Annotated in this window: 71 protein-coding genes, 1 pseudogene and 2 riboswitches; of the genes and pseudogenes, 34 read left to right on the top strand and 38 right to left on the bottom strand. The window is 70.1% G+C overall.

Annotation, left to right across the window (positions count from 1 at the left end; genetic code table 11):
• Positions 1 to 53 precede the first annotated feature (53 nt).
• A complete protein-coding gene (locus tag NS220_RS03960) occupies positions 54 to 947 on the top strand; it encodes a prenyltransferase (RefSeq protein ID WP_058622802.1) in 894 nt (297 codons plus the stop codon).
• A 223-nt stretch (positions 948 to 1,170) separates the two neighbouring features.
• Here the strand turns inward: NS220_RS03960 and NS220_RS03965 are convergent, their stop codons facing one another.
• Entirely contained in the window at positions 1,171 to 4,086 is a 2,916-nt protein-coding gene (locus NS220_RS03965) for a UPF0182 family membrane protein (RefSeq protein ID WP_193755266.1), read from the bottom strand.
• Between the two features lie 42 nt (positions 4,087 to 4,128).
• Positions 4,129 to 5,268, bottom strand: a complete 1,140-nt coding sequence (locus NS220_RS03970) for a YlbL family protein (RefSeq protein ID WP_058622804.1) — start codon at positions 5,266 to 5,268, stop codon at positions 4,129 to 4,131.
• A gap of 124 nt (positions 5,269 to 5,392) precedes the next feature.
• Here NS220_RS03970 and NS220_RS03975 point away from each other — a divergent pair, with 124 nt between their 5' ends.
• Positions 5,393 to 6,820, top strand: coding sequence for a zinc-dependent metalloprotease (locus tag NS220_RS03975; RefSeq protein ID WP_058622805.1), 1,428 nt, complete (start codon positions 5,393 to 5,395; stop codon positions 6,818 to 6,820).
• Between the two features lie 740 nt (positions 6,821 to 7,560).
• Here the strand turns inward: NS220_RS03975 and NS220_RS03980 are convergent.
• Entirely contained in the window at positions 7,561 to 9,315 is a 1,755-nt protein-coding gene (locus NS220_RS03980; protein ID WP_058622806.1) for an ATP-dependent helicase, read from the bottom strand.
• On the bottom strand, positions 9,312 to 10,214 hold the full coding sequence (gene nudC, locus NS220_RS03985) for an NAD(+) diphosphatase (RefSeq protein ID WP_058622807.1): 903 nt from the start codon (positions 10,212 to 10,214) through the stop codon (positions 9,312 to 9,314). Before nudC ends, NS220_RS03980 begins: the two co-directional genes overlap by 4 nt.
• Before the next feature lie 64 nt (positions 10,215 to 10,278).
• Here nudC and NS220_RS03990 point away from each other — a divergent pair, with 64 nt between their 5' ends.
• Complete coding sequence (locus NS220_RS03990) at positions 10,279 to 11,670, top strand: phosphotransferase (RefSeq protein ID WP_058622808.1); 1,392 nt, start codon at positions 10,279 to 10,281, stop codon at positions 11,668 to 11,670.
• Between the two features lie 15 nt (positions 11,671 to 11,685).
• Here NS220_RS03990 and NS220_RS03995 read toward each other — a convergent pair whose 3' ends face one another.
• Positions 11,686 to 14,973 carry an ATP-dependent DNA helicase gene (locus NS220_RS03995; RefSeq protein ID WP_058622809.1) on the bottom strand — a complete coding sequence of 1,096 codons (3,288 nt, stop codon included), beginning with the start codon at positions 14,971 to 14,973 and terminating at the stop codon, positions 11,686 to 11,688.
• The gene (locus NS220_RS04000; protein ID WP_242864525.1) at positions 14,970 to 18,146 is read right to left on the bottom strand and encodes an ATP-dependent helicase; all 3,177 of its coding nucleotides are present in this window, start codon (positions 18,144 to 18,146) and stop codon (positions 14,970 to 14,972) included. Before NS220_RS04000 ends, NS220_RS03995 begins: the two co-directional genes overlap by 4 nt.
• Positions 18,147 to 18,332: 186 nt before the next feature.
• Between NS220_RS04000 and NS220_RS04005 the strand changes: the two genes are divergently transcribed.
• Positions 18,333 to 18,557 carry a DUF3107 domain-containing protein gene (locus NS220_RS04005; RefSeq protein WP_013586204.1) on the top strand — a complete coding sequence of 75 codons (225 nt, stop codon included), beginning with the start codon at positions 18,333 to 18,335 and terminating at the stop codon, positions 18,555 to 18,557.
• Positions 18,558 to 18,570: 13 nt separating this feature from the next.
• Positions 18,571 to 18,858, top strand: coding sequence for a hypothetical protein (locus tag NS220_RS04010; protein ID WP_058622810.1), 288 nt, complete (start codon positions 18,571 to 18,573; stop codon positions 18,856 to 18,858).
• 68 nt (positions 18,859 to 18,926) lie between these two features.
• Here the strand turns inward: NS220_RS04010 and NS220_RS04015 are convergent, their stop codons facing one another.
• Complete coding sequence (locus tag NS220_RS04015) at positions 18,927 to 19,643, bottom strand: ferritin-like fold-containing protein (RefSeq protein ID WP_058622811.1); 717 nt, start codon at positions 19,641 to 19,643, stop codon at positions 18,927 to 18,929.
• A 150-nt stretch (positions 19,644 to 19,793) separates the two neighbouring features.
• Between NS220_RS04015 and NS220_RS04020 the strand changes: the two genes are divergently transcribed.
• The gene (locus NS220_RS04020) at positions 19,794 to 21,257 is read left to right on the top strand and encodes a DEAD/DEAH box helicase (RefSeq protein WP_058622812.1); all 1,464 of its coding nucleotides are present in this window, start codon (positions 19,794 to 19,796) and stop codon (positions 21,255 to 21,257) included.
• 188 nt (positions 21,258 to 21,445) lie between these two features.
• Here the strand turns inward: NS220_RS04020 and NS220_RS04025 are convergent, their stop codons facing one another.
• On the bottom strand, positions 21,446 to 22,306 hold the full coding sequence (locus tag NS220_RS04025; RefSeq protein ID WP_058622813.1) for a PHP domain-containing protein: 861 nt from the start codon (positions 22,304 to 22,306) through the stop codon (positions 21,446 to 21,448).
• Positions 22,307 to 22,415: 109 nt separating this feature from the next.
• Between NS220_RS04025 and NS220_RS04030 the strand changes: the two genes are divergently transcribed.
• The 6 genes from NS220_RS04030 to NS220_RS04055 all read left to right on the top strand — a co-directional run bounded on the left by NS220_RS04030 (position 22,416) and on the right by NS220_RS04055 (position 29,401).
• Positions 22,416 to 23,438 (top strand): endonuclease/exonuclease/phosphatase family protein, encoded by a 1,023-nt coding sequence (locus NS220_RS04030; protein WP_058622814.1) that lies wholly within the window; start codon positions 22,416 to 22,418, stop codon positions 23,436 to 23,438.
• An 87-nt stretch (positions 23,439 to 23,525) separates the two neighbouring features.
• Positions 23,526 to 24,983, top strand: a complete 1,458-nt coding sequence (locus NS220_RS04035) for an aminopeptidase P family protein (protein ID WP_242864526.1) — start codon at positions 23,526 to 23,528, stop codon at positions 24,981 to 24,983.
• A gap of 56 nt (positions 24,984 to 25,039) precedes the next feature.
• Positions 25,040 to 26,761: a gamma-glutamyltransferase family protein gene (locus NS220_RS04040; RefSeq protein ID WP_242864527.1), complete on the top strand. Its 1,722-nt coding sequence runs from the start codon at positions 25,040 to 25,042 to the stop codon at positions 26,759 to 26,761.
• An 83-nt stretch (positions 26,762 to 26,844) separates the two neighbouring features.
• A complete protein-coding gene (locus NS220_RS04045) occupies positions 26,845 to 27,198 on the top strand; it encodes a hypothetical protein (protein WP_058622816.1) in 354 nt (117 codons plus the stop codon).
• Positions 27,195 to 28,922: a hypothetical protein gene (locus tag NS220_RS04050; RefSeq protein WP_153004142.1), complete on the top strand. Its 1,728-nt coding sequence runs from the start codon at positions 27,195 to 27,197 to the stop codon at positions 28,920 to 28,922. Before NS220_RS04045 ends, NS220_RS04050 begins: the two co-directional genes overlap by 4 nt.
• Positions 28,919 to 29,401: a hypothetical protein gene (locus NS220_RS04055; protein ID WP_058622818.1), complete on the top strand. Its 483-nt coding sequence runs from the start codon at positions 28,919 to 28,921 to the stop codon at positions 29,399 to 29,401. Before NS220_RS04050 ends, NS220_RS04055 begins: the two co-directional genes overlap by 4 nt.
• A 7-nt stretch (positions 29,402 to 29,408) precedes the next feature.
• Here the strand turns inward: NS220_RS04055 and NS220_RS04060 are convergent, their stop codons facing one another.
• Together NS220_RS04060 and NS220_RS04065 are read right to left on the bottom strand one after the other, a co-directional pair.
• A complete protein-coding gene (locus tag NS220_RS04060; protein WP_193755267.1) occupies positions 29,409 to 30,080 on the bottom strand; it encodes an alpha/beta hydrolase family protein in 672 nt (223 codons plus the stop codon).
• Complete coding sequence (locus tag NS220_RS04065) at positions 30,077 to 30,880, bottom strand: general stress protein (protein WP_058622819.1); 804 nt, start codon at positions 30,878 to 30,880, stop codon at positions 30,077 to 30,079. Before NS220_RS04065 ends, NS220_RS04060 begins: the two co-directional genes overlap by 4 nt.
• 71 nt (positions 30,881 to 30,951) lie before the next feature.
• On the opposite strand from NS220_RS04065, the gene NS220_RS04070 reads away from it, so the two are divergent.
• Genes NS220_RS04070 through NS220_RS04080 form a run of 3 tightly spaced genes read left to right on the top strand, consistent with a single transcriptional unit; the run spans position 30,952 to position 33,949 of the window.
• Positions 30,952 to 32,271 carry a magnesium transporter MgtE N-terminal domain-containing protein gene (locus NS220_RS04070; RefSeq protein ID WP_058622820.1) on the top strand — a complete coding sequence of 440 codons (1,320 nt, stop codon included), beginning with the start codon at positions 30,952 to 30,954 and terminating at the stop codon, positions 32,269 to 32,271.
• Positions 32,271 to 32,798, top strand: a complete 528-nt coding sequence (locus tag NS220_RS04075; protein WP_058622821.1) for a DUF1003 domain-containing protein — start codon at positions 32,271 to 32,273, stop codon at positions 32,796 to 32,798. Before NS220_RS04070 ends, NS220_RS04075 begins: the two co-directional genes overlap by 1 nt.
• Positions 32,795 to 33,949: an Mrp/NBP35 family ATP-binding protein gene (locus NS220_RS04080; RefSeq protein ID WP_058622822.1), complete on the top strand. Its 1,155-nt coding sequence runs from the start codon at positions 32,795 to 32,797 to the stop codon at positions 33,947 to 33,949. The genes NS220_RS04075 and NS220_RS04080 overlap by 4 nt, the downstream gene beginning before the upstream one ends.
• Before the next feature lie 25 nt (positions 33,950 to 33,974).
• Here the strand turns inward: NS220_RS04080 and NS220_RS04085 are convergent, their stop codons facing one another.
• Positions 33,975 to 34,355, bottom strand: coding sequence for a twin-arginine translocase TatA/TatE family subunit (locus tag NS220_RS04085; RefSeq protein WP_058622823.1), 381 nt, complete (start codon positions 34,353 to 34,355; stop codon positions 33,975 to 33,977).
• A 71-nt stretch (positions 34,356 to 34,426) separates the two neighbouring features.
• Between NS220_RS04085 and NS220_RS04090 the strand changes: the two genes are divergently transcribed.
• Complete coding sequence (locus NS220_RS04090; RefSeq protein WP_058622824.1) at positions 34,427 to 35,065, top strand: O-methyltransferase; 639 nt, start codon at positions 34,427 to 34,429, stop codon at positions 35,063 to 35,065.
• Positions 35,066 to 35,180: 115 nt separating this feature from the next.
• Here the strand turns inward: NS220_RS04090 and NS220_RS19145 are convergent, their stop codons facing one another.
• The 3 genes from NS220_RS19145 to dapE form a co-directional block, all read right to left on the bottom strand.
• The gene (locus NS220_RS19145) at positions 35,181 to 35,354 is read right to left on the bottom strand and encodes a DUF3117 domain-containing protein (protein ID WP_013586186.1); all 174 of its coding nucleotides are present in this window, start codon (positions 35,352 to 35,354) and stop codon (positions 35,181 to 35,183) included.
• 93 nt (positions 35,355 to 35,447) lie between these two features.
• Positions 35,448 to 36,686 (bottom strand): hypothetical protein, encoded by a 1,239-nt coding sequence (locus NS220_RS04095; RefSeq protein WP_058622825.1) that lies wholly within the window; start codon positions 36,684 to 36,686, stop codon positions 35,448 to 35,450.
• Positions 36,668 to 37,744 (bottom strand): succinyl-diaminopimelate desuccinylase, encoded by a 1,077-nt coding sequence (gene dapE, locus NS220_RS04100; protein WP_058622826.1) that lies wholly within the window; start codon positions 37,742 to 37,744, stop codon positions 36,668 to 36,670. The genes NS220_RS04095 and dapE overlap by 19 nt, the downstream gene beginning before the upstream one ends.
• A 44-nt stretch (positions 37,745 to 37,788) precedes the next feature.
• Here dapE and dapD point away from each other — a divergent pair, with 44 nt between their 5' ends.
• Complete coding sequence (gene dapD / locus NS220_RS04105; RefSeq protein WP_058622827.1) at positions 37,789 to 38,700, top strand: 2,3,4,5-tetrahydropyridine-2,6-dicarboxylate N-succinyltransferase; 912 nt, start codon at positions 37,789 to 37,791, stop codon at positions 38,698 to 38,700.
• A gap of 85 nt (positions 38,701 to 38,785) precedes the next feature.
• Here dapD and ddaH read toward each other — a convergent pair whose 3' ends face one another.
• From ddaH to NS220_RS04120, 3 genes are all read right to left on the bottom strand, one after another.
• Entirely contained in the window at positions 38,786 to 39,547 is a 762-nt protein-coding gene (gene ddaH, locus NS220_RS04110; protein WP_058622828.1) for a dimethylargininase, read from the bottom strand.
• A 369-nt stretch (positions 39,548 to 39,916) separates the two neighbouring features.
• A complete protein-coding gene (locus NS220_RS04115) occupies positions 39,917 to 41,212 on the bottom strand; it encodes a citrate synthase (RefSeq protein ID WP_081322971.1) in 1,296 nt (431 codons plus the stop codon).
• 214 nt (positions 41,213 to 41,426) lie between these two features.
• Positions 41,427 to 42,257 carry a helix-turn-helix transcriptional regulator gene (locus tag NS220_RS04120; RefSeq protein ID WP_058622829.1) on the bottom strand — a complete coding sequence of 277 codons (831 nt, stop codon included), beginning with the start codon at positions 42,255 to 42,257 and terminating at the stop codon, positions 41,427 to 41,429.
• A gap of 83 nt (positions 42,258 to 42,340) precedes the next feature.
• On the opposite strand from NS220_RS04120, the gene NS220_RS04125 reads away from it, so the two are divergent.
• The 6 genes from NS220_RS04125 to NS220_RS04150 are packed head-to-tail and all read left to right on the top strand — an operon-like array spanning position 42,341 to position 49,572.
• Positions 42,341 to 43,396, top strand: a complete 1,056-nt coding sequence (locus NS220_RS04125; RefSeq protein WP_058622830.1) for an ABC transporter substrate-binding protein — start codon at positions 42,341 to 42,343, stop codon at positions 43,394 to 43,396.
• A 6-nt stretch (positions 43,397 to 43,402) separates the two neighbouring features.
• A complete protein-coding gene (locus tag NS220_RS04130) occupies positions 43,403 to 44,458 on the top strand; it encodes a FecCD family ABC transporter permease (protein ID WP_081322972.1) in 1,056 nt (351 codons plus the stop codon).
• A complete protein-coding gene (locus NS220_RS04135; protein WP_058622831.1) occupies positions 44,455 to 45,504 on the top strand; it encodes a FecCD family ABC transporter permease in 1,050 nt (349 codons plus the stop codon). Before NS220_RS04130 ends, NS220_RS04135 begins: the two co-directional genes overlap by 4 nt.
• Positions 45,501 to 46,304 (top strand): ABC transporter ATP-binding protein, encoded by an 804-nt coding sequence (locus NS220_RS04140; protein ID WP_058622832.1) that lies wholly within the window; start codon positions 45,501 to 45,503, stop codon positions 46,302 to 46,304. Before NS220_RS04135 ends, NS220_RS04140 begins: the two co-directional genes overlap by 4 nt.
• Positions 46,305 to 46,306: 2 nt before the next feature.
• On the top strand, positions 46,307 to 47,869 hold the full coding sequence (locus tag NS220_RS20530; protein WP_242864528.1) for an ABC transporter transmembrane domain-containing protein: 1,563 nt from the start codon (positions 46,307 to 46,309) through the stop codon (positions 47,867 to 47,869).
• Positions 47,866 to 49,572 carry an ABC transporter ATP-binding protein gene (locus NS220_RS04150; RefSeq protein ID WP_058622833.1) on the top strand — a complete coding sequence of 569 codons (1,707 nt, stop codon included), beginning with the start codon at positions 47,866 to 47,868 and terminating at the stop codon, positions 49,570 to 49,572. Before NS220_RS20530 ends, NS220_RS04150 begins: the two co-directional genes overlap by 4 nt.
• Position 49,573: 1 nt before the next feature.
• On the opposite strand, the gene dapC is transcribed toward NS220_RS04150, so the two are convergent.
• The 5 genes from dapC to NS220_RS04175 form a co-directional block, all read right to left on the bottom strand.
• Positions 49,574 to 50,677: a succinyldiaminopimelate transaminase gene (dapC, locus tag NS220_RS04155; protein WP_058622834.1), complete on the bottom strand. Its 1,104-nt coding sequence runs from the start codon at positions 50,675 to 50,677 to the stop codon at positions 49,574 to 49,576.
• Between the two features lie 3 nt (positions 50,678 to 50,680).
• Positions 50,681 to 51,001, bottom strand: a complete 321-nt coding sequence (gene fdxA / locus NS220_RS04160; RefSeq protein WP_013586172.1) for a ferredoxin — start codon at positions 50,999 to 51,001, stop codon at positions 50,681 to 50,683.
• A 69-nt stretch (positions 51,002 to 51,070) separates the two neighbouring features.
• Positions 51,071 to 51,493 carry a histidinol dehydrogenase gene (locus NS220_RS04165; protein WP_081322974.1) on the bottom strand — a complete coding sequence of 141 codons (423 nt, stop codon included), beginning with the start codon at positions 51,491 to 51,493 and terminating at the stop codon, positions 51,071 to 51,073.
• A gap of 179 nt (positions 51,494 to 51,672) precedes the next feature.
• Positions 51,673 to 51,987 carry an AzlD domain-containing protein gene (locus tag NS220_RS04170; RefSeq protein ID WP_058622835.1) on the bottom strand — a complete coding sequence of 105 codons (315 nt, stop codon included), beginning with the start codon at positions 51,985 to 51,987 and terminating at the stop codon, positions 51,673 to 51,675.
• Complete coding sequence (locus NS220_RS04175; protein ID WP_058622865.1) at positions 51,984 to 52,712, bottom strand: AzlC family ABC transporter permease; 729 nt, start codon at positions 52,710 to 52,712, stop codon at positions 51,984 to 51,986. Before NS220_RS04175 ends, NS220_RS04170 begins: the two co-directional genes overlap by 4 nt.
• A 65-nt stretch (positions 52,713 to 52,777) precedes the next feature.
• On the opposite strand from NS220_RS04175, the gene NS220_RS04180 reads away from it, so the two are divergent.
• Complete coding sequence (locus NS220_RS04180) at positions 52,778 to 53,329, top strand: helix-turn-helix domain-containing protein (protein ID WP_058622836.1); 552 nt, start codon at positions 52,778 to 52,780, stop codon at positions 53,327 to 53,329.
• 182 nt (positions 53,330 to 53,511) lie between these two features.
• Here the strand turns inward: NS220_RS04180 and typA are convergent, their stop codons facing one another.
• Together typA and NS220_RS04190 are read right to left on the bottom strand one after the other, a co-directional pair.
• A complete protein-coding gene (typA, locus tag NS220_RS04185) occupies positions 53,512 to 55,425 on the bottom strand; it encodes a translational GTPase TypA (protein WP_058622837.1) in 1,914 nt (637 codons plus the stop codon).
• 135 nt (positions 55,426 to 55,560) lie between these two features.
• Complete coding sequence (locus NS220_RS04190; RefSeq protein WP_058622838.1) at positions 55,561 to 57,315, bottom strand: ABC transporter ATP-binding protein; 1,755 nt, start codon at positions 57,313 to 57,315, stop codon at positions 55,561 to 55,563.
• A 62-nt stretch (positions 57,316 to 57,377) separates the two neighbouring features.
• Here NS220_RS04190 and NS220_RS04195 point away from each other — a divergent pair, with 62 nt between their 5' ends.
• Entirely contained in the window at positions 57,378 to 57,980 is a 603-nt protein-coding gene (locus NS220_RS04195; RefSeq protein WP_058622839.1) for a hypothetical protein, read from the top strand.
• Positions 57,981 to 58,000: 20 nt separating this feature from the next.
• On the opposite strand, the gene NS220_RS04200 is transcribed toward NS220_RS04195, so the two are convergent.
• From NS220_RS04200 to NS220_RS04210, 3 genes are all read right to left on the bottom strand, one after another.
• Positions 58,001 to 59,050: an ABC transporter permease gene (locus NS220_RS04200; protein ID WP_058622840.1), complete on the bottom strand. Its 1,050-nt coding sequence runs from the start codon at positions 59,048 to 59,050 to the stop codon at positions 58,001 to 58,003.
• 31 nt (positions 59,051 to 59,081) lie between these two features.
• Positions 59,082 to 60,626: an ABC transporter permease gene (locus NS220_RS04205; protein WP_058622841.1), complete on the bottom strand. Its 1,545-nt coding sequence runs from the start codon at positions 60,624 to 60,626 to the stop codon at positions 59,082 to 59,084.
• Positions 60,627 to 60,778: 152 nt separating this feature from the next.
• Positions 60,779 to 62,551 carry an ABC transporter family substrate-binding protein gene (locus tag NS220_RS04210; RefSeq protein ID WP_058622842.1) on the bottom strand — a complete coding sequence of 591 codons (1,773 nt, stop codon included), beginning with the start codon at positions 62,549 to 62,551 and terminating at the stop codon, positions 60,779 to 60,781.
• Positions 62,552 to 62,735: 184 nt separating this feature from the next.
• Here NS220_RS04210 and NS220_RS04215 point away from each other — a divergent pair, with 184 nt between their 5' ends.
• A complete protein-coding gene (locus NS220_RS04215) occupies positions 62,736 to 63,563 on the top strand; it encodes a CPBP family intramembrane glutamic endopeptidase (protein WP_058622843.1) in 828 nt (275 codons plus the stop codon).
• A 48-nt stretch (positions 63,564 to 63,611) separates the two neighbouring features.
• Here the strand turns inward: NS220_RS04215 and NS220_RS04220 are convergent, their stop codons facing one another.
• The 8 genes from NS220_RS04220 to NS220_RS04255 all read right to left on the bottom strand — a co-directional run bounded on the left by NS220_RS04220 (position 63,612) and on the right by NS220_RS04255 (position 74,082).
• Positions 63,612 to 65,324, bottom strand: coding sequence for an ABC transporter substrate-binding protein (locus NS220_RS04220; protein WP_058622844.1), 1,713 nt, complete (start codon positions 65,322 to 65,324; stop codon positions 63,612 to 63,614).
• 127 nt (positions 65,325 to 65,451) lie between these two features.
• The gene (gene gcvP, locus NS220_RS04225; protein WP_058622845.1) at positions 65,452 to 68,361 is read right to left on the bottom strand and encodes an aminomethyl-transferring glycine dehydrogenase; all 2,910 of its coding nucleotides are present in this window, start codon (positions 68,359 to 68,361) and stop codon (positions 65,452 to 65,454) included.
• Positions 68,358 to 68,732: a glycine cleavage system protein GcvH gene (gcvH, locus tag NS220_RS04230; protein WP_058622846.1), complete on the bottom strand. Its 375-nt coding sequence runs from the start codon at positions 68,730 to 68,732 to the stop codon at positions 68,358 to 68,360. The genes gcvP and gcvH overlap by 4 nt, the downstream gene beginning before the upstream one ends.
• Positions 68,729 to 69,934, bottom strand: a complete 1,206-nt coding sequence (locus tag NS220_RS04235; protein WP_058622847.1) for a glycine cleavage system aminomethyltransferase GcvT — start codon at positions 69,932 to 69,934, stop codon at positions 68,729 to 68,731. Before NS220_RS04235 ends, gcvH begins: the two co-directional genes overlap by 4 nt.
• 48 nt (positions 69,935 to 69,982) lie before the next feature.
• Positions 69,983 to 70,098, bottom strand: a riboswitch (glycine riboswitch).
• Positions 70,099 to 70,193, bottom strand: a riboswitch (glycine riboswitch). It abuts the riboswitch before it with no gap.
• A gap of 69 nt (positions 70,194 to 70,262) precedes the next feature.
• Positions 70,263 to 70,763 (bottom strand): hypothetical protein, encoded by a 501-nt coding sequence (locus NS220_RS04240; RefSeq protein ID WP_058622848.1) that lies wholly within the window; start codon positions 70,761 to 70,763, stop codon positions 70,263 to 70,265.
• A complete protein-coding gene (locus NS220_RS04245) occupies positions 70,760 to 72,496 on the bottom strand; it encodes a hypothetical protein (RefSeq protein ID WP_153004143.1) in 1,737 nt (578 codons plus the stop codon). The genes NS220_RS04240 and NS220_RS04245 overlap by 4 nt, the downstream gene beginning before the upstream one ends.
• Complete coding sequence (locus NS220_RS04250; protein WP_058622850.1) at positions 72,481 to 72,819, bottom strand: DUF6507 family protein; 339 nt, start codon at positions 72,817 to 72,819, stop codon at positions 72,481 to 72,483. Before NS220_RS04250 ends, NS220_RS04245 begins: the two co-directional genes overlap by 16 nt.
• An 87-nt stretch (positions 72,820 to 72,906) precedes the next feature.
• The gene (locus NS220_RS04255) at positions 72,907 to 74,082 is read right to left on the bottom strand and encodes a MarP family serine protease (protein ID WP_058622851.1); all 1,176 of its coding nucleotides are present in this window, start codon (positions 74,080 to 74,082) and stop codon (positions 72,907 to 72,909) included.
• Positions 74,083 to 74,325: 243 nt separating this feature from the next.
• On the opposite strand from NS220_RS04255, the gene NS220_RS04260 reads away from it, so the two are divergent.
• Genes NS220_RS04260 through NS220_RS04285 form a run of 6 tightly spaced genes read left to right on the top strand, consistent with a single transcriptional unit; the run spans position 74,326 to position 80,819 of the window.
• On the top strand, positions 74,326 to 75,051 hold the full coding sequence (locus NS220_RS04260; RefSeq protein WP_058622866.1) for an NUDIX hydrolase: 726 nt from the start codon (positions 74,326 to 74,328) through the stop codon (positions 75,049 to 75,051).
• Positions 75,052 to 75,063: 12 nt separating this feature from the next.
• Positions 75,064 to 76,395, top strand: coding sequence for a quinolinate synthase NadA (gene nadA, locus NS220_RS04265; protein ID WP_058622852.1), 1,332 nt, complete (start codon positions 75,064 to 75,066; stop codon positions 76,393 to 76,395).
• Positions 76,392 to 77,948 carry an L-aspartate oxidase gene (gene nadB, locus NS220_RS04270; RefSeq protein ID WP_058622853.1) on the top strand — a complete coding sequence of 519 codons (1,557 nt, stop codon included), beginning with the start codon at positions 76,392 to 76,394 and terminating at the stop codon, positions 77,946 to 77,948. Before nadA ends, nadB begins: the two co-directional genes overlap by 4 nt.
• Positions 77,942 to 78,799, top strand: coding sequence for a carboxylating nicotinate-nucleotide diphosphorylase (nadC, locus tag NS220_RS04275; RefSeq protein ID WP_058622854.1), 858 nt, complete (start codon positions 77,942 to 77,944; stop codon positions 78,797 to 78,799). The genes nadB and nadC overlap by 7 nt, the downstream gene beginning before the upstream one ends.
• Entirely contained in the window at positions 78,796 to 79,926 is a 1,131-nt protein-coding gene (locus tag NS220_RS04280; protein WP_081322976.1) for a cysteine desulfurase family protein, read from the top strand. Before nadC ends, NS220_RS04280 begins: the two co-directional genes overlap by 4 nt.
• Positions 79,923 to 80,819, top strand: coding sequence for a glycosyltransferase family 2 protein (locus NS220_RS04285; protein WP_058622855.1), 897 nt, complete (start codon positions 79,923 to 79,925; stop codon positions 80,817 to 80,819). Before NS220_RS04280 ends, NS220_RS04285 begins: the two co-directional genes overlap by 4 nt.
• 39 nt (positions 80,820 to 80,858) lie before the next feature.
• On the opposite strand, the gene NS220_RS04290 is transcribed toward NS220_RS04285, so the two are convergent.
• Positions 80,859 to 82,802 (bottom strand): ABC transporter ATP-binding protein, encoded by a 1,944-nt coding sequence (locus NS220_RS04290; RefSeq protein WP_058622856.1) that lies wholly within the window; start codon positions 82,800 to 82,802, stop codon positions 80,859 to 80,861.
• Positions 82,803 to 83,001: 199 nt separating this feature from the next.
• Here NS220_RS04290 and NS220_RS04295 point away from each other — a divergent pair, with 199 nt between their 5' ends.
• A complete protein-coding gene (locus NS220_RS04295; RefSeq protein WP_058622857.1) occupies positions 83,002 to 84,480 on the top strand; it encodes an MDR family MFS transporter in 1,479 nt (492 codons plus the stop codon).
• Positions 84,481 to 84,500: 20 nt separating this feature from the next.
• Here the strand turns inward: NS220_RS04295 and NS220_RS20000 are convergent, their stop codons facing one another.
• Positions 84,501 to 84,638 (bottom strand): hypothetical protein, encoded by a 138-nt coding sequence (locus NS220_RS20000; protein ID WP_193755268.1) that lies wholly within the window; start codon positions 84,636 to 84,638, stop codon positions 84,501 to 84,503.
• Positions 84,639 to 84,775: 137 nt separating this feature from the next.
• Between NS220_RS20000 and NS220_RS04300 the strand changes: the two genes are divergently transcribed.
• A complete protein-coding gene (locus NS220_RS04300) occupies positions 84,776 to 85,324 on the top strand; it encodes a type 1 glutamine amidotransferase domain-containing protein (protein ID WP_058622858.1) in 549 nt (182 codons plus the stop codon).
• Between the two features lie 43 nt (positions 85,325 to 85,367).
• On the opposite strand, the pseudogene NS220_RS04305 reads toward NS220_RS04300, so the two are convergent.
• Positions 85,368 to 85,794: pseudogene (locus NS220_RS04305) on the bottom strand (Fpg/Nei family DNA glycosylase); the annotation flags it as partial.

Consider the following 85,794-nt stretch of genomic DNA (forward strand, 5'->3'; position numbering starts at 1 on the left):
ATTTGTAGAAGAGACAGCTCCTCGACGCCGCCCGCGCACCAGAAGGACACCGCATGAACGCTCCCGCCGCCCTCACTCCCGGCCGCGTGCTGCGGGAGCTGTTCGTCTCGTCACGACCGGTGAGCTGGATCAACACCGCATTCCCCTTCGCTGTCGCGTACCTGCTGACCACGCGGAGCGTCGACGCGACCTTGATCGTCGGCATCCTGTTCTTCCTCGTTCCCTACAACCTCGCGATGTACGGCGTGAACGATGTGTTCGACTACGAGTCCGACCTGCGCAATCCCCGCAAGGGCGGTACCCACGGCGCCGTACTCGACAAGCGGATGCACTCCATCACGCTGTGGGCCTCGGCCCTGTCGTGCCTGCCTTTCGTCGTGTACCTCGTGATCATCGGCTCGCCGTTGTCGTGGCTCGTGCTCGCGCTGAGCCTGTTCTTCGTGGTGTTCTACTCCGCGCCGCCCCTGCGGCTGAAGGAGCGACCGTTCGCCGACTCGATGACGAGCAGCATCCACTTCTTCTCCCCCGCCGTGTACGGCCTCGTGCTCGCGGGGGCCGCGTGGACTGCGCAGCTCGTCTTCGTCCTCGTGGCCTTCGCCCTCTGGGGCGTGGCCTCGCACGCCTTCGGCGCCGTCCAGGACGTCGAAGCCGACCGCGCCGCGGACATCTCCTCGATCGCCACCGCGCGGGGCGCGCGCTGGACCGTGCGCTTCGCCCTCGTCGCCTACCTGCTCGCCGGTGTCGCGATGCTCTTCACCGCGTGGCCCGGACCTCTGGCCGCCGTGCTCGTGATTCCCTACCTCGTCGTGTGCTGGCCCTACCGGAACGTGACGGATGCCGACAGCGACCGCGCCACGGCCGGATGGAACCGCTTCCTGTGGCTGAACCAGATCGCCGGCTTCGGCACGACCATGCTCCTGATCTGGTGGTGGTTCCTCACGGCGTGATCGGGGGTCGTCGCCCGTCGGCTCAGGACGTGGGGGGGGCGCGTGCCGACGCCGGGGCGCGGGGCGGCACAACACGGGTGACGCGGCACGGGGGCCGCGGCACGGGCGACGCGGGACCGGCGACGCGGCACTGCGGCCGCGGCACGAGTGCCGCGGCACGGCACGGACGGCGAACGCCGGTGCCCGCGTCAGCGGGGCACCGGCGTTCGTGGTGGATCGGGCGTCAGCCGCCCTGGTTCTGCGTGCTCCCGGAGGACGGGGCCTCCAGCTCGAGCAGGCGCTGGACCGCGGCCGTCAGGCGAGCATCCTGCGTGGCGAAGGCCGCGAGGTCACCGCTGGTGAGTGCCTGCTGGCGAGCGTTCAACGCGTCGCGCGCCTCCTGCAACGCGGCCGCGTAGTCGCCGGCCGGGACCGTCGGGGTGGTCGGCGTCGTCGGGTTCTCGCCCTGATCCGTCGGGGTCACCGATTCGTCACCCGTATCAGCACCCGAGTCACCGCCGAACAGGGTGTCGAGCGCCTCGCTCAGAGTGTTCTCGAACGCGATCTTGTCTCCGAACGCGACGAGGACACGGCGCAGCTGCGGCAGCTTGGTGTCACCGGAGGACTGCACGAACACGGGCTGGACGTACAGCAGACCGCCGCCCACGGGGAGTGTCAGCAAGTTGCCGTTGAGCACCTGCGACTGCCCCTGCTGGAGGATGTTGATCTGCGAGGAGACGTTCGTGTCCGAGTCGAAGGTGTTCTGCACCTGACCGGGTCCGGGGACTGTCGTGGCCGCGTCGATCACGAGCATGCGCAATCGCCCGTAGTCGTCGCGTTTCGTGCCCTGGGTGTCACCGGCATTGGAATCCACAGCGAGATAGCCCGTGAGCACGTTTCTCGCCTGCCCGCCCTGCGAGGCCGGGATGAAGCTCGTGAACATCGAGTAAGACGGCGCATCCTGACTGGGCATCTTCATCGTCAGGTAGTACGGCGGCTGCAGCTCGCTCGCGTTCTGCGGGTCGTTGGGCGTGGCCCATCGGTTGTCCTGCTGGAAGAACGACCGCGCGTCGTCGACGTGGTAGACCCCGAGCATCGAGCGCTGCACCTTCATCAGGTCGGTGGGGTACCGCACGTGGCTCATCAGGTCGGCCGACATGGTGTTCCACGGCTGCAACGTCGACGGGTAGATCTTCTGCCACGTCTGCAGCACGGGATCCTGGTCGTCCCAGGCGTAGAGCGTCACGGAACCGTCGTACGCGTCCACCGTGGCCTTGACCGAGTTGCGGATGTAGTTGATGTCATCCAGCGCGTAGGTCGGCTGCGGGTTGTTCGAGTCGGCGATCGCACGCGAGAGCGAGACGCCGGTCGAGTACGGATAGTTCGCGCTCGTGGTGTACCCGTCCACGACCCACTTGATACGCCCGTCGACCACGGTGGGGTATGGGTCGCTGTCGAGCGTGAGGTAGGGAGCGACCTTCTGCACGCGCTCCTTGGGGTTGCGGTCGTACAGGATCTGCGAGTCCTGGTTGACGTAGTCCGAGAACAGGATCTGCTCCGACTGGAACTTCAGCGCGTAGATCAGCCGGTTGAAGACGTTGCCGACGCTCGGCCCGCCGTTGCCGCGGAACGTGGTGCGCGTCTCCGTGCCACCGTCCGCACCCAGCGGGTAGTCGAGCTCGATGTCCTCGCCACCCTCGGGTCCGCCGACGATCGAGTACGGCGGCGACTGTTCTCCGAAGTAGACGCGCGGCTCGTAGTTCAGGTCGGTCAGGAAGCCGGTTCCGGGGATGGCGCGCTCGAGGAAGACGGGATCGCCGTCCGCCGTGCGCTCGTTGCCCGCCGCTGCGACCATGCCGTAGCCGTGGGTGTAGACGAGGGTCGAGTTCTGCCAGGTGTTGGCATCGCCCAGCTGGCTGGTGTTCAGCTCACGGAGCGAGACGACGGCATCCTGACTCTGTCCATTGATCTGATACCGGTCGACGTCGAGCGGCTCGGCGAACTGGTAATAGGAGCGGTACTGCTCGAGCTGACGGACGGTGGGGCCGATGATCGCCGGGTCCATGATGCGCAGCTGAGCGGTGGATGCCGCGTCGTTGCGGAGCTGCCCCGCCTGCGCCTGCGTAGCGGCCTCGAAGTTCTCTTTCTCGACCTTGTCGATGCCGTACGCGGCCTTGGTGTTGTCGAGGTTCCGTTGGTAGAACTGGCTCTCGAGCGAGAGCTGGTTGGGCCGCACCTGGAAGGTGTTCACGGCCCACGGGATCGCTGCACCCACGACGATCGCCGAGACGACGAGCAGGGCGGTCGCGATCAGCGGGTAACGCCAGCGGCCGATGAACGCCGTCACGAAGAAGGCGAGCGCGACGATCACCGCGGCGATGGCGAGGATCGTCTGCCCCGGGATGACCGCGTTCGCGCCCACGTAACCGGGACCCGTGATGCGGTCGTCGGGCTGCACGAGGGTGCGGTAGCGGTCGAGCCAGAGGCTCGCCGCCTGGAGCAGGAGGTACAGGCCGGCGAGGACCGCCAGCTGGATGCGCGCAGCCTTCGAGATGCGAAGCTCACGCTGCCCGACACGCACGGATCCGTACAGGTACGACACCACGGCGGTGAGCAGGAGCGAGACCAGGGCGACCGCCGACGCGAAGCCCAGGACCGCGGAGTAGAACGGCATCGCGAACATGTAGAACCCGGTGTCGAGCCCGAACTGCGGGTCGGTGACCGAGGTCTGGACGCCGTTCGCCCACAGCCACGTGGTCTCCCACTGGGCCGAGGCGGCGAAACCGGCGAAGAAGCCGAAGAAGATGGGGATCCCCCACATGGCGAGGCGGCGCAGCGGCTCCACGACCTCCTGGTAGCGATCCAGCTGAGAGCTCAGCCGCGCGTAGACCGGCCGCAACCGGTACGCGAGCTGGATCGCCGCCCACACCGGCACGGCCATCGCGAGGAACCCGACGACGAACATCACGGCGCGGGCGATCCACTGCGTGGACAGGACCGTGGTGAACCCCAGCTGGGCGAACCACATCCAATCGGCGTAGAGGTTCGCGAAGACGAAGAACGCCACGACCAGAGCGGCGATGATCGCCAAGCTGATCGAGATGATCCGTCGGGAGCGGTTCGGCGGCGTGGCCTGGTTCGGCGCTGAGGTCGTGGTCACCACCTCATCCTAGGCGCGACCGCGGGGCGTGAGCCGTGGATACTACGATCCCGTGCTGTTCCCCGCCTCGCACGAGGGCAGGGCATCGAGATCCCCGCCGTCGCGGATCGTCTCGAGCACCTTGAGCGAGTCCGAGAGCGTCGAGACGGCGAACACCCGGATGCCGCTGGGCACATGACCCACGACTTCGTTGCAGTTCGCCGAAGGGGCCAGGAACCAGGTGGCTCCGGCATCCCGAGCTCCGTAGAGCTTCTGCCGGATGCCACCGATCGCGCCCACCTGCCCCTTGTCGTCGATCGTGCCGGTGCCGGCGATGTGCTGGCCGCCGGTGAGGTCCCCGGGCGACATCTTGTCGATGATGCCGAGCGCGAACATCATGCCGGCGCTCGGGCCGCCGATGTCGTTCAGCTGGATCTTGACGTCGACGGGGAGGTCGAATCCGATCGCCAGCGAGACGCCGACGAGCCACTGTTGCTGGCCGCCGACCTCACCCTGGCGCGGGGTGACGGTCGCGGTCGTCGGGGCGTCGTCGCGCTTGATGCCGAAGGTGACCGGCTGACCGCCTGCCGCCTGGATCGCCGCTTTGACGTCGTCGGCGGTCGCCGTGGCGGTCCCGTTCACCGACTCGATCACGTCACCGGCCTCGAGGATTCCCGCGGCGGCACCGTCGCCGGTCACGCTCCCGACGACGATGCCCTGGGGGACGTCGTACCCGAGCTCGCGGAGCGCCGCCGCGGACGCCTCGAGCTGCGAATCGGTCATGAGAGCCGCGTTCTCGGTGTTGCGCTGCTCGGTGGACTGCCCCGACGGGAAGATCCGGTCGATGGGCACGACCGCACGGGAGGGATCGAACCACGCGAGCGCCAGTTCGATCCAGGTGGGCGTGCGTTCGCGGTTGCCGTTGACCTGCACGGTCAGCAGGTCGAGTTGGCCCGTCGTCGGATCGGCCTTCTCGTCCGGGACCGTGATGAGCGGGACGTCCACACCGTCGGCGTTCTTCGACGTGCCGAGGGTGTTCAGCACCGGTCCGGGCTGCTGGATCACGTAGGACGTCGGCAGGAAGGTCAGCAGGAAGAGCACCACGACGGCGACGGCGAGGGACCACAGTCCGAAGATCGTGGTGCGTGACCGTCGGCGCGCGGGAGCGGGCACGACGGAGACGTTCTCGTCGAACAGGGTCACGGGTCCTACCTTTGCCGGGTCGTTCGCGCGCGGCGTAAGCGGCGTGGAGCCGAGCCGGGGAGAGCGAGGAATCGTGCAACTAGCGTAGATCCCGTTCCCCTTGACCTGGCTGAGAGGCGAAGAAGTGGCAGACGACGACCGGAACCCTGAAGAAGAGTTCCAGGAACTCATGCGTCGCCTGATGTCGGGCGACATGTCGGGCATCGACCCCGAACAGCTGTCGCGGCTGTCGGGCATGCAGATCGACCCCGCGATGCTGCAGGCCGTGATGAGCCAGCTGCAGGGTGCCTTCGCGGGGGCCCAGGACGGCGTCGACTGGAGCCTGGCGGAACGTCAGGCCCTGCACATCGCCAACCAGGACGGCCAGGGCGTCACCATGGGGCAGAGCACCGACCTCTCGCAGGCCTTCTCGCTCGCCAACCTCTGGCTCGGTGAGGCGACGAACATCTCCGATCTCTCCCAGCCCGCTCGGGCGATCACCCGCGGCGCCTGGGTCACCGCGACCCTCCCGCTCTGGCAGGAGCTGGCCGAACCTGTCGCCACGAGCATCGCCGATGCGCTGACCGACGCTCTCGGACAGCAGGCGCCCGACGACATGCAGGAGATGATCGCGGGTGCCGGTCGCCTCATGCGCACCGTCGGAGGCTCTCTGTTCGCCACGCAGCTCGGCCAGGTCGTCGGTCGCCTGTCCACCGAGGTCGTGGGCGGCGGAGACGTCGGGATCCCGGTGATGCCCGATGGTGAGGCAGCGATCCTGCCGCAGAACTTCGCCGATTTCGGGCGCGACCTCGAGATCCCCGACGACCAGCTCGCGCTGTATCTCGCGACGCGCGAGCTCGCACACGCGCGTCTCTTCCGGCACGCCCGTTGGCTGCGCCTGCACGTCATCTCCCAGGTGCGCGATTTCGCGCACGGGATCCGCGTCGACACCGACGCTCTCGAGGAGCTGGCGTCGCGATTCGATCCTTCGCAGCCCGAGGAACTCCGCAGTGCGTTGGAGAGCGGTGCCCTGCTGCCCGCGCGGTCGGAGGAGCAGACCGCTGCCTTGACGCGCCTCGAGAACCTGCTCGCCACGATCGAGGGGTGGGTCGACGTGGTCACCGAAGACGCCACCTCGCGGCTGCCCGCGGCCGCGCGGATCGCCGAGGCGGTCCGTCGCCGTCGCGCTGTCGGCGGGCCCGCCGAGCAAGCACTCGGTTCCCTGGTGGGGCTGGAGCTGCGGCCGCGCCGCATGCGAGAGGCAGCAGCCATGTGGCGAGCGGTCACCGAAGCCGTCGGCGTGGCCGGTCGCGACGCGCTCTGGGACTACCCCGACCTCATGCCCTCGGCCGAGGATGTCGATGACCCGGCCGGCTTGGTGGCCCGCGTGGTCGCGGCGTCGCGCGGTGAGGCCGCACCGACGGATGCCATGGACGATGCGCTCGCGCAGCTGCTCGCCGAGGAGAGCGGCGACGCCCCCCGCATCGACGACGCGCCGGAGGGTGCGGACACCCCCGAGGCGGACGAAGACGACGGCGACGGCGGGGCTCCGGGAGACCAGCGCCCGGTCTGACACGTCCTCCCCACCATGGACCGCGCTCCCGGAGGGTGTGGATAAGTGACGGCGGCCCGTCGCCGGTCGAGATCATCGTGGAGTGATCCGACTCGACCAGGCTTCTCCCCCGCTGTTCCGTGGCGATGGGACCGTGCAGTTCGGCGCGCCCGCCCGAGCTCTCCTCGATTCCTCGCCGCCGTGGGTGGAGGCGGCCGTCGGAGCCCTCGAGGCCGGAACGACCCGTAGCGAGCTCCGGGCGCTCGCCCGCCTGCACCGCGCGAAGGACACGGACGCCGATGCCCTGCTGCGGGAACTCGCTCCCGTCCTCCGACGACCGCGGCGACAGGTCACCTTCGTCGTGCAGACAGCGGATGACCTCCCCTCATCGGCGGTGCGTGCGGTCCTCGCCGCGTTGCCGGCGCGCACCGAGGTCGTCGCGTGGGCCGGAACCCACTCCGCGCCCGTGGCATCCGATCGCCGGGTGGTCCTGCTCGCCGCGCACCGCGTCGATCCTCGTCGCGCGTCCGCTCTCCTCCGCGAGGACATCGTGCATCTGCCCCTCGTCCTCGGCGGCGCGAGCGCGAGAATCGGACCGGTGGTGCATCCGGGCCGCACCGCGTGCTTGTCCTGCCTGGATGCCACGGCTCGACGTCACGACGACGCGTGGCCGCTGCTCGCGGCTCAGCTGCTCGCGCGCCCGTGCGCGACGGTCGACGTGGCGCTGGCCGCTGAGGCGGGTCGCGCCGCACGGCACCTGCTCACCGCGCGACCCGGGATCCCGTCCCGTTCCCTGCGCCTGCACGCCGACTCGATCCGGCGTGTCTGGGAAGACCATCACCCGAGCGCAGACTGCCGCTGCCGATCTCTCGAAGGAAGCGCGACGGCTCACGATCCGCGCGGCCGCGTCCTCGAGCCCAGCTCACCGACAGCGAGCGCGCGGCCCTCGTGACGCCCACGTACGCGAGCCGACGCTCCTCGTCCATCGCCTCGAAGGTGGTCGCGTACGAGATCGGGAGAAGACCCTCGCTCACGCCGATGAGGAAGACGTGATCCCACTCCAGTCCTTTTGCCGCGTGGAGGGTCGAGAGGGTGACGGTGCGGGTGGCGGGCTCGTGCTGGTCCCGCGCTCGCGCCTGGAGGTCGTCGGTGAAGGACCGCAGATCCGTTCCGGGCGCAGCCTCCTCGGCGAGCCGGAGAAGGGCCGCCCGAGCCTCCCAGCCGTCCCGGAGAGCCCCTCCGGCTTGCGGCGGTTCGTCCGTCAACCCGACTCCCCTCAGCACGTCGCGGACGGTGGCGAGAAAACCGGTCTCGACGGGCGCGACCGACGCCGCCCGCAGCGCCATCAGCGCCTGGCGCACCTCGGGAAGGTCGAAGAACTTCCGCCCGCCGAGCACCGTCGCGGCGATCCCCTGCGCAGCCAGAGCGTTCAAGACGACCGCGGATTGGGCGTGCGAGCGGTACAGGATCGCGATGCTCTCGGGGTCGGCGCCCTCCGCGACCATCGCGGCGACGGACGCCGCGACGCCCGCAGCCTCCGTCTCGTCGTCGTCGTAGCCGCGGACGACGGGAACGGGGGCGTCCCCCTCGTGCGCGGCGACGAGTTCGAGAGCGCCGGCGCGCCCGCGCATGAGGTCATTGGCGACGGCGAGCACGGCGCCCGTCGAGCGGTAGTTGCGTTCGAGGCGCACCACCCGGGCATCTTCGTGTGTGCGCTCGAACTCGAGCAGATATCGCGCGTCGGCACCGGTGAACGAGTAGATGGTCTGGCTCGCGTCCCCCACCACGCAGAGGTCGCGTCGATCGCCCAACCACAGTTCCAGCAGCCGGTTCTGCAGCGGCGAGACGTCCTGGTACTCGTCCACGGTGAAGTGCCGGTACTGCTCGTGCACGGCCGCCGCCACCCGCGGTTCCGCCTCGATCATCCCCGCACAGGTGAGGAGCACGTCCTCGAAGTCCATCTGCCGCCGCTCGTCCTTGAGCTTCTCGTACGACCGCTGGAGATCGACGACCTGATCCACCCGCAGACGACCGACGCCCTCCGGTCGCGCGATGGCGTACTGCTCGATCGAGCGCATGGTCACCTTGCGCCACTCGATCTGCGACGCGACGTCACGCAGCGTGGCGGTGTCCGGGGAGAGCCCGATGCCGTCGGCCGCGTGCGCGAGCATGCGCACCTTGTTGTCGATGATCGACGGCGCCTGGTCGGCCGCCAACGTCGGCCAGAAGTAGTTCACCTGGGCGAGAGCCGCCGCGTGGAAGGTGCGGGCGGAGACGCCACTCACCCCGAGGGCGCGCAGGCGGCCTCTCATCTCACCCGCGGCCTTCGCCGTGAAGGTCACCGCCATCACGCGCTGGGGCGAGTAGGCACCCGTGTCCACCCCATGGGCGATGCGGCGCGTGATGACTCGGGTCTTTCCCGTGCCCGCCCCGGCGAGAACGCAGACCGGTCCCCGCAGCGCGCGCGCCGCTTCCAGCTGATGCTCGTCGAGTCCGTCCAACGCACCCGAGCTCATCCGACGCCCCCGTACCAGTCGTCGATCAAGCGGCGCGCGATGGAAGACGACCCGGGAAGCTGCACCCCGTCCTCTCCGCGCAGAGCGGTGCCGATCTGCTCGCGGTCGAACCAGCGCACCTCGACGATCTCCTCACCGTCGGCGCGCACTTCGGCGTCGTCCACGACGCGCGCTCGGAAACCGAGCATCAACGAGCGCGGATACGGCCACACCTGCGAGCCGCGATACTCCACGTCCCGCACGCGCACCCCCGCCTCTTCGAAGATCTCGCGCGCGACGGCGTCCTCCAGCGACTCCCCGGCCTCCGCGAAGCCGGCGAAACATGAGTACCTGTCCCCGCCCCACGCGGCATTCGCCCCGAGCAGAACACGGTCGGGGTCCGTCGCCGAGGACAGCAGCACGATGACCGCCGGATCCGTGCGCGGGAAATGCTCACGACCGCAGCGGGGACAGTGGCGCGACCACCCCGCGTGGCGCAGCTCCGTGCGCGTACCGCACGCGGGACAGAAGGGCGCATCGCGAAGCCAGCCGGCCAGCGCCACGGCCGTGGCGAGGATCTCCGCCTCCTCCGCGGGCAGGTCCCCGCCGACGCTGCGGAGCCGCCCCCACTCGACCCCCGCGGGGAGAGCGGGCTCGTCGCTCTCTTCCAGGACCGCCAGCAGAAGACCGCGGCCGTCCATGCTCCGGCCGAGGAACGCCCACTCGTACGTTTCCTCGACCTCGGTCGCGCCGATCAGCGACAGTCGTCCGCCGTCGACGGGCGCCGCGTCACCGCGGATCAGCAGGACTCGCGTTCCGGATGCCGCGCGCTCGCGCTCGATCAGATCGTCGGTGACGCGTTCGTCACCGCGCCTGTCCAGCGCACCGCCGGGCCATCGCGTCGGAGACGGAGAAGGCATCGAACACCTCTCTCAAGGGCGTGGCGCAAGGGGAACGAGCGAGCACCCGACCTACCCTGGGGGCATGGCCCGCTCGCCCCTCACTCTAGCCGCGTCGGTGACGGCGGCCCTCCCGCGGATCGGTGTGACGCGCGTCGGAGCGCTCACCGAGAACGGCGCGGGTCGCTTCGATGCCGCCCTCGTCCATCTCGACGACGGGCGTACCGCTGTCGTGCGACGGCCTTCCTCGGAAGAGTCCGCGTCCGACCTGGCCGCGGAGTCGCGCGCACTGCTCGCCCTCACACCCGGCGTCCGTGCGCTCCTCCCTTTCGCCGTTCCCGAGGTGCTCGGCGAAACCGGCTCCGGGACGGACCGCGTCCTGGTGACGACGCACCTGGAGGGGTACCGGATCGATCCGGCCCATCTGCCGAAGGGCCCCGGCTACGCGCCGGCCATCGGCGGGGCGCTCGCGGCCATTCATGCCCTGCCCGTCTCGATCGTCCGCACCGACGGTCTTCCCGTCCGCTCGCCCGAGCAGGTTCGTGACGACACGGCCCGCCTGCTCGATCGCGCCGACGGTACGGATCGGGTGCCCGACGCTCTCATGCTCCGCTGGCGTCGCGCCCTTCGCGAAGACGAGCTGTGGCGCTTCGAATCGGCCGTCATCCTCGGCGGGGGCACGAGTTCTTCGGTCCTCCTCGACGATGACGAGGACGACATCCCGCACGTCACCGGCGTCCTCGACTGGTCGGGCCTGAGCGTCGGCGATCCGGCGGTGGACCTGCGTTGGCTGGCATCCGCGCCGCTCGCCGCCGACGACGTCTTCGACGGCTACACCGCGGCGAGCGACCGCTCCCCCGATGCCCTTCTTCGCGAGCGCGCCCGACTGTACGCCGAGCTCGAATTCGCCCGCTGGCTGGTTCACGGGCACGACGCCGGGGACGCGTCGGTCGTCGCCGATGCCGTCGCGCTGCTCGAGGCGCTCGTCGAGGGAGTTCGCGGCGACCACATCGTGACGGACACCCGCACCGACATCGATGACGCGCTCGCTCTCGTCGAGCAGGTGCCCCCGGCGGTCATCGGCACGGCCGATACGTCGATGCAGACCGACGCCTACGACCCGGAGGCGCTGTCGCTCTATCTCTCCGCCGAGCGCGACCGCGAGGCGGCGGCCGCCGGGCTCGCCGCGGCCCTCGCCGACGACGACCTCTCCGGCGCGAACGCCGATACCGGGGCGTTCGATCTGACCCCGGCCCTCAGCGAGGAACCCGGTCCGACGGCACCGATCGATCTCGACGGGTGGACCGAGAACGCTCCGCACACCGCCGGAACGCCCACCGCGGATGCCGCGACCGGCGGTGCCCCCGTCGGGTCCGGCGACACCTCCCCGGACGCGGACGAAGACGACGAAGAAGACGCCGCGCGCGCGAGCCGTGCGGCCCTCCGCCGCTGGGGCGTGACCGGCGACGGATCCTGACGGACCGACGAGGCGTCACCCCCGGATGACCAGCTCGTCCCCGACGTAGAACAGCGCCACATCGATCGCGTCGAGCGGCACCCCGTGCTTGGCGTGGTACGCCTCGCGGTAGAGCTCGAGCTGCACCATCCGCGACCGCCGGTCTTCAGCGGTCACCGGGGGCTTGCCGGTCTTCCAGTCGACGATCTCGTACCGCTCCCCGCGGCGGTACACCGCGTCGAGCTTGCAGATGACGACGTGCTCGCGCCCATCGAGCCGTTGCGTGACGAAGTCGATCTCCGTCTCCACCTCCAGGGGCTGCAGCGCCGCCCATTCGGAACGCTCGAAGCACTCGCGGAGCCGCTGCAGCTCGGCCGCGTCGGCGGCGGAGGCCCCGAAATCGTCGTCTTCCCACAGGCCGCCATCGTCGAGTCCGACCCCCGCGCCGACGAGCCCGGAGCGCTGCTCGACCCACGCGTGGAACAGTGTGCCGAGCCGCGTCTGCCGATAGGGCCGTTCGGGCATCGGGCGCCGCACCTCGTCGACCGCCGCACGGTAGTCGGCGACGTAGTCCTTGAAGCGCGAGGCAGGGATCCGCGTGGGGGCGGGGGCATGGACGGGCTGCAGGCGCGCGGCGCGTTCGGCGAGCAGCAACGCCAAGTCGGCATCGGGTTCGACGGGCGCCGCATCCCGGGCCGCGGCCACCTCGGATGCCGCGGCGGTCACCGCGGTGCGACGGGAGCCCAAGGGGTCGAGCGGCCAGTGCAGCAGACGCCGCTCGCCGTCGTAGGGGTCCTCACCGGCTTCGCCGACGACGAGCTCGCTGCCCAGTGCCTCCGCCGCCTCGTCGAGGAACACGCTCGGCCGGCGCGGCTTCTTCGTCCCCGACCAGGTGGAACCCGAGAGCAGCAGGTGATCACGGGCGCGAGTGAAGGCGACGTAGGCCAGCCGGCGATCCTCGTCGAGCTGTCGCGCGCGGTTCGCCGCGACGAAGTCGTCGATGGCCGCCTTCAGTTCCTGCTGCGTCTCGGCGCCCCTCCAGCCGAAGGCAGGGAGCCAGGCCGCATCCCCGCGGAAGTCGGACGGAAGGATGCCGAACCCCAGCCACCCCTTCGTGTCACGCGGGAGAGAGGGAAGCTCATCCGTCACGAGCCGCACGACCGCCACGGCGTCCCACTCGAGTCCCTTCGACCCGTGGATCGTCAGGAGCTGGACCACGTCGTCCTCAGGTGGTTCGGTCCGCGGCGCGAACTCGTCGGCCTGTTCCGCGTGGTCGAGCCACGCCAACAGGCTCGCCACCGAGCCGGACTCGTCCGCGGCGAGGAAGCCGCGGATCTCGTCGACGAAGGCCCGGAGCTGTGCCGAAGCGATCCGTGCGGGCCCGCGGGACTCGTTGGCGGCGAGCTCGATGTCGAGACGGAGCTCCGCTTCGATCAGTCGGATGAGCTCGGGGATGGGGGCGCCGATGCTCCGGCGGAGGCCCGCGAACACGGCTCCCGCCTCCCGCAGACGAGCACGTCCGGCGGGGGTGATGTCAGCGAGCCACCCGTGGTCGTCGTTCTGCCGGGCGAGGAAGTCGAGGGCGTCCACGAGCGACGCCCGGTCCGCGCCCGGCGTGGCGCGCAGCCGATCGGCGACCTCTTTCTCGAGCGGTTGCAAGGCCACGTCGTGCGTCGCAAGACGGCGGGCGAGCTGAGCGAGCGCCCGCAGGTCGGCGAGGCCGACCGCCCATCGCGGCCCCGACAAGAGCCGGATCAGCGCGGATCCCGCTTCCGGATCACTGATCACCCGCAACGCGGAGACGACGTCGACGACCTCGGGCGTGGTGAGCAGACCGCCCAGCCCGAGAATGCGGTGCGGGATGCCACGCCGCCCCAGCGCGTCCCCGAAACGCACCATGTGCTTCTTGCTGCGGAAGAGCACGGCACCGGTCGTCGCCCGCCCGTCGGCTTGCCGCGCCGCGCGGACCCCGGCAAACCACGACGCGACCCGGTCGGCCTCGGTGTCCAGATCGCTCTCGAACACGATCTCGACGCGGCCCTCGGGCGCGCCGGGACGTGACGTGAGCTCCTTCACCGCGATCGGCGAACGGTCGGCGAGCGGTGCGAGCACGGCGTTGGCCACGTCGAGGACGCGCGCGCTGTTGCGCCAGCTGGTGAGCAGCGAGAAGTGTCGGCATCCCCCCTCCGGGGAGAACGCGGCCGGGAATCCGCCGAGGTTGCCCGCGCTCGCGCCGCGCCACGCGTAGATGGCCTGGTGCGGATCGCCCACGGCCATCACGCCGGTGCCTCCGAACAGCGTCGACAGCAGATCCGTCTGGACCACCGAGGTGTCCTGGTACTCGTCGAGCAGCACGACGCGGTAGCGTGCCCGCAGTTCGGCGACGACGGCAGGATGCTCGCGGGCGATCCGCAGGGCTCCGGCCACCTGATCGGCGAAGTCCATGACACCGAGCCGGATCTTCTCGCTGTCGTAGGCGGCGGCGAGCGTCGCCAACAGGCTGAGAGCGGAGACGCGCGCGGCGGCGTCGGCCACGTCCTTGTAGACCGTGACCCGCGCCGATGTCGACGGGCGCTCGACGATGCGTCCGAACTCGTCGGGGAACGCGGCGAGGCGGTCGAGATCGACGAGGTTGTCGACGCCGTCACGCGCGATCCGCAGGGCCGCGTCGATGAGGGTCCGCGGGGACTCCTGCCGCTCTTCGAGCCGCGGGTCGTCCGAGGTGAAGACCACGCGCCGCATGAGCAACCACGCCGCGGACTCGGAGAGGATCGCCGACTCGGCGTCGCGCCCGATGCGCAGCCCGTGCTCTCTCACGAGGGAGTCGGCGAAGCTGTTGTACGTCGAGACGGTCGGGCGGTGCAGAAGCTGATCGCCGTCGTCCTCCCCCGTACCGAGCGTCGCGTACTCGTCGGCGAGGGCGTCGAGGACCGCACGTCGCGCTGCGTCCCCGCGCGCTCCCTGCTGCGCGCCGAGCTCGGCGAAGACGGCCAGCCTGCCCGAGCGGTGCAGTTCGGGGAGCACCGGCAGCAGGCCGCGGGTCTCGAACTCGGACAGCCGCTGGAGGCGCCGCTGCACGCGCTCGGCCAGCTCACCCGCCGCCTTCCGCGTGAAGGTCAGACCGAGCACCTCGTCGCGACGGACGATCCCGTTGGCGACGAGCCATACGACGCGGCCCGCCATCGTCTCCGTCTTGCCGCTCCCGGCACCGGCGACGACGAGTGCCGGGGCGAGGGGGGACTCGATGACGGCGGTCTGCTCCGGCGTGGGCGGGAACTGGCCGAGGGCGGCGGCGATCGTCGCCGCGGACAGCGTCGCGGTCATGAGGCGCTCACCGGCGACACGGTGTGGATACGACAGAGTCCGTACGAGAACTCGTCGCGACAGTGCACCTCGTACGGGGCGGCGAAGCTCGCTCCGCGCATGACCTCGACCGCCCGCCGCACGCGCTCGACGAACGCGGCACGCGCCTCCTCGTCGAAGGGCGGCTGGAGCGGCTCGGCATAGTCTTTCGTCGCCGCCGTGGGGCGGAGCACGAGCAGCTTCGCCCCACCGGGGGCGAGGCCCTCCGTGTTCTCGATCGCACCGGATGCGAAGGCCAGTTGATACGCGGCCAGCTGCGGATTGTCGGCGACCTTGGCGTCTGTCTGGGGTTCGTTCTTCCCCGTCTTGAGGTCGACGATCACGACGTCACCCGACGGCGTGACCTCGACGCGGTCGATGTCGCCGCTGACCACGACCCCGTGCTCTCCGGCGTCCTCGACGGGAATCGGCACCTCGAAATGCCGTTCCGCGCCGATCAGGCGGCCTCCCGCGTCGTCGAAGCGACGCAGGTAGGTCGCGAGGCGGCGCACGAGGTCCCGGGCCCGCGTGCGCTCCGCGCGCTCCCGCCAGGCGGCGTCGAAGACCAGCTCCCCCCACCTCTCATCGACGACGGCCCACAGGTCGTCCTCCGACGACGAGGCAGCCGTCTCGAGGGCGGCGTGGATGATCGTGCCGATCCCCGCCGTGGTCCCGCTGCGGTCACCGCCCAGATCGGCGATGACCCAGTTCAGCTCGCACTCTTCGAGGGCATGCAGGCGCGAGGGCGAGACACGAACGTCCTCTTTCGCCAGGTCGCGGAGCGGTGCCGTGGAGCTGGGGGCGGTGACCCCGTACCACTGCTGCGGCGAAGCCCCCGCGACGCCTGCGGCCGCCAGCAGCGCGAGCTGCCCCGCAGCGTGCCGTCGTTCGGGCGCGGGCACGCGCGCGACCGTCAGCGTCCGTCGGTGGCGTGCCACGAGTCCACGGAGTGAGAGCGGGTGCTCGGGGATCGCGGATGCCGCCTCCGGAGTGGGCAGCATCTCGAACAACACGCTCGGGCCGGTGTCGTCGTCGTCGACCGCGGTCACGATCAGCCTCTGGCCCGCACGCGAGATCGCCCGGACGAACAGTCGGAGCTCGTCGTGCATGGCCGCACGACGACGATCGAGCATGCCCGCGGCCGGCAGATCGGGGAACTGCACCGCGTCGGCCAGGCGCCAGGTCTCGAGCAGTCCACCGCGCAGACGCGTGTTGGGCCAGACCCCGTCCTGCACACCGGCGACGATGACGGTGTCGAACGCGGTGCCGGCGGCGGCCGCGGGGGTCAGGACGCGCACGGCATCGATCACCGCCGGTTGCTCGATACGGTCTTCGGCCACGTCGCTGTCGAGAATCGCCCGGAGAAAGACCGCGGCCTCGCCGTCGGGCTCGCGCTCCGTGAAGCGCTTGGCCGCCTGGAACAGCGCCACGATGGCGTCGAGATCGCGATCCGCCTGCTCGGCGAGCGGTCCGTGGCCGCGCGAGGCTTCGCGCCACGATCGGGCGAGACCGCTGCGCTCCCACGCGGTCCACAGCAGCTCGTGCGCCGTGGCGTGCTGCTCCGCCTGCGTGCGCAGGGCCGCCAGCGTCTCTCCCAGTCGCGCGGCACGGCGCGCCTCGCGCGAGTCGATGGTCGCGAATTCCAGGGGATGCCGAAGCCCCGATGCCAGCACCTCGCCCGCGGACCGTGTTCCGCCCTCGCGGACCTCCTCGTGTCGGAGCACGGTGCGTAGTCGCCGGAGTTCGATGGGGTCGAGGCCGCCGAACGTCCCGAGCAGGACGTCCGCGACGGATTCGGGAGTCCACTCGGAGGGGTCGGTGGCGCCGAGCTCGACGAGGGCGACGAGGTCGCGGACCGGCCTCTGGGTACCGAGGGCGACCCCGGGACCGCTGGAGCGCGCCGGGACCTCGCGGGCGGCCAGCTCGGCCTCCAGAGCAGCGACCTGGCGCGAATCGTGCGCGATGACCGCGCACTCCCCCCAGGCGATGCCCTCGAGCACATGGCGCTCGCGCAGGAGTCGGGCGATCGCGTCGGCTTCCTCCGCCGGCGACCGCAGCAGGAACGTGCGCACGGAGCCCGTCGGAGCGGCCCCGTCCGGTGCACGACGATGCGCCACGATCCCGGCCGCACCGATCCGCGCGGCGACCGAACGCACGAGATCGACCTGTTCCGCCGTTCCGCGGTGCACGGTGCGAAGCGCCGCGAGATCCCCCAACTCGCGCGTGAGCCGGGCGAAATTCTCCGGAGTCGCGCCGCGGAACGCGCCCGAGCCGACATCCGGATCGCCGAACGCGACCACTCCGATCCCCCGCGTTCGACACGCGCGCAGGAGGTCGACGCCACCGCTGGTGAGCTCTTGCGCGTCGTCGACGAGGATGCACCGCAGGGAGGCGAACCGCCCCAGCACGTCTCTGTCTCGCAGAGAGTCGTCCAGGATGCCGACGGCCTCCCGGGCGAGGTCCGCGGCATCGCGATGGGCGTTGCGCATCCGCCGACGGACGTGCCGATACTCCCGAGTGAAGGAGGCCAAGGACTCCCACACCTCGACCCCGTGCTGCGCCGCCAGGGCCGAGAGATCATCGGGGCCGAGGCCGAGGTTGGTGCACTCGGCGAGGAATGCGCGCAGGTCTCCTCGGAATCCGCGGGTGCCACGGATCGCGGGACCGAGCCAGTCGGGCCACCGCGAGACCCCCTCGCTCTCGTCGGCGGCATCGCCGTCGAGGAGGTCTTTCACGATCTGGTCTTCGTCGCCGCCCGTCAGCAGCTGCGGAGGCTCATTCCCCCGGCGAACCTCGGCACCGCGCACGAGCTGGAAGGCGAAGGAGGCGAGAGATCGAGCGAGCGCACCCGACGTCGCACGTCCCACCGCGAGTGCGAGGGGATCGCGCAGGGCCGTCGCTCCGGGCCGCGTCGGGGTGAGGACGAGGATGTCGTCGGGATCCACCCCCGACTCGACGAGTCGACGCACCCGCGCGACGAGAGTCGAGGTCTTTCCGGAGCCGGGAGCCCCGACGACCGCTCCGCTGCGCTCGGGCGCCCAGGCGACGATCTCGCGCTGATGGTCGTCGAGCGGGAACCCGCGCTCCCCGAGCCCCACCTCACCCCCGCCGGACGCCACGCCGAGAGCGGGCTGCGGGGCGTCGCGATCGAGCATGCTCTCCACGCTAGCCGGGGCCACCGACACCGAGCGCCCGACGCCGCGGCGCGGTCATGCGCACCCCGACCCCGCCGCGTTCGCCATCCGCGAAGCGGGCCGTCGCGCGCGGCGTCGCGTCGGAGGGCTGCCCTAGAGTCGAAGAGCGCACCGGGCCGACCGCGACCCGGGCGGAAAGGACGCATCGTGGAGATCCGCATCGGCATCACCAACACCGGCCGCGAACTGAGCTTCGAGACCAACGAGAGCTCCGATGTCGTGAAGTCGTCGGTGGTCACCGCCCTCGACAGCTCCGCGAGCCACGTCACCTTCACCGACGTCAAGGGCAACTCGTACATCGTGCCCACCGCGAACCTCGCGTTCGTCGAGCTCGGCACCGAAGAGTCCCGCCGCGTGGGCTTCGTCGCCTGACCCTGGCCCGCGCATGGAGATCCTGCTCGGCCTGATCGTCGGAGCCGTCATCGGGCTCGGTGTCCACTTCGCGCTGCCGCACCGGGTCGTCCGGGGCGTCGCCCTGGCACCGTTCGCCGGGGCGGCGGCATCCGCCGTCATGTGGACCGTGCTCACCTGGGCCGGGCATACGGTCTCGTCGCCGCTGCTGTGGCTCGTCGTGATCGCCGCGCCCGCTCTCACGACGCTCGCTCTCGTTCCGCTCCTGTCGTGGACCCGCCTTCGCCGCGACGCGGCCGATCGCGCCCGCCTCGGGATCTGAACGCACTCCACCGGGACGAACGAACGTCGTGGGCACGATCAGCCTCGGCCACGATCAGCCTCGGCGCGTCAGGCAGCCAACCCCATGGCATCCATTCGACGCGCGTGAGCGCCCATCAGTTCCGTGAACACGGGCTCGACCTTGGCTTCTTCCGCGCGATCGAGCCTCGGATGCCGCAGCGCGGCACGCGCGACCAGCAGCGTGTCCCCCACCAGACGCCGCCCCCAGAGCGCGAGCAACCAGCGCCATTCCTCATCGCTCGAGATGGTGGAGCCCAGGATGTCCACGATGGCCTGGCGATCGTCATCGGCCTGAAGGATCCGCGCGACCCGGCGACCGGTGTCGCCGTAGCTCGAGGACAGGGCGAGATAGAAGTCGTCGAGCATGCCCGCCGTGATGTGGACCGAGAGCATGGTCTCCTGCGGGCGCACGCCGTGCGTGTTGCGCCGGAAGGCGTCGAGCGACTCGCGGAACGGCAGCATGAGCTGCGTCGGGTCCGCGCCCCTCTCCCGGATGAGTCCCACCAGCTCCTGGTGCTTGATCAGCGCCGCGCCCGCCGCGCGGGAGAGCGACTCCTTCTCGGCGAGTTCCGGGGTGAGCGCGATGAGCTCGCTGAGGGTCTCGAAGAACCCGAGCTGCAGGTAAGCGGCCTGCCCGAGGAAGGTCTCGATATCGGGAGCGAGCTCCGCGAAGTCGACGCGCAGAGCCTCGCCGAGGTCTCCGCGCGAACGCAACTGCAGCGTCCGACCGACCGGGCGTTGACGACGACGGAACCACTCGAACACGCCTACAGCCTAGGCGTCGGGGGCGCGCGAAACACTGTTGGGTAGAGTGGACACGCCCCGGCGATGGATCGGGGCCCCGCGCCTGTGGACGAGTGGAGGGCGTGGATCCGACTCCCCAGGCGGTTTCTCACCGCCGGAACAGGCACGCTCATGACGACATTCGCCGAACTCGGCGTCGATCAGGACATCGTCGATGCCCTGGCATCCAAGGGCATCGTCGATGCCTTCCCGATCCAGGAGCAGACGATTCCCCTCGGTCTCCCGGGACAGGACATCATCGGTCAGGCCAAGACCGGTACCGGAAAGACCTTCGGCTTCGGCATCCCCGTGGTCCAGCGTCTCGGACCGAACCCCGAGCCCGGCGTCAAGGCGCTCATCGTCGTCCCCACTCGCGAGCTCGCCGTCCAGGTCTACGAAGACATGGACATGCTGACCTCCAACCGCCCCACCAGCGTCGTCGCCATCTACGGCGGCAAGGCGTACGAGGGCCAGATCGATCAGCTCAAGGCCGGCGCGCAGATCGTCGTCGGCACGCCCGGTCGCCTGATCGACCTGGCGAACCAGCGTCTGCTCGATCTGTCGCACGCGACCGAGGTCGTGCTCGACGAGGCCGACAAGATGCTGGATCTCGGCTTCCTCGCCGACATCGAGAAGATCTTCTCGAAGGTCCCCGCCGTGCGGCACACGCAGCTGTTCTCCGCGACCATGCCGGGCCCGATCGTGGCGCTGGCGCGCCGCTTCATGTCGAACCCGATCCACATGCGCGCCAACGACCCCGACGAGGGCCTCACGCAGGCGAACATCAAGCACCTCGTCTACCGCGCGCACTCGCTCGACAAAGACGAGGTCATCGCCCGCATCCTGCAGTCCGAGGGGCGCGAGAAGGCCGTCATCTTCACGCGCACCAAGCGCGCCGCCCAGAAGCTCGTCGACGAGCTCGGCGACCGCGGCTTCAACGCCGCCGCCGTCCACGGCGACATGAGCCAGGAGGCGCGCGAGCGTTCGATGGCCGCGTTCAAGGCCGGCAAGAAGGACGTGCTGATCGCCACCGACGTCGCCGCCCGCGGCATCGACGTGAACGACGTCACCCACGTCATCAACCACACGATCCCCGACGACGAGAAGACGTACCTGCACCGCGCCGGCCGCACCGGTCGCGCCGGGCGCACGGGCATCGCGGTGACCTTCGTCGACTGGGACGACGTCCACAAGTGGGCGCTCATCAACCGCGCCCTCGAGTTCGGTCAGCCCGAGCCCACCGAGACGTACTCGTCGAGCCCGCACCTCTACACCGACCTCAACATCCCCGAGGGCACGAAGGGTCGTCTCGTGACCGCCCCCAAGGCGGTCGCCCCCAAGGTCGAGAAGAAGACCGATGCTCCGGATGCCGAGGGCGAACGCTCTCCGCGCCGTCGCCGTCGTCGCGGGGGTTCGTCCGCCGCGGCGACCCCTGAGGGCGGCTCGAACGGCGAGAGCGCCCCGCGCGCCGAGGCCGGCGCCGGAACGCACGACGGCGCCGGCAAAGAGCACCACGACGGCAACGCGGCCCCGCGTCGCCGCCGGCGTCGCCGCAGCGGGGGCAGCTCGGGCGCCCCGGCCGCTCCCGTCGCCTGACGCGAGAATCTGAACGGCGCCGACCCTCGACGGGGGTCGGCGCCGTTGCGTTCCCCGGCCTCGGACCACACTGATCACGACGAGGGACTTTCGAGCGCCCCGGCCCGCATCCTCCGTTCCCGCGCCGCAGAGCACAGGTGTCCCCCGCGTCGTAGCGAGGACCTCATCGAAAGGCGGTCGGGAGCCCGTTACGGGAAGACCGGGGCAGCGCCCCGCCCGAGCGCGAAGATGCGCGCGACCATGTCGTCGGTCGTGGTGTTCTCGCCGGGGACGTTGGGCTTCCCGAGACCGTGGTAGTCGCTCGAGCCGGTGACGATCAGGCCACGCTCGGTGGCGAGATCGGCGAGCAACGCGGTGGGTTCGGGCAGGTTCTCGCGGTGCCCCAGCTCGAATCCCGCCAGGCCCGCGTCGAGCATCGCCGCGGTGACACTGTCGGGCAGGAGCGCCCGCCCCGCCGGGTGCGCGACGATCGGAACGCCACCCGCGCCGACGACGAGCTCCACGGCGGTCACGGGGTCCGGCGCGTAGAGGGCGACGTAGTAGTCGTTCGAGGGGTGCAGGATGCTCGCGAACGCCTCGGTCCGGTCGGCGACGATGCCCCGAGCGACGAGCGCGTCCGCGATGTGGGGGCGGCCGACCGTCGCGCCGTCGGTCGTCTGGGCGACGATGTCATCCCAGGCGATGTCGTAGTCGCGGGAGATCCGTTCGGCCATGATCTGCGCGCGATCCAGGCGCGACGAGCGGATGCGATCCGTCATGGCCCGCAGACCGGAATCGTCGGGGTCGATGAGGTAGGCGAGCACGTGCACGCTCCTCCACCGATGCCGCGCCGACAGCTCCATGCCCGGGACGAAGGTCATGCCGAGCGAGGTCGCCGCTTCCGCCGCCTCCGCCCAGCCCGAGGTCGTGTCGTGGTCGGTGAGCGCGGCGGTGCGCAGACCGTGACGGTGGGCTGCCGCCATGACCAGAGCGGGCGCCTCTGTCCCGTCGGAGTGCGTGGAGTGGAGGTGCAGGTCGCTGGGCCCCTCGAATCGCCGATCGTGCTCCACCCGTCGAGCCTAGCGCGGGTCCGGATCACCGGTCGGGCAGCGCTCGAGCACGGGACCTGCGGCAGCGGCATCCGTGGATCTCTCAGGCGGCTCGCCTAGGGTCGAGCGCGTGCGTCGTCTGTTCGGAGTCCTCGTCGCGCTCGTGTTCGCCGCGGGGGCCGCGGTCCTCACGTGGCCCGGCGCCTTCGGCCTCGAGCGCACCTTTCCGCTCGTCCAGGTGATCTCGTTCCGCGCGGCCCTCGCCGCCGTCTTCGCCGCGGCCGCCGTCCTCGCTCTGCTCTTCGCGCTGATCCGCCCCCTGCGTGCGCTGGCGCTCACCCTTGCCCTCGTCTTCGGTGTGGCCGCCGGAGTCAACGGCGTGACGATCGTGCAGCGCGGCACGGGCGACGAGACTCTCCCCGAGAAGACCGCGACGAGTCTGCGGGTCATGACGTGGAACACGGCGGGTGCAGCCACCTCGGCAGAGTCGATCGCGCAGTTCGCGGTGGACATGCAGGCCGACGTCGTGACGTTGCCCGAGACGACCATCGATACCGGCACGCGCGTCGCCGAGCTCATGCGCGACATGGGTCGACCCATGTGGGCCCACCACGCGCAGTACGGGGGTACGGGGTGGGGCGCCACCTCGACCACCGTCCTCATCCGGCCCGAGCTCGGCGACTATTCGGTGATCGACTCCTCGCTCGACGGGTCGAGCAACACCTCGACCGTGCCGAGCGCCGTCGCGATGCCGGTCTCCGGCGATGGACCCGTCATCGTCGCCGCGCACGCCGTCGCCCCGCGCGAGGACTACATGACGCAGTGGCGATCCGACCTGGAGTGGCTCGCCGACCAGTGCGCGAGCGACAACGTGATCCTCGCGGGCGATTTCAACGCGACGATCGACCACATGACCGGGCTCGGGGTCGACGGCGGTACCCTCGGCCGCTGCCGCGACACCACCTCCGAGAGCGGCAACGGCGGCGTGGGCACGTGGCCCACGGATATCCCCGCGATGCTCGGAGCCCCCATCGACCATGTCATGGCGACGCCGGACTGGACCGTCTCGGGTTCCATCGTCATGCGCACCCTCGACGGTTCCGGAAGCGACCACCGCCCCGTCGTCGTCCAGCTCGAGCGCACCGGAGGCTGACGGCGGATTCCGGATGCCGCGCCGCGGCGTCCGCGACACACTCGATCGGCCCGAGCGCACCGCCGTGAGCAGTGCGAGACTGGATGAATGGAATCCCCCGCCACCGGCGACACGATCGCCCCCTCCGAGCAGGCAGACACCCCCGTGACGGCGGAGCCGCAGGCGACCGACGCGCCGGCGAACTCGACGACGAACCGCAAAGCTCCGTTCCCGCAGGGGTTCCTCGACACGATCTCGACGGGATGGGCCGAGCGCGAGGAGCCGACGCCGAGCCTCCGGGAGCAGGCGGCGTGGGCTGCGCGGCGGCGTGCGAAGGTGTCCGCCGCCTTCCCCGGTCAGCGGCTCGTGATCCCCGCGGGCGGGCTGAAGCAGCGCAGCAACGACACCGACTACCCGTTCCGCGCGCACTCGGCTTTCGCGCATCTGACCGGATGGGCGGCGGACGCCGAGCCCGACTCGCTCCTCGTCTTCGAACCGCGCGGTGAGGGACACGACGCCGTGCTGTACTTCCGGGAGCGCGCCGACCGCACGACTGCCGAGTTCTACGCCGACGCGTCCGTCGGGGAGTTCTGGATCGGGCCGCGTCCGGCGCTCGACGCCGTGGCCGCCGACCTCGGCCTCGCGACCGCGCACGTCGACGGCTTCGTCGCATCCGATTCCGACCGGACCGTCGACGACGACGAGGAACTCACCCGATTCGTCTCCGAGCTGCGTCTGATCAAGGACGAGTTCGAGCTCTCCGAGATGGCACTGGCGGTCGAGGTCACGGCGCGGGGTTTCGACGACATCGTCGCCGAGCTCCCCCGCATCATCGAACACCCGCGCGGCGAGCGGGTCGTGGAGGGCGTCTTCCACCAGCGTGCCCGCGCAGACGGCAATGCGGTCGGATACGACACGATCGCGGCATCCGGACCCCACGCCTGCTACCTGCACTGGACGCGCAACGACGGCGCGGTGAAGCCCGGCGACCTCATCCTCGTCGACGCCGGCGTCGAGGTCGACAGCCTCTACACCGCCGACATCACCCGCACACTCCCCGTCTCGGGACGGTTCACCGATGTGCAGCGCCGTGTGTACGAAGCCGTCCGCGAGGCCGCCGACGCGGCCTTCGAAGCCGCTCGACCGGGCGTGCCGTTCCGTCGCGTTCACGAGGCCGCGATGGAGATCATCGCCGCGCGCGTAGCCGAGTGGGGCCTGCTACCGGTGACGGCCCAAGAGGCTCTGGATGCCGATACCGGGGGCCAGCACCGGCGTTACATGGTCCACGGCACGAGCCACCACCTCGGCATCGATGTGCACGACTGCGCTCAAGCCCGCCGCGACATGTACTACGACGGTCTGCTCGCGCCGGGCATGGTCTTCACGATCGAGCCCGGGCTCTACTTCCAGATCGACGACCTCACCGTCCCCGAGGAGTACCGCGGCATCGGTGTGCGTATCGAGGATGACATCGTCATGACCTCCGACGGTCCGGTGAACCTGTCGGCGGACATCCCGCGCACCGCAGACGAGGTCGAGGACTGGATCGCTCGGCTGTCGCGGTGAGCTTCACTCCTCCTCCTACGTTCACGACGAGGCCGACCCTTCGGGGAACGTTCGGCATGTCGGCATCCACCCACTGGACGGCCACGGCCACCGCGCAGGCGGTGCTCGAACGCGGCGGCAACGCGTTCGACGCCGCGGCGACCGCCGCTTTCGTGCTGCATGTGGTCGAGCCTCACTTGAACGGGCCTGGCGGCGACCTGGTCGCGCTCGTGCGTCCGGCTGGTGCCGCGGAGCCGGTCGTGCTGATGGGCCAAGGGCCGGCCCCTGCCGCGGCCACGATCGCGCACGTCACGGGGCTCGGGCTCGACCTCGTCCCGGGCGCGGGCGGGCTCGCCGCCACGGTCCCCGGAGCGGTCGATGCCTGGCTTCTCCTGCTCCGCGAGCACGGCACGTGGGAACTCGCCGACGTCCTGGCCTATGCGATCGGCTACGCGCGCGACGGACACCCCCTCGTCGCCGGTGCTGCCGCGACGATCGGCCGCGTCGCCGACCTCTTCCGCGATCACTGGCCTTCCTCGACGGCTCGATGGATGCCGAGCGGCCGGGTTCCCGCCCCCGACACGCTCGTGCGCAACCCGGCGTACGCCGACGTCCTCGACACACTGGTCGCCGCCGGCCTCGGGGCCGACTCGCGCGAGTCCCGCATCGACGCCGCTCGGACCCGCTGGGCCGACGATGTCCTCCCCGTCGCCGCAGGCTTCGCCGCGAGGCCGCACCGACACTCGGACGGAGGCGATCACCGAGGCATCCTCGACGACGACGACGTGCGCGCGTGGCGCGCGAGCGTCGAACCGGCGGTCTCGGCCCGGTTCCGCGGGTGGGACGTGTACAAGCCGGGAGTGTGGACCCAGGGGCCCGCCTTGCTGCAGACGCTGCGGCTGCTCGATCCCCTCCCGGACGACCACCTCGACATCAGCCTCGGGCAGGGGGCGCACCACGTCCTCGAGGCGCAGAAGCTCGCGTACGCGGACCGCGACGCCTGGTTCGGCGACGGCGACGGAGCGGTGTCCGCCTCGGCCCTCCTCGCCGACGACTACCTCGACGAACGTCGCGCCCTCATCGGCCATGACGCATCGCGAGATTTCCGGCCCGGCGAGCCCGAGGGACGGCATCCGGTGATCCCTCCGCTGCGCACGGAGGCGGGTGTCGCCGCCGGGGCGACAGGTGAACCGACGGTTGATCGTTCGGGTCAGACGCGCGGCGACACGTGCCATATCGACGTCATCGACCGCTGGGGCAACGTGATCTCGGCGACACCGTCCGGCGGCTGGTTGCAGTCGTCGCCGACGGTGCCCGAGCTGGGCTTCTGCCTCGGCACCCGTCTGCAGATGACATGGCTGGTTCCCGGTCATCCCGCCTCGCTCACCCCGGGGCGACGCCCCCGGACGACTCTGACGCCGACCCTCCTCGCCCGGGGCGACGAGGTCACCGCGCTCGGGTCACCCGGCGGCGATCAGCAGGACCAATGGCAGTTGCCGGTGATTCTACGGACGCTCGTCGGCGGGTACACCGCGCAACAGGCGATCGACTCTCCCACGCTCCACACCACCGCGATCGCCGACTCGTTCTGGCCGCGCACCTTGACACCGGCCGGGGCGATGGTCGAGGGGCGTGTCGGCGACGAGGTCGTCTCGGAACTCGAACGACGAGGACACCGCGTGACGGTCGCCGGGGATTGGGCGCTGGGCCGTGTGAGCGCGGTCGGGCGGGACGCCCGCGGCTTGCTGTGGGCGGCCGCGAATCCCCGGGGGATGCAGGGGTACGCCGCGGGGAGATGACCGTCCGCGGCAGCGGGTGAAGCGGGTCGTTCGCCATCCACAGGGTGAAAACGGCGAGCCGCGAAACTCCCTAGCATCCCGGCATGTCCTACTCGCTGCAGCCCGACCAGGTCATCGGTATCGCCGATCGACTCCGGCGAGCCCTCGACGACACCCTCGATCGCGCCGACGCGCTCCGCGATGCCGTCGACGCGCTGAGCACCGCTCTCGCCCGTGTAACGCCGGCCCGCGCGGCGTTCGACGACGTCGCGGATGCCCGGGTCGCCCTGTCACGGGGAATCGTCTCGCACGGGCGTGCCGCTGTGGCCGCTCTCCGCGCCATCGTCGTGGCCTACGTGACGGCGGACGACGAGATGGCCGAGACCGCCGCGGCGCTCGACGCGCGCACGCGTGCCCCGCTCTTCGATCCGTCGCGGTTCGGAGCGCGCCCCTCGTGAGCGTGGATCTCGAGGCGATCCCGGTCGCCCCCGCAGACTCCGAAGCCCTGCGTCGCTGCGCGCAGGATCTGCGGAAGGCTGCCGCTCCCCTCCGGCTGAGCGCGGAGGACGTCCTCTTCTCGTGGGGAATGCTCCCCGAGGTCTACCGCGCACCGGAGTCCGTCGACCTCCACGACGCGATGACCCTCATCGGCCCCGCCGCTGTCGAGATCCTGACCGGGATCGGGCTCGCGTGCACCGCGGTCGAGACGCTGGCGGACGAACTGGATGCCGTCACCCGAGAACGAGAGGCCCTCGTTGCGCGTCTGGACGCGCGCGCCGTCCTCGACCGGTTCGCGCTGCCCGTCTCCGACGATCCGTTCGCACAACGTCTCGCCGCCGACGCACGCGCCGACGAGGAGGCTGAGTTCCGGCGCGCGTGCACGGCACTTCTCGACCGGTACACCGAAGCGGTCGATGCGTGCGCGGCCCAGCTGGGAGCGATTCCGGACATTCCGTGGGCACTGTCGAGGAGACTCCACGTCGACGAGCAGGCACTGACCGCCGAATCGACCTCGATCACGGATGCCGCTGCCCTCCCCCTCCTCACACGGCTTGCGGAGAACGGGGGCGCGAACGCGTCTCGGCTCCTCGCCGCGCATCCCGAGTGGGTCTCCATCCTTCGCCGGGCGCAACCTGGAGCGATCGCCACGTGGTGGAACGCCCTGCCGCCGGCGACGGCGGCCGCTCTGGTGTCCGCGACACCGGCGGTCATCGGCAATCTCGACGGGGTGGCGATCGCCTCGCGTCTCGCCGCGAATCGCGCTCGAGCCGCAGAGCGGGTCGAGGAACTCCGCCGCGCTCGGCTCGAGGCGTCGGCACTCGCGGAAAGGCTCGGCCCTTCGCTCCGCATTCCCCTCGCGGAAGCGAAGGTCCGCGTGCGCGAACTCGATCTCGAGATCGCCTACTTCGAAGCCGTGCGTGACGGGCGCAAGCAGCTCTACGCATGGGATCCCGACCGTGGTTCACTGATCGAGATGTCCGGCGACCCGTCGCAGGCCACCTCGGCTCTCTTCGTGGTTCCGGGCACGAACACGAGGGCCGCGTCGTTCTTCGGCGACGAGCCGATCACGAGGTTCGCGGATTGGCAGAGTTCCACCGCCCACGGATCTGCCGTCAGCTTCACCGTCATGACGGGACCGATGCCGCAACTCAGCGAGATCCCGCTCGGAGGTGGGCCGCAGTTCAACACTTACGCCTCGCAGCGAGCACCCGAGTATGCGGACTTCGTCAAAGGAATCGAAGCCACGCGGCCCGACCTCTGGACGATGAGCTACGAACACTCTTACGCCGGCGCAATCGGCAGCGCGGCGGAGGCGTACGGCGGAATTGTGAATGCCCGTTTCATGGCGGCGACGGTTGGCGCGGTCGGCCCATACACACCGGCGTCCGAGACGCAATACTTCGCCGCGCAGGCACCGGACGACATCAATCGTTACTACGCCGGTCTGCGCCTCGCCGACCTCGGGTTCGACGTGCCTCCAGAGTCTTTCCCAGGCGTGCAGATAGTCGACAGTCGCTTGCCCGGGGTCAACCCGCAAAACCTCATCGTCGGCGGCACGATGGGAATTGTTTCGGACAGCATCGGACACCACAACGCGCTCATGAGCGACGACGAGAGGATCAACGGCACCGTTCTCAACTCCGTCAGCTCGCTGCTGCTCACCGAAGGAAAAGCGACATGAAACACCCGCTCACAGTTCTCGCTCTCACCGCCGGAATGCTCATCCTCTGCGGTTGCGCGGCCGCTGCCCCGACTTACGAGGAAGTACGCGCTGAGGCAGACGAGGTCCTACAGGAGGTTGCAGATCTCGTCCCCGAGCCGAAGGAAGTGATTCCTACCGAAGGCATCGAACCGTACAGCTGTAAGGACGAGCTCATCTTCGGTAAAGGCAAGGGCAAGTTCTATACCGGCCAGTGGGCAGTGTTCGTTGACGAATCTTTTGACATCCCTTCGTTCATCGCTCAAGTCCCCGACGCGCTTGGCGCCGGCTGGAGCGAACAAACTCTAGGCGTCCCGGTCAGCTTCGCGCAGGTCTACCTCGTTCGTGATTTTCCGCGAATGACCCTCACCGTCCGGGAATTGACGATAGAGGGCCGCAAAGCCATCGACCTCCTCGCCATCTCCCGCTGCGGCACCATCCCCGAGACCCCCGCTCCCTAGCGGGACCTCACAGCGACCGGATGAACCCCGCGACAACGGGCGCCAGGCCCGCGCCGACCTCGTCCGCCGGTCGACGGGCGCCCTTCACCTCGAAAGAGTGATTCGCGCCGGCGATCCAATGCACGCGAGCGACCGGGCACGACGCCACGGCCTCGATGAGCTGCTCGTGCGGGTCGACGAAAGGATCGTTCTCGCCCTCGACGAACAACTGGGGCGGCGACACCCGCGGGAGGTGCTCCACCCGCGGTTTGTCGGGACGACCCGGCGGGTGCAGGGGGTACCCCAGGTACACGAGAGCAGCCGGGGTGATGAGGCCGTCCGCCGTAGCGAGGGATGCCATCCGCCCGCCATACGACTTCCCCGCCGCGATAAACGCTCCCGGTGCCGAGTTCTCGACGCACCATTCCTGCACAGCCGCCCACGTGCTCGTGGCTGCGGCGGCGGGTCCCGGCATCCGGCGCCCTGCCTCCACGTAGGGGAAGACGAATCGCAGCACGGCGAAGCCGTCTGACGTAAGCGCTGTGGCGAGCCCCTCGAGGAAAGGATGCGTCATGCCGGCGCCCGCTCCGTGAGCGAGGGCGATCGTGGCGGACGCGTCGGCGCTCGCGTCCCACAGCCCCGAGACGCTTGCGGCTCCGCCCGGCAGATGAACCGGGATGCGAACGGGCTCGCTGGTCACCGCTCGTCGCGGGGCGCTTCGGGCGCGTCGGCGCGCGGCGGCTCGGCAGCGGTCGGCTCGGCACCCGTCTGATCGGCCCCGGGCTGCTCCGCCCCCGTGGGCTGCGCGCCGGCGGCCGCGTCGCGCGAGCCGTCCCGGGGAGCCTGCGGCGTCGGGGGCGGGATCCGCTCGCCGTACCGAGGCGGCTCGTCCTGGGCCGGTGCCGACGCGGGTGCCGAGGAGCGCGACGCGGACGAGGGCACCGGCGAGCCCGGGGCGATCCGCTCACCGTACTGGGGCGGGGCGTCGTCGACGGCGGCGGTCGGACGCGCGATGACCGTGCGCGCGGGTCCCGTGGGTCCCAGCACTCCGCGGGCCTTGTGCAGACTGGTCGCCGCGACGCAGACGTCGTAGTGATCGGCGCTGACCTGCATCACCGAGGCGAAGTCGCGGCGACGCCGAATGAGCGAGTAGGTGCCGAGGCTCAGGAGCATGCCGAGAGCCATGCCCACCAGCAGCACGCCGAGGAAGGTCGCGATCTGTACCGTCGGCTGGCCGAGGACGAAGATGAAGGCGAAGAGCAGTCCGATCATCAGACCGTTCAGCGCCCCCGAACGGGCAGCGGTGGCGTAGCCGAGCCGGCCCGTGATGCGTTCGATCGAGCGCAGCCCTGTCCCGACGATCGCGATGTCGCGCGCCGGGACTTCGCCCGCGATGAGGGACGACACGGCCTTCTGCGCCTGCTCGTACGTCGGAAACGACGCGACCTTCTCGCCGACCTCGTCGCGTCCTGCCCCGGATCGCCCCGCCAACATGCTCATTTCACCATCCTGTCACGCGCGGCTGACCGTTCCACCGGTGTTGCATAGGAGGTGCGGACTACGCTGGTCCGGTGAGCACGCAAAGGGTATTCGTCGCCCGCTTGGCGGGCTGCACGGTGTTCGACCCGGCGGGAGACCGTCTGGGCAAGGTGCGCGACGTCGTGGTGATCTACCGCGCGTCCGCTGCACCGCGCGTCGTGGGGCTCGTCGTCGAGATTCCCGGGCGCCGACATGTGTTCGTGTCCATCGGACGCGTCACCTCCATCCAGGCCGGTCAGGTCATCACGACCGGCCTCATCAACGTGCGCCGCTTCCAGCAGCGCGGTGGCGAGGTGCGCGTCATGGCCGAGATGCTCGGGCGTCGCGTGAGCCTCTTCGACGGCTCCGGCAGCGCGGTCATCGAAGACGTCGCGATCGAACGCAACCGCCTCGGCGAATGGGATGTCGGGCAGTTGTTCCTCCGCCGTCCCCGCACGAGCGCCTCGCCGTTCGCCAAGGGCCCGACGACCTTCGCCGCGTGGACCGAGGTGCGCGAGAACCAGACCCCCGGCGAGGCGCAGTCCGCCGAGCAGTTGGTCGCGACGTACTCCGAACTCAAGCCGGCGGACCTCGCCAACACCCTCCTCGACCTCCCCGAGGAGCGCCTCATCGAGGTCGCCGAAGAGCTCAGCGACGACCGCCTCGCCGACGCCCTCGAAGAGATGCCCGAGGACGAGCAGGTCCACATCCTCGAGCAGCTCGGTGACGAGCGCGCCGCCGACATCCTGGATGCCATGGAGCCCGACGACGCGGCCGACCTCCTCGGTCAGCTGCCGGAGTCGCGCTCGGAACAGCTCCTCGACCTCATGGAGCCCGAGGAAGCCGACGACGTCCGCGCGCTCCTCCAGTACGGCCCCGACACGGCCGGCGGTCTCATGACGCCGGAGCCGATCGTGCTGTCGGCGGATGCCACCGTGGCCGAGGCCCTGGCCCTCATCCGCCGGCACGAGCTGCACCCCGCCCTCGCGGCATCCGTGTTCATCACCCTCCCGCCCTACGAGACGCCGACCGGGCGCCTCCTGGGGACGGTGCACTTCCAGCGCATGCTGCGCTACCCGCCGCACGAGCGCCTTGGCGCGATCATCGACGACACGCTCGAGCCGGTGCCCGCCGACGCCACGGCCGCCGAGGTCGCGCGCCTCCTCGCCAGCTACAACCTCGTGTCGCTCCCCGTCATCGATCAGGCGCACCGTCTCGTCGGCTGCGTCAGCGTCGACGACGTTCTCGACTACCTCCTGCCGGACGACTGGCGCACGCACGACAGCGATGATCCGACGCCCAAGGTCACCCTCAGACCGACCGCGACCCAGAGCATCCCTGTCCAGACCCCACCGACCCCGAGGAGGCGCTGATGGCACGCAACAACAAAACGCCCGCCCTCGATGCGCCCCGCGGGCGCACCGGCGTCCTCGCCCCGCGCGCGCCGCAGCCCTCACGCGACCGCTTCGGACGTTTCACCGAGTGGGTCGCCCGCGCGATGGGGACGCCGACCTTCCTGCTGTCGTTGACCCTGTTCTGCGTGATCTGGATGGGGTGGAACTCGATCGCCCCCGACGAGCTGCGCTTCGACTCCGCCGCGATCGGCTTCACCGCGCTGACGCTCGTTCTGTCACTGCAGGCGTCGTACGCCGCTCCCCTGATCCTGCTCGCGCAGAACCGTCAGGACGACCGCGACCGCGTGCAGATCGAGCAGGACCGCCAGCGCGCCGAGCGCAATCTCGCCGACACCGAGTACCTCGCCCGTGAGATCGTCGCCCTGCGCATGGCCGTTCGCGATCTGACCGAAGAGGTCATCACGAAGGACACGTTGCGTGCCGAGCTGCGCGCCGCTCTCCAGCGTCTCGACGAGAGCGACGAGCCGTCTCGGTCCGCGTCGTGACCGTCGACCTCGCCGAGCGGGTGCGTGCCGCCGTCGCGGCCGTCACCGACCCCGAGCTGCGCCGCCCCCTCGGCGAGCTCGACATGGTGCGCGACATCGACGTCCACGGCACGACCGCGGCCGTCGGGATCGCCCTTACCATCGTGGGATGCCCCGCGGCCGATCGGATCGAACGAGATGTCCGGGATGCCGCGGCGTCGGTCGCCGGGATCGACGCCGTCGACGTGCGCGTCGGCGTCATGTCGCCCGACGAGCGCAAGGCTCTGACCGAGAAGCTCCGCGGCGGGCGGGCGAAGCGCGAGATGCCCTTCGGCCCCGACTCGCTCACGCGGGTGATCGCCGTGACGAGCGGCAAGGGCGGTGTCGGCAAGTCGACGCTGACCGCGAACCTCGCTGTCGCGCTCGCAGCGCGCGGCCTGCGCGTCGGTCTCGTCGACGCCGACGTCCACGGCTTCTCGATCCCCGGCCTTCTCGGACTGATCGACGCAGACGGCCTCCCCCCGGCCCCGACTCGCATCGACGACTTGATCCTGCCGCCGGTCGCGTACGGCGTGAAGGTGATCTCGATCGGCATGTTCCTGCGACGACCCGGAGCGGATGCCGCGGGCGCGGTCGCGTGGCGGGGCCCGATGCTCCACCGCACCGTGCAGCAGTTCCTCACGGACGTGTTCTTCGGCGACCTGGATGTGCTGCTGCTCGACATGCCCCCCGGGACGGGTGACGTCGCGATCTCGGTGGGACAGCTGCTCCCCCACGCCGATGTGCTGGTCGTGACCACTCCGCAGGCTGCCGCCTCCGAGGTCGCGGTACGGTCGGGCACGGTGGCCCGACAGACGGGTCAGCGCGTGATCGGCGTCGTCGAGAACATGTCCGCGATGACCCTGCCGGACGGAACCGCTCTCGACCTGTTCGGCTCCGGTGGAGGCGAGGCGGTGGCGCGCGCTCTGTCGACCGAGGGCGACGACGTCCCGCTCCTGGCATCCGTCCCCCTCAGCCCCGCTCTGCGCGGCGGAGGCGACGAGGGTCGACCCGTCGTGCTCACCTCTCCCGATGACCCGGCGTCACGGGCCATCGACGCCGCCGCCGCCGTTCTCGCCCGCAACCCGCGCGGTCTCGCCGGACGCGCGCTCCGGGTCACTCCCTCGGTCTGAGGCGTCCGGCACGAGAGGGCCGGAGTCAGGTCGACTCGTCGTCGAACGGGGGAACCGAACCGGGAACGAACGGGGGCTTCGCCGGTTCGACCCGCGCGGCGGCCTCGGCAGCCGCGGCCGCGCCGGCCGCGCGCATCGTCGCCGTGGGCGTGTCGTCGAGGAGGGCCTCGCGGATGATACGGCGAGGGTCGTACTGCCGAGGGTCGAGCTTGCGCCAATCGACATCGTCGAACTCGGGACCCATCTCTTCGCGCATGCGGGATTTCGCACCCTGCAGCGTCTCTCTGGCGCGGCGCGTGAACTTCGCGAGGGCCTCGGCGTACTTGGGCAGACGCTCCGGGCCGATGACGAGTGCGGCGACCACACCGATCAGCATGAGCTTCTCGATAGTGAGCCCGAAGAACATGAGTTCAGATTACCCGCCGCGCCTCGGCCTCCGGCACGACCCCGCCCTCTAGCCTGGGCACGGAGGTCCAGGTGAGCGGTTATGAGGCGAACGAACGGTTCGTGCAGGAGTCGACGGTGGAGCCGGAGCACATCGCCCGGGCTCGAGCGCACGCGCTCGAGCTGGGTGCAGCCCCGATCAGCCCCGCGGTCGGTGCGCAGACCGCGCTTCTGGCTGCGGCGACGCGGGCGCTGAACGTCGTCGAGGTCGGCACCGGCGGTGGGGTGTCCGGTCTGTGGTTGCTGCACGGTTCACCCCGCGCGACACTCACCACGATCGACAGCGAGCCGGAGCACCTCGGTGCGGCCCGTGCTGCGTTCGCCGATGCGCGGATTCCCGCGGCCCGCGCCCGATTCATCACGGGCCGTGCCTCCGAGGTCCTCCCCCGTATGAACGAGGCGTCGTACGACATCGTCTTCATCGACGCCGACCCCGACGGCGTCATCGAGTACGTCGAGCACGGCTTGCGCCTCGTCCGCGCGGGCGGAACCGTCCTCATTCCGCGCGTGCTCGCCGGCGGGGCGGTCGCCGACCCGGTACGCCGCGACGCCGTCACGACGGCCTACCGCTCCCTGATCCAGGAGGTCCAGGCTTCACCCGCGGTCTTCGGTGCCCTCTCGACCACAGGCGAAGGCCTCCTGCAGCTGACCACGGTGGCACGGACGCCCTGAGGGGGCCTCGCCCCGCGGTTCACCATCGACGCCCCGGCGTTCACCCCGACAGAAGGTTCACCCCGACAGAAGAAGGCCGGCCCCGAGGGGACCGGCCTTCTTCTGTGAGGATGCATCAAGATGCGTTGACGACACCACCGAGCACGTCGTGAAGTTCCTTCGCCTCGGCATCGTTCACCGAGACGACGAGTCGCCCGCCCCCCTCGAGCGGCACGCGCACGATGATCAGCCGGCCCTCCTTCACGGCCTCCATCGGTCCGTCACCGGTTCGCGGCTTCATGGCTGCCATCGCGGCCCCCTTTTCGTCGTTGGTCTCCTGACAGTTTACCGGTAGCGCGCGCGGCGCGTCGTCGCACGCCACGCGCGCCCGATCGGCATCCGTTCAGGGAATCTGCCAGTACGTGTTCCCGAGTGCGTACATGTTGTAGATCCACCACCACTGCCCCAGCAGCGCGAGGGCCAGAACGCCGAGGCGCCAGCCCGTCGAGCGCGGCACGGCGAGCGCGCCCCACAGCGGTGACACGGGCAGAAGCAACCGGAAGATGCTCGACTGCGGGAAGAACACGAGCAGCAGGTAGATCAGATAGCTCGCCGACCACAGCCGGATCTCGATGCCGAGACGCCGGACCGGGCGAAGGAGGAGGAGCGCGAGGGCGATCCCGACGACGAGGAGCACGAGCGCGACGTACCCCGTCCACGGGCCGAGCCCCCACTGCGTGAACCAGAAGGCCGCGGCCTGCACGAAGCCCTCGAGAGGAACGAAGTGACCGCTCGCGTCGGCGATCCAGTTGCGGCGCCAGGCCAGCTCCGTCGCGAGGTACGCCCCCGAGTCGCCCGTCGTCAGACCCGCGACCGCCTGCCAGGCGAACCCGACGACGACGCTGACCATCCCGAGCACGACGATGTGGACGACCTCACGACGCGAGAGGGGGTCACCGTGACGTCGGAAGAATCGATGGATGCCGTAAAGGCCGAGGAAGAGGGCGAAGGCCAGGATTCCGGGGCGGGTGAACCCCATCGCCGGGATGAGGACGTACAGCCATCCCCACCGTCGCCTCTGGACGCACCGGAGAGCGATGAAGAGCAGCAGCAAGAAGAGAGACTCCGCATACCCCACCTGGAACATCGCCGCCAGCGGCCCCGCCGCGAAGAAGACGACCGCCCAGGTAGCCGCGGAATCTCCCAGGCGATCACGCAGCAGCGCGTGGAGCGCAAGGCTCGCGCCGTATCCGGACACGAGGGCGATCGTCACGCCGCCCGCACCCCACGAGCCCAGGAAGCTGCCGAGACCCGCCGACAGGTACGGATAGACCGGGAGGAACGCCCAGGCATTCTCCGCCACGGCCCCCGTCGCGTTCACGGGAAGAACCGACGGGTAGCCCGACACCGCCGCGAGCCAGTACCACTGCGCGTCCCAGCCAAGGGCGAACTGACCGAGCGCGGGTGCCACACCGAACCTCGACGTCGGTCCGGAGAGCCCCGACGCGAGGAGGAAGAAGATCGTCGTGACGACGCGCGCCGCGACGTAAATGAGGGCGATGCGCGCCGCCACGGGCAGACGCGCCCACCCCCGGAGGGTTCCGGATGCCGCAGCCTCGGCGGTCACGAACCGCTCAGCCACGCGCGCAGTCCACGCTCGACGGCATCGATCTGCGCCACCGGGACCCGCTCCTCGTCGTGGTGGGCGAGATGCGGGTCGCCGGGGCCGTAGTTGACGGCCGGGATGCCGAGGGCCGAGAACCGAGCGACATCCGTCCACCCGTACTTCGGTTTCGGGGTCGCACCGACCGCGGCCACGAACTCCTGAGCCAGCGGCGCGTCGAGACCCGGTCGCGCGCCTTCGGCGATGTCGACGATCTCGACGTCGAAGCCGGTGAAGACGTCGCGGACGACACGTTCGGCGCCCGCGGCGTCTCGGCTCGGCGCGAAGCGGTAGTTGACCTCGACCTCGCAGGCATCCGGAATCACGTTGCCCGCGACGCCACCGACGATCTTCACCGCGTTCAGGCCTTCACGGTAGAGCAGTCCGTCGACCTCGATCTCGCGAGCGCGGTACTCCGCGAGACGCGCCAGGATCGGAGCCGCCTTGTGGATCGCGTTCTCGCCGATCCAGGAGCGGGCGCTGTGCGCACGGACGCCGTCGGTGCGCACGATCGCACGCAGCGTGCCGTTGCACCCGCCCTCGACCTCGCCGTTGCTCGGCTCGCCCAGGATCGCGAAGTCGCCGACGAAGAGATCGGGTCGGTTCCGCGCCAGGCGACCGAGGCCGTTGAGGGAGGAGTCGACTTCTTCGTGGTCATACCACATCCAGGTGATGTCGACCGCGGGGGCGACCAGCTCGGCGGCGAGCTTGAGCTGCACCGCGACGCCGGCCTTCATGTCGACCGTCCCGCGGCCCCAGAGGAACGCCTCCCCCTCGATCTCGCGGTCTTCGACCGGCAGGTTGCGGTTGATGGGGACGGTGTCGATGTGCCCTGCGATGACGACCCGGCGCTGCCGACCGAGGTTCGTCCGCGCCACGATCGTGTCGCCGTCACGGATGACCTCGAGGTGGTCGTGGTCGGTCAGGGCGAGGGCGATGGCGTCCGCGAGCGTCGTCTCGTCTCCGGAGACGCTCGGGATGTCGCAGATGGCGCGCGTGAGGTCGAGAGAAGAGGACGAGAGATCGAGCGGGGACATGCCCACGATCCTATCGATCGGGCCACCGCCGGTAGCCTGGAGCAGTGAGTAACGAACGACGAATCAGCGGTGCCGGACTCTCGACGATCGCCGAGGGAGGCACGGTGCTGGACGCCTGGTTCCCGCACCCCGTGCGGGGCGACGACGCCGCGATCTCCGCGGATCTGACGGCCCAGGCGGTCCCCGACGAGCGCCGCAACGTCCGCGTCGAGACGGTGGCACTGACGATCGACGTCGACGCGGCCCCCGCGTCCACCGCCGACGCCTACCTGCGCCTGCACGCGCTCTCGCACCTGCTCGTGCGTCCCAACGAGATCAACCTCGACGGGATCTTCGGGCACCTGCCCAACGTCGCCTGGACGAACGCCGGCCCGATGCTCCCCGACGACGCCGCGCGCCTGCTCCCGCAGCTGAAGCGACACGGCATCCAGCTCCAGGGACTCGACAAGTTCCCGCGCCTCACCGACTACGTCCTGCCCGCGGGGGTGCGCATCGCCGACGCCTCGCGCGTGCGCCTGGGCGCGCACCTCTCCCCCGGCACGACCGTGATGCACGAGGGCTTCGTCAACTTCAACGCGGGCACGCTCGGCTCCTCGATGATCGAGGGCCGCGTCTCGCAGGGCGTCGTGATCGGCGACGGCACCGACATCGGCGGCGGAGCCTCGATCATGGGGACGTTGTCGGGCGGCGGGACGCACCGCGTCTCGATCGGGGCGCGCACGCTGCTCGGGGCGAACGCCGGCGTCGGCATCTCGCTCGGCGACGACTGCGTGGTCGAGGCGGGCCTCTATGTGACGGCCGGCACGAAGGTGAAGGTCGGCGACGAGACGGTGAAGGCCGGCGAGCTGTCGGGGCGCGACGGCATCCTGTTCCGCCGCAACTCCCTCACCGGTGCCGTCGAGGCGTCGGCACGCGCCGGCGTGGGCGTGACGCTGAACGAGGCCCTGCACGCCTGAGACCTCTCGATAAGCGCCGTCCCTGTCGAGACTCGCGCCCTCACCGCGTGTTTCGACGCGGAGGGCGTTTCTCGCGCCGGGAGCGTCAGTCGCGGACGCGCACCGACAGACAGGTGACGCAGCCCTCGAGCTTCTCGAATTCGCTGACGTCGACGGTCACGACGTCGAAGCCGCGGGAGCGGTGGGCGGCGGCCGTCTCGGGCGCGTCGGACGACATCAGAACGGTGCTCTCATCGAGGACGACCACGGCGGTGCCATGCTCTTCCGGGACCCCCTCGAACTTCGGGAAGAGGGCGGGATCGTCCACGAGCGGTCCGAAGCCGATCACGGTGCCATCGGGAAGCGCCGTCACGCCCGACTTGAGGTGGAGCACCTTCGTCACTGGGATCTCGCGCACGTCCCACCCGCGGGCCTCGAGCATCTCGCGCAGCTGCGCGATGCCCGCGGCATTCGTGCGCGATGAGGCGCCAACGTACACGGTGCGCCCGACCTTGAGGACATCACCGCCGTCGAGCGTCCCGGGCTCGACGATCTCGGCGAGCTCGATTCCGGATGCCGACACCGCGGCGCGCACGCTGTCCGCCTCGCCCCGGCGCGAAGCGGCGCCCGCCCGGCAGAGCACCGCGAGGTCGCCGAACATCACCACGGCGTCCTCGACGAAGACGCCGTCGGGCTGGCCGTCGGCCGGGTCGATCTCGATGATCTCCCACCCGCGGGAGCGGAAGGCGTCGACATACTCCCGCCACTGGCGGAGGGCGAGGTCCGCGTCCACGGGGACGCGATCGAGGTGGGTGAGCTCTCCCTCGGCAAGCAGCGGGGAGGGACGGCGGACGAGAAGACGCGACATGTCCCGACCCTACTGGCTCCGCTCAGCGGCGGCGGCCTCGCACCCGGGACGCGCACCCGGTTCGTCCCGGTGGACAGGAGCGGCGCTCTCGCCGCGCGGGCGGAGCGCCGCGCGCGCATCGCCCGGGTCGTGGGCGGTCTCACCACGAGCTGAGGCGGCCACCCCCTCCTGTGCGTCGAGACCGCGGCATCCCTCTCCGGCCCGATAAACGCCGTTCCTGCCGATACACGCCGCGGCACCGCGTGTCTCGACACGGAGGGCGTTCATCGCGGGGTCCGTGCACCGCCGCGGGCATCGTTCGCCGCACATCCCGGCGTAAAGGGGAACGCCCCGCCCCTCGCGAGAGGGACGGGGCGTTCCGCGTGGCGGTCAGACGCCGGGGTAGTTGCGCTCGGCAGCGCCGGTGTAGAGCTGCTGAGGGCGACCGATCTTGGTCTGCGGGTCGGTGATGGCCTCGCGCCACTGGGCGAGCCAGCCGGGCAGGCGACCGATCGCGAACAGCACCGTGAACATGCGCGTGGGGAAGCCCATCGCCTTGTAGATGACGCCGGTGTAGAAGTCGACGTTCGGGTAGAGGCGACGCTCCTTGAAGTAGTCGTCCTCGAGCGCGATCTGTTCGAGCTCCTTCGCGAGGTCGAGCAGCGGGTCGCTGACGCCGAGCGCCTCGAGCACCTCGTCGGCGGCACCCTTGACGAGCTTGGCGCGCGGATCGTAGTTCTTGTAGACCCGGTGGCCGAAGCCCATGAGCTTGACGCCCTCTTCTTTGTTCTTCACCCGCTCGACGAAGCGCTCGACGCTCTCGCCGGAGTCGCGGATGCGGCCGAGCATCTGCAGCACGGCTTCGTTGGCACCACCGTGCAGCGGGCCGGAGAGAGCCTGGATGCCGGCGGAGATCGACGCGAACTGGTTGGCCCCGGTCGAGCCGACGAGACGCACCGTCGACGTCGACGCGTTCTGCTCGTGGTCGGCGTGGAGCATGAGCAGAAGGTCGAGAGCCTTCGTCATCACCGGGTTGACCTCGTAGATCTCGCTCAGCACACCGAAGTTCAGCTTGAGGAAGTTGTCGACGAAACCGAGCGAGTTGTCGGGGTACAGGAATGCCTGGCCGATGCTCTTCTTGTGCGCGTACGCCGCGATCACGGGGAGCTTCGCGAGCATGCGCACCGTGTTGAGCTCGACGTGCTCGGGGTTGTGCGGGTCCGATTCGGACTCGTAGTAGGTCGAGAGAGCTGCGGTCGCCGCCGACAGCACCGACATGGGGTGGGCGGTCGGGGGCAGCGACGAGAAGAAGCGCTTGAGATCCTCGTGCAGCAGGGTGTGACGGCGAATCCGCTCGTCGAACGATGCCAGCTCGGACGCCGAGGGCAGCTCGCCGTAGATGAGCAGCCACGCCACCTCGAGATAGGTGCTGTTCTTCGCCAGCTGCTCGATCGGGTACCCGCGGTACCGCAGGATGCCCTGGTCACCGTCGATGTAGGTGATGGCGGACTTCGTCGACGCCGTGTTCACGAAGCCGTAGTCGAGCGTCGTGTGACCCGTCTGCTTCGTCAGCGACGCGATGTCGATACTCGGGATGCCGTCGGTTCCCCGGAGGACCGGGAATTCGGCGGTGGTGCCCCCCACCGAAAGGGTGGCCTTGTCGTTCTGCGTTCCCGCGTCGCTCACCGCGCCTCCTTGCGATTTCTGGTCGCCCAATTCTTCGACCACGGGGGCGGAGGCACCCGCAGCCTTTCTCGACCGAGGGATGCCACGAGTGCGGCCTCTGCGTCGGCACACGCTCGGAGGGTTGCCCGAACATAGTGCTTTTACAGCCTAGTAGGCCGGGGCGCGTACAGATGACACCGCCAAAGGATGCCCCCATCGAATGGAGGGATCCTCCTCATGGTCGCCGTTGATGTGCGGCGTACGCGGCGGGCGTCACGCCGAACCTGGAGCGGAACGCCGAGATGAAGCTGCTCACCGAGTCGTACCCGACCACGAGCGCGACCTCGTGCACGGGCGCGCCCTGAACGAGCAACCCGACCGCGACGTGCAGGCGCGCCCGCACTCTCCACTCGCGGAAGGTGCGCCCGGTGTCGGAGACGAAGGCGCGGGCGATGGTCTTGGCGCTCACTCCCTCCTGGGCCGCCCACGCGTCGAGGTCGCGATCGTCGTCGGGTGCCGCCAGAAGCGCGACGGCGATCGCACGGGCGCGCGGATCCTGCGGCAGGGCGACGACCTCCCGCGAGACGGGCGCTTCGGCGACCAGATCGCTGAGAAGGCCAAAGCATTCCTGCCGTCGCGTCTCGGGCCGTCCCTCGGCGGCGAGATACCGCAGGAGCGCCCCGCCCAGCGGATCGAGCGTGAGCACGCGCGCCCGATTCCAGCCCGTCGGTGCCGGTCGGTGCCGCTGATCGACGTAGGCGCTGACGAGTTCGCCGGGCTCGGCGAAGCGCATCTCGTGCAGCACCCCGGTCGGAATCCACGCCGCATGGTCGCGGCGGAGGTGCCAGCGGTCGCTCCCGACCGACAGCTCCATGGATCCGGATGCCATCCACGCGAGTTGATCCTCCTCGTGCCGATGCCGGTCGAAGCCGCTGCCGCCGTCCACGGATATCGAGGTGACCGCGAACTCGGCGAATGTCCATCGGCGAACACTCGGCCCCGAGTCCGCGGCATTCACGCGGTCCAGGTGTTCGCCACGCGACATGATCGTGTCCTCGATCAGCATGGGATGTCTCCTCAGGACGATGGCGAGCAAGGTAAGGCAAGGCTAACCTAGCGGCGCCCGAACTCGTCGAACCGGAAGTCCCCATGCCCGCATTCCCGCACCGTTTCCGCCCCGCGCGCCTCGCCGCGCTCGGCACCGCCCTCGCCGTCACCGCCGCTCTCCTCTCGGGCTGCGGCGGCACCGCCACGGCCGTGGCCGAGAACACGACCTATTCCACCGAGCCGAGCGATACGTTCCCGGTCACCGTGACCCACGAGTTCGGCGAGACCACCGTCGAAGCCGAACCGCAGCGCGTCGTCGTCGTCGGCCTCACCGAGCAGGACATCCTTCTCGAGCTCGGGACGCCCCCGGTCGCGACGACCGAGTGGTACGGCGAGCAGCCGTACGCCGTCTGGCCGTGGGCCACCGCCCTCCTGAACGGCGCGGAACCCACCGTCCTCTCGGCCACCGACGGGTTCGAGTTCGAGAAGATCGCCTCGCTCGAGCCCGACCTCATCGTCGGCACGAACGCCAACATGAGCGCCGACGACTACACGAAGCTCAGCGCGATCGCCCCGACGATCGCGAGCGTCCCTGGAACGGAGCGCTACTTCTCCGATTGGAAGGGACAGACCCGCCAGATCGCGCGGGCCATGGGTCGCAGCGCCGAGGGCGAGAAGCTCATCACCGGCGTCGAGGAGCAATACGCGGCCGCAGCCGCGGCGCATCCCGAGTTCGCCGGTAAGACCGCGACGTTCTCGCAGGGCGGCCCCTGGGAGGGCAGCATCTACGTCTACCCGGACGGCTTGAACACTGACTTCCTCACCGATCTCGGCTTCGTCATCACCCCCGGACTGGACAAGTACGTCCAGCAGAAGGGCGCGCAGGCGCTCATCTCCGGTGAGAACATGTCGCTCATCGACGCGGACGTCATCGTCTTCGCCACCGAGAGCGCCGAGTCGCTGCCCGCCCTGCTCGATTTCGGGACGACCCGTTCCCTGTCGGCCGTGGCGAACGGTCACGCGGTCTACACCGACGCCGAACTCGCCGGGGCGATCTACTTCCTCACTCCGCTCAGCCAGAAGTACGTCATCGAGAACCTCGTACCGCGCCTCGAGAAGGCTGTCGCCGGGACGTCTCCGCAGAGCGTCGAGGGCTGACGCACGGTGATCTCTTCTCTCGCGGTCGCGTCGCGCCCCGGTGCGCGGCGCGACCGCCCCTCCACCCCCGCTCGGCGTCGGCGAGCCGTCGGACTCGTCGGAGCCGTCGTCGCTCTCGCGGTGGCCGCGACGCTCAGCGTCGCCGTCGGCTCGAACGCGCTGAGCCCCGCGGAGGTGTGGCACGCCCTCACCGCGCCCTCGGGAACGCTCACCGACCAGGTCGTGCTGGACCTTCGCGTTCCCCGCACGGTCGCGGCGGTCGTCGTCGGGGTGGCGCTCGGCCTCGCGGGTGCCCTCATCCAGGCGTTCACCCGTAACCCTCTCGGGGACCCGGGCATTCTCGGAGTGGATGCCGGGGCGGCCCTGTTCGTCGCGATCGGTGTCGTGCTGGGCGCCGTGTCGGCCGTCCAGTTCCTGCCGTGGGCCTTCGGCGGCGCCCTGCTCGTCACCGTGATGGTGACCGCGATCGGTGGTTCGGGACGCGGGGGCCCCGATCCGGCGCGCCTCACCCTGGCCGGCGTCGCCCTCGGGGCGGTCCTGCTCGGGGTCACGAACGCGATGATGCTGCTGAACCCGGTGACCTTCGCCCGCCTGCGCGGGTGGACGGCCGGCTCGTTCGTCGAGCGCGGGTGGGACGTCATCCTGCCCGTCCTTCCCTTCGTCGGCGCGGGCGTGGTCGTCGCGCTCGCGTGCGCGCGATCCCTGAATGCGCTCGGCCTCGGGGACGAGCTCGCCATCGCCCTCGGGAGCCGGCTCGTCCGCACGCGCGTGCTCTCGATCGTCGCGATCACCGTGCTGGCCGGTTCGGCGACCGCGATCGCGGGCCCTGTCGCCTTCGTCGGCCTCATGGCTCCGCACATCGCTCGATGGATCGTCGGTCCCGACCAACGGTGGATCCTGCCGTACACGATGGTGATCGCTCCCATCGTGTTGCTGCTGTCCGACGTCATCGGTCGCGTGGTGCTGTGGCCGAGCGAGGTACCCGTGGGCATCGTCACGGCGTTCGTCGGCGCGCCCGTCCTGATCGCCCTGGTCCGTCGCACGAGAGCGAGCAGCCTGTGACCCTCACCGCCGGTCCGCGCACGGCAGTCGTCCGCCGGAGATCTCTGTCTCTGCGTTTCCGCGTCCGCACGCTCGTCACCGGCGTGCTCCTCGGCAGCGTCGTCACGGCCGTGGCGATCGTGGCCCTCTGCCTGGGCGACCTCCCCCTCACCCCCGCCCAGGTGGTGGGGGCTCTCCTCGGCACCGACGCCGGCTTCACCGCCACGGTGGTGCGCGAGTGGCGTCTGCCGCGTGTCCTGGGGGCCGTGGTCTTCGGTGTCGCCCTCGGCGTCTCCGGTGCCGTGTTCCAGTCGCTCACGCGCAATCCGCTGGCCAGCCCCGACATCATCGGACTCTCAGCGGGCTCCTACGCGGGTGGCCTGGGCGCGATCCTCCTCCTCGGAGCCGCCGCAGGGAGCGTCCCCGTCTCCGCCGGTGCGATCGTCGGAGGCCTCGTCTCCGCGGCCCTCGTCTACGTGCTCGCCTATCGGCGCGGCATCCAGGGGTTCCGTCTCATCGTGGTGGGCATCGGGGTGTCGGCGATGCTCCAGGCGCTCAGCACCTACCTGCTTCTGCGGGCGAAGGTCGAGGTCGCGATGGTCGCCGCGGTCTGGGGGGCGGGTTCGCTCTCTCCCGTCGGGTGGGCGCAGCTCCTGCCGGCTGCGGGAGTCGTCGTGATCGCTCTCGGCGCGCTCGGAGCCTTCTCGGGTGCGCTGTCGCGCCTCGAGCTCGGCGACGACGCGGCGCGTGCACTCGGCATCCGGGTCGAAAGGGTGCGTCTCGGCCTCATCGTGGGTGCGGTCGCCCTCACGGCCGTCGTCACCGCGGCCGCGGGTCCGATCGCGTTCGTCGCACTCGCCGCTCCCCAGATCGCGCGCCGGCTCACCCGCACCGCGGGGATCGCGCTCGCACCCTCGGGGCTCGTCGGGGCCCTCGTCCTGACGGCCTCGGACATCGTCGCCCAGCACGTGCTGCCCACTCCCCTTCCCGTCGGACTCGTCACGGTCGTCGTCGGCGGGATGTACCTCGTCTGGCTCCTCATCCACGAATCACGGAGACGCGCATGACCGCTCCCGCCCGCCTCGCCGCCACGGATCTCACCATCGGCTACGACCGCCGCGTCATCTCGGAGGGACTGTCGGTGGCCATCCCCGACGGGTCCTTCACCGTGATCGTCGGGGCGAACGCCAGCGGCAAATCCACCCTGTTGCGTGCCCTCGCACGTCTGTTGACCCCGATCGCCGGAACGGTGCGCCTCGACGAGCGGTCGCTCAGCGACTACCCGCCCAAGGAGCTGGCGCGCGCGGTGGGCCTCCTCCCCCAGACCTCGCTCGCTCCCGACGGCATCACCGTGGTCGACCTGGTCGCGCGGGGGCGATACCCGCATCAGGGCTTTCTCCGACAGTGGTCCCCTCAGGACGAAGCGGCGGTGACGGCGGCGATGGATGCCACGGGCACGACCGATCTGTCCGGCCGCCTCGTCTCCGAGCTCTCGGGCGGTCAGCGCCAGCGCGTCTGGATCGCGATGTCGCTCGCGCAGGAGACGCCGATCCTCCTGCTGGACGAGCCGACGACGTTCCTCGACATCGCGCACCAGATCGAGCTCATGGAGCTGCTCACCGACCTCAACGCGCAGGGCCGGACCCTCGTGGCCGTGCTGCACGACCTGAATCAGGCCGCGCGCTACGGGAGCCACCTCATCGCGGTGAAGGACGGGCGCATCGTCACCGAGGGCGCACCCGCCGACATCGTCACGGCCGAGATGGTCGAAGAGGTCTTCGGTCTGCGCTGTGTGGTCACCCCGGACCCCGTGTCGGGGACACCCGCGGTGTCGGCGCTCGGGCGCGCGCGGGTGGCCCACGGATGAGGATGCTGCTCCAGGCACCCGCTGAACCGGTTCCCACGCGCGAGATCCCGATCACCGAGGGGACGAGTCCGCGCCGCCTGGCCCTGCGGGTGATGCGCGCCGCTCCGCGGTACACCGTTCCCGCCGCGGTCCTGTCGATCACCCACCAGCTGGGCGAGGCGCTGGTGCCGATCGTCATGGGACTGGCGATCGAACGCGCCGTGACGACGGGCGACCCGGTTCAGCTCGCGCTCTGGCTGAGCGTCTTGGCGGCGGACTTCCTCGTCCTGTCGTTCTCGTGGCGCTTCGGCTCGCGGCTCGCCGAACTCGGCATGCTGGCGGTACAGCATCGCCTGCGCGCCACCGTTTCCGCACACCTGCTCCACCGTTCGCCGCGCCCGGGACGCCCCTCCGACCAGCCCGGGGTCGCTCTCTCCCTCGCGACGTCCGATGCCAACCGCCTGTCCGAGGCCGTCGAGATCGGCATCTACCCCGTGGGTCAGCTCGCCGCCGTCCTCTTCGGCGGCACCGTCCTCCTGACGATCTCGTGGCCCCTCGGTCTTGCCGTGCTCCTCGGAGCACCTCTGCTTCTCGGGCTCACCGAACGCGCCGGCCGCCGACTGCGCGATCGCAGCGGTCAGGAGCAAGAGGCGGCCGCGGCCGCGGCCGGGCGGGCCGCAGACCTGCTGAGCGGCTACCGCGTCATCCGCGGCATCGGCGCCGAGGCCGAGGCCAGCCGCCGCTATCGCCGTGCCAGCCGAACCGCCCTTGCCGACACCGTGCGCGCCCGCCGCGCGGAAGGCACGTTCGGGGGCGCCATGAGCATCGTCACCGGTCTCTTCCTTACCGCGATCGCGGTGATCGCCGCGGTCCTCACCTTGTCGGGGACGCTCGGACTCGGCGAGTTCATCGCGGTGGTCGGGCTCGCCCAGTTCCTCCTCGACCCGCTCGGGGCTCTCGCGCTGAACACCGGGTCGTGGTGGGCGTCCGCGACCGCCTCCGCGACGCGCGTCCTCGACCTCCTGCGAGATGAGGAGCCCCTCACGGCGGTCGCGGACGAACCCCGACTCCCCGTCTCGCTCCCCGACGTGCAGCCGGGCGAGTTCGTCGTCGTGTCGTGCGCGGGAGCACGGGCCGCCGACGTGGTCGCGGCGCTGCGCGCGCGGCATCCGGAGGCCCTGCACGCCCCGCACGCGGCGCACCTGTTCAGCGGGAGCGTGACCGAGAACGTGCAGGCCTTCGGGAGGGATGCCGACGCCCTCGCCGCCGCTCTGTACGCCGCCGCGTGCGATGAGCTCGCCGACGTTCTCCCGCAGGGCCTGGCGAGCGGCGTCGGCGAGAACGGCACGGCGCTCTCCGGAGGCCAACGCCAGCGCGTCGCCCTGGCCCGGGCGCTGGCGCGCGATCCCGACCTCCTCGTGCTGCACGATCCCACCACGGCCGTCGACGCGGTGACGGAAGCACGCATCGCCCAACGCGTGCACCAGGCACGCCGCCATCGGCGCACCATCGTGGTCACCCGCGCTCCCGCGTTCGCGGCGGTGGCCGATCGCGTGGTTCGGCTGACGGACGGAGGACACGCGTGAGCACGCCTCTTCCCGTCGCCTCCGCCCGCGAGGTCGCCCGGGAGCTCCGCCGATCCGTGGCACGCGGGTGGTGGCGGGTCCCGGGGCTGGTCCTCGTCGTCCTCGCCGCAGCGGTGGCGGGCGTGGTCGGTCCTCTCGCCCTCGGCGGCGTGGTCGACGCCATCGGCGCAGGCGACGACGCTCCCCACCTCGCGGGCCTCCTCGCGGCCGTGATGGCCGGCGCGGTCGTGGCCGGGGCCGTCCTCACCGCCGTCGGCATGGTCGCCGCGTCGCAGCTCTTCGAGGGCGCTCTCGCCGATCTTCGCGAACGGATGGTCGACGCCGCTCTGCACCTGCCTCCCTCGCGCGTGGAACGCGCGGGAACGGGCGATCTCGTCGCGCGCGCGGGCGATGACGTCGCCCAGGTGTCGGATGCCATCCCGCGCGTGGTCCCCGCCCTCGTCGGGGCAGCGTTCACCATCGTCGTCACCCTCATCGGCATGGCTGCCATCGATCCGTGGTACGCCCTCGCTCTCCTCGTCGTCTCGCCGCTGCACGTGATCGCCGTGCGGCTCTATCTGCGCTCGGCCCCCGGTGTCTATGCGGCCGAACGCGCAGCGATGGCCGGGCGGGCTCAGCATCTCCTCGACGCTCTGCGGGGGTTCGAGACGGTGCGCGCGTACGGTGCGGAGTCCGCCCACCTCGCGCGGATCGCGGAGGCGTCGTGGAACGTCGTGCGCTGGAGCATGCGGGCGCGTGGCATCCAGAACCTCTTCTTCGCCCGGCTCAACGCGGCCGAGTTCCTCGGCATGGCGGGGCTGCTCGCGGTCGGGTTCGTCCTCGTGTCGAACGATGTCGGAACCGTCGGCGGCACCACGGCCGCGATGCTGTTGTTCCTGCGACTGTTCGGCCCCATCAATCAGCTGCTCTTCGTCGTCGACGATCTGCAGTCGTCTCTCGCCTCGCTCGCGCGGATCGTCGGCGTCATCCGCTCGGCGCCCCCGGGCCCTCCGCCCGTTCCCACGCCCGCGGGCGAGGACGTGCGCATCATCGATGTCACGCACGCGTACGACGCCGGCCATCCCGTCCTGCACGCGGTGACGGTCCGCGTCGACGCGGGCGCCACCGTGGCCGTGGTCGGAGCCTCGGGAGCCGGCAAGTCCACCCTCGCCGCCATCGCCGCCGGCGTGCACGAACCCGTCGAAGGAGTGGTGCACCGTCCGGCATCCGTCGCTCTCGTCACGCAGGACGTGCACGTCTTCGACACCGACCTGCGCGAGAATCTGACGCTCGCCGCACCCGACGCGAGCGAGGACGACCTGCATCGGGCCCTGTCACGAGTGAGCGCCGACGGCATCGTCGCCCGCCTTCCGCGTGGCCTCGACGAACCGGTCGGCGCCTCCGGCACCGCGCTGTCGGCGGCAGAGGCCCAGCAACTCGCCCTTGCGCGCGTGATCCTCGCCGACCCCGCGTTCGTCGTCCTCGACGAGGCGACCGCCGAAGCCGGCTCGACGGAAGCGGGACGCCTCGAGGACGCCGCTCTCGCCGCCGTCGAGGGCCGGACGGCGCTGGTCGTGGCCCACCGTCTGAGTCAAGCGGCCTCCGCCGACCGCGTCGTCGTCCTGGACCACGGGCGCGTGAGCGAAGAGGGTACGCACGACGACCTTCGCACCTCGGATGGCCCCTACGGGCGGCTCTGGGAAGCCTGGAGTCGGTCGACCTGAGTCAGGGAGTCAAGCGCTCGGCGGCGGCCGCGATCCGCTCGTCGGTCGCCGTCAGCGAGAAACGCACGTGGTTCGGGTAGTGCGTCCCGTAGAAGTGCCCTGGTCCGACCAGGATGCCGAGATCGGCGAGACGCCCGACGCTCTCCCATGCGTCGCGCCCCTCCGTGGCCCAGAGGTAGAGACCTGCTTCGCTGCGGTCGACGGTGAAGCCGGCCGCCTCCACCGCGGGCTTCAGCATGGCCCGGCGGTGGGCGTAGCGCTCGCGCTGCTCGAGCACGTGCGCGTCGTCACCGAGCGCCACCGTCATCGCCCGCTGAACGGGCGCGGGCGGGATGAGGCCGAGGTGCTTGCGTCCGGTCAGCAGTCGCGCGACCAGCTGTTCATCCCCGGCGAGGAAGGCCGCGCGGTAGCCCGCGAGGTTCGACTGCTTGCTCAACGAGTACACAGAGAGCACGCTCGTCAGGTCGTCCCCGACCACGGCCGGATCCAGCGCGCTCGGCACGCGTTCCGCGTCCCAGGGGGCGTCCCAGCCCAGCTCGGCGTAGCACTCGTCGGACGCGAGGACGGCTCCGAGCTCACGAGCCCGGGCGACGGCATCCGCCATCTCGGGTACCGAGAGCACCCGGCCGTCCGGGTTTCCGGGTGAGTTGACCCACACGAGCTTCGTGTTCGCGGGCCAGTCGGACGGATCGTCGGATGCCACCGGCTCCGCGCCGACGAGACGGGCACCGACCTCGTAGGTCGGGTAGGCGGCCCGGGGGTGCACCACGGCATCGCCGGGGCCCAGTCCGAGCAGGAGCGGAAGCAGGGCGACGAGCTCCTTCGAGCCGACGGTGGGCAGCACCTGCGCCGGGGTCAGCCCGGGAACGCCCCGGCGACGGGCGTACCAGTCGACGATCGCCTCCCGCAGCGCCGGTGTGCCCGCGGTCGCGGGGTAGGCGTGCGCGTCCGTCGCATCGGCGAGAGCCTCGGCGACCACGGCGGGAGTGGGGTCGACGGGCGAGCCGATCGACAGGTCGACGATCCCGGCGGGGTGGCGTCGTGCGCGCTCGGCGAACGGGGCGACGGCGTCCCAGGGGTAGTCGGCGAGCTCGGCGACGCCCACGGGTCAGTGACTCTGCGGAGGAAGGGCGGTGATGACCGGATGATCCTTGGCGATCACGCCGACCTTGGCCGCACCACCGGGAGAACCGATGTCGTCGAAGAACTCGACGTTCGCCTTGTAGTAGTCGGACCACTCCTCGGGCAGATCGTCCTCGTAGTAGATCGCCTCGACGGGGCAGACGGGCTCGCACGCCCCGCAGTCGACGCACTCGTCGGGGTGGATGTAGAGCGACCGCTCTCCTTCGTAGATGCAGTCGACCGGACACTCGTCGATGCAGGCGCGGTCTTTGACATCGACACACGGGAGGGCGATCACGTAAGTCACCCGTCCAGTCTAATCGCGCTTACCCGCCCGGCCTCGCCCGCGCGCCGTCTGACCTATGATCCGTCGATGTCAACGCGCCGGAACGGCGGGGTCCGGGGTCGTCTCGCCGCCGGTCCCCTGCGGCGCGGTCGACACGCCCGGCCAGAACGCCACGAGCACCATGAGCGCCGGCCCCACGACCGTCCACACCAGCGGAACCCACTCGGTTCCGGGCGTCGGCGCGGCGACGATGGCCGAGCCGCCCCGCCCCACCTGCGAGAACACATAGGTCACGAGGGTGATACCGAGACCGCCCGCCAGCGCGTTCACACGGTCGCCCGTGAGCGTGCGCAGGGCGATCAGGAGAGCCGCACTGCCGACCGTCGCGAGCAGCAGCCCGACCGGGATCGGCCCCACGAGGAATGCTTGCGCCACCGTACCGGCCGTTCCGTAGAACGCCCCCACGAGGAGCGCTACGGCCCAACCGACGATGCGCAGGATGCCAGAGTTCACCCGATCAGTGTAGATGCGCCCACATGCCCACATGCTGGACTCGAAGTCCCCGCCCACTGGGCGGTTGCCGCACACCGCGTATGAATTCGCCGCTCCATCCCCCACTTCTCTCGACAGAGGGACTCTTGCCCTGACGGAGCCCGAGCCCTCGCCGCCTCTGTCGTGTCATCGTCGCGCGGTCACAGCGCCCATCCCCACAACCGGAGAAGCGCTGCCGTCCCCGCCGCACCCGCGACGACGACGAGGAAGGGCATCCGCGCCCACAACAGCAGCGCGGCCACACCGAGGGCCGGGACACGCGCATCGACCACGATCGACGCGCCCGCCCCGAGCGTCTGCACGACGACGAGCGCCGACAGCAGCGCCACCGTGAGCAGATCGGCGATGCGGGCCGGTCGGGGCGACTCGAGCCACCGCGCGGGAAGCAGGTAGCCCACCCCCTTCAGCGCGACGCAGAGAACGGATGCCAAGAGAATGGCGGTCCAGAGGGTCACGGCATCCCTTTCTCTTCTGCGACGCCGGTCGGCGTGGGGGTGGGGGAACGCCCGTCGAACAGCCCGACCGCGACGGCGACTCCCGCGGCGGCGATGACGGGGATTCCGGGTATGAGCACCGGGGTCAGGACCGCGGCGACGACCGCCGCGCCGAGGGCCACGGCGAGGGGTTGGCGACCCCGCAATCGCGGCCAGAGCAGGGCGAGGAACGCGGCCGCAGCGGCCGCATCCAAGCCATAGGAGCGTGGGTCGCCCAGCACGTCTCCGAGGAGGGCGCCGAGGAGAGTCGATACGTTCCACCCGACCCAGATCGCCACGCCCGTGACCCAGAACCCCACCTGACGGGCACGCGGCTCGCTCTGAGCGAGCCCTACGGCAACCGACTCGTCGATGGTGAACGGCGTCGCCCCCGCCTTGCGCCAGAAACCGCCCGCGACGATCGGTGCCATGCGCATCGCATACGCGGCGTTGCGCACCCCCAGCAGCACGGCTGACGCGATGGCGGCGGGGGCGGCGGCCACTCCCCCGGCGGCGATGACCCCGACGAACGCGAATTGCGAGCCGCCGGTGAACATCAGCAGACTCAGCACACACGTCTGCCAGACATCGAGACCGGATGCCACGGACAGGGCGCCGAAAGAGATGCCGTACGCGCTCGTGGCGAGAGCCACGGCAAGACCCTGGCGAGCGGCGACACCCTCGGGTGTTCGAGAGAACGAACGCATGGTCATCATGGTGAACGAGCAGGTGTCGTTCGTCAAGTCGAACGATCGGCGACCATAATGAACGGATGAGTGATCTCGGCGACCGTATCGCGGCGACCCTGCGACGCGAACGCGCGCGCCGCGATCTCAGCGTCTCCGAGCTCGCCCGACGCGCCGGCGTGGCCAAGGCCACCGTCTCGCAGCTCGAGAACGGCGGCGGCAATCCGAGCGTCGAAACCCTGTGGGCCCTGGCTTCGGCGCTCGAGGTCCCCTTCGCGGTCCTCGTCGATGAGGGCGTACGCTCCCCCACCCTGATCCGCGCGGGAGAGGCGGCCACGGCGGTGCCGTCGTCGGCATCCGATTATCTGGCGGTGCTGCTGTCGGCGAGTCCGCCGCACGCGCGGCGCGACATCTACCTGTTGAGCGCCGAGCCGGGATCGCCGAGATCGTCCGACCCGCACCCGCGCGGCACGGTCGAGCACCTCGTGATGGTCTCGGGTCGCGGGCGCGTCGGACCCGCCGACGACCCGTACGAGCTCTCCCCCGGCGACTACCTCTCGTACCCCGGCGATGCCCCGCACGTCTTCGAGGCCTTGACCCCCGGCATGAGCGCCGTCTGCGTGGTCGAATCGCGCTGAGCCACCGCCGACACCCGTCGATAAACGCCGAGCGTGCCGAAACACGCCACGTCTCCGCGTGTCTCGGCAGGATCAGCGTTTATCGACGACAAGTAGGGCGCGCATCGCACCGCACGGCTGGATGAGATGACGAACGGCCCCGCCGAGCGTGAGCTGGACGGGGCCGTTGGACGACGCGGTGGTCAGGCGTTGGCATCCTGACGCTTGAGGCGCGAGGCGGCACGGCCGCGCTCGGTCGCGTCGAGCACGACCTTGCGGATGCGCACCTTCTCGGGCGTGACCTCGACGCATTCGTCGTCGCGCGCGAACTCGAGCGACTCCTCCAGCGTGAGCACGCGCGGGGGCGTCATCGACTCGAAGGAGTCGGAGGTCGACGAACGCATGTTCGTGAGCTTCTTCTCCTTGGTGATGTTGACGTCCATGTCGTCGGCGCGCGAGTTCTCGCCGATGACCATGCCCTCGTAGACCTCTTCGGTGGGCTGCACGAAGAAGCTCATGCGCTCCTGCAGGGCGATCATGGCGAAGGGGGTCACGACGCCCATTCGGTCGGCGACGATCGAGCCGTTCTGACGCGTGGTGATCGAACCGGCCCAGTCGTCGTAGCCGTGCGAGATGGCGTTGGCGATGCCGGTGCCGCGCGTGATCGTGAGGAACTCGCTGCGGAAGCCGATGAGACCGCGCGAGGGGACGACGAACTCCATGCGCACCCAGCCGGTGCCGTGGTTGGTCATGTTGTCCATGCGGCCCTTGCGGGCGGCCATGAGCTGCGTGATCGCGCCGAGGTGCTCCTCGGGAGCGTCGATCGTGAGGTGCTCGAACGGCTCCTTGAGCTTGCCGTCGTCGCCGCGCTTGGTGACCACCTGGGGCTTGCCGACGGTGAGTTCGAAGCCCTCGCGGCGCATGTTCTCGACGAGGATCGCGAGAGCGAGCTCTCCGCGGCCCTGGACCTCCCAGGCATCGGGACGACCGATGTCGACGACCTTGAGCGAGACGTTACCGATGAGCTCGCGGTCGAGACGGTCCTTGACCATGCGCGCGGTGAGCTTGTGGCCCTTGACCTTGCCCATGAGGGGCGAGGTGTTGGTGCCGATCGTCATTGAGATGGCGGGGTCGTCGACCGTGATGGCCGGAAGCGGACGCACGTCCTCGGGGTCGGCGATGGTCTCGCCGATCGTGATGTCGGGGAAACCGGCGATCGCGACGATGTCGCCGGGGCCGGCGTCCTCGGCGGGGTAGCGCTCGAGCGCGCGGGTCTTCAGCAGCTCGGTGACACGGGCGTTGCTGGTGGTGCCGTCGGCGCGCACCCAGGCCACGGTCTGGCCCTTCTTCAGCGTGCCGTTGAAGACGCGCAGAAGCGCGAGACGGCCGAGGAACGGCGACGAGTCGAGGTTGGTGACCCAGGCCTGCAGCGGCGCCTCGTCGTCGTAGGCGGGAGCCGGGACGTGCTCGAGGATCGCGGCGAACAGCGGCTCGAGGTCGTCGTTGTCGGGGAGCGCGCCGTTGTCGGGACGGTTCAGCGATGCCGCACCGGCACGGCCCGAGGCGTAGACGACCGGCACGTCGAGCAGGGCGTCGACGTCGAGGTCGGGCACGTCGTCGACCAGGTCGGACGCGAGGCCCAGCAGCAGGTCGTGCGCCTCTTCTTCGACCTCGGCGATGCGCGCGTCGGGACGGTCGGTCTTGTTGACCAGCAGGATGACGGGAAGCTTCGCCTCGAGCGCCTTGCGCAGCACGAAGCGGGTCTGGGGCAGTGGACCCTCGGACGCGTCGACGAGCAGCACGACGCCGTCGACCATCGACAGGCCGCGCTCGACCTCGCCACCGAAGTCGGCGTGACCGGGGGTGTCGATGACGTTGATCGTCACCGGAACGTCGGTGTGGACGCCGTTGTACTCGATCGCCGTGTTCTTGGCGAGGATCGTGATGCCCTTCTCGCGCTCGAGGTCGTTCGAGTCCATCGCGCGCTCTTCGATGTGCGCGTGCTCGCCGAACGAGCCGGTCTGGCGGAGCATGGCGTCGACGAGGGTCGTCTTGCCGTGGTCGACGTGCGCGACGATCGCGACGTTACGGAGGTCAGGACGAAGGGCGTGCGCCATGGAGGGTCTCCAGGAAAGATTGGGGTGTCGCCCGGAATCGGGCCCTCCCACTCTACCGGGCGTCCGCAACTTTCCCTGGCAGGCAGCAGAAAGGGCGAGATCCCATCTGGAATCCCGCCCTTCGCTGTACGGACCTCAGGACGCCGGCGTGTCCCGAAGCAGCTCGTGTCGCAGCTCGCGGCGGGCCGCCTGGACCTCGACATCGGGCACCGGGATCGCGGCGATGAGACGCTGCGTGTACGCCTCCTTCGGCGCGCGCAGGATCTCGTCGCGCGTGCCCTGCTCCGCGATCTTGCCGCGGTTGAGCACGACGATCCGGTCGGCCATGGCATCCACCACGGCGAGGTCGTGGCTGATGAAGAGGCACGCGAAGCGGTGCTCCTTCTGCAGCTCGCTGAGGAGCTCGAGCACACGTGCCTGCACGGAGACGTCCAGAGCACTCGTCGGCTCGTCGGCGACGAGCAGTCGGGGCTGCAGCGAGAGAGCGCGCGCGATGCCGACGCGCTGCTTCTGACCACCGGAGAGCTCGTGCGGGTAGCGGTTGCGGTAGCTGCGCGGAAGACGCACCTCGTCGAGGAGCTTCTCGACGCGTGCATCGAGCTCGGCGCCCTTCGCCTCGCCGGCGAGGAAGAGCGGCTCACCGATCGACTCGCCGATGGGAAGTCGGGGGTTCAGCGACGACGACGGGTCCTGGAACACGATGCCGACGCGACGACGGAGCGACTTGATCAGTTTGCGCGAGCCGCTCGAGATGTCGACGCCGTCGACCACCAGGCGGCCATCGGCGATCGGCTGCAGACCGATCGCGGCACGACCGATCGTGGACTTGCCCGAACCCGACTCCCCCACGAGGCCGACGATCTCGCCCTCGGCGATCCCGAGCGTCACGTCGTCGACGGCACGGAACGCGGCGACGCGGCCCTTCTTGCCGTACTCGATCGACACGTGCTCGAGCTCGAGCACCGGATGCGCGATGACGGGCGCGGCTGCCGCGAGCGTCAGCTCCTCGGTGTGCGCCGGGCCCTCGGCCACGGCCGCGGCAAGAGCCTCGACGATGTCGACCGTCGCCTCGCCCTCGAGCGTCTCACCCAACCGCGGAACCGACGCGAGCAGTTCCTTGGTGTAGTCGTCCTGCGGGTTCCCGAGCACGACCGCCGCCGGCCCCTGCTCGACGATCTCGCCCGACTTCATCACGACGATCCAGTCCGCGAGGTCGGCCACCACACCCATGTCGTGGGTGATGAGCAGCACCGCCGAGTCGAGGCGGTCACGCAGGTCGCGGATGAGGTCGAGGATCTCCGCCTGCACGGTCACATCGAGTGCCGTGGTGGGCTCGTCGGCGATGAGCAGGGCGGGCTCGAGGCTGATGGACTGCGCGATCATGGCGCGCTGACGCTGACCGCCCGAGAGCTGATGCGGGTACGACGCGAACGCCTTGGCCGGGTCGGGCAGGCCGACCATCCCCAGCAGCTCGAGGGCGCGCGCCTTCGCGGCCGACGGCGCGATCGGCGTGTGCGCGCGAAGCGCCTCGATGATCTGCGACCCCACGGTCAGCACGGGGTTCAGCGCCGTCATCGGCTCCTGGAAGATGGCGGCCACCTCGGGTCCGCGCAGCTCGCGCATCTGTCGCCCCGACAGACCCGTGATCTCTCGACCGTTCACCTTGATGCTGCCGGTGACACGGCTGTTCTTCGGAAGAAGGTCGAGCACGGCCATCGAGCTCACGCTCTTTCCCGAACCCGACTCGCCGACCACGGCGACGACTTGGCCGCGCGCGATCGAGTAGTTCAGGTTCTTCGCGGCCGGAACCCAGACATCGTCGACAGCGAAGTCGACGCTGAGGTCGGTCATCTGGAGGGCGGGGATGCCCGCCGTCTCGGTCGTGCTCATGAGACTGTCCTCTCGGTCCCGCTCAGCGGGAGTGAGTGATCGGAAAATGAAAGAATCGGAGGATGCCACGCCAGACGTTCCGCTCGACGTTCACCCGCATCCTGTGCGTCACCGCCTGGGCGATCATCGCCGCGGTCGGGATCGGTCTTCTCGTGGTCCCGGGAGCTTCCGAAGCGCCCGTCCTGGTGATCATCGGCGCCCTGGGTGCCGCGGCGGCCGTCACGGCCGTGCTCTGGTCTCCGTCGATCTCCGTCGACGACGAGGCCGCGCAGGTCGACAACATCGCTCTCCGCTACCGCGTGCCCTGGGCCGCGCTGATCCATGTCGACACCCGTTACGCCCTTCAGCTGCACACGCCCGGACGCCGCATCGGCGTGACCGCCGCACCGGTGCCGGGCGCGGCCGGATCGCTCCGCGCGATGCGCGCTCACCGACGCAGCGAAGGCGTGACCGCACCGAACACCCGCCCGGGCGAACTGCCCGGGACGGATTCCGGCAACGCCGCGGAGATGGTCCGCACGCGCTGGCACGCTCTGCGCGATGCCGGTCGCGTGGAGGCCGGCATCGCCGAATCGGTTCCGGTGACCGTGACCCCGCGCGTCGACAACCTGCTGCTGCTGATCGCGGGTATCGCCGGAATGGTGCTGGCCGTGGTGCTGGCCTGACACCCGCCGAGAGACGGCCGTCATGACGACGGCGTCTCCGGGTGGACCCGTGCCTGCGTGCTGGCAGGAGCCGTCGTCGACGACGCCGGCTGCTCCTTCGTGCGCCGCAGCGAGAACCGCTTCTGACGCGGGTCGAAGGCGTCGCGCAGACCGTCGCCGACGAAGTTCACGAGAACGGCGAGCAGCACGATGAAGACAGCGGGCCACCAGAACAGCCACGGCCGCGTCTGGAACGCCGACTGGTTGTCGGAGATGATCAGGCCCAGCGACACGTCGGGCGGCCGCACGCCGAGCTGCAGGTAGCTCAGCGCCGTCTCGAGGAGGATCGCGGATGCCGCGAGCAACGTCGCCGCGACGATGACCACGCCGATCGCGTTCGGCAGGATGTGCTTGAAGATGATGCGTGCGTCGCTGGCACCCGCGACCCGAGCGGCCTCGACGAACTCGCGCTCGCGCAGGGAGAGGAACTCGGCGCGCACGAGGCGCGCGATGGTCGTCCACGAGATCATCGCGAGGAAGAACGCCAGCGGGATGACACCCAGACCACCCGTGGCGCGGCCGACGACCGCACCGATCACGATGATCGGGATGACGATGAAGACGTCGGTGATGCGCATGAGCACGGAGTCCACCCAGCCGCGGTAGTACCCGGCGAGAGCACCGATCACGGTGCCGACGGCCGTGCCCACGAAGCTGATCACGATCATGACGAGGATCGAGTTCTGGATGCCGCGCATGGTCATCGCGAAGTAGTCGATGCCGATGCGGTCCTGACCGAACGGGTGTTCTCCGACCGAGAACGGCCACAGCGAGAGCGTGGGTGCTCCCCCGTCGTTCTGCGGGTTCAGGGAAGTGTAGTCGTACTTCCACCATCCCGGGATCGGGCCGAGACCGATCGCGGAGATCGAGAAGACGGCGACGAGGACGAACAGGATGCCGGAGACAACGGCGACCTTGTTCGCGAGGAAGCGCCGGAGGATGAGCCGCCCCTGGCTCACCCCGACCGTGTTCCGTTCGTCGGCGGGAGCCGGCGCGTCGACGTTGGCCGGTTCGGGAAGCATCTGGGTCATCGGAGGACCTCCGGGATTCGGACGGCGGCGATCATGCGACCACTCGCACGCGCGGGTCGAGCGTGGCGTAGGCGAGATCAGCCAAGAAGTTGAAGACGATCGCGGTGATCGCGATGACGATGAAGTAGCCCATCACGGGATTCACGTCGACGCGCTGAATCGATGTCACGAACAGCTGCCCCATTCCGGAGATCGCGAACACCTTCTCCGTGATGACAGCACCGCCGAGGAGCGCGCCGACGTCGGTCGCGACCAGGGTGACGATCGGGATGAGCATGTTGCGCAGTCCGTGGCGCAGGATCACCGTGCGCTCGGGCAGGCCCTTGGCCCGCGCCGTGCGGATGTAGTCCTGGTTCATCACCTCGAGCATTCCGGCGCGCGCGTAACGCGTGTACCCGGCGAACGAGATGAGCAGCAGCGAGATCGTCGGAAGCAGGAGGTGGGTGAACGTGTCGATCCCGCTGATCCACATGTCGCCGGAGAACCCCGGAGTGTTCGCACCGACGGTCGCGATCGGACGACCGTTGATCCGGGGGTTGCTCACGTACTGGGGCCAGGACTGCATGTACCGGTCGAGGACCACGAGCGCACCGGAGAGGAACGCCACCAACGCACCGATGCGCGCGGCCATTCCGCGGTCGGGGGCGCCCAGGAGATAGCCCGAGACGACACCGACCACGACGGCGACGACCCCGAGGATGATGATCGTGTTGAACGTCGAGATGTCGAACAGGCCCTGCAGGGCGAAGTAGCACGCGTAGGCGATCGCGCCGTTCAGCGCGGCGACGATGAGCGCACGGCGGTTCTGCAGACCCGCGATGAGGGCGGTCGTGATCACCACGACCCCGCCGATCAGCAGAAGGAGCCCGACGGGCCCGAGGCCCGGGTTGCGGAACCAGTCCGTGACGTTGAAGTACACGAGCAGGGCGACGGTCGCCAGACCGGCGACAGCGCCGACGATCACGCGACGACGCGCGTCACCGCCGATCATGGCCTGCCAGATGATGGCGGTGATGACGGCCAACAGGGCGATCAGCCAGATCGGAATGGCCGTGGCCGATTCCAGGAAACTGTTGAAGCCCAGCGCCATGAACTCCTTCAGGAGCACCGCGACGAGGAAGGACGGCAGCGAGAACAGGAAGAAGCTCAGCAGAGTGATGCCGAAGTCGAATCCGCTGTGCTGACGCAGTGCGGAGACGACGCCGACCACGATGCCGAGGACGATGGCCAGCACGAACGACGCCGTCACGAGCTGGAGAGTGGAACCGATGGCGGTCGGCAGGATGTCGAGCACGGCCGCGTTCGAGACGGTGAGGCCGAGGTTGCACGCACCCGTGAAGGGAACGAGGCAGCCGGCGGCCCCGCCCAGCCAGAGGAAGTAACGCAGGGGCACCGGGACGTTCAGGTCGAGCGCCGCGACGCGCGCGGCGATGAGCTGGTCACGGTTTGTGGCGGAGCTGTCGCGCAGGTCCTGCAGCGGGTCGCCGGAGTTGGCGGCCAGAACGTACATGATGAATGACGCTGCGAGCAGAACCAGGATCGAGACGGCGATGCGCCTGAGAATGAATCCGACCATCGCGGGAGGTCTTCTTTCGATCGGGTGGAAAGGCACCTGTAGGTGCCCAGGAAAGGATAGTCGCGTGCGGTCCGGGTTCGGCGCACGCGCGCAGACGAAGCGAGGCGCCGGAGTCGGGCGACTCCGGCGCCTCGCGGGGGATCAACGGGTTATCAACCCGCCAGCGTCCACTCCTGCGCGTTCCACACGATGCCCGTCTGGCCACCGAAGTAGTCGATGCCCTGGACGGAACCGTTGTCGGCGAAGAGACCGGGCGACTGGAACAGCGGCAGACCGTAGTAGTCCTTGGCCGTCTCCGCGTCGATCTTCACCTTGATGTCAGCAAGCTTGGTGGCATCGGTCGTGACCTGGCTCTCGTCGACGAGGGTGTCGACGGTGGCGTTGCTGTAGTTGTTGTAGTTTCCGCCGCCGCCGGTCTTGAAGATCTGCGGGAGAGCGGCGTTACCGGCACCCGGCGAGACCCATCCGAAGATCGAGACGTCGTAGCTGCCGCTGCCGAGGAGCTTGCCCCAGTCGGGCGAGCCGGCGTCCACGATGTTGAAGCCGGCCTGCTGCGCCGACTGCTGGATGGCGCGGAAGCTGTCGACACGGTTGGGGTTGTTCGTGTTGTACAGGATACGGACCGTGGGGGTCGCACCGTTCAGCAGCGTCTTGGCACCCTCGATGTCGGGTTCGGTGAACTTGTCGTACCCGCTCGCCGCGACGGCGGTCTCGTACTGGTCGCCGTCCGTGGGCAGGAAGACCTGCGAGTTCAGGACGTTGGCGTCCGGGTTCACCGGCTTGATGATCGAGTCGAGGATCTGCTGGCGCGGGATCGTCTTGAGGAACGCCTCGCGGACGTTCGCGTCGGCGAAGACGCCGCCGAAGCTCAGGTCGACGTGGTCGTACGCGAGCTGGCTGCCCGAGTGGACCGTCGCGTTGGCGTTCTTGAGCGCCGTCAGCGTGTCGGCCGAGGCCTGCGGCTGGATCGCCTGGACCTCACCGTTCTGAAGGGCCGTGACCTGCGCGTTGGCGTCACCGATGAAGCGGATGATCAGCTGGTCGTACGAGGGCGACATCTTGCCCTTGTAGTTGGGGTTCTTGCCCAGCGTGATGCTCTGCTCGGGCGTGAAGTCGGTCACGATGAACGGACCGCTCGCGACGAGGAGGCTCGCGTCGGTCGGCATGGCCGTGACGTCGTAGCCCTTGTTCCAGAAGTCGGCCGCTGCCTTCAGGGTCGCGTTGGGGGCGACGGGCGCGTCCGGGTTGCCCTTGGGGGTGTCCTTGAGGAGCTTGACGAAGTCCTCCTCGGAGACGCCCGCCTTCTCGGCGAGCACGTGGGCGGGCTTGCCGATGGGGTTCACGAGCTCGTAGTCCACGAACGGCTTCGAGTACACGAGGGTCATCGACATGTTGTCGTCACTGATCGTCGGGAACGCGGTGCTGTCCAGACCCGCGGTGCTGCCGGCGAGGGTGAAGTACTGCGTGCCACCGTTGGTGACGGCGCCGCTCTCGTCGAGCTTCGCGTCGTCGTAGTACCCGGAGTTGATGGCCCAGTTGACGAGCATGTCATCGGCGTTGATGGGCTGGCCGTCCGACCAGGTCAGGCCCTCGTTGATCGTGTACTTGACCGTCAGCGGGTCGTCCGACACCTTCTCGTACGTGCCGAAGTCGGTGTTGTCGATGACGCTGAAGTCCTTGTCGAGGCGCTGGAAGCCACCGAGGCCGAGACCGCCGCTGACACCGGTGAGGTAACCCACCATGCCGTTGGTGTCGAGGTTGGCCTCGGGGGTGTCACCGTTGAACGAGGTGAACGCGTTGGTGGTCGCGATCGTGATGGTGCCGCCGGAGGCGGAGGATCCGCCTTCGGGTGCTGCCGTCGTGGTGCAGCCGGCGAGGGCGAGCGCCGCGACGGCGACACCTGCTCCCGCCGTCAGGGCGCGCATGCGCCGAGTCTTTTCAGACACTTTGCCTCCAGTGCAAGGTTGGCGATTCCCCGCGCAGCAAACACCAGCGGGGGGAGCCGTGGATACGGAAACGATAGGTAAATGCACTGCGTTGGTCAAAACTCCTGGGGAAACCGTTACATACCTTTAATTCGGGAACGGTTGCATGTGGCAATCTGACAACATGATCCGCGACTCGGCCTTCTACGACCCCGGGATCGAACAAGACGCCTATCGCCGTCGACGGCTGCCGTGGGAGATCACGCTCGTCCTGTTGGTCACGGTCGGTCAGTCGGCGATCTACTCCGTCGTCTCGTTCGTCCGCGCCGCCACGCGCGCCCCGATCTCGCAGCAGCAGACGCAGCTGAATCCCTCCCGCAGCGCGGAACCGCTGTGGGACGCGATCTACCAGTTCCTGGACATCTTCTTCTCGCTCGCCCTCGTCGCGCTCGTGGTGTACCTCCTCTGGGAGCCGGGCCTGAGCGCGTTCCGACGCATCGGACTCGACGTCCGTCGGTTCGGCGGGGACACTCTGCGAGGTGTCCTCCTGGTCGCGCTCATCGGTGTTCCCGGTATCGGCGTCTACGCGGCGGGGCGGGCGCTCGGCCAGAGCATCGCCGTCATCCCGGCACCACTCGATTCCTCGTGGTGGGTGATCGGCCTCCTGATCCTCGCCGCGCTACGAGCCGGGTTGACCGAAGAAGTGATCTTCCTCGGTTACCTCTTCGACCGCCTGCGACGACTCGGCTGGTCATGGACGTGGGTCATCGTCTCGACCGCTCTCCTGCGCGGGAGCTACCACCTCTATCAGGGATGGCCTTCGGCGCTCGGGAACGTCGTCATGGGCCTGGTCTTCGGGTGGTGCTATCGGCGCTGGGGCCGGGTCATGCCCCTGGTGATCGCCCACACGATCATCGACATCGTCGCGTTCGTCGGCTACCCGCTGGCCGCAGCCTGGTGGCCCGGCATCTTCACGCCGACACCGGCTCCCACCCCGACCGCCACGCCCTGAGGTCGACGTGGCAGCCGGGCCTCGGCATCCGGAGGCCGGAAGCGCGACTTACGGGGTGGTCACCGTCCACGCCCAGAAGGACGGCGGCACGCCATCGGGCTCGGAAGTGTAGGCGACGCCCCCGACGCCCTTGCCCACCGCGACGGCGCCGGTGCGCTCGAACAGCGGGACACCGGCGTAGGCGGTGAACAGCGAGCGGTCGATGTCCTTCGCACTGGCCAGGACGTCGACCGGGTCCGTGTCGTTCGTGAGTTTGCGGAAGGCGCGCTGCGCGTCGGGGCCGTCGACCCCTTCGGCCAGGCGATCCCGCGAGGAGCGGTACAGGCTCTCGTCCTCCCCGACCCAGGACAGGGTGGCTTCCGCCTGCTCGCCCGCGGAGGCGGCTCGAACGGCGATCCCCGCCTTCGCCCCCATCGTCACCAGCCGCGTGAAGACGGCACTGGACACGTCGTCGGTGGAGTCGTACGAGACACGGAGGACGGCGGCGCGGTCCTCGAGCGCGGAGCGCGCGGCATCCGGATCCGCCGAGGTCCCCGGAGCGTTGTTCCCCGCCGTGAGGTCGTTGTAGAGCTGCCCCGTGGCGGGCGAGGAGAGGAAGGACTGCAGCGGACGCGCCTCGGGGCGGACTTTCTGCAGCAGCTCCTTGACGAGGGAGTCGCGGTCGAGCGACAGGGTCATGGCTTGCCGGAGGGCGGCGGGGGTGCCGTCGGCGAACCGCAACTGGAGGGTCTGAGTCGTGGGCCCGGTCGTGACCTGCACGCCCGCGTCAGTGAGGGCCGCGAGCTGCGTCGGGTCGAGGTCGCCGACATTGGCCACGTCGACCTCCCCGGCCGTCACCGCGGCGAGCTGCGCGGCGCGATCAGGGAAGAACCGAACGACGAGGCCGGTCAGACCCGGAAAGTGGGCACCCAGGTAGTCGTCGCGACGTTCGAGCGTCACGGCGTCCGCGGTCACCGCGGAGACCTTCCAGGGCCCCGCCGCCACCGCTGACGATGCGTCGGGGACTCCTCCCGCCGGTGCGTCGAACCCGGTGTTCCACGCGGCTGCAGCGGCCGCGAGGACGGGGTTCGGCGTCGCAGGGGCCGAGGGGTCACCCTTCGCCGTGGAGAGAATCGCCGAGATGAGTTGCTGAACGCTGACGCCGGCCTTCTGGGCGACGACGTGCACGGGGCGATCGAGCATCCACTGACGATTCCAGTCGGCGAACGGCTCGTCGTACACGAGGGTGAGCGTGTCCTTCGCCCGGTTGAGGGTCGGACGCTCCGTTCGGGCGTTCGGATCGGCGGGGACCGCGGTCTGGAAGTATCGCGTGCCCGAGACGATCTGTCCCTGCGCGTCGTAAGTCGCGTCGTCGAAGAAGTGCGACGAGACCGCCCATCCGAAGAGGAGGTCGTCCAAGCTCACGGGCGTCCCATCGGACCACGTGCGGTCGGGGAAGAGCTCGTAGCTGACGGTGAGGGGATCACCCTCGACACGCGTGATGCGCCCCAGCCCGTTGTTCGGCACGACCTGGAGGTCTCCGTCGAGCGAACCGAGTCGCTCATCCAGAAGCGACGACACCGCGCGGTTCGCGGACGTCGCACCCTGCGCGGTCGCCGCGTTGAAGCTGGTGAGGGATCCGACCACGCCCACGGTGAGACTTGTCCGCACCGGCTTCTCGGGCTCCGGGGCCGGCTCCGGCGCGGAGCAGGCGGACAGCGCGAGGGTCGCGACGATCGCCAGTGCCGTCGCGGTCAGCAGACGCCCGGAACGTGTGGTCAATCGAGGTACATGAGACTGGCCAGGGTGCACAGGGGAACCTTACCCAACGCGTCCTGTGCGATTGCCTGTGCGCGCCGTGCGCGACGACGGCTCCGGATGCCGGGAGCCGCCGCCGCGGTCGGATCGATCAGGCGAACGCCTCCGGCGGCGGGCACGAGCACACCAGGTTGCGGTCGCCGTAGGCCTGGTCGATGCGTCGCACCGGGGGCCAGTACTTGCCGCGGATGAGCGAACGCACGGGGTACACGGCGGTCTCGCGCGAGTAGGGGTGCTCCCACTCCCCCACGACCACCGTCTCGGCGGTGTGCGGGGCGTTGACGAGCGGGTTGTCGTCGGCCGGCCACTCCCCCGCGGCGACGGCGAGGGCCTCGTGCTTGATCGCGATCATGGCATCCACGAAGCGATCCAGCTCGGCGAGGCCTTCGCTCTCGGTCGGCTCGACCATGAGGGTGCCGGCGACCGGGAACGACATCGTCGGCGCGTGGAATCCGTAGTCGATGAGGCGCTTGGCCACGTCGTCGACGGTCACCCCGGTCTGCTCCTTGAGGGGGCGCAGGTCGAGGATGCACTCGTGCGCGACGAGACCGCCCTCGCCGGCGTAGAGCACCGGGTAGTGCTCGCGCAGGCGCGTGGCGATGTAGTTCGCCGAGAGCACCGCCGCGGCGGTGGCCTGACGCAGTCCCTCGGCGCCCATCATGCGCACGTAGGCCCACGAGATCGGCAGGATGCCGGCGGAGCCGTGCGGGGCCGCCGAGACCGGTCCGCCGTCGAACACGCCGCCGGCGTGCTCGGCACGCTGCGAGAACGGGTGCGAGGGAAGGAACGGTGCCAGGTGCGCCTTCGCGGCGACCGGGCCCACGCCGGGACCGCCACCGCCGTGCGGGATCGCGAACGTCTTGTGCAGGTTGAGGTGCGAGACGTCGCCGCCGAGGTCGCCGAAGCGCGCGAAACCGAGCAGCGCGTTGAGGTTGGCGCCGTCGACGTACACCTGCCCGCCGGCGTCGTGCACGGCCTGCGTGATCTCGAGCACGTCGTGCTCGTACACCCCGTGGGTCGAGGGGTACGTGATCATCAGGGCCGACAGCTCGGCCGCGTGCTGCGCGATCTTCGCGCGCAGGTCGCCGAGGTCGACGTTGCCGGCCTCGTCGCACGCAACGACGACGACCTTCATGCCCGCGAGGATCGCCGACGCGGCATTCGTGCCGTGAGCCGACGACGGGATGAGGCAGACGGTGCGCTCGGTGTCGCCGTTCGCGAGGTGGTAGCCGCGGATGGCGAGCAGGCCCGCGAGCTCGCCCTGCGATCCGGCGTTCGGCTGCAGGGAGACGGCGTCGTAGCCCGTGACCTCCGCGAGCCACCGTTCGAGCTGCGCGATCATCTCGAGGTAGCCGCGCACGTCGGCCTCGGGGGCGAAGGGGTGCACGCGCGAGAACTCCGGCCACGACACCGCCGCCATCTCGGTCGCGGCGTTGAGCTTCATCGTGCACGAGCCCAGCGGGATCATGCCGCGGTCGAGCGCGTAGTCGCGGTCGGCGAGGGTCTTGAGGTACCGCATCATCGCCGTCTCGCTGCGGTGAGCGTGGAAGACGGGGTGCGTGAGGTACTCGTCGTCGCGGTGCAGCGCGCCGTCGACGCCGCGCAGAGCCTCGCCCTCGGGCAGGTCGATCGCCGCCGAGCCGAAGGTGCCGGAGCCGAAGCCGCCGAGGCCGAACGCGTCCAGCACGGCCGCGAGGTCGGCATCCGTCGTCGTCTCGTCCACCGAGACGCCCACGGTCGCGTCATCGACCCACAGCAGCTGGTAACCGCGCTCGCGTGCGCGATCGACGATGTCCTGCGCCCGACCGGGAACGTGCACGCGGACGGTGTCGAAGAACGCGTCGCTCACGAGGGTGAGGTCGTACGAACGCAGAGCGGATGCCAGGGAGTCGGTCGTGCGCGCGACGCGGGTCGCGATCGCCCGCAGCCCGTCGGGCCCGTGGTACACGGCGTACATCGCGGCCATGACGGCCAGCAGCACCTGCGCGGTGCAGATGTTCGACGTCGCCTTCTCGCGGCGGATGTGCTGTTCGCGCGTCTGCAGCGACAGGCGGTAGGCGGGGGCGCCGACGGCATCCTGGGACACTCCGACCAGGCGCCCGGGCAGCTGGCGCTCGAGACCCGCGCGCACGGCCATGTAGCCGGCGTGCGGTCCGCCGAAGCCGAGCGGCACGCCGAAGCGCTGGGTCGTGCCGACGGCGACGTCGGCGCCGAGGGCACCGGGCGAGCGCAGCAGCGTGAGCGCGAGCAGGTCGGCCGCGGCCACGACGAGACCGCCGTTCGCGTGCACGGCCTCGGCGACGGCCGAGAAGTCCCACACGCGACCGGTCGCGCCGGGGTACTGCACGAACGCGCCGAACGCTTCGGGCATCTCGCCCGCGAACGACGTCTCGACGATGCGGATGCCGACCGCCGCCGCGCGGTGGTGCAGCAGCGCCTTGGTCTGCGGCAGCGCGTCGACGTCGACGAGGAAGACGTCGGTCTTGGCCTTCGACGCACGGCGGGCGACGAGCATGCCCTCGACCACGGCGGTGGACTCATCCAGCATCGAGGCGTTCGCCGTGGCGAGCCCCGTCAGGTCGGTGACCATCGTCTGGAAGTTGATGAGCGCCTCGAGGCGCCCCTGCGAGATCTCGGGCTGGTACGGCGTGTACGCCGTGTACCAGGAGGGGTTCTCGAGGACGTTGCGCGCGATCACCGACGGGGTGAAGGTGTCGTAGTAGCCGAGGCCGATCATCGGGCGGGCGGAACGGTTCGCGGTCGCCAGCTCGCGCAGTTCGGCCAGCGCCTCGGCCTCGGTCGCGGCGACGGGGATGTCGCTGGTCTCGCGGGGCCGGACGTGGATGGATGCCGGAACGGCGGTCTCGACGAGAGCCTCGACGCTGTCGTACCCGACGACCTCGAGCATGTGCGCCTGCGCGTCGGGTCCGATGCCGATGTGGCGATCGGTGAAGGCGGCGGGAGAGCCGGTTTCGGTGCGGGGAGGGAGAAGGGTGCTCATGCGGTGAGGTCCTCGTAGGCGGCGCGGTCGAGCAGGTCGCCGGGGAGCTCGCCCTCGACGCGGATCTTGATGAGCCATCCGCCGGCGAAAGGTTCGGCGTTGACCAGGGAGGGGTCGTCGACGACGGCGTCGTTCACCTCGACGACGGTTCCCGAGAGCGGCGCGTAGAGCTCACCGACCGACTTGGTCGACTCGATCTCGCCGCAGACGTCGCCCGCGGTCACCGTGGAGTCGGCGCCCGGGAGTTCGACGAACACGACGTCGCCGAGCTTGTCGGCGGCGAAGTCGGTGATCCCCACGGTGGCGATGTCGCCTTCGAGGGCGATCCACTCGTGCTCGGAGGTGTAGCTGAGGGCGGTGCGGTCGGTCATGCGTTTCTCCGATAGAAGGGAAGGGCGGTGACGGTCGCGGGGATGCGGGTTCCGCGCACGTCGATGGTCAGTTCGGTTCCGATGGCGGATGCCGCGGGGGCGACGAACGCCATCGCGACGGGGTGGCCGAGGGTGGGGCTGAGGGCACCGCTGGTGATCTCGCCGACGGTATCGTCGCCGTGCAGCACGGCGTAGCCGGCGCGTCCGGCGCGGCGGCCGTCCGACACGAGTCCGACGAGCACGGGGGCGTCGGCGGGGCCTGATGACAGGCCGTCCTTGCCGACGAACGCCTCCTTGTCGACCGCGACGACGCGGCCGAGGCCCGCTTGCGCCGGGACGATGTCACGCGAAAGCTCGTGGCCGTATAGGGGCATGCCGGCCTCGAGGCGCAGGGTGTCGCGCGCGGCGAGTCCGCACGGGACGAGCCCGCGGTCGGCACCCGCGGCGAGCGCGGCGTCCCACAGGGCGCCGGCCTGCGCGGTGGGGATCATCAGCTCGTAGCCGTCCTCGCCGGTGTAGCCGGTGCGGGCGACGAACAGAGGCGCGCCGTCGAAGGCGCCCGCGGTCCAGGCGTAGTAGCCGAGCTCGTCGAGCGGAGTGCCGGTGATCTCGACCCCCGGGGTGGAGCTCAGGATGCCACGCGCCTCGGGGCCTTGGAGGGCGATGAGGGCGTAGGAGTCGGTGACGTCGGCGACCGTGAGGGTTCCGGTCCCTTCGACGGGCTCCGGGACCTCGGTCGCGGCGTCGGGGGCGTCGGTGGCTGAGCCCGTCGACGTGTCCGAGGCGGGGAGCCACGTCGCCTGCGCGGTCGCGAACGCCGCGGCCACGGCATCCCGGTTGCCCGCGTTCGAGATGACGAGGAAGGAGTCGTCGCCCGTGCGGTAGACGATCACGTCGTCGACGATCCCGCCCGACTCGGCGAGAACGAGGGAGTACTTCGCCTTGCCCACCTTCATGGTGGAGAGGCGACCGGCGAGCACGTAGTCGAGGAACGCGGCCGCCCGCGGGCCGTCGACGCGGAACTCGGCCATGTGCGAGATGTCGAACAGGCCCGCGGCTTCGCGCACGGCGCGGTGCTCGGCGAGGTCGGAGGTGTAGCGCACGGGCATGTTCCAGCCGCCGAAGTCGGTGAACGAGGCGCCGAGAGCCTCGTGCCGTTCGTGCAGCGGCGACGTGCGCGGTGGAGCAGGGGTTTCGGTCATGAGTTCTGCCGTTCGCGATGACGGACAGACGCCGGTCGGCGCCTGAAGAACTCCCCCTCTGTCATGAACCTGAGAGTTTCGCCCGCGCAGCCCGTTCGGGCGGACAAGGGCTTTCACCGTCGGCGGATCCGGCGCGGTGCACCCGGATCACTTTCCAGAGTGGCCCGATCGACGCGGTACGCGTACCTGAGAGATTGGCGGGGAGGCTTGCTCCTTCGGTGCCCGGCTGCGTTCGCCGGAGCTCTCCCGCATCGATCATGGGGCCGGTGTGGACTTGTGGGGTCAGCCTAGCGGGTGGGGGCGCGAGGCACAGCCCGCGCTCGGGGAATCAGTAGGAGCCGCCGGGCCAGACGTCGTCGGGGAGGCGGATGCAGGGAGAGCCTGAATCAATGTCGAGTTCAGCCCGAGTTCTGATGTAGCGAACGACCCACATGGACTGATTCACGCCGCTGAGAGTCACGAGCAAGTCACCCTGGTTCTCTCTTCTACTGACGCTGAGATCGTCCCGGCCAGCGAAGCTATCGGCGATCGCCCCGATCACCTCCTCGGGGGCCGGATCACCGACGATGTTCGCCGTCAAACCGCCAGCCCATTGTCTTGCTCCATCACGAGAACACGGGAGAAGTGCCCCCTTCTCCTGTTGTTCGAGGTTTGTCGCAAGGCCCGGCGGCAACGATTGCACGATCTCGCGCTCCATCTCCTGCGCGAGACTCTTCGCGTCGTCAAGCGACATCTGCTCGTCAACGAGACCCGTGGAACCGCTGCATCCGGTCAAGGCACCAGCAAGCACAATCGCAACGAAAGCTGCAGAAACGACCAACCGCCTCATTCGTAGATCTTCTTCCTCAGATCGTTCAAGGGACCGATGTTGTCTCCACTGACCCCCGCGATCAGATTGTGGTTGGCCAACGGCGACAGAGACACACGCAGCGAGGGGCCGTCCGGGTCGAGGAACGGAGCGAGGTCCCCACCGAGCGGGACCTCCGCGTCCGTCTTCCGCTCGTAGAGGTGACTTTGGAAAGCCGAGACACTATCAGGCGCTCGGCCCGCGTTGACCAACATCCCGTCTTGAGCCATCGAAAGCGCATCCGTGTAGCTCCAGTGCGAGTAGCTCGTCGAAGAGTGTGGCGCCCACCCGTCGGGAACCCAGGCACCGGACAGCGAGTGGACTTGGGCATAGCGCGCTCCGTGCATCTCAGAAGCCGTGATCGGGACAAGTCCCCAGCTGTGCCCCACGGCGAATTGCAGTCCGTCCGCCAGGGACGGATCGCTCGACACTTCTCGCTGGAACCTCGCGAGCGCCTCCCCCGCCGGCGCAGCGCGGTCAGGGTCGTTGGCTTCGAGGAGGCCGATCCCGAATCCCGCCTGCCCCGGATACTGGTCGTCGCCGGGGAAGTCCGCGCCCTTCCACACGAACGCGACCATCCCGCTCTCCTGATCCGTCATCCACTGCGAGATGCTCTGAACCTCGCCCCGATAGAAGCTGTCTACCCGCGTGAACGTTCCGGGCACGTAGGTCAGGACCCTCGTCGTCCCAGGCCCGGGCGTACCGAACATCTCGATGATGCGATTGTCCGCAGGCTCGTAAAGGTAGAGCTGCACGTCGCCTGCGTCGACACTACGGAGGTAGTCGCGCTCTGCTCGCAGGGCGTCCCTTTTCGCCCGCCGCTCCGCCTGCAAGTCAGCACTCGCTCCTTCCTGCAGCACGCGTTCCCACCCGGGCAGCTCATCCTCCACCTCACGAAGACGCGCTCGCGCGCTCACCCGATTGGCGGCGACCCGGTCGAGCGGCGGAACGCCTCCCAGGGCGCCGACGAGGACTGGCGCGCCGTCGATGAGTGCCGCGACGGTGCCCGGCGGGAGCGTGTCCCACCACGCGCGGACGACCTCCGGTGAGGGCGGATAGGCCCGCAAGAGCTCCGCCCACTCGGGGTGAGCGGCGAGGAGGCGCGCAACCCGAGACGTGTCGGCCCGTGCGAGCGCGAAGAGAGGAACCAACACCATGTCGTCGGCTCTTGCCTGGGTGCGCGCCGACCAGGTCAGCCGGGGTCCGAGCGGTGGCGGGGAGGCATCCGGAATCGCAACCTCCCACGGCGGAGGCGGGGCAATGGCGTCGAGGTCTGAGCGCGCTTGGTCGAGGCGCTCTTGCACGGCGGCCGCGAACCGCTCGATCTGCACCTCCAATTCGCTCGCTCGTTCGGGATCCTCGACGCCCCGTGCCGCGCTCGAGAACTCCTCGGCATCGTCCACGAGTCCGCGCCGTCGCATCGCGAGCCACATCAGGTCGTCGGCGAGCTGGTCCATGATGTCCGCGGCGCGGACCAGCGCTCCTCCCACATCCGCGCTGACGAGGACCAGAGACCTCATCTTGGCGATCAGCTCCTCCGCTTCCGGTGCCTGGTACACGGCCTCGAGACCGTCCCAGGTCGAGGCCGCCTCCGCCCCGACCCCGGGAAGAACGCCCGCACGATCACGCAGCTCCTGGGCGACGCGTGACAGCTCTCCGAATTCCACGGGCAACTCAGGGATCGCGCCGAAGCCCATGCTCACGCGACTCGCCACCGTCCGGTCCCCTGGCGTGCGACGCTCTGATCCGCGTTCAGGGCCATCGCCGCGTCGGCGCGGCAGTACTCCGTGACCGCCTGCTCAGCCCCCTCCAGCAGCGCTCCCGCGTACTCGGCGAGCCCGCCCACCTTCGCCTCCCACGGGCCCATCGCCCTGTCGAACCCTCGAGAGAGCTGCGGTGCCGAGGAGACGGCATCCCGAACCGCCCGCAAGGCCTGCACGGTGGCACTGACCGCGTTCGTCAGCTCGTCGAGCGAACGCGACGTGACCGCGGCAAGGTCGAGGAACCCCGGAACATCGATCGCGTATCGGTCGGTCATCCGCGAGACGGTAGTCGGATCGCCGAGACAGCCCCGGAATCTCTCCCCAGGCCTCCCACCTGGTGAGGAGAGGTCGGCGAGGGCGCGTCAGCGCGGAATACAGGCGCCGGATGCCACGGGCGTCGACAGCGATCCGAGTTGGGCGAGGACGGGCTCGAGCTCGGCCGGGGTCATGGCGTAGCCGACGTTGTCGTCGGTGTCGGATCGGGCGAAGACAACGCCGGCGACATCGCCGGACGGCGTGAGCAGCGGTCCCCCGGAGTTGCCGGGTCGCACGACCGCGGCGAGCGCGTAGATCTCGCGCGGGCTCGACTCACCGTCGTAGATGTCGGGCACGGGGACGCTGCCCACCGACAGGACCTGCGCGCTGCCGGAGGTGAAGGGACCCCCGTACGGGTAGCCCTGCACGACGGCGGCCGCTCCGACCTCGAGCGTGGACACGACGGGGAGGGGCCTGGCATCCAGTCCGTCGACGGCGACGACGGCCAGGTCGTCCGCGGGATCGAAGTAGACGACGCGGCCCTCTCGCGCCGGCTGGCCGGGCAGTTCGACGAGAGGTGTGTCGACGCCCGCGACGACGTGCGCGTTCGTGATCACGCGACCGTCGCCCGCGACGAAGCCGGATCCGCTCGAGGTGATGCCGCAGGCGTACGCTGTGCCCGAGATCCGGGCGACCGACTGGGCCGCCTCGGTCAGGGCGGGATCGTCCAGCGCGATGTCGGGTGCGGTGGGGACCGGTCCGATCTGGATCAGCTGTCCCAGGCGCGGGATGCCGTCGGCGAGAACCGTTCCGCGAAGCTGCGCGATGGCCGCGCGCAGCGGGTCGGGCGTGATGTCGTCGATGGTGCGCACGACGGCCGACGAGCCAAGCGCGGCGGAGACCACCGGCATACCGGCCGGGACGAGCGAACCCGACACGAACGAGATGGCGAGGGCCGCAGCGGCGACGTTGACGACCCCGCCCAGGAGCCGCTCCGGGACGCGCAGCTTGATGCGGTCCGCGCCCCGCCGGAAGACCTGCCCCACGGCGCTACCGAGCCCCGCGCCGAGAAGGAGCAGCAGAACACCGGCACCGACCATGGCCGGTCCCCGCCAGGCCGGTTCGGCGACCCATTGCCCGACGAAGGGGGTCACCCAGAACGCGGCGACGGCACCGAGCGCGAGGCCGGCGAAGAAGCCGATCGTGGCGAGGAAGCCGCGCGACAGCCCCACGAGAAGAGCGATCGCCAGCACGACGATCAGCACGATGTCGACGACCGGCATCCGCACCTCCTGAATCCCTCCGAGGCTAGGACGCACGTCTGAGAGAACGCTTTCGACGCGCTGGCCCCGGTGCGCGGCGTGCCCGTGTCGTTGGCCGATAAACGCCGTTCGTGTCGAGACACGCGGTGTGTCGCCGTGTCTCGACACGATCGGCGTTTATCGCGGGCTTACCGGAGACCGCACGCGCCGATTCGCCCTTCGGGTCCGGATGACACTAAGATCGTAAGCGGAGATATGGTCACCATGACACGAACCCCTCAGCCCGAGAACCGCGACGCCGACGTGCGCGTCGCGGTGTCGACCGTGATCTTCAGCGTGCGGCGCGATGCGCACGATGAGCCCGTGCTGTCGCTTCCCCTCGTCCGCCGCACGCGCGACCCGTTCGACGGCCGGTGGGCACTGCCCGGCGGATGGCTGGATGCCACCGAAAGCCTTGACGCCGCGGCATCCCGGACCCTCGCCGAGACGACCGGCCTCACCCCCAGCTACCTCGAGCAGCTCTACGCGTTCGGCGCGGTCGATCGCTCCCCCACCCGGGTCGTGTCCATCGTCTATTGGGCGCTGCTGCGATCCGATGAGGTCGACGCCCAGGTGGCCGCGCACGCGCGCGAGGGCGACGCCCCCGAGAACGTCGAGTGGTTCGACGCGACCGACCTGCCGGCGCTGGCGTTCGATCACAACGACATCGTCGAGTACACGCTGTGGCGCCTGCGCAACAAGGTCGGCTACAGCCGCATCGCGCACGGACTACTGCCCGACGAGTTCACCCTCGCCGACCTGCGCGAGGTCACCGAGTCGATCCTCGGCAAACGCCTCGACCCGGCGAACTTCCGCCGCCAGGTCGACACGAGCGACACCCTCATCCCGACCGAGCGCTTCCGCACCGGAAGCCACCGCCCCGCCCGCCTCTACCGCTACAACCGCGACGTGGAGCTCGCCGACCGCGGCCCGCTCCCGTCCCGTCACTGATCGGAAACGCCCATGTCCGCCACCCTCATCACCCTGCAGCCGCGTCCCGCGATCGATCCCAGCGTCGACCACGCGATCCAGGCCATCGTCTCGGGCGCGTCCACCGACGCGACCTGCACGACCGACCTCGCCGTGGGCCCGTGGGACTTCGACACCCGCCCGGGCTACGGTCCCGGCTCGTCGATGGGCGACGTCATCCCCACCGGCGCCCCGCGCCAGGGAGAGCTCCCGGAGCAGTACCGCGACGCGTCCGACGACGAGCTCGACGCCCGCATCCGCGCCGCGAAGGCGACGCTGGGCGACCGGGTCGTCGTGCTCGGGCACTTCTACCAGCGCGAAGAGGTCGTGCGCCACGCCGACTACGTGGGCGACTCGTTCCAGCTCGCCAACGCCGCGAAGGACCGCCCCGAGGCCGAGGCGATCGTCTTCTGCGGCGTGCACTTCATGGCCGAGACCGCGGATCTGCTCTCACGTCCCGAACAGGCTGTGATCCTGCCGAACCTCGCCGCGGGCTGCTCGATGGCCGACATGGCCGACATCGATCAGGTCGAGGAGTGCTGGGAGCAGCTCGCCGACGTGCTCGGAGACCTCGAGACCCCGGATGCCGAGGGCCTCGTGCCCGTGATCCCGGTGACGTACATGAACTCCAGCGCCGCCATCAAGGGCTTCGTCGGTCGCCACGGCGGGATCGTCTGCACTTCGTCGAACGCCCGCACCGTGCTCGAGTGGGCCTTCGCGCGCGGACGCCGCGTGCTGTTCTTCCCCGACCAGCACCTCGGCCGCAACACCGCGAAGGCGATGGGCGTGCCGCTCGAGCAGATGCCGATGTGGAACCCGCGCAAGGCCCTCGGCGGCTCGACCGCGGAACAGCTCGAAGACAGCCGCGTCATCCTGTGGCACGGCTTCTGCTCGGTGCACCGCCGCTTCACCGTCGACCAGATCGCGAAGGCCCGCGCCGAGCACCCCGGCGTCCGCGTGATCGTGCACCCCGAGTGCCCGATGGACGTCGTGGATGCCGCCGACGAGGCCGGATCGACCGACATCATCCGCAAGGCGATCGCCGCCGCGACGGAGCCCACGACCTTCGCGATCGGCACCGAGATCAACCTCGTGCAGCGCCTGGCCGCGCAATATCCGCAGCACGAGATCTTCTGCCTCGACCCGGTCGTGTGCCCCTGCTCGACGATGTACCGCATCCACCCGGGCTACCTCGCGTGGGTGCTCGAGTCGCTCGTCGCGGGCGAGGTCGTCAACCGCATCACCGTCCCGGCCGACGTGGCCGAGCCCGCGACCGTGGCGCTGGAGCGCATGCTCGCCGCCAAGCCGAACGGTGCCGTGAAGTGACCTGCGTCGTCGTGGTGGGAAGCGGCATCGCCGGTCTCACGGCGGCGCTGCACGCCGCAGAGAACGGATGCCGCGTCACGGTCGTGACGAAGGGCGCGCTGCCGGACACCAACACGCGGTGGGCGCAGGGCGGCATCGCCGCGGTGACCCATCCGGCAGACACCGTCGCCTCGCACGCGGCCGACACGATCACCGCGGGCGCCGGGCTCAACGATCCGGCGGCGGTGGACGTGCTCGTGGGCGAGGGCCCCGCGCGCATCACCGAGCTGATCGCGCGGGGCGTGGCCTTCGACCGGACGGCGGACGGCGAGTTCTCACGCGGCCTGGAGGCCGCCCACGCCGTCCCCCGCGTGCTGCACGCCGGCGGAGATGCGACAGGGGCCGAGATCCAAGCCGCGCTCGGTGCCGCCGTCCGCGCCGCGGGGATCGTCGTCCTCGAGCACGCCGTGCTGCGCGACCTCCGACTCGCGAACGGCCGCATCGCGGGCATCGAGCTCGACGACGGCGAGCGAATCGACGCCGATGCCGTCATCCTGGCCACGGGAGGTGCCGGTCAGCTCTACGCGCACACGACGAATCCGGCCGGCGCGACCGGAGACGGCATCGCCGCGGCTCTTCGCGCGGGCGCCGCGGTCGCCGACCTGGAGTTCGTCCAGTTCCACCCCACCGCCCTCGCCGTGGGGGCGCCCTTCCTCGTCTCCGAAGCGGTGCGCGGTGAGGGAGCCGTGCTGGTCGACGACGCCGGACGCCGCTTCGCGTTCGACGCGCACCCCGACGGCGAGCTCGCCCCCCGCGACGTCGTGGCCCGGGCCAATGCGCGGGCGATGGCGACCCAGGACGGTCACCCGGTACGACTGGATGCCACAGCCCTCGGTGCCGAACGGCTCGCGCGGCGATTCCCCACGATCGACGCGGCCGTGCGCGAGCGCGGTCTCGACTGGGCGCGCGAGCCGATCCCGGTGACACCCGCGGCGCACTATCTCATGGGCGGTGTCGTCACCGACCTCGACGGGCGCACCACGGTCCCGGGACTGTACGCGGTGGGCGAGACGGCCCGCACCGGGGTGCACGGCGCCAACCGACTGGCATCCAATTCCCTGCTCGAGGGCGCCGTTTTCGGCGCCCGTGCCGGGGAAGCCGTCGCACGGGACGGCGACTGGCCCGTGCGACCCGAGACCCGGCGCCGCGTCGTCGCCGCGCAGCCCGCGACCGACGCGCCCCCCTTCTCGCGCCACGCTCTGCAGCAGCTGATGTGGGCCGAGGCCGGACTTGTCCGCGACGCCGACGGGCTCGCGCACGCCGCCGCGGTGCTCGCCTCGTGGAGCGCCGACCCGTCGCCGCGGACGACCGAGGAGAGGAACCTCCTCCTGGTCGCCAGCCACGTCGTGTCCGCCGCCCTGGCGCGTTCCGGATCGGTCGGCGCTCATTTCCGTTCGGACGCCCCCGATGTCGCCGCTCCCCCGCTCCCGCACCTCGCGGCCACGGCCCCGGCCGACGGAGACGGCCCCGTCCTGGCATCCATTCCCGCATCCCCGGAGGCCCTCGCATGCTGACCCGCGCCACCATCGATCGCGTCGTCGCCGCCGCCCTCGACGAGGACGCCCCCTGGGGCGACCTCACGAGCGAGGCACTCATCCCCGCCGACGCCACCGCCCGTGCCGAGCTCGTCGCGCGTGTCGACGGCGTCTTCAGCGGTGCGGCCGTCTTCGCCGCGGCGTTCACGCTCACCGATCCGTCGGTCGCGGTGGACCAGCGCGTCGGCGACGGCGAGCGCTTCGGCCCCGGCGACACGCTCGCCGTGGTCACCGGCCCCGCGCGCGCGGTGCTGACGGCCGAGCGCATCGGACTCAACTTCGTGCAGCGCATGTCCGGCATCGCCACTCTGACCAGCCGATACGTGTCCGAGGTCGCGCACACGGGCGCGCGCATCGTCGACACCCGCAAGACCACGCCCGGCCTGCGCGCGATCGAGCGACAGGCCGTCCGTGACGGCGGCGGGCACAATCACCGCTTCTCGCTCTCGGACGCGGTGATGGCGAAGGACAACCACCTCGCGGTCCTCACCGCGAGCGGCCTCTCGGTCACGCAGGCGCTCGAGAGCGCGATCGCCCGCCTCCCCCACACCACGCACGTCGAGGTCGAGGTCGACCGGCTCGACCAGATCGACGCGGTCCTCGCCGCCGGGGTCGGCACGATCATGCTCGACAACTTCTCGCTCGACGACCTCCGCGTCGGCGTCGCCCGCATTGCCGGGGCGGCGCAGGTCGAGGCCTCGGGCGGGGTGACCCTCGAAACGGTTCGCGCGATCGCCGAGACCGGGGTCGACGTGATCTCGGTCGGTGCGCTCACGCACTCCGCCCCGGCCCTCGACCTGGGCCTGGACATTCGCATCGAGACGGCGTGACGCTCTACCTCGACAACGCCGCCACGACCCCCGTGCGCCCCGAGGTGCTCGAGGCCATGGCACCGTACCTCACACGGTTCTTCGGCAACCCGTCGAGCCATCACGAGGTCGGCGAGGTCGCGGCGTCCGCGCTGGACGACGCTCGTGGGCGCGTGGCCGCCGTGCTCGGAATGCGCGCGGGCGACGTCATGTTCACGTCGGGCGGCACCGAGTCCAACAACGCGGCGATCAAGGGCATCGTGCTCGGTTCGGCGAAGAAGCACCTCGTCACCACGGGGATCGAGCACGAATCGGTGCTCGCGTCCGCCGACTACCTTGCACGGCTGCACGGGGTCGAGGTCGTACACGCTCCCGTCGACGGCACCGGCACGCTGACGCCCGCAGCCCTCGCCGACGCGCTGCGTGATGACACCGCGCTGGTGAGCATCGGTTACGCGAACAACGAGGTCGGCACGATCCAGGATGCCGCCGCCCTCGCGGCCGCGGCTCACGCGCGCGGCGTGCCGCTGCACCTCGACGCGGTCCAGGCCGCGGGCTGGCTCCCGCTGTCCGGGACGGGTGCGGATGCCGTCACCGTGGCCGGACACAAGATCGGCGCTCCCAAGGGCACCGGGATCCTCGCGGTGCGAGGACGACTGCCGTTCGAGCCTCTCCTGCACGGCGGAGGTCAGGAGCGCGGACGTCGATCGGGCACCCCCGACGTCGCGGGAGCGGTGGCCATCGCGCGCGCCCTCGAACTCGCCGAGGCGGAACGCGCCGAAGAAGCCGCCCGCGTGTCGGCGATCCGGGACGCCTTCATCGCCCGGATTCTCGCCCTCGTTCCGGGTGCGCGGGTCACCGGTCACCCCGAGCATCGACTGCCGGGGACAGCGAGTTTCGTCTTCCCGGGCACGAACGGCGAGACCGTGCTGCTCGAGCTCGAGCGGCGCGGGGTCGTCTCCTCCAGCGGATCCGCGTGCGCCGCGGGGAGCGACGAGGCCTCGCACGTGCTCCTCGCCCTCGGGATCGCCCACGACGACGCGCGCACGGCCGTCAGGTTCACCCTCCCCCACGGGCTGACGGCTTCCTTGGAACCGGTCGCGGATGCGGTCGCGGCCGCCGTATCCGCCGTAGGATCGCGCGGGTGAGCACCACCGGCGTGACCGTCATCGTTCCCGGCTTCAACGTCGCCGACTACGCCGAGGAGGCGCTCGATTCCCTCCGCGCGCAGACGCACGAGCACTGGAGCGCCGTGCTCGTCGACGACGCCTCGACCGACGACACGCGGCAGCTGTTCGCCGATGCGGCGGTCGCCGACGCGCGGTTCCAGGTCGTCCGGCACGAGACCCAGCGCGGCCTCGGCGCCGCCCGGAACACCGGGCTCTCGGCGGTGCAGACGACGTACACGGCCTTCCTCGACGCCGACGACCGGCTCCGCCCGGACGCCCTCGCTCTCCTCGCCGACACACTCGACCGGACCGGCAGCGATTTCGTCGTCGGCGCGTACGTGCGTCTGCGCCCGGATGCCGAGGGGCCCGGCTACACCGCGGGCGAGGTGCAGCCCTGGGTCGCGGCCGCCACCGACCCGGCGCGGGAGCGGACGTCGCTCAGCGCGCACCCCGTGGCATCCGGCAACATCGTGGCGTGGTCGAAGCTGAGCCGCACCGCGTTCTGGCGGGCCCACGACCTGCGATTCCCCGAGGGGCGCTACTACGAGGACCAGGTGCTGGCGCAGCGGATGTACACGCGGGCCGAGACGTTCGACGTGATTCCCGACGTGGTCGTCGAATGGCGGCAGCGCCGCGACGGCGGCTCGATCACGCAGCGGCTCGCGGAGCTCGACGTGCTGCGCGACTACCTCGAGGCCCTCGGGGAGGGGATCGCGGTGCTCCGCGAAGCCGGGGCCGAGGCCGCGGTCGTCGAGCGGGGAGCGCTCATCCGGACTCTCGACCTCCCACCGCTCATCGCGATCGCCGAGACGCATCCCGATCCGGCGTACCGCATCGCTCTCGAGGCGTTCGTGGAGACGCTGCCGGACTGATGGGCGTTCCCGGTCCCTCCGACAGGCTCAGGGACCTCGCTACGCCGGCGCCTCGTCGGCCCGCCGCGCGGGCAACGCGGCACGGGCGAGACCCGCGGCGTCGTGCTCCTCCTCGGCGAGGACGAACGATGCGGCGAGCTGCTCCGCCGCGAGGCTCGCGTAGAGCCCTCCCGCCGCGAGGAGCTCGGCATGCGTGCCCGACTCGACGATGCGGCCGGCATCCACCACGTGGATCCTGTCGGCCCCGATCACCGTCGACAGGCGGTGCGCGATCGACAGGGTCGTGCGGCCATGGGATGCCGTCTCGAGCGCCTCCTGCACGATGCGCTCCGACACCGTGTCGAGCGCACTCGTCGCTTCGTCGAGCAGCAGGACGGGAGGGTCCTTCAACAGCACCCGCGCGATCGCGATGCGCTGCTTCTCACCGCCCGACAAGCGGTAGCCGCGTTCGCCGACGACCGTGTCGTAGCCGGCCTCGAACCCCGCGATGACGTGATGGATGTTCGCCGCCCGGCACGCGGCCTCGATCTCCTCGTCGCTCGCCTCGGGCCGGGCATAGCGGAGGTTCTCGCGCACCGTGGCGTGGAAGAGGTAGGTCTCCTGCGAGACGATGCCGATCTCGTCGATGATCGAAGCCTGGTCGAGGGTCCGGACGTCCGCCCCGGAGAACAACACCGCCCCGCCGCTCGCCTCGTACATCCGCGGCGTGAGGTAGAGGATCGTCGTCTTGCCCGCGCCCGAGGGTCCGACGAACGCGACGTGCTGTCCCGGCTCGACCGTGAAGGACACGCCGTCCAGTGTCGGTCGTGTGTGCGCGGGGGCGTCGGGGTAACGGAACTCGACGTCGCGGAACTCGACGCGCCCGAGCGGCCCCGGGGCGGCGGAGACGGGCAGCGCATCGGGTGCGTCGACGATGGCGGGGCGCAGATCGAGGTACTCGAAGATCCGGGCGAACAAGGCCGAGGAGGTCTGCACATCGAGCGCCACGCGCATGAGGCCCATCAGGGGCATCAGGAGACGCGCCTGCACGGTCGTGAAGGCGACGATCGTCCCGGCGGTGATGGCCCCGGTGCCGCCGACGATGAGGAACCCGGCGACGAGGTAGATGACCGCGGGCACGCTCGACATGATGACCTGCACCACGGCGAAGAAGCCCTGGCCGCTCATCGCCCGCCGCACCTGCAGGTGCACCTGGTTGTCGTTCTCGGCGTCGAAACGAGCCGATTCGGTGCGCTGACGGTTGAAGGACTTCGAGAGCAGGATGCCGGACACGCTCAGGGTCTCCTGCGTGATCGCCGACAGCTCGGAGAGGGACTCCTGCGTCTCCCCGGCGATGCGCGCCCGCACCTGGCCGACCCGGCGCTGGACGAAGATGAGGAACGGCATCAGCGCGACGGCGATCAGCGTCAGGCGCCAATCGATGAGGACCATGGCCACGAGCGAGGCGATGACGGTGACCGCATTGCCGAGGATGCTGGTGACCGTGTTCGTGAGGACTCCGGACACACCCCCGACGTCGTTCTGCAACCGCGACTGGATCACGCCCGTCTTCGTGCGGGTGAAGAACCCCAGCTCCATCGCCTGGAGGTGCTCGAACAGCCGCGTGCGCAGGTCGCCGGTCACGCGGTTCCCGACTGTGGCGGTGAACCAGGTCTGCCCCACATTGAGGGCCGCCGAGAAGAGGAACAGCACGATCATGACGCTCACGAGGATCGCGAGCAGCCGCAGATCAGGCGCCGAACCGTCGATCGGGAACAGCGCGTCGTCGAAGATCCGCTGCACCAGCAGGGGTGGGATGACCCCGACCGCGGAGGCGAGGATCACGAGAAGAACGGTGAGGGCGATCCTGCCGCGGTACGGCCGGAACAGCTCGACGACCCTCCGCCCGAGGTGGGGGACGCGCGGCGCCTCGGCGTTGCGTCGACGCTGCTCGGCGGCATCGACACCGCGGAACATGCTTCCGCCAACTCCACCTGGGCCCATGCGGGCCAGCCTACGTCCGCCCGCGCGCAGGGGGCGTCCCCGGGCGTCGGCGACTAAGCTGGCGGTTTCCGCTCCCCCTGGCATCCGTTCCGCCGACATTCTTCTCGATGGTGGAATATCTCCGCGGCCCCCGCCGTTTCGTTCGATGCATGTCGCCGTTCCGGCGCCACGAAGCCCCCCGCCCCCAAAGGACCTCGTCATGGCCGCCACCGGCACCACCGTCGCTTCTCCCCCCGATACCTCGGGCGTGACGCCCGCGCAGAGCCGCGTGATCTGGCTCCTCCTCACGGCCGCGTTCGTCGCGATGCTGAACGAGACGACGATGAACGTCGCGATCCCCTTCCTCATCCGCGACCTCGGCATCACGGCCGTCTCCGCCCAGTGGCTCACCACGGCGTTCATGCTCACCATGGCCGTCGTCATCCCGATCACGGGCTTCTTGCTGCAGCGCTTCACCACGCGCCAGGTCTTCATCACCGCGATGACGCTCTTCTCGACCGGAACCCTCGTGGCCTTCCTGTCGCCCGGTTTCGAGCTCCTCGTGGTCGCGCGCGTCATCCAGGCATCGGGCACCGCGATCATGATGCCGCTCTTGATGACGACGATCATGACGATCGTGCCGCCGCAGCACCGCGGCCGGATGATGGGCCGCGTCAGCATCGTCATGGCGCTCGCACCCGCGATAGGACCGACGATGTCGGGGCTCGTGCTGCAATCGCTCGGCTGGCACTGGATCTTCGGGATCGTGCTGCCCATCGCCCTCGTGTCGCTGTTCATGGGCGCGCGGTGGATCCGCAACCTCGGCGAGACGCGCACCGCGCCGATCGATGTGGCATCCGTCATCCTCTCGGCGCTCGGTTTCGGCGGTCTCGTCTTCGGCCTCAGCCAGATCGGCGGCGGACACGGCGGCGACGCGGATGCCGCCTCCACCTCGCTCGTGACCCTCATCGCGGCTCTGACGATCGGGGTCGTCGGCCTGGGGGCCTTCATCTGGCGTCAGCTGCGCCTGCAGCGCACGGACTCCGCCTTGCTCGACCTGCGCGTGTTCCGCTCGCGCGCCTTCACGTTGACCGTCGCGCAGCTGGGCGTGATGTCGTTGGCGTTCTTCGGTGCGATCACGCTGCTACCGCTCTATCTGCAGACGGTGCTGGGGAAGAGCCCCCTCGAGACGGGGCTGGCCGTCCTGCCGGGGTCGCTCGTCATGGGCCTCGCAGGCCCGGTCATCGGGCGCATCTACGACCGCTTCGGCACGCAGGTGCTCCTCGTACCCGGTGCCGTCATCGTGAGCGGCACGCTGTGGTTCTACACCACCGTCGGCACCCAGACGTCGTTCGCGCTGCTCATCGTCGTGCAGACCGTCATGATGATCGGGCTCGCACTCTCGTTCACACCTCTGTTCACGGCCTCGCTCGGCTCGCTCGAACCGCGGTTCTACTCCTACGGCTCGGCCGTCGTCGGAACCGTGCAGCAGGTGGCGGGGGCCGCCGGCATCGCGCTACTCATCACCGTCATGTCGTCCGTCTCAGCGGCCGCCGGTGAGGGGCTGGAGGCGGACGCCTCGGGCACTCGCACCGCGTTCCTCATCGCCGCGATCATCTCGCTCCCGCTGATCGTCGGAGCGTTCGTCATCCGCAAGCCTGCGGATCAGATCGAGGGGTCCGTCCCGCTCGCGCACTGACGCGGGGGCATCGGCGCGGGTCAGAGCGAGCAGGACCCGCCGCCGCAGCACTGCGACGCGGGGCGGGACGACTCCTTCGTCTCGTCGCCGGGAGCGTTCAGCAGCGTGAGAACGGGCTTCGAATCGGACGTCGTCTCAGACGTGGTGTCAGCGGACATGCGCTCCATGCTACGCCTGCGTGCGCGCGACCGGGCCGCGCGATAACGCCGCGCTCCGGCATCCGCAACCCCCGTCCCGAGGGACGCGGCGCTTCTTAGCGTGGAGCGACCCCGATCGAGAAAGAGAGCGTCGACCCATGACCGATCTCAGCGGCAAGCGCATCGCATTCCTGCTCACCGACGGCTTCGAAGACAGCGAGCTCACCAGCCCCTGGCAAGCGGTGACGGCCGCGGGCGCCGAAGCCGTCCTCGTCTCGCCGAGCGACGGCAGCGTGACCGGCGAGAAAGGCCACGAGCAGAAGGTCGATCTCGCCGTCGGCTCCGCGTCGGCCGGCGACTTCGACGCCCTGGTCCTTCCCGGTGGCGTCCAGAACGCGGACGACATCCGCATCGTGACGGATGCCGTCTCCTTCACCCGCGACTTCTTCGAACAGCACAAGCCCGTCGCCGTCATCTGCCACGGCGGGTGGATCCTCACCGAGGCCGACGTGCTGAAGGGCCGGACGCTCACCAGCTACCCCACGCTCCAGACCGACCTGCGCAACGCGGGAGCCAGCTGGGTCGACGAGGAGGTCCACGTCGACCAGGGCCTGGTGTCGAGCCGCAACCCCGACGACCTGCCCGCGTTCAACGCCAAGCTCGTGGAGGAAGTCGCCGAGGGCCGGCACTCCGGCCAGACCGCCTGACCGTCTCCCGTCGTGGAGGGCTCCGCACCCCGGTGCGGGGCCCTCACGTGTTGTGGTCGGCGTCGGGAAGAACCTGACATGACGGGCACCACTGACCGGCGCCCTTCGTGCCCGGGATGTCCTCGACGACGCCGTCCCCCTCGGGACAGGGCTCTCCCGTTCGGCCATGGACGAGCATGGCGGCGACCTTCGCGGCCTTCTGCTGCGCGATCGGAACCCCCCGTCGCGCGATCACCGCGGACGTGAGCGTGTCGTGCAACGCGAGATGAAGTCGCGTGATGTCGTCCTCACTCAAGGACGAGGCGTGCGCGGTCGGTGAGAGCCGTGCGGCGTAAAGGATCTCGTCCGAGTAGGCGTTACCGATCCCCGCGAGCGTCTCCTGCTCCTGGAGCAGCGCCTTGAGCTGCTTACGTCGACCGCCGAGCGCCTGCGCGAGCATCTCTCGCGAGTAGCCGGGGTCGACGGCATCC

Source organism: Microbacterium testaceum, from assembly GCF_001476655.1.
Taxonomy (GTDB): Bacteria; Actinomycetota; Actinomycetes; order Actinomycetales; family Microbacteriaceae; genus Microbacterium; species Microbacterium testaceum_C.

Bases quoted from the DNA above. Each gene is read 5' to 3' on its own strand.
- NS220_RS04055 (WP_058622818.1), top strand. From the start codon at position 28,919: ATGAAACACCCGCTCACAGTTCTCGCTCTCACCGCCGGAATGCTCATC.
- ddaH (WP_058622828.1), bottom strand. From the start codon at position 39,547: ATGTCGCGTCTTCTCGTCCGCCGTCCCTCCCCGCTGCTTGCCGAGGGA.
- NS220_RS04200 (WP_058622840.1), bottom strand. From the start codon at position 59,050: ATGACCCAGATGCTTCCCGAACCGGCCAACGTCGACGCGCCGGCTCCC.
- nudC (WP_058622807.1), bottom strand. From the start codon at position 10,214: ATGCCTTCTCCGTCTCCGACGCGATGGCCCGGCGGTGCGCTGGACAGG.
- nadC (WP_058622854.1), top strand. From the start codon at position 77,942: ATGCTGACCCGCGCCACCATCGATCGCGTCGTCGCCGCCGCCCTCGAC.
- NS220_RS04075 (WP_058622821.1), top strand. From the start codon at position 32,271: ATGGCACGCAACAACAAAACGCCCGCCCTCGATGCGCCCCGCGGGCGC.
- NS220_RS04140 (WP_058622832.1), top strand. From the start codon at position 45,501: ATGACCGCTCCCGCCCGCCTCGCCGCCACGGATCTCACCATCGGCTAC.
- NS220_RS04290 (WP_058622856.1), bottom strand. From the start codon at position 82,802: ATGGGCCCAGGTGGAGTTGGCGGAAGCATGTTCCGCGGTGTCGATGCC.
- NS220_RS04195 (WP_058622839.1), top strand. From the start codon at position 57,378: ATGCCACGCCAGACGTTCCGCTCGACGTTCACCCGCATCCTGTGCGTC.
- typA (WP_058622837.1), bottom strand. From the start codon at position 55,425: ATGGCGCACGCCCTTCGTCCTGACCTCCGTAACGTCGCGATCGTCGCG.
- NS220_RS03990 (WP_058622808.1), top strand. From the start codon at position 10,279: ATGGCCCGCTCGCCCCTCACTCTAGCCGCGTCGGTGACGGCGGCCCTC.
- NS220_RS04215 (WP_058622843.1), top strand. From the start codon at position 62,736: ATGATCCGCGACTCGGCCTTCTACGACCCCGGGATCGAACAAGACGCC.
- NS220_RS04260 (WP_058622866.1), top strand. From the start codon at position 74,326: ATGACACGAACCCCTCAGCCCGAGAACCGCGACGCCGACGTGCGCGTC.
- NS220_RS04295 (WP_058622857.1), top strand. From the start codon at position 83,002: ATGGCCGCCACCGGCACCACCGTCGCTTCTCCCCCCGATACCTCGGGC.
- NS220_RS19145 (WP_013586186.1), bottom strand. From the start codon at position 35,354: ATGGCAGCCATGAAGCCGCGAACCGGTGACGGACCGATGGAGGCCGTG.
- NS220_RS03995 (WP_058622809.1), bottom strand. From the start codon at position 14,973: ATGACCGCGACGCTGTCCGCGGCGACGATCGCCGCCGCCCTCGGCCAG.
- gcvP (WP_058622845.1), bottom strand. From the start codon at position 68,361: ATGAGCACCCTTCTCCCTCCCCGCACCGAAACCGGCTCTCCCGCCGCC.
- NS220_RS04250 (WP_058622850.1), bottom strand. From the start codon at position 72,819: ATGACCGACCGATACGCGATCGATGTTCCGGGGTTCCTCGACCTTGCC.
- NS220_RS04065 (WP_058622819.1), bottom strand. From the start codon at position 30,880: ATGAGCATGTTGGCGGGGCGATCCGGGGCAGGACGCGACGAGGTCGGC.
- NS220_RS20000 (WP_193755268.1), bottom strand. From the start codon at position 84,638: ATGTCCGCTGACACCACGTCTGAGACGACGTCCGATTCGAAGCCCGTT.
- NS220_RS04175 (WP_058622865.1), bottom strand. From the start codon at position 52,712: ATGCGTTCGTTCTCTCGAACACCCGAGGGTGTCGCCGCTCGCCAGGGT.
- NS220_RS04255 (WP_058622851.1), bottom strand. From the start codon at position 74,082: ATGCCGGTCGTCGACATCGTGCTGATCGTCGTGCTGGCGATCGCTCTT.
- NS220_RS04085 (WP_058622823.1), bottom strand. From the start codon at position 34,355: ATGTTCTTCGGGCTCACTATCGAGAAGCTCATGCTGATCGGTGTGGTC.
- NS220_RS03980 (WP_058622806.1), bottom strand. From the start codon at position 9,315: ATGAGCTCGGGTGCGTTGGACGGACTCGACGAGCATCAGCTGGAAGCG.
- NS220_RS04300 (WP_058622858.1), top strand. From the start codon at position 84,776: ATGACCGATCTCAGCGGCAAGCGCATCGCATTCCTGCTCACCGACGGC.
- NS220_RS04040 (WP_242864527.1), top strand. From the start codon at position 25,040: ATGTCGGCATCCACCCACTGGACGGCCACGGCCACCGCGCAGGCGGTG.
- NS220_RS04045 (WP_058622816.1), top strand. From the start codon at position 26,845: ATGTCCTACTCGCTGCAGCCCGACCAGGTCATCGGTATCGCCGATCGA.
- NS220_RS20530 (WP_242864528.1), top strand. From the start codon at position 46,307: ATGCTGCTCCAGGCACCCGCTGAACCGGTTCCCACGCGCGAGATCCCG.
- NS220_RS04035 (WP_242864526.1), top strand. From the start codon at position 23,526: ATGGAATCCCCCGCCACCGGCGACACGATCGCCCCCTCCGAGCAGGCA.
- dapE (WP_058622826.1), bottom strand. From the start codon at position 37,744: ATGTCCCCGCTCGATCTCTCGTCCTCTTCTCTCGACCTCACGCGCGCC.
- NS220_RS04180 (WP_058622836.1), top strand. From the start codon at position 52,778: ATGAGTGATCTCGGCGACCGTATCGCGGCGACCCTGCGACGCGAACGC.
- NS220_RS04010 (WP_058622810.1), top strand. From the start codon at position 18,571: ATGGAGATCCTGCTCGGCCTGATCGTCGGAGCCGTCATCGGGCTCGGT.
- NS220_RS03960 (WP_058622802.1), top strand. From the start codon at position 54: ATGAACGCTCCCGCCGCCCTCACTCCCGGCCGCGTGCTGCGGGAGCTG.
- NS220_RS04190 (WP_058622838.1), bottom strand. From the start codon at position 57,315: ATGAGCACGACCGAGACGGCGGGCATCCCCGCCCTCCAGATGACCGAC.
- NS220_RS04240 (WP_058622848.1), bottom strand. From the start codon at position 70,763: ATGAGGCGGTTGGTCGTTTCTGCAGCTTTCGTTGCGATTGTGCTTGCT.
- NS220_RS04235 (WP_058622847.1), bottom strand. From the start codon at position 69,934: ATGACCGAAACCCCTGCTCCACCGCGCACGTCGCCGCTGCACGAACGG.
- NS220_RS04120 (WP_058622829.1), bottom strand. From the start codon at position 42,257: ATGCTGATCGAGGACACGATCATGTCGCGTGGCGAACACCTGGACCGC.
- nadA (WP_058622852.1), top strand. From the start codon at position 75,064: ATGTCCGCCACCCTCATCACCCTGCAGCCGCGTCCCGCGATCGATCCC.
- NS220_RS04125 (WP_058622830.1), top strand. From the start codon at position 42,341: ATGCCCGCATTCCCGCACCGTTTCCGCCCCGCGCGCCTCGCCGCGCTC.
- NS220_RS04000 (WP_242864525.1), bottom strand. From the start codon at position 18,146: ATGCTCGATCGCGACGCCCCGCAGCCCGCTCTCGGCGTGGCGTCCGGC.
- NS220_RS04020 (WP_058622812.1), top strand. From the start codon at position 19,794: ATGACGACATTCGCCGAACTCGGCGTCGATCAGGACATCGTCGATGCC.
- NS220_RS04210 (WP_058622842.1), bottom strand. From the start codon at position 62,551: ATGCGCGCCCTGACGGCGGGAGCAGGTGTCGCCGTCGCGGCGCTCGCC.
- NS220_RS04205 (WP_058622841.1), bottom strand. From the start codon at position 60,626: ATGGTCGGATTCATTCTCAGGCGCATCGCCGTCTCGATCCTGGTTCTG.
- gcvH (WP_058622846.1), bottom strand. From the start codon at position 68,732: ATGACCGACCGCACCGCCCTCAGCTACACCTCCGAGCACGAGTGGATC.